Source organism: Arthrobacter sp. Soil_C_49, from assembly GCF_057656635.1.
Map to the genome: position 1 here is coordinate 57,346 of NZ_JBDGJZ010000011.1, position 91,366 is coordinate 148,711.

The window sequence follows — 91,366 nt, forward strand, 5'->3', positions numbered from 1 at the left end:
CTGTACCAGCAGTTGGGCGGCTGACGTCCTGAAGAAGCGGCACGGATTGCGGGGGCTGCGCCTCGCCCTTCCCGGGACTGAAAGGGCACACCGGGCGGAAGGCTCGGTTCCGCCCCACATCATTACCGTGGCCGCCCTGTTGCCGAACAAGGACCAGGTGCTGGTGGTCGAAGCCCTGGCTCTTATCCGGGAACTTGAATGGACGGCGGCACTGGTGGGTTCGGACCAGGCAGACCCGGACTACGCCGGGCGTGTGCGGGCAGCTGTCACCGCACACGGGCTGCAGGACCGTATCCGGATTGCCGGGGAACGGAAGGGGCAGGATCTCGAAGACGAATGGAACCGCGCGGACCTGAGCGTCCTGGTTTCCAAGGCTGAGGCGTTCGGCATGGTGGTCACGGAAGCGCTGGCACATGGAATTCCTGTGGTGGTGCGCGCAGGGACCGGCGCAGTGGAGGCCCTGGGCTTTGCGGCGCCGGAACAAGGCAAAAGCGGAACGCTGCCTGGAACAGCAGTGCACTTTCCGGGAACTGACGGCCCGGAAGGCCCGGCTCTCCTCGCGGCGGTTCTGCGGAACTGGCTGCAGGACACAAGCACCAGGGACGCGTGGCGGGCGGCAGCCTTGGAAACCCGGAACAGGTTGCCGGGGTGGGACCAGTCGGCCCGGCTTGTGCTGGAAGCAGTCTCCCCATGACGCACCCCAAGATGACCCGGCGCGAACTTGAAACAGGAGAACGGGCCGCCTAAATCCCCGTGCGGTGCCCCGCAAAAAAGTCCCGCAGCAGCCCGCCGCACTCGGCCTCACGCACCCCACCATAAACCTCGACCCAGTGATTGAGCCGGCGCTCGCGGAGGACGTCAAACACCGAACCTGCCGCCCCAGCCTTCTCATCCCACGCCCCAAACACCACGCGGGGAATCCGCGCCAGGACAATGGCGCCCGCGCACATGGCGCACGGTTCCAGCGTTACCACCAGCGTGCAGTCGGCCAGCCGCCAGCCGTCTCCGCTGCTACCGGATGCCTGAGACAGCTCGCGCAGCCGCGCCGCCGCTTCACGGATGGCCACCACCTCGGCATGGGCGGTGGGGTCTCCCAATTCCTCCCGCTGGTTCCGTCCGGAACCCAGCACGCCGCCGTCGGGCCCTATGATCACTGCGCCGATGGGAACGTCCTCCGTCGCCAGGGCACTTCGTGCCTCCGCCAGGGCAAGGCCCATCCACTCGTGGTGATTCTTTTCTGCGGAGACCATGGCTCAATGATAGTTTCGAAGGATACCCACAGGCCGTGACGTACATCCGCCGGGAGGAATAGTGAGCACCGTCAGAGAACGCGTGGAGACGTGGATCAAGCCGTATGCCGCACTGTGGCTGACGATGGTCATCGGCGGCGCTTTGGTGCTCACCCTGGCCCTGCTGGGGGCAGAGGTCTACTCAAATGTGGTGGATGACGAAGGGCTTGCCAGCCTTGATATTCCCACCTTGGAATATTCACAGACGCTGCGGAATCCGGAAGTCGACGCCTTCGTCACCGGTTTCACCAACGTGGGCGGCGGAATCGGCATGCCCATCCTGGCCAGCATCCTCACCGCCTGGCTGACTTTCCTGAGCCGGACGTGGCGTCCCATTGTCCTGGTGGGCGGGGCAGCGCTCGTTTCCACGCTGGCCACCACGTACGGCAAGCGACTGGTAGGCAGGACCCGCCCCGATCATTCAGAGGCAGTGCCGCCCTACGAAACATCGCCGTCCTTCCCCAGCGGCCACACCCTGAACACCACCGTGGTGATCGGCGTCCTGGTCTACATCATGTGCCTGCAGTTCCAGATCCTCTGGGCCAGGATCACAGCCATCACGGCCGGTGCCATCTTCATCATCGCCATGGGGTTGAGCCGCGTCTTCCTCGGGCACCACTGGCTCACGGACGTGATGGCCGGATGGTTCCTCGGCCTCGCCTGGGTCTGCATGGTGATTCTTGCCCACCGGCTGTTCCATCTCATCCGCAGGCGCGAGCACGCCGGACCGGCCCCGACCTTCGAGCATCCCGCCATCCGCGAGGACCACAGCGGCGAAACGCAGCAGGGCGCGGGCACAGCAGGGTACGACGGCGGCTCCTCAGGAAGGAGCGACGGCGGCTCCTCCCGGAGGGCCGCAGGCAGCTGACGCTTGGGGAAGCGCCGAGCAACCGGGTGATAGTTTTGACGCATGCGCACTCTCGTTGTGGACCACCCCCTGGTCGCCCATAAGCTCACCGTCCTGCGGGACAAGAACACTCCGTCCCCGGTCTTCCGGCAGCTGACGGAGGAGCTGGTGACCCTGCTCGCGTACGAGGCCACCCGCGAGGTCCGCACCGAACCCGTCACCATCGAAACTCCGGTCAGCACCACCGTGGGTACCGCGTTCACCAAGCCCACCCCGCTGGTGGTCCCCATCCTGCGCGCCGGGCTGGGGATGCTCGAGGGCATGACAAAACTCGTCCCCACCGCGGAAGTCGGTTTCCTCGGCATGGCCCGCGACGAGGAAACCCTGGACATCATCACCTACGCCGAGCGCCTCCCCGAGGACCTCACCGACCGGCAGATCTTCGTCCTGGACCCCATGCTGGCCACCGGCGGTACCCTGCGCGAAGCCATCAAGTTCCTCTTCAAGCGCGGCGCCTCGGACGTGACCTGCATCTGCCTCCTGGCCGCACCGGAGGGCCTGGCCAAGCTGGAGGAAGAACTCTCCGGCGCGAACGTCACCATCGTCCTGGCTTCCATCGACGAAAAGCTCAACGAGAAGTCGTACATCGTTCCCGGTCTCGGGGACGCGGGCGACCGCCTCTACGGCATCGCCGGGTAGCCCACAAGCCTTTTCCATTCCTCGTCCCGCCGCTAGCCTGTGCGGATGGACTGGAAACTGGAACTTGTGTTTGTCCCTGTATCGGACGTGGACCGCGCCAAGGATTTCTACGTCAACAAGGTGGGGTTCAACGCGGACTTCGATGAGCGCCCCTCGGACTCCATCCGCTTTGTGCAGCTGACGCCCCGCGGCTCAGCCTGCTCGATCTGCATCGGGGAAGGGCTCAGTGACGCGCCTCCCGGCACCGGATCGAACCTTCAGTTGGTGGTCAACGACATCCACGCCGCCCACAAGCACCTGAAAGACAACGGGGTGGACGTCAGCGATGTGGACGTGCAGGCCTGGGGCCACTTCGTGTACTTTGCTGATCCCGATGGCAACAGGTGGGCCGTCCAGTACATCCCGGGGCGCGAAAGCTGACACCCAACGGGGAGAATGGGGATCATGACTGTCTCCACCCCGGCCGGAACCCGCACGCTGACTTGCCGCGCCGTCCTCTTTGACATGGACGGCACCCTGGTCGATTCCACTGCTGTGGTGGAGCAGGTCTGGGGTGAGTTCGCTGCGCGCTATGGCTTGGACCTCGAAGAAATACTCCAGACCTCGCACGGCGTCCAGGCGCGCGATACTGTCACCCGGTTTGCTCCAGCGGGCGCCGACGTCGCGGCACTGACGGCGGAACTCGGGGCGATGGAACGCCTCCGCACTGATGGCATTGTGGCCCTGCACGGCGCCGGCCGGCTGCTGGCAGCCCTGCCTCCGGATGCCGTTGCCCTGGTCACGTCCGCTGACCGCGTCCTGGCTGACATCCGGATGGAAGCAGCCGGACTGCCTATGCCAGCCATCGCAGTCGCGGCTGAGCTGGTGACCCGCGGCAAGCCGGATCCTGAGGGATACCTGAAGGCCGCAGCCTATCTCGGCGTGGATCCTGCGGACGCCCTGGTGTTCGAAGACGCTCCGGCGGGGATCGCCGCTGGGGTGGCCGCCGGAATCCGCACAGTGGCAGTGGGACCTAACACCGGCCCGCTGCCCGCCGGCGTACTGCACATAACGGACTACAGCGCGGTCGCCGTCGAAACCGGCAGGGACGCCGAAGACCGGACGGTTATTTCTTTCCGGCTTTGAGATCCGCCACTACCTTGGCAATACGCCGGGACCGCGTCTCTGGCGTCTTGGCCCCGCCCAGCGGCTCCACGTACCGCCGCTGCGCGCTGTAGCTTAGCGTCGCGTAAAACTCCACGGCAGCCGGTTCCGCCGCCATTGCTGCAGCGAGGTCCTCGGGGACTTCCACAATGCGGGGTTGCGTGTCCAGCTCCAGGTCCACTTCAACGGTGTCGCCGGCGGATACTCCGATGAAGTCCCGGTATGCTGAGCTGAGGGAGATCAGGTTTTGTCCGCCCATCACCGCGACGCTGCTCCGGTAGCTCTTGCCGTTGATGGTCACCACTACAGGCGGCCGCTTGCCCGCCTCCAAGGCTGCAAGGACTTCTCCGGGAACTTCAATGCCGGTCTTGTTTCCGCTGCCCTAACTTCATGGATCACAGTATGCCGGGCCGCCTGCTTCTCCAACAGGTGCCGCCGCCGCGCCACGGGTTCCGTATGGCTCAGTACCAGTTGTTGGACAGGTGGAAGTTCAGCGCGCCGCAGGGGGACTGGTAGCGCTCCTGGATGTAGTTCAGGCCCCAGGTGATCTGCGTACGGTAGTTGGTGAGGTAGTCCGCGCCGGCGCTCGCCATCTTTTCAGCGGGCAGCGACTGGACGATGCCGTACGCGCCGCTGCTGGCGTTGGTGGCCGTGGTGGTCCAGTCGGACTCCTTGTCCCACAGGGTCACCAGGCACTGCATCTGGTCTGGAGCCCAGCCGTAACTGGCGAGCTGCCCTGCAGCGTAAGCCTGGGCGCCGGCGGGGTCGTTGACGGCGACGACGGGTGCAGGCTCAGGAGCGGCGGCAGGCGCCGGGGCAGGCTCGGGAGCCGGGGCCGGAGCGGGTGCAGGCTCGGCAGCAGGCGCCGGTGCGGGCTCTGCTGCCTGCGGGGCCACCGCAATCTCTTCTGCAGCCGGGGCAGGCGCAGGGTTGGCCTGGATTTCGCTCTTCTCGATGCTGAGGTTGGACTGCGCTGCGGCCGCCTGGGTTTCGGTGGCGGAGACGCGGAGGCTGGACTCGGTAGCCTGTCCGGCCGCTCCGACTCCTACGAGGAGTGCAGCGGATGCCGCAAAGACAAAGGCGCGCTTGCCAATGAAGGGGACTTTGCCGGCATTGCGGCCAGCGTGGGACGCAGACTCGGAATTCGGGCGCGGTTTAGCAAGGAACTTGGACATGATGGATCGCCTCTCACACCTGCGGAGTTAGCTGTCGGGTTCGGATGAGGGCATCCGGCCGCACGGAAAATACACGTGCGTGCTTAACCCCAAGGGCAGTAATTGCCCGGGACTGTGGGTCCCCCGCCTCTGCCGTTGTGCTCAAGCGGAATCCGGGAAGCGGCAGAGCTTGGCGTCATCCGGATATGGGTTCCCGTCGGGAACCTCACCCAATCGACGGTACAGGAGTGCGGCGCTTAAGTCACATTTTGGTAACAGAGATCACGGTGGCGGCGCGTCACGTTGCTATGGCAGCTCGGGAAGTGGAAGTCGCAGGACGAATTGTGTCCGATCTGGCTGTGACGTCACCGTTACCTTTCCGCCATGTGCCTCGACAATGGACTCCACGATGGACAATCCCAGTCCACTGGTGCCTTCGGCAGCGGAGGCGCCTGCTTGGTCGTCCGTGCTCTTTCGTGCCGCGTCTGCGCGGGCGAAGCGTGAAAAGACATGGTCCACGAACTCGGCAGGAATGCCGCCGCCGTCGTCCGTTACGGTTACTACCGCCGCGCCTTCAGGCGACCTGCTCACGCCTGTCACCACCGTGGTTCCGGCGGGAGTGTGCTTGCGTGCGTTGGACAGCAGGTTCATCAGCACCTGCCGCAGCTGTGAAGCGTCACCGTTGACCACTACTGGCTCGTCCGGAAGCTCCAGCCGCCAGTTGTGTCCGGGCGCGATCACCTTTTCGTCGCTGACACCCTCAATCACCAGCTGTGTCAGGTCCACTTCACTGAGCTTGAGCGGCTGGCCCTCATCGAGGCGGGCCAGCAGCAGCAGGTCTTCCACCAGGGCCGTCATCCGCTCCGACTGGCTCTGAACCCGCGCCAGTGACTTTTCGCCGTCGGGGGTAAAGTCCTCAGTCATCCGCATCAGCTCGGTGTAGCCGCGAATGGCTGTCAGGGGAGTGCGCAGTTCGTGCGACGCGTCGGCCACAAACTGCCGCACCTTGGTCTCGCTCTTCTGCCGCGCCCGCAGCGCATTGGCGACGTTGTCCAGCATCAGGTTCAGCGCGTGGCCCACGCTGCCCACTTCCGTTCCCGGATTGGAGTTCGACGGCGGGACGCGCACCGCAAGTGCCACCTCGCCGGCATCCAGGGGCAGCCGTGAAACGCGGGTGGCCACCTCTGACAATTGCTCGAGCGGTTTCATGGTGCGGCGGATCAGGACGGTCCCCACCAGCCCGATGAGCAGCAGGCCGCCCAGGGAGACGAACACGAAGGTCCACACCAGGGAGGCCAGCGTACTCTCCTTGGCGGCGAGGGGGAGTCCGGTCACCAGGACATCGCCAAAGTTCGTTTTCACGGCTATCAGCCGGTAGTCGCCGTTGGAGAGGGCGCGGTCCACTGGCTGCGCGTCCGTTGCCAGGTCGAGCAGGGCCTGCTTGTCCTCCGCCGAAAGGGCCTGCCGGGTGGTGTCCGAGGCGAGAAATCCGGCGCTGTTGACCTGCCCGTTGAGGATGCGGGCGTTCAGGGTTCCCACGCTCTGGCCGCGGGCGTCCAGCGGGTCCCTTCCGTTGAAGCCGCCCATGGGCGGGCGGCCAGGATCGTTCGACCGGTCCGCGGCCTGGCTGAGCTGTTCGTCCAGCTGGCGGGTGAGGAATGCGTCCATGGAGGCGTAGCTGGCCACGCCCACCGCGCCGCAGATGGCGATCAGCAGGGTCATTGCAAGGAGGATGAGGCGGGTGCGCAAGTGCCAGGTGTCGGGCTTGAACCAGCTCCGGCGGTGGGGCGCGGCCGGTTGCGAAGACACGGTGCGCCTACTCCGCAGGCTTGATGACGTACCCGGCCCCGCGGACGGTGTGGATCATGGGCGGGTGCACGGCATCCACCTTCTTGCGCAGGTAGGAGATGTAGAGCTCAACGATGTTCGCCTGGCCGCCGAAGTCGTAGTCCCACACCCGGTCCAGGATCTGGGCCTTGCTGATCACCCGCTTGGGGTTCTCCATCAGGTAGCGGAGCAGTTCGAACTGGGTGGCCGTGAGCTGGAGTTCCTCACTGGCCCGGGTCACCTCCCGAGTGTCGACGTTCAGCACCAGGTCGCCCACCACCAGTTCAGCCGTATCCATGGCCGCCACGCCGGAACGCTGGACCAGCCGGTGCAGCCTCAGGAGGACTTCCTCCATGCTGAACGGTTTGGTGACGTAATCGTCGCCGCCGGCCGCAAGGCCCACGATCCGGTCCTGCACGGCGTCCTTGGCCGTCAGGAACAGTGCGGGGACCTCGGGCGCGAAGGCGCCCATGGGCGGGCGGCCAGGATCGTTCGACCGGTCCGCGGCCTGGCTGAGCTGTTCGTCCAGCTGGCGGGTGAGGAATGCGTCCATGGAGGCGTAGCTGGCCACGCCCACCGCGCCGCAGATGGCGATCAGCAGGGTCATTGCAAGGAGGATGAGGCGGGTGCGCAAGTGCCAGGTGTCGGGCTTGAACCAGCTCCGGCGGTGGGGCGCGGCCGGTTGCGAAGACACGGTGCGCCTACTCCGCAGGCTTGATGACGTACCCGGCCCCGCGGACGGTGTGGATCATGGGCGGGTGCACGGCATCCACCTTCTTGCGCAGGTAGGAGATGTAGAGCTCAACGATGTTCGCCTGGCCGCCGAAGTCGTAGTCCCACACCCGGTCCAGGATCTGGGCCTTGCTGATCACCCGCTTGGGGTTCTCCATCAGGTAGCGGAGCAGTTCGAACTGGGTGGCCGTGAGCTGGAGTTCCTCACTGGCCCGGGTCACCTCCCGAGTGTCGACGTTCAGCACCAGGTCGCCCACCACCAGTTCAGCCGTATCCATGGCCGCCACGCCGGAACGCTGGACCAGCCGGTGCAGCCTCAGGAGGACTTCCTCCATGCTGAACGGTTTGGTGACGTAATCGTCGCCGCCGGCCGCAAGGCCCACGATCCGGTCCTGCACGGCGTCCTTGGCCGTCAGGAACAGTGCGGGGACCTCGGGCGCGAAGGCGCGGATCCTTCCCAGCAGCTCAACGCCGTCGAATCCGGGGAGCATAACGTCCAGGACCAGGACGTCCGGGCGGAAGTCCTTGGCAAGCTTGACGGCCTCGGGGCCGTCAGCGGCGACGGCGACGGACCAGCCGGCCATGCGCAGGCCCATGCTCATAAGTTCTGAGAGGCTGGGCTCGTCGTCCACCACAAGGGCGCGGATGGGGGATCCGTCCGGGTGGGAGAGCTGGGGGAGATTGTTTGTCATGGAGTGCGGTGTGGCCATGGAACAACTCTCCGATCACTCGTTTAGCCCGGCCTTTGGGATTCCTGTGCCCTGGCTGTGAATCCCAGCCTAGCCAGCTGGAAGCCAAAACCGGGATGGAGCAGCTTGGCCGGACAGCGGTTCTTGGACTCTTCACGAAATTTTCTTTGTGACGACGGGGTGTCGCTGGACAGGAGTGCCATCGGTCAGGGGTGATTTTGGTATTCGACACGCAATTGAAGAAAAAGGACCAGCTTGGTCGGTCAGCCGAATTAAGTTCCCTCGATCGGCAATCGAACGGCCACGAGCTGGATAATGAATGACGTTCTGGAAGCACTCCAGAATCGTGATCTGCGCCACAAAGGAGGATTCTGTCTCACAATGCGGACTAATCGGTCCATTGTTACTTGCAAGTTAGCATTGTTACGCTGCACACTCTCATTGTGAACAAGAACTCAACAGCACCTGCAGCCGCAGACTATTGGCCCAGCACATCCGCTGCTGCCGACATGCGCTGTTGTCGAATGTACGCCTGACCTTCCCACCCCTCGAAGTTCTCCAGGCATTCGCCCCCCAGCCCAGCGTCGGGCGTCCCTCCCCAGTTTTCATTGCGGGGAACCCAAACATTCGAGCCGCGATGACGGCCATTCACATTGAGGTAAGCATCCATGTCAGTTGCATCTGGATACGTCCACATTTCTGTCCGTAACGCCGCCAAGGCCGGCCAGCCCTCCGGGCTCCGCCCCGGCTTCGCACCGCGCCCGTCGCTTGCGCCCACAGCACCCGGAAGCAGCTTTCCCGCCTCTGGCTACGCACCTCAGGGCTACAACCCCAACTCTTATGGCCAGCTTCGCGCCGTGACCCCGGCCGATTCCGCGCCGGTCACCGCTCCGACTCCCGTTGTCGCCGGGCCCAGCACTGTCCGCCCGGTGGCCAACGACAACGTAGCCCGCGGCTTCGTCCTCTACATGGGCATCGATGAGGAAACCGCAGCCGCTGCAGGTACTTCCATCGCCAAGCTTGCCCAGGAAATCCGCGCCTACGCCCAGTCCCTGGTTTCCGGCGCCGAGAGCTACGCAGCCGTCGCAGTGGCTCCCGCCGGCACACCCGGCTCAGCGCTCGACGTCGTCCGTTCCACCTTCGGTGACCCCACCGTCAACACCCGGCAGCGCACGGAAACCCCGCGGCCGCAGCAGCACCAGGAACCGCGCCCGTCCGGCGTCCTGATCGACCTTGCCCGCCGTGAAGTCCACCTCGACGGCGAATCCCTGAACCTGACCTTCAAAGAGTTCGAACTCCTGAACTACCTCGTGGAAAACGGCACCCGCACCGTGGGCCGCGACGAACTCCTCGAAGGCCTGTGGCGCAACGCCGAAGAAGTGCCCAACGAGCGCACCATCGACGTCCACATCCGCCGCCTCCGCTCGAAGCTTGGTCGCCTCGCCAACACCGTGCGCACCGTCCGCGGCCAGGGCTACCGGTTCTACGAGCACCCCGAAGTTGTTGTCTGGGCCGCTCCGGAATACTCGATCTAACTCTTACTCTGAAGCGCCTGTCCCGCTGGGGCGGGCGCTTCCGTTTTCGCGCCTGGTTGAAGCCTGGCTGCGTGTCACCACGAGCATGCTTTTGAGACCTTGGTCTTGGCTGAGGCCTGAATTTGGGCGGTTCCTGGTCTTCTTCGTTGCCAAAAGCGTGCTTGGCGTGACGGCATTTGGCTGAGACAGCGCTCCTTTGCCGGGCTATAGGCTTGGGCCATGAGTGAGCACCATCTTCGACGCCTTGTGATCATGCGCCATTCCAAAGCGGATTGGCCCGGCGGGGTCGCTGACCATGAGCGTCCGCTCGAGGAACGGGGGCACCGTGAGGCGCCTCTGGCCGGGCGGTGGCTGCTCAAACACAACATCGTTCCCGACTTCATCCTGTGCTCCAGCGCCCTGCGCACCCGCCAGACGTGTACGTGGGTGTGCTCAGAGCTGGGGGACAAGGCGCCCACGCCCAAGCTTGAGGACGGCCTTTACGCCGCCTCCGCCCTCCGGATGCTCACCGTGGTCAACCACGTCCCGGACACGGTTACCACTCTCATGCTGATTGCGCACCTGCCCGGCGTGCAGGACCTGGCCATGCACCTGGCCTCACGGGACTCCGACCACGAGGCCTACATGGACGCCGCCACCAGGTACCCCACCAGCGCCCTCACCGTCCTCGAGACCGAGAAATCGTGGGCTGAGCTGGACGGCCAGGATGCCCGGATCACCAAATTCAAGGTGCCGCGGGCGCACTGACGCCGGTCACTTCTTCGGGGCCGGGCGCCGTGGAGGCTGCCGCACGGAACCCTGCCGGGCTGAACCCTGGCTCCCCGCGCTCTGGCCGCCCGCACCCTGCCGCGCCGCACCCTGTCTTTGGGGCACCTGCCGGGCGGACGACGTCGGCTGCCGCACCGGGGTGCGTCCGGCGGAGGAGGTACGTGGCTGCGGTGTTCCTGCCGCGCCCTGGCGCCGTACAGGAGCCTGGCCCCGCGCACTGGCAGCAGGCCGCGAGGAGGCGCGTGCAGGAGCAGCACGCCCGATGGGCCGCCCCCGGCCCGGCCAGGCAGCGCCGATGAACAGCGCAGCCAGCGCCGTCACAATGGAGAGGGCGGCCAGGAAGAAGTAGTTGTCGGGGTCGTCGGTGGGCAATGGTGTACCAAAAATCGAGGATTCATCGGTGAACGCCAGCTCCCACGTGCTAAGGAAGGCGAGCGAACCCGCAATGGCCAGGCTGGTGGACAGGCCAGCGATGGCCAGCATCACGTAGCGCCGCCGCCGGAGGACTTCCATGATGCACGCTACATAAGCCAGTCCCAGCACGGCGAGAAACGCCACGAAGACAGGCTCTGCCAGGGTCATGCCCGTAAGAACCAGGAGCCCTGCAGCCACAATGCCGGTGATGACGGCAAACTTTCCGCTGATCCCCATATGACGCATGTGCACCATCATCCCCGAGGCGGGGCATCCCTCAGCACGTAGCCGCGCATGATGGCCATGATTGCTGCAACGCTTTGGTCACGGGTCCGCTCCGGGTTGTACGTTTGCCGGTCCAGGCCCACCACAAAGCAGGCGCCGAAGATCGCGGTTTCCAGGCTGCCGCGGGACACGGACGGATCCACCGGGTAAACCCTGGCAACCTTTTCCACTGCCCCGCCAATAACTTCCAGGAGCTCGGCGCGGAGGAGGGTAAACGTTCCCTGCCATTCGCTGGGCGTCCGCCAGTTCTCGCTGACCCACAGGCGGGCGAAGGAGGGGTATTCGGCCATAAAGTCCATGGCCTGCCCGATCATGGCTTCCATGGCCAGCAGGGGATCGACGGCGGGAGCCGCAGTCCCCGCCTTCTCCGGCGGGCCCAGGAGCCGTCCCTTGAGGATATCGACGCCGTGACGCAGCAACTGCGCAATGAGGTCCGATTTACTGCCGAAGTTGTAGTAGACCGTTCCCTTGGAAACGCCGGCGGCTGCTGCAATTTCATCAACGGTGACACCCGCCGCCCCGCGCTCACCGATCAGCTCCATCGAGGCGTCGAAGAGCTTTTGCCGCGTGGCTGTGGTCCGGGCAGGACGCAGCTTTTTCGCCGGCACCGGATCCGCTGGTTCCTGGGTGGAGGTCATACGGCGATCTCCGGCTGCAGCGTCTTCAGGGTCCAGAATTTCCCCTTGCGGACCGCGAGCGTGGACATCGTCAGGCCCAGTGCCGTGTACCCCAGGAGGCCCAGCACGGTGGGGAGGATCATCGACAGGTCGGCGCCATAGATCAGATGCCGCATCCCGGTCACCACGTAGCCCATGGGCAGGATCTCGTGCACCACATGCAGGGGCTGGGGAGTGGTCTGCCAGGGGAACGTGCCCCCCGAGGAAACCAGCTGCAGCACCAGCAGGATCAGCACCACCAGCTTGCCCGGGGAACCAAGGAGCGCCACGATTCCCTGGATGATGGCGCTGAAGGCCATGGCCGCCGCCAGCATAAAGAGCCACATCAGGACGGGATGGGCCGCATCCAGGCCCAGCGCGAGGTTAACCACCAGGGTCAGGAGGGTGGCCTGCACTACGGAGACCGCGAAGAAGGGAAGCCAGCCGCCGAGCGCGATCTTCCAAGACCCGGCGTTGGACGCCAGGGCCCGCTGGGTGAGGGGCCGCATGGCCTGCACCAGCATAAAAACGCCGATCCACAGGGCAAGGGTAAGGAAGAACGGAGCCAGTCCCGCGCCGTAAGACCCGGCCTTCGCCTGCGAAACATTGCTGACCGCCACGGGATCGGCGATCACCCGGGACAGGTTGCTCTTCTGGGCATCATCAGGGTTGGGAACCTGCCCCGCGCCCTTGCCGATTTCATCCGCGAGGGTCCGTGAACCGTCAGCGGCCGTGCCTGCCCCCTGTGCGAGCTGCGCCGCGCCGTCGTCCACTTTATGTGCCCCCTGGGCGAGAGCCGCGGCGCCGTCCACTGCCGTCTGCTCGCCGGTTGCGAGTGTCGCCGCGCCGGTGTGGAGCTGGTCGGCGCCGCCGGAGGCCTGCCCGATAGCCTCCTTCAATGCCGGGGTGGCTCCGGCAAGCTGGGCGGCCCCCACGCTGACGGCCTCGGAACCGTCCGCCAGTTGCTGGATCTGGGCAGCGTCGGTCTGGATCTTTGTCTTGGCAGCTGCCACCGGGCTTGAGGCTGCCACCGCATCGAAGTCGGACAGGATGCTGTCCGCCTGGGCCTGGGTAAGAACACCGGCTGCGATGAGCCGGTTGTTTGACTCCACTACCCGGGTGCGCAGGCCCTGGTCCGCTGCTTCGAGCTGCGCCGTGACGTCCTGGACCTTGGTGTTCAGCTGGGCGTTGCCGGCAGCCACCTGCGCGGCGCCTGCCGCCAGGGTCTGCGTATCGCTGGGCAATGTTGCCGTCTTGTCCTTGAGGACGGACAGCCCGCTGCTCAGCTGGCCTGCGCCGTCGGTCAGCTGGTTGGCGCCGTCACGAAGCTTCAGCTGCCCGGCGTAAAGCTCGTCGGATCCGCTGGCCAGGCTGGTGGTTCCCTCGTGCAGGGTTGCTGTACCGTCCCGGAGGGCGGCAACGCCGTCGGCAAGCTGGCCGGCGCCGTCGGCTGCCTTGACCATCTGGGTGTGGATGGTGCCAAAGCCGGTGAGCAGCTGGTTGGCCGTCTCTTCACCCACGTCTGCCGCTACAGTACTGTGCACCGAGGTGGTCAGCTTGTCCACGATGGTGCTCAGCAGGTAGTTGTTGGCGTCATTGGTGGTGACGTTGAGCATCGCCTGGCTGGCGGAGTCGAAGCTGCCGGGGGAGACGAGGTGGGCCGAGAAGTCCTCCGGGATCTTCAGGGCGAAGGCGTACTTGCCGCTGCTGACCCCCTCATCGGCCTGCTGCCCGCTGGACACCGGGATCCAGTGGAAGACGTTGCCCTCCACCAGGCTGTCGGCGACTTTCTTACCCGCTTGCAGCTCGGTGCCGTCGCTGGCGGTGGCGCCGGCGTCCTCAACCACCAGGGCCGCGTCGATCTGGTCCAGGTTGCCGTAGGGGTCCCAGTTGGCGTACAGGTACACCGCGCCGTACAGCAGGGGGACCATGGTGAGTGCGAGGATGGTCAACTTGGGCAGCAGCCCGCCGGTCATCCGTTTGAGCTCTGAGCGGGCGAGCCGCAAAACAGTCACTTGGCATCCTCGGTCTCGAATTCAATTGCCTGTACTTCCCGGCGCCCCTCCGGCACTTCGCGGGCTTCACGAGGTGCTTCCGCAGACTCGGCTTCCTCCCGCAGCGCTTGGGCTGGGGTTTCCGCGTTGCCGATGGTGGCAGAGGAGCCAGACCACGACGGCGGCAGGGAAGCTACGGTTGCAACGACGGCAAGCGGCCTCCCGGCGTCGGCCGCCAGCTGCTCGAGGCGCGGCAGCCAGTTGGCTGCGTCGGCAGTGTGCCGGTCGGGGGAGTCCACCACCAGCACGTCCGTGTGTGGGTTCGCCAGCGCCAGGGCCGTCAGGAGTTCCAGCCTGCGCAGGGGGTCCAGCTGCTCGATCCACTGGTCCGCAATGTCCTCGAAGCTGTTCACCTTGAGCCAGGGGCTGCTGAGCAGCGCACCGCGGTAGCGGCGCGGAATCAAGGCGAGGTCCTCCGTAACGAGGTCGCGGACGCTGAGGTGGCGCTCGGGCTCATTGACGCCTGGAGAATCGACGAGGGCGCTGGCCAGCCGGACCTGCCGGATGCCGCGGCTGCCGTCCCAACTGACGGACCCGGTGGTGGTTTTCATCCGGCCGCTGAGCACCAGTGCCAGCGCGGTGCGGTGGTCCTGCCGTTCTCCGGACACGAGGATCAGTTCACCCCGCCTGACCTCGAGCGAGGTATCGGGAAGCAGGGGGTCGCGGCGGCCGCGGACATGGAGCTGCTGGGCAGAGAGCAAGAAAAGCCTTTCACGGACGGTTGCTCCATCCAGTGTATCTAAACTGACCAGTCAGTTCAAATAGTTAGAGCCCGTACTTTTCGAGAAGGCGCAGCCAGACTTCGCTGATGGTGGGGTAGGAGGGAACGGCATGCCACAGCCGGTCCATGGGCACCTCGCCCACTACTGCGATGGTTGCCGCGTGCAGAAGCTCCGCCACATCCGGCCCGGCAAAGGTGGCTCCCAGCAGGACCTGGCGGTCTTCATCGATCACCAGCTGGGCCCAGCCCTCATAGTTTTCCGAATGGAGCGAGGACCCCGCCACCTGGATCGGGAGTTCCACGGAGGAGGCGTTGTAGCCGTCTTTTTGGGCTGTCTCGAGGGTGCGCCCCACGGCGGCAAGCTCCGGATCGGTGAAGACAACACCTGGCACAGCGTGCTGGTTGGCGGTCTGGGCGAAACGGCTCCAGTCCCGGGCAACGCCCGTCAGCTCCCCCTTGGCGCGGGCGGCAATGGCGTCCCCGGTGGCACGTGCCTCGTACTTGCCCTGGTGCGTGTACAGGTTCTTGCCGGCAGCGTCACCCACGGCATAAAGCCAGGGCTCCGCTCCAGGGGCTCCGTCAACCAGGCCTGAATTGTCCGTGCTGAGTTTGAGGTGTCCTGCTTCATCGGGCTCGAAGCCCACGCTCTCCAGCCCCAGCCCCTCCAGGGCGGGGTGGCGTCCCGTGGCCACCAGGACCTTGTCCGCTGCCACCCTGGAACCGTCGGCAAGCTGCAGGCTGAAGGAGCCGTCGTCGTTCTCGCTGATGCTGTCCGTGGCGGTGTTGAGCCGGATCTCCACGCCGTCCGCCCGCAGCCCTGCCGCGACCAGTTTGGCAGCCTCCACCGGGAAGCTTCGCAGCAGCCCGCTGCGCGCCACAAGGGTCACGCTGGAACCCAGCCTGGCGAAGGCCTGCGCCAGTTCCGTTCCGGCAACGCCGCCGCCGAGCACCACCAGGCGGCGCGGAACTTCCTTGGCGGAGGTGGCCTCGCGGGTTCCCCACACCTGCACGTCCTCAATGCCTTTAATGGGGGGAGTGTTGGGCGCGGAGCCGGTGGCCAGCACCACCGCATGGCGCGCCTGGAGCTGGTAGGAGTTGCCGTCCAGTCCGGCTACTTCCACGGACCTTGGTGCGGTCAGCCAGGCATGGCCGCGGATGAGTTCGATGCCTGTATCGTCCAGCCACTTCACCTGGCCGTCGTCCTGCCAGTTGGACGTCATATAGTCGCGGTACTTCAGGACGGCTGCGGCATCAAGGGTGCGGGTGACTGCTTCCTTGGCGCCCGGCGTCGTCTGGGCCCCGTGGAGGGCTGTGCCGGGACGGAGCAGGGCCTTGGACGGCATGCATGCCCAGTAGGAGCATTCCCCGCCCACCAGTTCCGCTTCCACCACCACGGCCGTAAGCCCGCCTTGGACCACCCGGTCCGCCACATTTTCCCCCACGGCGCCGGCGCCGATCACCACAACATCAAATTCGCGCAGTACTGCCTCAGGCATCATGGGGAAAGCCTACGCCGGGCGGGCTGCCGGCAAGGTTGCGGCACAACGCAAAAGGTCCGCACCGGCGAACCGGTGCGGACCTTGTCTGTGCGCCCAAAGGGATTCGAACCCCTGACCTTCTGTTCCGTAGACAGACGCTCTATCCAGCTGAGCTATGGGCGCATCTCGTGTTCCTGGAGAAGAACCGCTCTCCCTGAACCTCGAATTACTTTACGCGAGGGTTGGCCGCGATGCCAAATCGAGAAGCGTGTAATCTCCACAACTAGACCGGTATAGGTGACCTTCGTCACTTAATTGCCGCGATCTGCGGTCAAATTCCTTGATTTTGCGCGGAATTGCATTTCTGCAGTCACCAAACGTCAGCATACGTCCAAAAAACTCCAGTGGTCCGGACCATAGCATTTAGCACACACCGATGAACCCGAGGAAGGGAACCGCAATGGGCGATCTGGCGCAGAAGCCGCTGCTTGATAACGCACCCACTACACATGCCGGTCTGCTGGCATGGGTCGAGGAGGTTGCTGAGCTTACGCAGCCGGACCGTATCTACTGGGTGGATGGCTCCGAAGAGGAGAACACCCGGCTCACCGATGAACTGGTGGCCGCGGGAACCCTGACCCGCCTCAACCAGGAGCTCTTCCCCAACTCCTTTGCCGCCTTCTCCGATCCCGCGGACGTAGCCCGCGTGGAGGAGCAGACCTTCATCTGCTCCGAGAACAAGCACGACGCCGGCTTTACCAACAACTGGATGCCCCCGGCCCAGATGAAGGAAAAGCTCCGCGGCCTGTTCGCCGGCTCCATGCGCGGCCGCACCATGTACGTCATTCCGTTCGTTATGGGCCACCTTGACGCAGAGGACCCCAAATTCGGCGTCGAGATCACGGACAGCGCCTACGTTGTCGCCTCGATGCGCATCATGGCCCGCATCGGCACCGATGTCCTGAACCGCATTACCGAAACCAACGCCTTCTTCGTTCCGGCTCTGCACTCCCTGGGCGCGCCGCTGGAAGCCGGCCAGGCTGATGTCCCGTGGCCGTGCAACCCGGACAAGTGGATTGTCCACTTCCCCGAGGAACGGTCCATCTGGTCCTTCGGCTCTGGCTACGGCGGCAACGCGCTGCTGGGCAAGAAGTGCTACGCCCTGCGCATCGCTTCGGTCATGGCACGCGATGAGGGCTGGCTGGCCGAGCATATGCTCATCCTCAAGCTCACCTCACCGGAGCAGAAGACGTACTACGTCTCCGCCGCCTTCCCGTCCGCCTGTGGCAAGACCAACCTTGCCCTGCTCGACCCCACCATCAAGGGCTGGAAGGTCGAGACCCTGGGTGACGACATCACCTGGATGCGGTTCGGCAAGGAAGGCGAACTCCGGGCCGTCAACCCCGAAGCAGGCCTCTTTGGCGTTGCTCCCGGAACGGGCTGGGGCACCAACCCCAACGCCATGCGTGCCATCGCCAAGGGCAACAGCATCTTCACCAATGTTGCATTGACCGACGACGGCGGTGTCTGGTGGGAGGGCATGACGGAGGAAGTGCCCGCGCACCTGACCGACTGGCAGGGTAACTCCTGGACGCCGGATTCGGACAAGCCCGCAGCGCACCCGAACTCCCGTTTCTGCACCCCGATCGACCAGATCGACATGCTGGCCGAGGAGTACCACAGCCCGAACGGCGTTGAGCTGTCCGCCATCCTGTTCGGCGGCCGGCGCAAGACCACCATCCCGCTGGTCACCGAGGCCCGCAGCTGGTCCAACGGCATCTTTATGGGCGCCACCTTGTCCTCGGAAACCACTGCTGCCGCAGCGGGTGCCGTGGGTGTGGTCCGCCGCGACCCGATGGCCATGCTGCCCTTCATCGGCTACGACGCAGGAGACTACCTGAACCACTGGGTAAACCTGTCCGCCAAGGCCAACCCCGAGCGGCTGCCCAGGATCTTCCTGGTCAACTGGTTCCGCCGGAACTCCGAGGGCGGCTTCGCGTGGCCCGGATTCGGTGACAACGCCCGGGTCCTCAAGTGGGCCATCGAGCGACTCGAGGGCAAGGCTGATGCCGTGGAGACGCCCATCGGTTTCGTCCCCACCGGTGACTCCATCGACCTCGAGGGCCTGGACATGACCCCCGCGCAGGTGGAGGAAGCCGTCAAGGTTGATCCCACGGAATGGGCTGCGGAACTTGCCTCGATCGAGGAATGGTTCGCGAACTTCGGCGGCTCGCTGCCGGACGCCCTCCAGTCCGAGCTTGTGAACCTGAAGTCCCGGCTGGCTTAACGCCATCAGGACAACGGCGTCCTGAAGTACGACGGCGGCCCCGCACCTTTCGCTGGAAAGGTGCGGGGCCGCCGTCGTGATGTCCGGAGTTTTTGTCCAGCTATGCAGGCTTCAGGGGCCTTTAGGTCCGCAAATCTGGACAAAAACTCCAAGGGCTGTGGGGACTCAGCTGGCCAGCCAGATGTCCGGGCCGAACACCTCGTAGTGGATCCGCGTTGCCGGAATGCCGGCGTTGATGGCCTCGTTCCGGATGTTCTTCATAAACGGCAGCGGGCCGCACAGGTAAAGGGATGCATCGGCCGGAAGGTCCACCTCGCGCAGCGACATAAAGCCTTCCCTGGCCCCCGCTTCCGGCTGTTCCAGCCACAGCTGCAGTTCGGCGCCGTCCAGGCGTTCGACGTCGTCCGTCATCTGGCTGCGCAGCGCCCAGTTGTCCAGGGTGCTTTCCGCATGGAGCACCAGTACCTGCCGGTCGGAACCGGCCTCGGCCAGTGACCGCAGGATCGAGGCCGTGGGGGTGCAGCCGATGCCGGCGGAGGCCAGCACCACGGGGCCGTCGCCGTCCTTCAGGGTGATCTCTCCGTACGGGTTGGAAATCTCCAGGAGGTCTCCCACCTGCACACTCCTGTGGAGCACGGGCGAAACCTCACCGCCGTCGTCAATTTTCGTCGTGAAGCTGCGGCTGGTTCCCGCCTCGCCGGAGAGGGAGTACTGCCGCACCTGGCGGAGGCCGTCCGGCAGGACCACCTTGACGCTGATGTACTGGCCGGGAAGGGCAGGTGTCACCGGGGTGGCGTCCGCCGGCTCAAGGGTGAAGGTCATTGACCCGGCGCCGGCGGGGTTCTTTGCTGCCACGCGCCAGGGCATCCACATTTTGTCGTTGGCCTGGCCTGCGTACAGCGCCTTTTCAAGCTTGATCAGCGCGTCCGCCATCAGCCAGTACACCTCGGTCCAGGCTTCGGCGATTTCGGGCGTGATCACCTCCGCCAGGTCTTCGGCGATGGCCGCGAAGAGGTGCTCGTAGACCACCTGGTACTGCGGCTCGGTGATGCCCAGCGACGCGTGCCGGTGGGCGATGCGGGACAGGACCGTCTCGGGAAGCGTGCCCGGATTGTTGACGAGGTGTGTGGCGAAGGCCGCAATGCTCCCGGCCAGCGCCTGCTGCTGGTTGCCCGAACGCTGGTTGGACCGGCTGAAAACGCCGTCCAGGAGTCCGGGGTGCGCGGCGAAGAGCCGCTGGTAGAACTTGGGCGTGATGGCGCCGATACGGGAACCAACAAGCGGCAGCGTGGCCTCGATGACCGGGCGGGATTTGTCCGAGAGCATAGGAACTCCTGAGGTAGCGGCCGGGGCCTTCGTCCGGCCTTAGCGAATACCTGCATAAGAAATGCGTGTATTCATATTCCAATTTCTACACCTCGTAGAAGTTGGAATCAAATCAGCACTGCCGCTGTGCGACATGTGCTTGAGCGAGGGAAAACCTAAAGGCAGGCGCCGTAAGACCGTCAGCTACAGACCGGGCCGGAGGCCGATCATTTCGAAGACGGGCTCCATCTGCCGGGAGACCGGAAGATCGGCGATCACGACGCCGTCGAGCTCCCGGTAGAAGGCTTCGCGGGCCCGTGACAGCGCCGAGCGGAGCTTGCATTCACTGAGAAGGGGGCAGTTGCCGCCGGGGGCCACGCACTCTGCCGCGTCCGTCCGGGTGTCGAGTTGCCGGAGGATTTGTCCCACCGTGGCAATCCGGCCGGCGTGGCTTAGCCGGGAACCGCCGGTCCGGCCCCGTTCCACTTCGATCAGGCCAAGTTTCCGAAGCTTGGCCATGGCCTTGCTGACGTGGTTGTAAGGCGTCCCTACTGTATCGGCGATGTTCTGGGTGGTGAGCAGCGTCCCGCCGGGAGCGGCGGCCAGCACCATCAGCGCCCGGAGGCTCACGTCGGCAAATGCGTTGATCTTCATCAGCCGGTCCCCGGTCTAGTCCACCCAGATGGTGGGCTCGCTGGCATCGGCCGCAAGCTCGCCGAACTGCCACGTCCGGGTCGCGCCGTCGGCCGAGTATGGCAGCACGGCCGCGAAGACCTGGCCGTCGCGGTGCTCCGTTGCCACATGGATGGCGTCCGACTCTTCCTCCACCAGGAGGATGTCGCAAACCACCGCGGCGGCCCGGAAATCTTCCCGGTTCTGCCGCAGCAGGGCGGTGAGGTCGCTGATCATGCCGTCGGCGTCGAAGTCGCCGTCGGAACCTTCTTCCGCATCCGCCGGCGTAACGGCAACCAGCCGCACCTCACCGTCGTTCTGCACCGTCAGCGCGAAGGGCAGGAAGCCGCCGTTGCGCTGCAGCTGCTCCTGCGCGGCACTGATACCCGTCCCCAGGAGGTTCTCAAGGTCGGTGGCAGTGCTATCCGCGACGGAATCCCGCCACGATGGCTGACCGCCGGTGCCCGATCCGGAGTCCGGTTCCTTGTCCTCGGCCATCAGCAAGGCTAGGCCCGGACGATCGACAGGACGTGGTCGCGGATCCGCTCCATCGTGGGACGGTCGGTGGCCTCGACGTTGAGCCGCAGGAAGGGCTCGGTGTTGGACGGGCGCAGGTTGAACCAGTAGGTGCCGTCGTTGGCCGTGAACGTGCTGCCGTCCATCGTGTCGATCGTGAGGTCTTCGCCCGCGAAGGCCAGCCGTACACGCTCCACGGCTGCTGCCTTATCCTCTACTTCGGAATTGATTTCACCGGACGACACGTAAGGCTCGTACTCGCGGCCCAGTTCGGAGAGCGGACCGTCCTGCTCGCCGAGGGCGGCCAGGACGTGCATCGCGGCCAGCATGCCCGTGTCCGCGTTCCAGAAGTCACGGAAGTAGAAGTGGGCTGAGTGCTCGCCGCCGAACACCGCTCCTTCCTCTGCCATGACCGCCTTGATGAAGGAATGGCCAACGCGCGTACGGACAGCCCGGCCGCCGTCGTGCTCCACGAGTTCAGCCACGGCGCGGGAGGTGAGGAGGTTGTGGATAATCGTGGGCGTTGTTTCGCCCAGTGCCTTGGCGCGGGCGATTTCGCGGCGGGCCACCATACCGGTGATGGCCGACGGCGAGACGGGTTCGCCCTTCTCGTCGATGACGAAGCAGCGGTCGGCGTCACCGTCGAAGGCCAGCCCGATGTCCGCGCCATGCTGAAGGACTGCTGCCTGCAGATCGCGGAGGTTTTCCGGCTCCAGCGGGTTGGCGGGGTGGTTGGGGAAGGAGCCGTCCAGCTCGAAGTACAGGGGAACAATGTCCAGGGGCAGTTTGGGGAGCAGGGCGTCGCCCAGCACCGCCGGGGTGGTCAGGCCAGCCATGCCGTTGCCTGCGTCCACCACGACCTTCAAGGGGCGTGAGCCGGACAGGTCCACGAGCTTGCGGAGGTACTCGGCGTAGTCCTTGAGGACGTCGCGGACGCTGATCTGCCCGCGCTGTTCAACGGCCGGGATGCTGCCGGTGTTCAGGTACTGCTCGGCCAGGGCCTGGATGTCCTTGAGGCCGGTTTCCGAAGAGATGGGCACGGCTCCGGCCTTGGACATTTTGATGCCGTTGTAACCGGCGGGGTTGTGGCTGGCGGTGAACGTGGCCCCGGCACGGTTGAGGTAGCCGCAGGCGAAGTAGAGCTCGTCGGTGGAGATCAGGTCCAGGAGCTCGACGTCGGCGCCGCGGGCCACTGCACCGTTGGCGAAGGCCTTGCTGAACTCGGGGGAGGAGGGGCGCATGTCGCCGCCGACCAGGATGGTCTGGCCCTGGAGCTGCAGGATATCCACGAACGCGGCCCCCACGGCTTCGACGATTTCGGCCGTGATCGACTCGCCCACGATGCCACGGACGTCGTACGCCTTGAAGGATGCCGAGAGGTCAAAAGTCGTTGTCTGTTCGCTAGTCACGGGCTTTATCTTACGTGGGCCGTGAAGGTGCCTGTGGAGGACGGGTTGGCGGCGCTTCATGTGACGCCGGATCCCGACGCCCCCTGGTTCCGGGTGTCCACATAGCAGCGTCCTCCGGTGCCGGGTGTCAGGGGCGGCTGGGATACTGAATCAATGGTCGATAACCAGTACGCCACAGCAACTTCCGAACCTGCCTTTGACGAGTCCGTGCCGGAGGCTGCACCTTCCGCTTCCACGTCCGCAACTTCCCGCGAAGCACTTGAGGTTCTCCGCGAGCTTGTGGGGCACCCGGAGGCTGCCTTCCACGAGGGACAGTTTGAAGCCATTGAGGCGCTGGTCGACGGCGGCCGGCGGGCCCTGGTGGTCCAGCGCACCGGCTGGGGAAAGTCCGCCGTCTACTTCGTCGCGTCCCTGCTGCTGCGCCGCCGCGGCGCAGGGCCCACCCTCATCGTCTCGCCGCTCCTGGCCTTGATGCGTGACCAGGTGGCTGCCGCCGCCCGCGCCGGCGTCCGCGCCGTTGCCATCAACTCCGCCAACCAGCTGGAGTGGGACGCAGTCCGTGAACAGCTCGCCGCGGACCAGGTGGACGTCCTGCTGGTCTCCCCGGAACGGCTCACCAACCCGTCCTTCCGGGAAACCCAGCTGCCGGAGCTGATCCGGCGGACAGGCCTGCTGGTAATCGACGAAGCGCACTGCATCTCCGACTGGGGCCACGACTTCCGCCCTGACTACCGCCGCATCGCGGACCTGATCACCCAACTGCCGGACACCGTTCCGGTGCTCGCCACCACGGCCACCGCCAACTCCCGGGTGGTCCATGACATCGAGGAACAGCTCGGGGACGGGGTCCTCACCATCCGTGGTTCGCTGGGACGTGACTCATTGCGGATGGGCGTCCTGTCCCTGCCGGACTCGAAGCAGCGCCTGGGCTGGCTCCTGACCCACCTGGCTGACCTTCCCGGGAGCGGCATCATCTATACCTTGACCGTGTCCGCTGCCGAGGACACTGCACGGCTCCTCGCCGAGGCCGGCCACCATGTGCTGGCCTATACCGGCCGGACGGATCCGGCGGACAGGGAGCGTGCCGAGCAGCTGCTGAAGGACAACGAGGTCAAGGCCCTGGTGGCCACCTCGGCATTGGGGATGGGCTTCGATAAACCGGACCTCGGCTTTGTGGTCCACCTGGGGGCGCCGTCGTCCCCGGTGGCGTACTACCAGCAGGTTGGCCGTGCAGGCCGAGGCGCGGCAAACGCCGACGTCCTGCTGCTCCCCGGCTCGGAGGACCGGGACATCTGGCAGTACTTTGCCACTGCTTCCATGCCGTCCGAGGAAAAAGCCGCGGCGGTCCTCACTGCCCTGGGTGAAGCCGGAACGGCGCTCTCCACGGTGGCCCTGGAGGCGCGCGTGGACCTCCGCCGTACCCCCCTGGAGCTGCTGCTCAAAGTCCTGTCCGTTGACGGCGCCGTTGAGCGGGTGGGCGGCGGCTGGCGGGCCACCGGGCAGCCGTGGATCTACGACGCCGAGCGGTACCAGCGGATTGCCGAGGCGCGCGTGGACGAGCAGGACTCCATGCTGATCTACCAGGACACCGCAGGGTGCCGGATGGAGTACATCACCTCCGTCCTCGACGACGAAACTGCCAAGCCCTGTGGCCGGTGCGACAACTGCGCGGGCCGGTGGTTCCCGGCAGAGATTGCAGAGGATGCCACAGCGGCGGCCAGCCAAACGCTAAGCAGGGCAGGCGGGGTCCTCGAGGCCCGTCTGCAATGGCCCAGCGGCATGGACCGGCTTGGTGTTCCGGTCAAGGGAAAACTCAAACCGGGGGAGGGCGTCGCGGAGGGCCGTGTCCTGGCAAGGCTCACCGACCTCGGCTGGGGCGGCGCACTGCGCGAACTCTTCGCTGCGGGAGCGGAAGACCGGCCGGTGGATCCGGGGATGCTGCAGGCCTGCGTGCAGGTCCTGCGGGAGTGGGGCACCGGCGATGCACGCACTCCGGGCTGGAGCGGTGCCGGCAGGCCGGCCGCCATCGTCAGCATTCCCTCCCGGAGTAAACCGCAACTGGTGGAGTCGCTGGCCCGGGGAATCTCGGAGATCGGCCGCATTCCGTACCTGGGCACCCTGGAACTGGCCCACGGCGGTCCCACGGGTGGCCGTGGCGGCAACAGCGCCTACCGGTTGGCCGGGGTCTGGGACCGCCTCGTTGTCGGGCCCGGGCTTGAGGCTGCGCTGGGTGGCATCAACGGCCAGGCCGTGATGCTGATTGATGACCTGACGGACAGCCGGTGGACCCTGACCGTGGCAGGGCGCGCCCTTCGACAAGGCGGAGCCGGAGCAGTGCTTCCACTGGTGCTGGCCCAGGCCGGCTGAGGCAAGGGCAGCGGTCCGGGGTGGGGTGACGGCGCCGGCTGGTGAAGCTGGCTCAGGCCCGCTGGGCCTTGCGTTGGCTGACTTCGGCTCCGGCGTGGCGCGGGAGGAAGATGCTGTCCGCTGTGCTGGCCAGCATCAGCACCGTCATGGCCAGGAAAGCCCCGCGGAATGGTCCTGCAGCGTCGCCGGGAAAGGTGCCCAGCCCGTCGAAAACCCTGATCAGGAGGGCGCCTACGGCGATGCCTGCGCCCGTGGCGAGCTGCACCAGCGTGGCGGATACAGTGTTCGCCGATGTCAGCTGCGCGGGTCCGATGTCCGCGTACTGCACTGAGGCGTATGCCGAGAAGCCAATGGAGCGGAAGGCGCCGCTGCAAACCAGCAGGGCAAACGTGAGCGCCTGTGGCGTGTCCGGGGTCAGCAGTGCGCACATGGCAAACGTGGCGGCGGAAGCGAGCGAGGCGAACACCAGCATCGCCCGGAATCCGAAGCGCCGGATCAGCGGTGTTGTGGCCGGTTTGATGCCGATGTTGCCGATGAAAACTGCCGCCACCATCGCTCCGGCGTGCAGCGGGGACCAGCCGAAGCCGGCCTGGAACATCAGCGGCAGGAGGAAGGGAACCGAGCTGATGGTCAACCGGTAGATGAAGCCGCCGGTCGCCATCGCCCGGAACGTGCGGGTAGTGAACACGCCAAGGTCGAAGAGCGGGTTGCGCGTCCGTCGCATCCACAGCACGGCACAGGTGAGGAACACTGCACCGGAACCGGCACTCAGAGCCGCCCAGGGGGCCTCCGGGTGGGCGCTCACCAACTCAAGGCCCACCACAAGGGCACCCACGCCCAGGGTGGTGAGGAGCAGCCCCAGCCAGTCCAGCCGCCGACCCGGATCACCGGCCACTGCAGGGACAAGGCGCAGCGCGGCAATGAACGCCGCAGCTCCAAGCGGAAGGTTGATCAGGAAGATCCAGTGCCAGGACAGGTAGGTGGTCAGGGCGCCGCCCACCAGAGGGGCGAGGACGGGTGCCAAAAGCCCTGGCCACACCAGGAACGCCGTGGCGCGGAGCAGGTCGGCCTTGGGCGTGCCCCGAAGGACCAGGAGGGTGCCGACCGGGACCATCATGGCCCCGCCAAACCCCTGCGCGATCCGGCTGAGGGTGAGCACCGGGAGGTCCTGGCTCAGCGAACACGCCAGGGAAGCAAGGGTGAAGATGGCGATGGCCAGGCAGAACACCCGGCGCGCGCCAAGCCTTTCGGCCAGCCAGCCGCTGAACGGGATGCCCATGGCAACAGTCAGCAGGTAGGCCGTCATGGTGATGTTCACGTCCGCGGCCGGGACGTGGAAGTCGGAGGCGATGTTGGGGATGGCCGTGGTGAGGACCGTGCCGTCGAGGAACTCCATGAAGAAGGTGGCGGCCACCAGCAGGGCCAGGCGGGGGCTCCATGCCTGGGTGGTGCCGGGCGCGTTGTCCACCGTGTTGCTTGCTGCCATCTGCCCATCCTCCCATCGCCGTTGCCCAGGCAACTGCAGGTGTCCGTACCCCGGACGGGACGAGGGTGTGGCGTGCCGCAACACTCCCCGGGAACGCAAAAGGCCCCGGTCAGGGACCGGGGCCAAAACGCGGAGACGGGGGGATTTGAACCCCCGGTGGAGTTGTGCCCCACACTTCATTAGCAGTGAAGCCCATTCGGCCGCTCTGGCACGTCTCCAATTGCTATTCCTAGCCCACCAAGGATACGCAGATCCGGGCACCCAGTGCAAAACGGGCCGCCGGGACTGCGAAAAGCACTCCGGGGGCCGCCGGAAGAAGGCGCGGGAACTAGCGAAGGGGCGCCTGCCGGGGCCGTACCATCCTGATTTCCCGCAGGTTTTCCCACTCCGGGATGACGTCCGCGGCGCCGTCGGCGGCAAAACCGAAGTGCCCGTAAAAACTGATGGCCCGCGCATTGTCCGCCGCCACCCACAGGCTCGCAGCCTCGCCGTCCAGCGCTGCCTCAAGGAGGCGCCGTCCCAGGCCCTGCCCCTGGTGTGACTCCAACAGGTACAACCCCCAGAGTTCCAGGTCCCCGGACGACGGCGGCACAAAGCCGTGCGAAGCAGCACCTGGCTCCCGCCGGACGCCGGCGAATCCCACCACGGTGCCGGCGTCGGTTGCCACCCAGGCGTCAGCCGGCTCGGCTGCTTGCAGCAAGTGGCGCCACAGGGGCAGCCGGGAAACGGGGTCCTGCGACGCGAGGAATTCCCCGGACAGCATGCCGCGGTACGTCTCCTGCCAGCAGCGGACATGCACCTCCGCCAGACGCTCCACATCGCCGGCCGCAGCCCGGCGCACCTCCAATGCCAAGGCTACGAAGCCCCGCCGGCCAGCGCCTTCCAGAGGAAGTGGTGGCTTCGGGCCTGCAGCGCAGCGGCCTGCCGGTTGTCCGAAGCTCCGGCGTGCCCGCCCTCCAGCGCTTCGTGGAACCAGACGTTGGGGATGCCCATGGCAAGCATGCGGGCAGCCATTTTCCGCGCCTGCACCGGGCCCACCCGGTCGTCCGAGGTGGCCGTCCAGATAAACGTTTCCGGGTACTCCACCCCGTCCTTGAGCAGGTGGTACGGAGAAAAGGTGCGGATGTACTCCCACTGCTCCGGGACATCCGGGTCGCCGTACTCGGCGATCCAGGAGTGGCCCGCGGAGAGCCTGGTGTAGCGCCGCATGTCCAGCAGCGGCACGCCGCAGGAGACGGCCCCGAACAGTTCCGGGTATTGGGTCAGCATGTTTCCCACCAGCAGGCCGCCGTTGGATCCGCCCACGCAGCCCAGCCGTTCCGGCGAGGTGACGCCGCGGGAGATGAGGTGCCGGGCTACGGCTGCGAAGTCCTGGTAGGCCTTGTGCCGGTTTTCCTGCAGGGCGGCCCGGTGCCAGGAGGGCCCGTATTCGCCGCCGCCGCGGATGTTCGCCACCACGTACACGCCGCCGCGGGAGTGCGGCGCCTCCCCGTTGGTGCCCGCGGACAGGGACGTCCGGCGTTCCAGCCACGCCCTGCCCACGGTGCCGCTGTACGCGGGGGTGCGGGAGACCTCAAAACCGCCGTACCCGGACAGCTGCGTGGGGTTCTGCCCGTCCAGGGCCAGGTCCCGCGAGGCCACCTGGAAATAGGGAACCCGGGTGCCGTCGTCGGACACGGCGAAGTGCTGCTGCACTTCATAGTCTTCGTCGGCAAAGAACGACGGCGACGTCTTCACTACGGCGTGCCGGCTCACCACTCCAGTAGTCCCGTCAGCGGCGCGCTCCAAGGTGCCCCGCATCAGGGTGCTGGGCGTGGTGAAACCCGTGGCGACGAGCCAGAAGTCGTCGCCCGCACCGCCGTCGGCCTCGTCTTCGTCGTCCACGGCGTAGGCGTTGACGTCGTGCAGCGGCGGGCAGGCATCGAGCAGCGAAAACTCCCAGGCCGCCTCCGGGGAAGCGCCGGGCCGGGACGGATCAAGCACCCGGATCTCGGAGGACACGTCCTTCAGGAGATTCAGCAGCAGGAAATTCCGGGTCCAGCTCCAGGACTGCAGGGATGTGTTGGCGTCGGGCGTGAACAGCGCCGAAATCTTCCGCGAGCCCGCCAGGTAGTCCTCAAACGGAGCGGCGAGGAGCGAACCCGCCGGGTAAGTGACGCCGTCGAGCCCCCAGTCCTTCTGGGGCCGGAACAGCAGCCATTCGCGGTGCGCGCTGACGTTGACGTCGGTGGGAACATCGATCACCACCCAGGAGCCATCCCGCAGCACCGCGTTGCTGCGGTTGTAGAAATCGATGTAGTCAACGGCGAAGGTCCGTTCGAAGCCGGGCGTCGAGTCATGCGCCACCACGGCCATCATGTGGTTCTCGGGCACCTCAAACAGGCGGGGTGCGCCGGGCAGCGAGCCGCCGCGCTTGAGGGTGACGGCGGTCCGGGCGTAGGAGGAAGCCGTCCGCGGAAGTCCCTCTGCCGTGGAGGCCACCAGGAGGGTGTCCGCGTCGAGCCAGGAAACGTGGCCCTTCGCCGTCGGCAGGTCAAAGCCGCCCTGCGCCGGGTCCACGAAGGTCCGCGTTTCGACGTCGAATTCCCGGTACCGGTTGGCGTCGCCGCCGTCCGGGGACAGTGCCAGGAGCGCGTGCCGGTAGGGCTCGCCGGCGGCCGGGCGGAGGAAGGTTGCGCCGTGGAAGACCCATTCCTCGCCTTCAGCGGCGGACATGGCGTCGACGTCCAGCAGGACGTCCCAGTCCGGCGCATCCGTGCAGTAGCTCTCCCAGGTGGTGCGGCGCCAGAGGCCCTTGGGATTCTGCTGGTCCTTCCAGAAGTTGTAGTACCAGTCGCCGCGCTTGCCCACCATGGCGATCCGGTCCGTGGAGTCAAGCACCTCCAGGATGCTGCCCTCCAGCTGCACGTAGTCGGCGTCCTCCAGCAGGTCCTCCGTGCGGGAGTTCTGCTCCTTCACCCAGGCAAGCTGTTCCTCACCGTAGATGTCCTCAAGCCAGACGTTCTCGTCCGTGGGCTCGGGCGCGATGCCCTGCGGGTCGGTGCCGGATGTGTTGCCGAAACCGGGAGCGGGCGCTGGATCAGCTGCAGTGGTGGTCATGCGCCCCATCCAAACAACATCCGCAGACGGCTGGCAAGTCAAGCGCCCGGCGCAGACTTTGTTTCCAGCCCGTACGCTGGATGCCGTGGAAATAACGCAAAGCATCCGGACCGCCATCATCGGGGCAGGTCCGCGGGGCACCAGCGTCCTGGAACGCCTGCTGGCCCGTTGCGCGGCGCAGAACGCTTCCGGGTCCGGCCCGGTGCGCCTCCACATCGATGTGGTCGATCCCTATCCCGCGGGCCCCGGGCACGTGTGGCAGCCGCAGCAGTCCCGGCTGTTCCTGATGAACACCCAGTCCTTTTATCCCACCCTGATCCCCGAGGACCCTGAACTGGCGCCGCCCATCGCCGGCACCACCTTCGAACAGTGGCGGGCCCGGCAGCGGCGCAACCCCGCGCCGTCCCTGACCGAGGAAGAGCTCGCAGAGCTGGCCGTCCTGGAAGCCACCGATTTCCCCAGCCGCGCCCTCTACGGCCGCTACCTCCGCGGCGTTGTGGAGGAGCTGACCAGCAACCTGCCCGACGGCGTCAGCATCGACTTCCACGAAACGGCCGCGTTATCGGTGCGCCCCTCGGGGGACGGAACGTACGACGTCGGCCTGGCCACCGGAACGACGCTTCGCACCGGCTCCGTGGTGCTGGCGCTGGGCCATATCCCGTCCCGGCTTAACCCCGAACAGCGGGAGCTGCAGGCCGCGGCGGAGCAATTGGGCCTGCAGTACTTGCCGCCGGCGGTGCCTGCGGACGTGGACTGGTCCCGGATTCCATCCGGCGAACCCGTGCTGGTCAGGGGCATGGGCCTGAACTTCTTCGACATCATGGTCCAGCTGACCGAGGGGCGGGGCGGAAAATTCCTCAGCAATGGCACGGGGCTCCGCTACGAGCCCTCGGGCCAGGAACCGCATATCATTGCCGCCTCCCGGCGCGGAACGCCGTACCGTGCCAAAGCGGCCCTGAACGGCTATTACCCGGAATCGGTCACCCTGCGGTACTTCACGGAGGCGGCGCTGGAACGCTTCCGCACCGCCGGCATCCGCCCGGCATTCGACCACGACTTCTGGCCGCTCCTGCACCGCGATGCGCTTTGGGCGTACTACTCAACCCTGGTGCGCTCGCAGCCGAACGCCGTACCTGACTCCGCGGCCTTCCTCGCCGCGCTGGACGAAGCCCTCCATCCGCACGCGCACAGCGCAGCGAACTGGGAGGACAGCGTGGAAAGCGTGCTCGCCGTCCACGTGGGCCCCCGGCACCGACTGGACCTGCCCGGTCTGGCCGGGCCCCTGGCCGGACGCTCGTTTGCTTCGCGCGCCGAACTGGACACCGCCGTCGTGGACTACCTGCTGGACGATGCCCGCCGGTCCGCGCTCGGCGAGGACGACCCCGTGAAGATGGCCATCGGTGCCCTCCACCACGGACGCGCCGTCCTGAAGGCAGCAGTGGCCGACGGCGGCATCACCGACGAATCCTGGGTGGCTGGATTGCGTGGCTGGTTCGAGTCGTTCGTGGAAGGGCTGGCCAGCGGGCCGCCCGCCCTGCGCGCCGAGCAGCTTGCCGCGCTGGCCAAGGCAGGCGTGGTGAGCTTCGTGGGACCCGACCCCAAGTTCGCCGTGGACCGGAAAAACCGCGTCTTCACGGCGGCTTCGCCCTGGGTCGCCGCTGCCCCGGTGACCGCAAAGACCATGGTGGAAGCCCTGGCGCCCGGCAACAGGGTCTCCGCCAACGATTCCCCGGTCCTGGAACAGCTGCTGGCGGACGGGCTGGTGCGGCCGAGGCTCATGATGACCGTGGAGGGCGCCCCCGTGCAGTCCACCGGCCTGGATGTTGTGCCGCACCCGTACCGGCCCCTCGCAGCCAACGGTTCCGTGACCGAGGGACTGTACGTGCTGGGACTGCAGCTCTCCTCGGTCCAGTGGGGCACCGCCATCGCCGCCGAGGCCTTCCAGCCGGGCGGTCCGAATTACCGCAGCGGCCAGCGGACCCTGCGCGACGCCGACGAAATCGCGGGCGCAATCCTCACCTCCTGACCCTGGAGTTTTTGTCCAGGTATGCAGGGTTCGAGGCCTCCCAAGTCTGCATACCTGGACAAAAACTCAGGGCTGCGTGAGGGCGTGGATCTGTAACACTGTGGCGCTCGCGGCAGAAATATTGTGACTTCCCAGCACGCCGGTGAGCCGCTGCAGGCCGCTGTGACTTGCGCCGGTGGTCGCCAGCCCCGCGGATCCGGCCGCCCGCACGCCGTGTTCGTTGCGCCCTGAAGTCGTGGCGGGACATCACGTGGCCGCATGTGACCCTGCGTGGCCGGGTTTCCTTACCGGGCATTAACCGGTATTTCGGCATGCGGCGTTGCGTGTCCCAACGTGTCAGCAGGCAACCACATGGAACGTCCCGTGACGCTGCACGTCCTGCAATTTCCCCGGATTTCCTGCGGTTAACCCGCCTCTTCTGCCCCGGAATCTTTCCTGTTCTAGTTGTCCCCACGGCCACCCCGGCCCGGATCCCCAACCGCACCGGACCCAACTGAACCGGCCCCAAACGAAACAGCAGAAAGAACAGCATCATGAAAAACGGACTCCTCCCCAAACGGCACCGCCCCGCCGCCGGCGTGGCAGCAGCCATCGCTGCCGCCGCGGCACTCACGCTGGCGTTGTCAGGGTGCGGCGGGCCGGCGACGGCCCAGCAGGGCGGGACCAGTGGCGGCACGGAAACCAAAACCGTCCGTTACCAGGGTTCGCCCAACAGCGTCGCGCTGCTGGAAGTGGCTGAAGACCTGGGCTACCTGGGCGACGTCAAGCTCGAATGGGTCAGCAACACCACCAGCGGTCCCCAAAGCATCCAGTCCGTCGCTACCGACCAGACGGACATCGGCGGAGCGTTCACCGGCGCGGTCATCAAGCTGATCGAGGCCGGCGCCCCGGTCCAGGCGGTCATCAACTACTACGGCGAGGACAAGGACACCTTCACCGGGTACTACGTGGAGGAAGGAAGCCCGATCAAAACCCCCAGGGACCTGATCGGCAAGAAAGTCGCCGTCAACACCCTCGGCGCCCACCACGAAGCGGTCATCACCACCTACCTGAAGAACAGCGGGCTCACGCCCGAGGAGATCAAGCAGGTGCAACTCGTAGTGGTGCCGCCGAACGAAACCGAGGTGGCGCTCCGCAAGAAACAGGTGGACGTTGGCACCCTGGGCGGCGTGCTCCAGGACCGCGCGCTCGCCGAGGGCGGTATCCGGGCCCTGTTCACCGACGTCGGGGTCGTTGGGGGACCGTTCGACGCCGGCCAGTATGTCCTGCGCAAGGACTTCATCGCGAAGAACCCCGAAACCAGCCGCACCGTAGTGACGGGCGTGGCCAAGGCCATCGAATGGGAGCGCACCACCCCGCGCGAGCAGGTGATCGCCAAGTTCGAGGAGATCATCGCCAAGCGCGGCCGGAATGAGAGCACCGAAGCATTGAAGTACTGGAAGAGCGTGGGTGTGGCCTCACCCGGCGGGCGGATACAGGACCAGGACTTCACCCGGTGGGAGGACTACCTGAAGTCCGCCGGGATCATCAACGGCGCCCTGGACACCGCAAAGCTCTACACCAACGAGTTCAACCTGCTGGAAACCTCCGCGCCGGCAGCAACTTCCAAAGGATAGAAGATGACTCCCAAGATCAGCCTTCAAAACGTGACCAAGGAGTTCGCGGTCCGCCAGGCCAAGGGCCAGGGCGGCGGAAAGGGCAAGCCCGGCTGGCGGCAGGCGGAAGCATCCGTCCTGACAGCACTGTCCGACCTCAGCCTCGACGTTGCTGCCGGCGAATTCCTCACCCTGGTGGGACCAAGCGGTTCCGGCAAAACAACACTGCTGGACCTGCTCGCCGGGCTCTCCAGCCCCACCTCCGGAACCGTCCTGGTGGACGGCAAGCCTGTGACAGGCCCCGGCCAGGACCGGGCCGTCGTTTTCCAGCAGTACGCCCTGTTCCCCTGGCGCACGGCATCGGCCAACGTCTCCATCGGCCTCGAGAACACGGGGCTGTCCAGGAAGGAGCGGGCCGCGAAGGCGAGTGAATTCCTGGACCTCGTGGGCCTGGCCGGGTTCGAGGACCGGTATCCGCACGAATTGTCCGGCGGTATGAAGCAGCGCGTGGCCATCGCCAGGAGCCTCGCCTATGAGCCGGACATCCTCCTGATGGACGAACCCTTCGCGGCCCTGGACGCCCAGACCCGCGAACAGCTCCAGGACGAGCTCCTGCGGATCTGGAAAGCCACGGGCAAGACCATCGTGTTCATCACGCATGGCATCGACGAGGCCGTCTACCTTGGTCAGCGCGTGGCAGTGCTCAGTGCCCGTCCGGGCCGGCTCAAGGAAATTGTTGACATCAACATTCCGGACCGGGACGGCGACGAGGACATCCGCTCCCACCCGGCCTTTGTGGAACACCGCCACCAGGTCTGGTCCCTCCTGCACGACGAGGTCCGGCTGGCCCAGGACTCCGGCCACCGGAAGATCCTTCCGGACGGCACCGCCCCCGACGAAGAGCCCGCTGAAAGGAACGCTGCCTGATGAGCGCACTGCTGACCCCACCACACACGGCGGCCGCCGCCGTCGACCCTTCCCGCCCGGCCGGACCATCACCGCGCGCAACAGAGCAACGTCCGACGGCGGCACCCGGGTTAGCTGCCGTGGCAAGCCTCGCCGCACGGGCCGGCTGGAAGTCCCTCGCCGTGGTGCTGTTCCTTGCCTTGTGGGAATTCGGCCCGACGTTCCTGGCTGCCCCGGCCACCAGGGTGTTCCTTCCGCCGCTGCACGAAGTCCTGGCCGCCGGCGCCCGGCTGCTGGAAACCGGGCAGCTGCAAAGCCACCTCCAGGCAAGCCTGACGCGTTCGGTATCCGGCTTCACCATCGCGGTGGTGTCCGCCGTGGTCCTGGGACTCCTGATCGCCTGGTACGGCTGGCTGAACTCGTTCCTGAACCCGCTCCTGGAGCTGTTCCGCAACACCGCCACGCTGGCCCTGCTGCCGGTGTTCACCCTGCTGCTGGGCATCGGCGAGGAATCGAAAATCACCATCGTGGCCTACGCTGCATTCTTCCCGGTGCTGCTGAACACCATTGCCGGTGTCCGGACGGTTGACCCGCTGCTGATCAGGGCCGCCAGGTCCCTGGGGCTGGGCAGCTTCCGGCTCTTCCAGAAGGTGATCCTGCCGTCCGCCGTGCCAACGATCTTCACCGGAATCAGGATGGCCGGAACGTCGTCCATCCTGGTGCTCATCGCCGCGGAGATGGTCGGTGCCAAAGCGGGCCTGGGCTACCTGATCGTCAATTCCCAGATGAGCTTCCTGATTCCGGACATGTACGCCGGCATCCTTACCGTCTCCGTGCTTGGGCTGCTGGTGAACGTCCTGCTCGTTGCACTCGAGCGGCACTTCTCCCGCTGGCGCACCGCCGTCGGCTCCGGCAACTGAGCACCAACCCCATCAACTGAACCAACCTCACTGAAAGGCAACGAACCACCATGACCGTCATCACCGAAACCAAACTCGAATTCACCAAACTGGGCGCCCGCATCGGCGCCGAAATCCGCGGCCTGGACCTCAGCGCCGAGCTCAGTGACGACACAATCGCCCGGATCCGCGAAGCCTTGAATACACACAAGGCCCTGGTGTTCCGCGAGGCCAATATCGGCACCGACGAGGACCAGGTCCGGTTCGCCAGCCGGTTCGGCCCGCTCACCAAGGCGCACCCCACCGTGGCGTCCGTGGACGGAAAGCCGGCCGTCCTGCCCGTAGACAGCGAAAACGGCAGCGCGAACAACTGGCACACCGATGTCACGTTTGTGGTCAACCCGCCCCAGGCCTCCACCCTGCGCAGCATCACCTTGCCGGCATACGGCGGGGAAACCCTGATCGCGTCGTCCGCCGGCGCCTACCAGGACCTGCCCGATGAGCTGCGGAACTTCGCCGACACCCTCTGGGCCATCCACACCAACGACTACGACTACTCCGTCCCCAAGAACCTGGAGCACACCAACGCGGAGGAGCGGCGCAAGGAGTTCACCCGGATCCACTTTGAAACCGCCCACCCGGTGGTGCGCGTGCATCCGCTGACGGGGGAGCGCGGGCTGTTCATCGGCGGCTTCGCCCAGCGCCTGAGGATCGTGGGGCTGTCCAACACCGAATCGAAGGACATCCTCCGCATCCTGCAGGCCTACATCACCCGCCCGGAAAACGTGGTCCGGGTGAACTGGGAACCGGACCAGCTGGTGCTGTTTGATAACCGCATCACCCAGCACTACGCCCCGGACAACTACGACCGCCAGCCCCGCACGCTGAACCGCGTCACCATCGCCGGCGATATCCCGGTGGGCGTGGACGGCCGCAGCAGCCAAGCCATCAAGGGGGACTCGTCCGCCTACTCCGAGACGGTAGTGCTCCCCTAAAACCCGAAGTTTTTGTCCAGATATGCAGGGCTGCAAGCACCGGAAGTCGGCATATGTGGACAAAAACTCCAAATAGAGAAGGTGCCCCTCCCTGGCCTTGCCGGCCGGGAGGGGCACCTTCTCTAATAACTCCTGCGCTAGCCGCGCAGGCAGTGCTGGTACTGCAGCCAGGCGATGCCGTAGCGGATCCAACCGAGGACGTCGTACCACCTGGTGGGCGGCACGGGAGCGGTGCACACCGGTTCAACCGGCGAGCCCGCCACGGTCACATCAGCAGTGACCACGGTTCCGGATTCAACCGCAGTGAGGACCAGGGACCCGGTCCCTGCTGCGGCGCCGGCCGGCACCGACAGGCTCACGGTGGCCGCGCCGGCGGTGACCGGCACTGATCCGAGCTGGGTTGTGGCTCCGGCGGAATCGGTGAAGACAGCTGACAGCGCCGTGTTGACCGGGCTGCCCAGCGACGTCAGGTCCAGTTTGGAAACCGCCAGGGTGATCGGCTCCCCGGGCTTTACTTCAGGCGCAGTGGTGTCGGTGACGGCCACTGACCTGCGGGCGAAGTCAGGCGGGACCGGGCTGCTCTTCTGCAGGTATCCGATCCAGGCATCCCGGTCCACCAGGCCCGAGTCCCTGGTATTGGCGCCCTCCGTGAAGACCCGGAAGTTGTCGCCCCCTGTGGCCAGGAAGCTGAACGTACCCACCCGGTAGGACTTGGCCGGATCAAGCGTGTCCCCGTTCACCCGGACGGACGTGATGCGGTTCCCGGCCGGCCGGGCGGCGTCGTAGGTGTAGTTGACGTTTTTTGACAGGCCGAGCTGCAGGTAGGCGCGGCTGGGAACGGTACCATCCGGGTTGGTCTGCCACTGCTGTTCCAGCAGCGTCTTGAACTGCGCGCCCGTCAGGGACGTGGTCCAAAGGTTGTTTACGAACGGCAGCACAGCGTTGGCCTCGGCATAAGTGATGGTTCCGTCCGGGGCGTAGTACAGCTCGTTCCGGAGCCCGCCGGGATTGACCACGCCGATTTCGGCCCCGCCGAGTTCCGCCGGCTGCAGTGAGGCCAGCAGGGAATCGGCCACCAGGTTGCCCAGGGTTGACTCGCTGCCGCGGTCATCGCGTTTGGCAGCACCGGTGGCGTCCGTGGTGAAGGCCGTGGTGATGTCCCCGGTGACGGAGCCGACAGGCTGGTTGCCCACGACGGCGGCATCCGCCAGCGCCTTCTTCACGATGGCGTCGACGGCGGCCACCCGCGGGTACGCTGCGATCAGGTCCGCCGCCGGGTCGGTGGTGCGCTTGACGTTGCCGGCCTTGTACGCAGTGACTTCCTTGGTGGCGGTGTCCACGGTGAGCTGGATCTGCCCCACGTTCTCGCCGTAGTTGCCGGTCTGGACGATGGGGCGGGTCTTGCCGGCCGCTCCCGGGACGGGGGCGTCCCAGGCGTATTCCTTGTGCGTGTGGCCGGTGAAGATGGCGTCAACGTCCGGGGACGTTTCGGTGACCAGCTTCGCGAAGGGACCGCCGGCTGCCACTTCCTCCTCCAAGGTGGCGCCTTCCACCGTTCCCGAGCCGGCGCCGTCGTGGTTCTCCACGATGATGACATCGGCAAGGTTTCCTGCCGTGATTTTCGCAGCGGCCCGGTTGATTGCTTCCACCGGGTCGCCGAACTCCAGGTCGGTGACCCCGGCCGGGGTCACCAGGGAGGGCACCTCCTGGGTGACGGTGCCGATCACGGCCACCTTGGTGCCGTTCATGTCCAGGACGGTGTACTCCGGCAGGACCGGTTCGGTGGTGCCCTTGTGGTAGACGTTGGCTCCCAGGTAGGGGAACTTCGCGTTGGAGCCGCCGGCGACGACGCGGTCCCGCAGGTCCGCCCAGCCGCCGTCGAACTCGTGGTTGCCCACCGCGGAAGCCTGAAGTTCCAGGGCGTTCAGCACGTCGAGGGTGGGCTGGTCCTTGGCGACGGCGGACGCGAACAGGGATGCACCGATGTTGTCGCCGGCGGAGAGGAAGGCGGTGGCACCCGGGGCAGCTGCTGCGCGCAGCTTCTCGATGGTGCCGGCGAACTGGACCGTGTTGGTGTCGATCCTTCCGTGGAAGTCGTTGATGCCCAGGAAGTTCAGGTCAACAGTGGCCGGCGCAGGCTGCAGGTTCAGGCCCACAATCACCGGATCATGGTCGCTGGCGCGGTACTGGTCCGGGGCGTAGTAGTTGGTGACGTTGTTGTTGTAGCGGCTGTACTCCAGGGCTACGGACTCCACGGAGTTGATGTTCCAGATGTCCGCGCCCGCCACCACGGCGTTGGCCGCAGGGGAGGCGAGGATGTGGTCCAGTGAGCCGACCATCCCGCCGAAGAGGTAGGAGTGCTTGGCACTGCCATCGGCGTTGCGGGCCTTCTCGTCCTGGTTGACGTACCCCTCGGCGGTGAAGACATTGAGGGGGTCTTCCTTGGCATAGGAGTTGAAGTCGCCAATCAGGAAGACTTTGTCGGTGCCCTTGGACTGCTGCAGCAATTTGGTGAACTCAAGCAGGGACTTCGACTGGGCGGTGCGCGCCAGGTTTGATGCGCCCTGGCCCTTGTCCGTGTCGTCCGGGGTAGCGGCCGATCCCTTGGACTTGAAGTGGTTGGCGATGGCGATGAACTCTGACCCGGCGCCGCCGCCCACTGGCTTGAAGACCTGGGCCAGCGGCTTGCGTGCACTGGCGAACGCCACGGTGTCGTTGTGGATGATGGACTCACCGACGGGTTCGGCCACTGCCTTTTTATAGATGAAGGCTGTGCGGATCATGTCCTCGTCGCTCAGCGGCGGCGCGTTGGCAGGCGTCCGGACGTAATCCCAGATCCCCGGGGTCGCGATGTTCAGGGCATCCACCAGTTTGGCCAGGGCGTCGTCCCGGTTCTTGCCGAACTGCGCGGAGTTTTCGATCTCCATCAGCGTGACAACATCTGCGCCGGCCTTGGTGATCGCCGCGACGATCTTGTCCTGCTGCCGCTTGAAGTTCTCGGCGTTGGCCGCCCCGCGGGCGTTGCAGCCGTCCCGGACGGTGATGGGGTTGCCGTCACGGTCTTCGTAGTAGGTGCAGCCGGTCAGTTGATCGCCGGTCGTGGGGAAGTAGTTCAGCACGTTGAAGGAGGCGATTTTCAGGGGGCCGCCCACAGGTGCGGGAGCTTCCGTCCGCGTGGCCCCGAAGGTGGCGGGTTGGACCGTGGCTTTGTTGGCTTCCGTCAGGTGCGTGAGCGGCTGGAGCTTCCAGGCGTTGTTCGCGTAGCCAAGCACCACGTTGGTGGTGAAAGTGGCGGATGAGCCCACCCGGACCGGATCCGTGGAGGTCAGGTAGGGCAGCACCAGGGCTTTGGTGGCGGCGTCTTTAAGGAAGTTGGTGCTGGAGCCGTCGTCGAGCTTGATGGCGCGGGCAGCGTTGTCCGCCACTGCCGCGGCGTATTCGGCGGAGCGGTAAGGGGCGACGGCGGTGGGCTGGACCAGGGGCGTTGTTCCGCCGGCCAGGCCGATCTCGCCGTACTGGTTCAGGCTGTAGTTGTCCGTAACGGTCAGCGGGCCCTGCGGCGCCAACAGCATCCCCTCGAGGGATTCACGGAAGGCTTCGGTGGCGGGCAGCGTGAAGGCGGTGGCCTTTACCTCGGGGGCTGGTTCCGTCAGCTTAGCCAGCCCGGCCGCAGAGGTGACGTTGAGCTGGGTCATCCCGTAGTACTCCGCAACGGTGCCGGTTACCTGGACATAATCACCCGCCTGCACCGAGGCGACGGTGGCGGGGGAGTAAACGAAGATGCCGTCCGAGGCGGCGTGGTTGGTTGCTGTCAGGTCACCGCCGGTTCCCGTGGTCTGCAGGTAGTAGCCGTTGAGTCCGCCGGTGGGGAAGACAGCTGTGACCTTGCCCGTGGTGGTCACCGTGGTTCCGGCCAGCGGGCTTTCGGTGCCCGTGCCCTGGATTTCGGCGATGCTCCTGGCTGACGGCGTGGGCGTCGGGTCCGGGGCCGGTGATGGATCCGGGTCCGGTGTGGTGCCGGCGGTTCCCGTTGGGGTGATGGCCGCGTTGAGGCTGAAGTCCGCGGCGTTGCTGTTGCTGTCTGCCCCGGCACTCCGGTTGAGGCTTTTGACGTCGGTATTGCCGGCAGGGGCTGGTGCCGCCTGCGTTTCGAAGGTGTTGGAGGCGCCGTAGCCCAGGAGGTCGGCCACGCCGGAAGGCTCCACTTGGGAGCCGGTGGCGAGCACGACGGCGGTGGGCTGCTTTGCGAGGACGATGGTTCCGCCCGTGCCGCTGAAGTTCAGGCCTCCCGCCACGAGGTCCGGTGCCGGAAGGTCTGCGCCGTTGGCCCCGTTGCTTGAGCCCTGGACCAGGTAGTGCCCCTTGGCCGGGATGGAGCCGGAAAGGGCCGCAACGCCGGTGGGAGCCGCGGTGCCTGTTGCGGAGCGGTATTGCAGCGACCAGCCGGCCAGGGACACTGGCTCAGCCGACGAGTTGTAGAGCTCAACGAATTTGTTTTTGTAGGCGGCACCGCTGCTGCCGCCGCTGAGGTAGGCCTCGTTGATCACAACGGGCGAGGTTCCTGCCGCGGCTGAGACCTCCGCGGCTGTAGAGTCCGCAATTGCGGGCAAGGCTGCCAGGGGAGCTGCTGCGAGCCCCGCTGACAGCACTGTGCCCAGCGCTAATTTCCAACGTGTTTGATGCATCCGCTCTTACTTTCAGAAGGGTCCCCGGTGGGGAAACCGATGGAAGGTGTCCGGGTTGTACCGACGGACAAGGGCCCGGATCCTGCTCCTGGTCAAGTGGTATCCGGCACATCACAGCAGCGTTGAATGAACGCAGGGTGGATAGCGCGTACATTCGGCGGAACGTCCCCCAGCGGAACGCACCGCCCCGCCGTCCGGTTGCCCCGGTAGCCCGGTCCCGGCGGAAGCTGTCAGTGCTTGGGTTGGTGGCCGGTACGGAATGTGCCGTCCATCACACAAAGGATACCGGCCGGTAGCTTTGAGGAAAGCTCCGGCAGGCATGTTGCCGGTAACCGTTTCCGGATGCCAGCCGGGCCTCCCCTTCCGGGGCGTGGTTGGCTTACTGGTCTCCTGCGGACGGGTACCGGCTGGAAATAACCTTGAACATGGCTCCGGAGGGATCGGCCAGCTGCGCCATCCGGCCGAAGTCGCTGTCCGCCGGTCCGTCCAGCAGGGTTCCGCCCATGGCCAGGGCGCGCTCCACCGTGGCATCGGTGTCCTCCACAGCGAAGTACACCTGCCAGTGCGAGGGAATGTCACCCGTCAGGTAGCCTGATGCGTCCAGGATGCCGGCTTGCGCGGTCATGCCCGAGCCCATGGTGGTGTAGCGGAACTCCTGGGTGTCGCTCATGACCTCGGTTTCCCAGCCGAACACATCCTGGTAGAACCTGACGGCGGCGTCGTAGTCCTTCGCATGGAGTTCGTGCCAGGCGGCTGCTCCGGGCTCACCCACCAGCTCGTAGCCGAGCATTTCCCGCGGCTGCCACACACCGATGGTTGCCCCGGTCGCATCACCAAAAATGGCCATGTGGCCCTGTTCGGGGACGTCCATGGGCGGCATGTGGACCTGGCCGCCATGCAGGGCAACCGCCTTGGCTGTGGTCGCTGCGTCGTCGGTTCTGAGGTACGTGGACCAGGCATCCGGCATCCCCTCCTGGCTCTGGTCCTTCTGCATGATTCCTGCCACGGATTTGCCGTTCTTCCGGGCAGTAACGTAGCCGCCGTATTTTTCCTCGTCCCCGGTCTGGTACTCCCAGCCGAACAGATTGCTATAAAAACGCCTGGCAACGTCAACGTCGCTGGTCATAAGGTCAATCCAGCAGGGCGCGCCCGGTGTGGGTACGGGACTGGGCATAGGAATCTCCTGGTGCGGTCGGTGTGCGGGGTGGGACACCAAGAGGCTATGCGCGGGGTCTGACAGTTTCAATGGATCCCGCAGTTCCTGCCCGGTCGCGGCGGTCTTAAGCGCATGCAGGGGGAAAACGAAGGACCCCTGCCGGCCAGCATGCTGGCGGACAGGGGTCCCAATCGCGGAAGGTAAGAGATTCGAACTCTTGGTACGGGGTTACCGCACACTAGTTTTCAAGACTAGCTCCTTCGGCCGCTCGGACAACCTTCCTCGACTAGTAGTGTTTCATAGGCACTTGCCTGCAACAAAACGAGGCGAAGAAGGTGTCCGGTGCACACTGGTTGCAGCGAGTATTCAGTCAGAAACGGGAGTGTTCCATGAAAGCCGTCTACATTTCGGAGCCGGGCGGCCCGGAGGTCCTGGAGGTCCGCGAGACGGAGGCTCCGGTACCCGGGCAGGGCGAGGTGCTGATCGACGTCGTCGCCGCCGGCCTGAACCGGGCGGACGTGCAGCAGCGCCGGGGCTTCTACCCGCCGCCGCCCGGCGCTTCGGAAATCCCCGGCCTCGAAGTATCCGGCCGGATCGCCGGATTTGGCCCCGGCGTGAGCAAACCCTTTTCCCTTGGCGACAAGGTGGTGGCTCTGCTGGCCGGCGGCGGTTACGCCCAGCAGGTGGCTGTGCCGGCCGAACAGGTCCTCCGGGTTCCCGAGGGTGTGGATCTGGTGACGGCGGCGTCCCTGCCGGAGGTGGCCGCCACGGTGTACTCCAACCTGGTGATGACCGCCCAGCTCCAACCAGGCGAAACGGTCCTGATTCACGGTGCCACCGGCGGGATCGGCACCATGGCCATCCAGCTGGCCAAAGCTTTGGGTGCGAAGGTGGCCACCACGGCGGGAACGGACGAAAAGGTGGGGACGGCGAAGGCCTTCCTCGGCGCGGACATCGCCATCAATTACGCCGAGGAGGACTTTCCTGCGAGCCTTCGGGAGCAGAACGGCGGGCGCGGCGCGGACGTGATCCTCGACGTCGTGGGGGCCAAGTACCTCTCCCAGAATGTGGACGCCCTCGCCGACTACGGGCGGCTGGTGGTGATCGGCCTGCAGGGCGGCGCCAAGGGTGAGCTGGACCTGGGGCAGCTGCTGAAGAAGCGTGCGGCGGTGGTGGCCACGGCGCTCCGGCCAAGGCCGGTCCAGGAAAAGGGCGCCATCATGAACGCCGTCCGGGACGCCGTCTGGCCCATGATCACTGACGGCCGGATCCGCCCGCTGGTGGCCAAGACCTTCCCGCTGGAGCAGGTCCAGGCTGCCCACAGCTACTTCGACAGCGGCGACCACGTAGGAAAGGTCCTCCTGCTGCTCTAGGTCCACGTCAGGAGCGGGAGCTAGATACTGAGTATTGCCATCCGCCCCACGGCTCGCCTACGCTGGGTGCTATACGCGGTATGCACGGCCATTGGGGGACCGTGCGCGCTGCCGCCAAGCGCAAGGAGCACCATGTCCATCCGCCACAGCCTCCTCGCCCTGCTGCAGGACCAGCCGCGCTACGGCTACCAGCTGCGGGTCGAGTTCGAAAACCGCACCGGAGCCACCTGGCCCCTCAACATCGGGCAGGTGTACACCACGCTGGACCGCCTGGAACGCGACGCCCTCGTCACCAAGGAAGGCGACGACGGCGACGGCCACGTGGTGTACAGCATCACCGAAGCGGGCAAAGCGGAGGTGACCAACTGGTTCGCGGCGCCGGTGGAGCGGAACAACCCGCCCCGGAACGAGCTCGCCATCAAGCTGGCGCTCGCCGTGACCTTGCCGGGCGTGGATGTCCAGGCGATCATCCAGGCCCAGCGGGCCGCGTCCATGCGGGCGCTGCAGGACTACACGAAGGCGCGGCGGGACACCACCGCGAACCAGCGCGCCGGCGATACTGCCTGGCTGCTGGTCCTTGATTCGCTGATTTTCCAGACCGAGGCGGAGGTCCGCTGGCTGGACCTCTGTGAGGCCAGGATGGTCCAGCAGGCGCAGTCAGCCGGGCCGGGCCAGGCACGCAAAACGTCCAACGGGGTCACGGAAGACGCCGCCCCGCTCAACGCGGACAGCCGCCGGTGAGCGTCCAGGGGCCGCAGCAGGTCCTGGAACTTGCGAAGGTCAGCAGGACGTTCGGGGAAGGCTCGACGGCGGTCGCCGCCCTCCGCGATGTGGACCTCACCATCGAAGCGGGTGAGTTCGTTGCGGTGATGGGGCCGTCCGGCTCTGGAAAGTCGTCCCTGCTGGCGCTCGCCGGTGGCCTGGACCACCCGACGTCGGGCGGTGTTTTTGTGGAATCCACGCCCTTGGCGGGACTGGGGCTGAACGACCTGGCGCGGCTCCGGCGGCGTGCCGTGGGCTATGTCTTCCAGGATTTCAACCTGGTGCCCACCCTCACTGCCGCCGAGAATGTTGCGCTGCCGCTGGAACTCGACGGCACAGGATGGAAGAAGGCCCGCCGGCAGGCGCTGGACGCCCTCCGGCAGGTGGGGATCCCGGAACTGGCAGACCGGTTTATGGACCAGATGTCCGGCGGCCAGCAGCAGCGGGTTGCCATCGCCCGGGCGGTAGTGGGACAGCGGCGGCTGATCCTCGCCGATGAGCCTACGGGGGCGCTTGACTCCACCACAGGCCAGGGGGTGATGGAAGTGCTGCGTGCCCGGGCCGATGCCGGTGCCGCCGTGATGCTGGTGACCCATGAGGCACGGCACGCGGCCTGGGCGGACCGGGTGGTGTTCCTGCGCGACGGCCGGATCGTGGACCAGGCTGCGGCCATGCACGATCCCGCGATGCTTCTGGCCCAGGCAGGGTTCTGATGCTCGATCTCGCTCCGGCACCTAATGGCCGCCGGAGCAGCTTCCGTGTTGCCCTGCGTGTGGCGCGCCGGGACGTCAGGAGGCACAAAGGGCGCTCGCTGCTCATCATCCTGCTGATCATGCTTCCCGTGGCCGGCATGACCGGGGCCGCCACGTTGTTCCAGAGCAGCCAAAGAACGCCCGAAGAAATTGTCAGGTACGAGCTGGGCGGAACGCAGGCACGGTTCAGCACCCTGCATGCTCCCAACGCTGATTCCGTCCAGGATCCGCTCAACGACGCCATGGTGGTGTCCAGCAGCGGCGTCTACGATCCGGACTTCAAGCCGGCCAATCCCCGGGACCTGCTTCCGCCGGGCTATGAGGTTCTGCCGCTCCGGCAGCTCAATCTGACCACGGGGGTCGGGGCGGCGCTGGTGTCCCTGCAGGGCAGTATGGTGGACGCGTTGCATCCTGCCTTCGCCGGGAAATTCACGCTGCTTGAGGGCAGGGCACCGCAGGCCGCCGGCGAGGCGCTGGTGTCGCCGGGGCTTCTTGAGCGGTTCGGCTTGGGATTCGGTGAGGAAATTACGACGTCGGCCGGCACCTTCGTGCCGGTGGGAACCCTCCGGGATGCGGACGCTTCGGACCGGAACTCCGTTATTTTCCTGCAGCAGGCGCAGGTGCCGACGGAGGTCCTGACGCAGGAACCCCGGTCCCCGGACGCCACGTCCTACTACCTGGTTGGCTCCGAACCGGTGACCTGGCCCCAGATCCTCGCGGCAAACCGCCAGGGCGTCAGTGTGCTCTCCCGCAGCGTGGTGCTCAATCCGCCGTCCGTGGCCGAGCGCACCGTCGAGGGCGGCCCCCCGCCGCAGCCATCGTCAGGCTGGGTGGCGGTGTACACAACGTTCGGCCTGGTCACTGCCCTGGCGCTCCTGGAGGTGGGCCTCCTGGCTGGCGCTGCGTTCGCCGTCGGCGCTAAACGGCAGGTCCGGGAACTGGCTTTGCTGGCAGCATCCGGAGCCGACGCCCCCACCGTCCGCTCCGTGGTGACGTGCGCGGGGCTCTGGCTTGGCAGCATCGCTGTTCTGTCCGGCGCAGCCCTGGGGCTCGGGTCCGGGGCAGCAGTGGTTCACTGGGTCCGCTCCATGGGCTCGGCCCGCTTTGCCGGCGTCCACCCTGATCTCCTGCTCACGCTGATGGCCATGGTCCTGGGACTGGTGTGCTGCCTGCTCGCAGCCATGGCCCCGGCCAACCAGGTTGCCCGGCAGGCCGCCATGGGAGGGCTTAAGTCCGGCCGCGCCCCCGCCGGGAGTGCGAAGCGGACCACCGTGGCCGGTGCCGTGCTGCTGCTTCTGGCTGCCGCACTGCTGTCCGGCGGCCGGCTGCTGGGAGAGTCGGCGGCAGATCCGGATCAGAAGGCCGGGCAACTGCCAGTGGTCACCTCGCTGCTGATTGGAGGTGCCGTGCTCGCCGTCGTGGCACTGGTGCTTCTGGCTGGATACCTCGTGACCGTGTTGACGGTGCGGACGGGCGCCATGCCGCTGTCCTTGCGGATGGCTGCCCGTGACTCGGCCAGGAACCGCACCCGGACCGTGCCGGCTGTGGCGGCCATCCTCGCCGCCGCCACGCTGGCCAGCGCCGCACTGGTCCTTTCGGCCAGCCAGCAAGCCATGATGCGGGAGAACCATTCGTGGACCGCCCTGGAAAACCAGGTCTTCCTGCCGCTCTCCCTGGAACAACCCCTCCTGCCGGACGGCAGCACCCAGCCGGCGGTCACCGTTGATCCTGCTGAACTCGCTTCCGCAGTGGACGGTGCCACCGGCAAGGTGGCATGGACCAGAACCATCAGTGCACCGGGCTACGTCCGGAACTGCGCTTTCGGGAATGGCACGGATCTGTCGGGGCCGGCACGCACTGCCACCTCCAATTGCCTGCAGTACGTGCTGGCCACGCCGGCCGGCAATGAGTGTCCGATGACACCGGAGCGGAGGGTGGCGGACCCCGATGACTGGCGGTGCCGGGGATCGATGGCCCAGTCGCCGGGCGCCCAGGGTTCCCTCCTGGTGGGTGGCGCGGAAGAGGTCAGTGCCGTTCTCGGCGCCGAGGCCGTACCTGAGGCACTGGCTGTGCTGGCCGACGGTGGCATGGTGGTGACCAACCCTGTCTTCGTCCGGGACGGGACGGTGGTGCTCGAGGGCCAGGATGTGCGGACCCGGCCCCAGGACCCGGCGGACCCTTCCCGCATGCATGAGACGGTGACCAGCAGCACGCTTCCCGCGGTAGTGGTTGAACCGGCCCAGGCCCTTCCTTACTACGGAGTCATTGCGCCGGAGACGGCCCGGCGCCTGGACCTGCGTCCCGAGCCGGCCGAACTCCTGGTCCAACTCACCAGCTTTCCCTCGGCCGCCGAGAGGGATGCCGCAGCCGGAGCAGTCGCCGCCGTGTACCAGCGGCCCGAGGTCGGATTCTGGGCCGAACCCGGCATCACGCAGGGCGACTCATGGATGACCTGGTCCATCGTTGCCGTCAGCGCGCTGATCACGTTCAGCGCCGCTGGCATCACCACCGGCCTTTCCTTGGCCGATGCCCGCGCCGACCATGTAACGCTCGCTGGTATCGGCGCCTCGCCCCGCCTCCGGAAAAGCCTCGCGGGGTCACAGGCATTGCTGACCGGCGGGCTGGGGACCCTGCTCGGCAGCCTGGCCGGGACCCTGCCGGCGGTGCTTGTTGCAGGTTCCACCGAGCTGCGCACCGCGGTCGAGGTGCCTTGGCTGCATCTGCTGGCAGTTGTTATTGCGGTGCCCCTGGCTGGCGGGCTGCTGGCCTGGCTCTTCACGCGTGCCCGCCTGCCGGCATCACGGCGTGCGCTGGGCACCTGAGACGGACCGTGGGCACCTGAGACGGACTGCCACGTACCTGAACAGGGCCGTTGGATCCGGTGGGGTCTTTCTGATTGGCGCCGGCAGGCTTACCGTGGGGTAAGGAGCTGCCCTCCGGGCAGCCGTGCAAGGTATCAGCAGCGCCTCACGGCAGGCGCGGCCCGACGCTCGTCGCCGGGTCCCCGCCGTTCGGCGCATGCTGGTCCCGAGGGCGGCAAAACGTGGTCCGGTCCAAGCTTCCCGTTGGTAGGGTGCCTGTCAGCAGATGAGGACGAATCTCAAGGAGGAGACATGGCCGGAACACCGGATCATCGACGGAGCGCAGCCCCGGGGGAAGGTGCTGTCGCCACTGACACCTCGCTCCCGCCGTCGGCAGTGGACCAGAACATCCGCGAAGCGGAAGAGAAGAAGTGGACGCCAGGAAAAATAGCCCTCTGGGCAGCGATTGCCTTGCTGGGCGGTGTGGCCTGGTTCATGCTCGCGATCATCCGCGGCGAAACCGTCAATGCCATCTGGTTCGTCTTCGCTTCGGTGTGTACGTACCTCATCGGCTACCGCTTTTACTCCAAGGTCATCGAGCGCTACATCACCAAGCCCGATGACCGCCGCGCCACCCCCGCTGAGTACAAGGCGGACGGCAAGGACTACGTGCGAACCGACCGGAACGTCCTGTTCGGCCACCACTTCGCAGCCATCGCCGGCGCGGGTCCACTCGTAGGCCCGGTGCTGGCCGCGCAGATGGGCTATCTGCCCGGCACTATCTGGATCATCATCGGCGTCGTCCTTGCGGGCGCCGTGCAGGACTACCTGGTGATGTTCTTCTCGATGCGGCGCGGCGGGCGATCGCTGGGACAGATGGCGCGCGAGGAACTCGGCGTCATCGGCGGCACGGCGGCCCTCATCGCCACCTTGCTCATCATGGTTATCATCGTGGCCATCCTCGCCCTGGTGGTGGTCAACGCCTTGGCCGAAAGCCCCTGGGGCGTATTCTCCGTGAGCATGACCATCCCGATCGCCCTGTTTATGGGCATCTACCTCCGCTACCTGCGGCCCGGCAAGGTCATGGAAGTCTCACTGATCGGCTTTGTCCTGCTGATGGCGGCCATCATCGGCGGCGGCATGGTGGCCGAAACCCCCTGGGGTGCCGATATCTTCACCCTGGACAGGGTAACCATCGCCTGGGGACTGATCATCTATGGTTTCATCGCCGCGATCCTGCCGGTCTGGTTGCTCCTGGCGCCCCGGGACTACCTGTCCACATTTATGAAGATCGGCGTGATCGTGATGCTCGCGCTGGCCATCATTGTGGTCAGGCCGGAAATCTCGGTACCCGCCTTCAGCGAATTCGCCAGCAGGGAGAACGGTCCGGTCTTCCCCGGCGCACTGTTCCCCTTCCTGTTCGTCACCATCGCCTGCGGCGCACTGTCCGGCTTCCACGCCCTGATCTCCTCGGGCACCACACCCAAGCTGGTGGAAAAGGAACGGCAGACCCGCTACATCGGCTACGGCGGCATGCTGATGGAATCCTTCGTGGCCATCATGGCCCTCGTGGCCGCCATCTCCATCGACCGCGGCCTCTACTTCGCTATGAACTCCCCGGCCGCGCTGACCGGCGGCACCGTGGAAACTGCGGCCACCTGGGTCAACGGCCTGGGCCTGGCCGGGGTCAACGTCAGCCCGGACCTGCTGTCAGAGGCGGCACGCAACGTGGGTGAGGAGAGCATCGTCTCCCGCACCGGCGGTGCCCCCACCCTGGCCGTGGGCCTTGCCCATATCATGCAGCAGTTCATCGGCGGCACGGCCATGATGGCCTTCTGGTACCACTTCGCCATCATGTTTGAGGCCCTGTTTATCCTTACTGCCGTCGACGCCGGCACGCGCGTTGCCCGCTTCATGCTGCAGGACTCGATCGGAAACTTCGCCCCCAAGTTCAAGGAGCACTCGTGGCGGCCCGGTGCCTGGCTGTGCACCGCCATCATGGTGGCGGCCTGGGGCGCCGTGCTGTTGATGGGTGTCACCGACCCGTTGGGCGGCATCAACACGCTGTTCCCGCTGTTCGGCATCGCCAACCAGCTGCTCGCGGCGATTGCCCTGTCCGTTTGCCTGGCAATCGTCGCCAAGCGCGGAACCTTCAAGTACCTGTGGATGGTGGCGCTGCCGCTGGCCTTCGCGGCGGTGGTCACCATCACGGCCAGCTACCAGAAGATCTTCTCGCCCACCCCCGCAGTGGGGTACTTCGCCAACAATGCCGCCTTCAGCAAGGCGCTTGCTGACGGGAAGACCGAGTTTGGCACCGCGAAGTCCGTGGTTGCGATGGAAGCCGTGGTGCGCAACACCGCCATCCAGGGCTGGCTCTCCGTGATCTTTGTGGTGCTCAGCATCATTGTGATCGCGACGGCGGTGCTGGCCACGGTTAACGCCTTCCGCAGCCGCACGCACGGGACAGCCGTGAAGGACAACGAGGACCCCGCCAAGCCGTCCCGCGTGTTTGCGCCGGCAGGGCTGATCCCCACGCCCGCCGAGCGGGAGCTGATGGCTGAGTGGGACAAGGTCCCGGCCGAGCTGAGGTTCGAGCGGGCAGGACACCACTGATGAGCGCCGGACTCGCAGCCGTCGGCAAGGGCTTCCGCGGGTTTGCCCGCTACTTGGGAGGTGTCCTGGGTGCCGATGCCTACACGAAATACCTGGAGCACCACCGGGCCGCGGGCCACGGCACACCGCCCCTGAGCGAGCGGGAGTTCTGGCGGGACCGGACGGACCGCCAGGACTCGAATCCGCAGGGCCGGTGCTGCTGATTGAGCCCGTAGCGGACACCGCGTCAGAGGGGTTCATCGAGTGGACCTCGGGCGGATCGCTCGTGAGAGTATGAACGCATGAGCGATCCGAACGACACTCAGGCAGCTGAGGACCTCCCCGTAGAGGGCACCACCATCGATGACAGCCAGCCGGCACCGGCACCGGCTGTGACGGCAGACGGCGGCAAACCCAAAGGCAGCAACCTGCAGGACCTGGTGGATGAACCGGCCAAGGTGATGCGGATCGGCACCATGATCAGGCAGCTCCTGGAGGAAGTGAAGTCTGCCCCGCTGGACGATGCTGCGCGGGGACGGCTGGCCGAAATCCACGAGCGCTCCATCAAGGAGCTGGAAGACGGGCTGGCGCCTGAACTGGTGGAGGAACTCGGCAGGATCAGCCTGCCGTTCTCCGATGACGCCACCCCTTCCGATGCTGAACTGCGCATCGCCCAGGCCCAGCTGGTGGGCTGGCTGGAGGGGCTGTTCCATGGCATCCAGACCGCCATCGCCGCGCAGCACGCCGCCCGCGAGCACGCGGCCGCCCAGATGCAGCTCCGCCAGCTGCCGCCCGGCACGGTGATCGCTCCCGGCGTGGTGATCGGGGAAAACGGTGAGCCGCAGCGCGCCCCCGCCGGTCCCCGTCCGGCCGCTCCGGGGCGCCCCGGCCAGCCGAACGACCCGGACCACGGTCCCGGACAGTACCTCTAGGTTCGTTGGGCTTTTTCAGCGCCGCCAGGCAGGGGCGCAAGGATGACGTGGAATTGGGGAAGGGGTTGTGGCGCCGCGCCCACGACCGCTTCCACCGTGGGCTGGACCGCTTCCACCAGGTTCTGGAAGGTGTGGAGGACGACGAGCTCTATGGCGAACTGGTGGAGATCGCCAATGAACTCGCCGCGCTGTTGGAACGGGTCAGGGCTGTGTGCATGGAAGCGCAGCGGCGCTCGCCCAGCGAAGGACTGGATATTCCGGTCCGGCTCGCCAACGTGCACCGTGCGTTATCCAAGGCCGGTAATTCCCTGGCCACTACGTCAGAGGCGGCTGCCATGCTTCGGCTCGCCGTTGGTCCCATCCCGGTGGGCGCCGCCTCCGTATGCCGGCGTGCCGAGGCGGTATTCCAGCAGGTGGCCGACGCCGAGAGGCACCTTGCCGAGGAAGGCTCAGGTTCCCCCCGGGAAGATATTCCCGGTTAAGCGTGTGGCTTACTCGGGCCAGTTTCCCCTGGCGGGGCCGGTTTGGTTTGGCAGGATAAATGAATGACTCTTTCACCCACACTGACTTTCAACGACGGTAACCAGATTCCCCAGCTCGGCTATGGCGTATGGCAGGTTGAGGACGGAGTGGCGGAAAAGGTTGTCCGCCAGGCCTTCGAAGCGGGCTTCCGCCACATCGATACTGCCAAGATCTACGGCAACGAGGCCGGCGTTGGCCGGGCCATCGCCAGCTCCGGCCTGTCACCGGAACAAATCTTTATCACCACCAAGCTCTGGAACGCTGACCAGGGCTACGAATCCACCCTCGCTGCGTTCGAGGAGTCCATGGACCGGCTGGGCCTCGAGACCCTGGACCTGTACCTGATCCACTGGATGCAGCCCAAGCAGGACAAGTACGTGGACACCTGGAAGGCGCTGATCGAGCTCCAGAAGCGGGGCCGGGTCAAGTCCATCGGTGTTTCAAACTTCACCGTTGAGGGCCTGCAGCGGCTGATCGACGAAACCGGTGTGGTTCCGGCCATCCACCAGATTGAACTGCACCCGTACTTCAGCCAGCGCGAGCTGCGCGAATTCGGCGCCTCAAAAGGGATCCTGACCCAGGCCTGGTCCCCGCTCGGCCAGGGCGGCGAACTCCTGGAGGACGCAACGGTGGCCGCCATCGCTGCCAAGCACGGAGCCACGCCTGCCCAGGTTGTTATCGCCTGGCACCTTGCCATCGGCAACGTGGTGATTCCGAAGTCCGTCACCGAGTCCCGTATCCGCGAAAACTACGCGGCGCTGGAGGTCTCGCTGTCTGCAGACGACGTAGAGGCGATCAACGGACTGGACCGCACCGCCAAGGGTGAAGGCCGGATCGGGCCGGACCCGGCAGTTTCCGACTTCGCCTAATACCAGCGGAACCTGCAACCCGCGCTGCCAGGGATCTTTGCCCCGGCAGCGCGGGTTGCTTGCGTTAACCGGCTGCCAGGAACCCAGGGCTTCCCTGGGCGCTGCCGCAGATTAGGCGGCGATGCGGACCTGCTGGACCGGGACAGCGTCCACAACCGCCCAGCTGTCCTCGCCGTGGCAGTACCGGCTGGCGAATCGTTCTGCCTCTGCCAGGGTGTCAAAGACTTCAGCCCGGGCACGGCCGCAGTCGGCGTCGAAGTAGGTGACGTGAAATTCCTGTACAAGTTGGTTTTCCATAAATCCAGTGTGCAACCGGGGTCTGACATTCCTTGGAATCAGGACGGCGTGTCCGTGCTGCCCAGCCGGAGGACCCGCTCCTGGGCCAGCATGGCTGTCCGCTCCGCCTTGTCGGCAGCCCGCACCGCCTGCTTTGCCTCGGCGGCAGTGGCGGCGAGGCTTCTGCGCAACTGCTCCAGCCGGTCCTCGGCCGCCTTGAGGCGTGCCCGGAGTTCGGCTGTTTCCTGGAGGAGCCCTGCCATTTCGGTGCGTGCCTCGTCGGCCTGCTCCTGCAGGTCCCGGGCCAGCTGCGCCGTCTCTGCCTGCGCGGCCTCCGCTTCGGCCAGGGCGGCTTTTGCTTTCTCCAGCGCGGGCGGTGACTTTGGCCGCGGTGTTTGCCGGACTGCCTCAAGCCGCGGCTTGTCCGGCTTCGGGCGGGAGCTGCCCGCCGCCGCCGTACTCTCCTTCCGCGGCCTGTCCTGTACCGTCACAGCCGGAGCGGGAGCTGTCCGGGGCGGTGCCGGAAGGGCGGCAGGGACGGCCACCAGGCCGTCGAGGTCCACCGCGTTCACGCCGTCCGCCGAGAGTGTCTTGAGCAGGCGGCCGCTTTGGACCGCGGCCGCGGCCCCCTCATCGGCGGTCAGGGCACGCAGGGTCTCCTCGACGTCGGTGGCCATAGCGTCGCTGATGGACCGGCCCTGTTCCTGCGCTACAGAGCGGGCGGTGTCGACGGCGGAGGCCAGCACAGTGCGCCGCTCACGTCCCAGCTCACGCAGTGCAGTGGCATCCAGCGAGGCTTGTGCCTCACGCATCCGGCCGCCGAGCTCGGTCAGCCCGGCGAGGACGTCCGGTTGGTGGAGGGCCAGCATGTTCACAGCCCAGGCGGCAGCGGACGGCTTGGGGAGCCCGCGCACAGCCGCCCCGAGCTCCTTGTCCGATCCGGAGGCTTCCTTCGCGGCGGCTGCACGGGCGGCGATGAAGTCGTCGAGGGGCTTGGCGTAGAGCTCGTTGGCGATCTCTGCCAGGGCCTGGTCATCCATGCAGGCCATCTTAGGGGCCCGCATTACCGGGTGGTGGGATGACCAAGTAGGCCGCGACTGGGCCTTGTTCGGGGCCGCTTTCCTAGGTGGCCTGCTGCCGCCGCACCATTTCGGCAATCCAGGCGGGTGCAAAGGGAGACGTGCAGCCCGGGGGAGTGGGGTAGTCCTTCAGCACCTCAAGGCGTTCGCCGATGCTGACCGCCCTGCTGCGGTGCTCGGCGTGCCGGATACCGATGGTGGCCAGGCAGGTGTTCATCGCCCACTGCAGCCGTTCCGGCGCGTCCTTCATGTCGGCTTCGACGACGTCCAGCAGTCCCGGGAGGTCGAGGCCTTCGGGCTGCTTCGCCACGCGCTCGCTGGTCAGCGCCCAACCTCCGCTGGCAACGACCGGATCGGGGTCAGCCAACCACGCGGTGCGGAGTTCTTCTGCGTGCGGGGTTTTCTTCACCACGTAGTTCACCAGCCAGTCGTTCACCTTGGGTGTGCGGGCCTCGCGCATCATGCCGTCCAGCTCGTCCCGCCCGAACGACTTGGGCCGGCAGACCAGGAGCGCCAGCAGCCGCGCGGCCGTATCGCCGGTCGCCCAGAGCGCAGCGGAGAGTTCGTGTTGCGTCTTGAGCCGCTTCGCCACGGCGCGGAGCTTGCCCAGGTTCACGCCGTGATCGTCGCCGTGCTTTTCGTTCACCTCGCGTGCACGTGGGTCTTCAAGGTCAGCGAGCTCAGCCATCACCTCGGCCACATCCGTTCCGGCCAACCCTGTTTTCTCCAATGCCGCCCCGGCCATGTCTGGCTCCTCTCCGTCGCCTGTTCAGCCTACGTCGGGAATCCGGTATGCTGCATGCCACACTCCGGCGGGCGCATCATGCTGATCGCAATGCTGTTACAGCCGGCGCACCAGCCAGCTAGCCAGCCACCGGGCGTCGTGGCCGCCGTCGTTCTCCCACTCCACCAGCACATGCGTCACGGTGTAGGCAACGGCCTGCCCCAAGGTGGAACCGACCTTGACGGGAGCCGGCCGGAGCATCAGGACGGGCCTGCCCGGCGCTTGCCGGAGGGCGTCCTCACGTGCGGCTGGCTGTGCCATGCGGGCCGGCAGCTGCCGGGGAGGCGGATCCAAAAGCTCTCGCCGATCGGCTGGATCTGGGGATAGCGGCATCGGAAGTCCTGGGGGATCGGTACTGTGCGCCAGTACCGTCTTCATCGGCTGGGCCAGGTTCACCGGGCAAAACCCGGAGTGCGGCAACGCCCGGGTGGGCTCCGCCGTATCAACAAGATTAGGAGTGCTGCCCACGCTATTCATGCGTAGGAAGTACTCGACTCTTGCGGGGGTGCATTACTTGTCGTGCCGGATCTGGCTGCCGTCGTTGCGTTCCCACATCCCTCAGCCGCGGACCTTCCTGAGTCTTAGCCTGTGCCGGTGTGTCGGGATCTTGCCCGTTACAGCGCCAACGTCGTGCCAGAGCCTGTAGGAGAGGTTGCTGGCGGGTCCGGCTGCTGGTGGAGCGGAAGCTACCAGCGATGACCCCCGCCGGCGGCGGCGCAACCGCAAGAGCACGAATACCGTCAAACCGATCCAGGCGGTAGCAACACAGAAAATCAGGATCAACGCTGCGGTCGTGCTCATGGCTAAGTGTAGGTGTGCGACGACGCCGGCACTCCTCCCTTTGGCCAAGGGTTACGGACCCGTAATTGCGGCGATACCGCCGTTACCGGTTCATGATCTTCCGCCTGCTTGTAACGCTCCGGACGCGGTGCAGGACACCCCCATCCTTAGCTCACCAAAGGGGCAGATCTGTTTTCATTGAGTCGCTGGTGCGCGCCGGCAGCGGGATAGGGGATGCGAATTCCACCCTCGATAGAATGACCCCGTGAAGCAGAGTATTTTCGCCCGCGTCGCCCAGCTGGCAAAGGCCAACCTGAACGCCCTCCTGGACTCCGCGGAAGACCCGCAGAAGATGTTGAACCAGATGGTCCGGGACTACTCGGACAACATCCGTGAAGCAGAGTCCGCCGTCGCGCAGACCATCGGCAACCTGCGGATGGCCGAGGACGACCACGCCCGCGCCGTGAACGACGCCAATACCTGGGGCAGCAAGGCCATCGCCGCCTCCCGCAAGGCCGATGAGTTCCGGGCCGCCGGGAACAGTGTGGACGCCGACAAGTTCGACGCCCTCGCAAGGCTCGCGCTTCAGCGGCAGATGACCGCCGAATCCACCGCGAAGGCCCAGGAACCGGACCTGGCCGCGCAGAACCAGGTCGTCGACAAGCTCAAGCAGGGCCTGGACCAGATGAAGGGCAAGCTGCACGAATTGACTGCCAAGCGCAACGAGCTGGTCAACCGCTCCCGTGTCGCCGCAGCCCAGTCCCAGGTCCACGACGCCCTCAAGTCCCTGGACACCGGAGACCCGACCTCGGCGATCGGCCGGTACGAGGAGAACATCCGCCGCCAGGAAGCCACCGTGCGGGGCCAACAGGAACTCGCCGCCTCATCCCTGGAAGCCCAGTTCGCCTCCCTGGAAGACCTCGGCGAACAGACCGAAGTGGAAGCACGGCTCGCCGCCCTCAAGTCAATGGACCGGAAGGCAATCGACTACTAATAAGGGCGCCCGCGCGTCCCTGCCGTTCCCTAAGATGACTAACTCGCGCGTGTTTGCGACAGAGGAAGGCCGACGCCCACAAGGGTGCCGGCCTTCACTTGTTGATATGGCCAACTCTTACATGAACTGGCTGACCGCCATGCCATTTTTTTCGATATGGCGCCCGGCGGCCGCGGCGTTACCCCGGCGGGCAGTGTGGGGCTAGGCCCAGGACTGGTCCCGGTCGAGGCATGCCCCGCCGTTGTAAGCTACGTCGATTGAGCTGACCCTGTTTTTCATCTCGCCCAGGTTGAGACGTTCCCCCGGTTGGATGTACCAGGCGTAGCCGACGCAGCCGGGGCTGTCGTAGATCGTGATGTACGCGAACGTGTTGTTGATCAGGGATGCTGCGTTGTTGTTGACCTGGACGCCCCATCCGTTCCGTCCGGCGGGGCCGTCTGTGAAGAGCTCGTTGCCCATGGTGGCGTCGCTGTTGGCGTAGTCGGCCCGTGCGCCCTGGAAGTCGGAGTTGAAGTAGAAGCACACCCGTGCTGTCGGGCACGCGGTTCCTGTGCCTGATGCGCCGGCAGCGGGTGCACCCGCCAGAATTGCGCTGGCGCTCAAAGCGAAGATGGCTCCGGCAGTAGCTGTTTTGTGCATCGCGAGTTTCATGAAGTTCCCCAGTCATTTTTCACGGATTTACTATCCGGGCGTCCAAGGCAGACACCTTTCCCATTCTGAGCCCTTCCCGTGCCGAGCAGCCATGGGGATATCTGCCCAACGCCGGGTGGCTCGTTTGGGAAGTTCTTGCTGCAGCGGGTGCCATTGCCTGGATCACGCGGGCCGGCGGAAGTTAGTGGTGATTAGTGCTGCCCTGCAGCTTGGTTATCCCCCAACCCGTCTTCATGGGCCGATTCTACGGGGGACCTGCGGCCTGATGCTCAGCACAAAAAGCTGCGGTTCTTTGGGTTTCTCATTTGACTGGCAGCCGACGGACCCGTAGGTTATCGATTGTCGTTATTAACGAAAGTCGATATTGGGGGAACGATGGAACTCACACGCGGGTCAGCCGAAACCGGCCACAAGAAGGTTGTATCGAGAGCCGATGCAATCTTCCTGATGGTCGCGTCAGCCCTTGCAGCGGTGCTTACAACTGTCGCGGCTGTATCCGGTACCGTCGCACTGTTTGCCGGGCCGGCGACGTTGGTCCTGCCGGTGTCCACGGCACACCAGCGGGCCACCGGCCTGTCCTTGGAGGCCACCGGCCATTTCACGTCAGTGGAAGCAACCATTCCGGTCCTGCCGTCCGGCCCGGCTGCAAGCCTGGCCTGGGCGGGCGTCCTGAATCAGGTCGGGATTCTGGCGGTCCTGGCGCTGGTGTTCCTGCTTGCCTACCGGCTTCGGGGCAGGATCCTGTTCACTGCAAGGTCTGCCCATCTGGTGGGGGCAGCCGGAGTTGTCCTGGCCGTGACTGGGATGGCCGGACAGGTTCTCGACGGTGTAGGCCGCAGCAGGCTGGCCGAAATGATCGGCGCGAACGCCCGGGTACCGAGGGAGTCCCAGATTTTCTCGGCCGAATTCAACACCGGCCCGTTGATGCTGGGCATCGCCCTGCTCCTGGTTGCGGCGGTCTTCGAGTACGGCCGCCGGCTGCAGAAAGACACGGAGGGGCTGGTCTAATGCCGGCGGAGGAGCCGTCGAACATCCACTGCCACCTGGACGAGTTGCTGGCGGACCGCGGAATGACCCTGACCGAGCTGAGCAAGCGCGTGGGAGTCAGCCTCGTAAATCTGTCTGTCCTCAAGAACGACAGGGCGAAAGCCATCCGGTTTTCGACACTGACCGCGGTCTGTGAGGTCCTCGATTGCCAGGTTGGTGATTTGCTGTCAGTTGCGCACGCTCCGTGATGGTTCGTGTCTGCTTTCATACCCCTGGCCTGATGGTCCGCTTTAGACTCTGGCCATGAAGAAGTGGGTCAGACGGCACCCCTACCTGGTGCTTGCGTTCGGCTACGTCCTCACGTTTGTGATCATAACCGTAGGGCTGCTGTTTTCAGCCCGCGGCCTGGTCGATGCGTTCGTGAGCGCCTTCTTCAACACGCTGGTGTACTGGCTGCTGGCAATGTTCCAGATCCGGAACGTGCAAAAGACCCGGCAGCGCCTCGATGAACAGGGTCAGTTCAGGGCTTACGTCCGCTACCCAGACTCTTTGCCAGGTTCGCTCAGCGGTATCTTGAACCAAGGAAAAGCAACACCCGGCAATGGCAGCGTGCGATTCCAGGCCGCCGTCTATGACAGCCTGGAGCCTTCAGGGCGGCCGACTGAGTTAAGGGTGCACGAGATCCTTCTGCCAGGGCCACCCGTCAGGGGACCTGCCGGAGAACGTCGCCTACTGGGTTACCGCCCACGGCCGTGAGATCACCGCCGAGGACGTGGAGCTCGCGCTGGAGGCTGTTGGCCGGGTAGCGGGCGAGGAGTCCGAGCTGGCCGAGCTGTGGGACGACGCCGACGAACCCGAATGGCGCGAATCCCTTGAAGACCTCTCCGAGCGGCTGCGCGCGGCATTGCGGTAAGGCGCAGCCCTGGCCGCCGCAATCAGTTCAGTGGACTGCTCTTTGGCGGGGCGGTCCGCTTGAGCTCCGCGATCCGCAGCCGTAGGAAGACGATGACCAACACCAGGGCGTACACCGCAAGAGCGGCCAGGACGATGCTGAGTGCTGCCGACAGGATGCCGAGAAAGCTGAACGCGGGACTGAGACTAAACATTGCTACCCCCAAATAGTCGGTGCCCCTAGGCTACGCGGTCGCCAAGGGGCACTGACCATCTCTACTCTGCCCGCTCATCGGAGCTTTGGACCTCTGCACCCGGGACTTCGCGGCTGACTTCGGCTGACGGCCGGCGCCGGGCTTTGACCAGAACGATCAGCATGGTCAGGACGGTAACCATCCACGCAGTGGCGGCGAGGAACACCAGGGCAATCGCCATTAAGGGGTGCATGCCGAAAGCCTAGGACTGAAGGGCGTGGAACCCCGGACGCAACCCCGCAGCATCCGGTTTCTTTAGTTGCACACGGACGTCCGACCCTTCCTACGTGCGGGCGTTGCTACAGACCTGAGGCCCGATGTGCCATGGTCTTGACGTTTCTCGCTGCGCGGCGCGCTTCTGCCTGCTTGGTGAAGGGTCCGACGGAATGGGCCATGTAGTAGTTCACGGGCTGCACCGCCCTCCAGCCCCAGCCCCCGGCTGGGTGAGGGTAGATCTGATACTCGGCCCGCCGCGCTGCTGACTGGAATGCGGCCGCTTCGTCGCGGGCAAAGGCCAGAGAAACGTAATACCGGCCGGCCCAGGCCAGGAGTTCGTCGTTGGCTCCGTACAGCCACCACGACGGTTTCCCGTCCTGACCGAGTTCTACCCGGAACGCCACCATTTCGGCTCCATCCTCATTACGGGTGGGATTCTCCCTACCCGAGCCCGGCCGGGACTGGCCGGCACTGTGAGGCAATGATGGGGGATGGGGTGCAAAAAGGGCACACGAAAGTCTTCAAGAGTTGATCAAGAAGTTCATGCCGGGCACATCCGAGTGACACGAAAGGCGCACCCTTACTGGGGTACGCCTTTCAAGAAGCGGCGGCGGTCAGGACCAGAAGGCGGATGCCTTTTCCGTATCTTCCGCCAGTTCGAGGACTTCCGTCACCTTCCCGTCGGCAAGGGTAAATACGAGGACGGCTCGCTGGTCCAGGGATTTGCCGTCGCGCTCTGCATGGTTGGATTGGACTCCGATCACATATCTGTCACCTGCGGCCACGTCCTCCACATTGACCTTGACGGTGCCGTTGGAGCGCGAACCAAGCTCCCCGAAATAGGCGAGGATTTCGTCCCTTCCCTGCTTCACCCCGGACAGGGCACCGCTGCCGCCGACCCGCCACACAGCGTTCTCGGTGAACAGTCCCTTGAGTGTGTCCATGTCTCCGGCGCTGTATGCTTCGTAGCCGCGCCGTACCAGTGCCACATCCTCCTGTGCGCCCATTTTGGGCACCTCCGTCTTCATTGTCGGGTTCCTGCGAGGACAGATTAAGCTCGGGCAGACCGTTTGTCGATGGGTTCTTTAACGCGCCGATGGCTATGCCGATGGCTAGAATCGCAACTCTAAGAGCCAGAAGTATTTGGAAGGAAATCAAAGTGTGCCATAAGTGGGCCCGCCCCTCAGGCAGCACCACCTGCTTAACCAGCGAAAAACCCCGGAAACCCCTAAAAATGGGGGCTGTCCGGGGTTTATCCCGAGCTTCCTATCAGAATCGAACTGATGACCTTTTCATTACGAGTGAAACGCTCTACCGACTGAGCTAAGGAAGCACCGCACAAACTGTCCGGATGAACCGGGCCCTTCATGCAAGAGTCAACTGTAATAGAGTCCCCGCGCCCGGGTCAAAATGGCCGGGGCCAAAGGGCTGAGGCCTTCAGCACACCGTGTTGTCGGCTGGAACCTGACCGCTCACGAGGTAACGGTCAACAGGATCCTCGATGCAGCTGTTGGACCGGCCGTACGCCGTGTGGCCTTCGCCCTTCCAGGTCAGCAGCGAGGCGTTGCCCAGCTGCTTGCGGAGCGAAGCTGCCCACTCCACCGGCGTGGCGGGGTCACCCGTCGTGCCGATCACCACGATGGGGGCGTCACCGGTGTACTCCACAGGTGCCGGGGTGCGGAGGTTCTTGTACGGCCAGTCGGCGCAGTTGGTGCCGCCGTAGGCGAAGAAGTACCCGAAAGTGGGGGAGTCCTGCATCAGCTGCTGCTGTTCGGCCCGCATGGCTGCCGCATCGGCCTCCATGGGGTAGTCCAGGCAGTTGATGGCGTTGAACGCAAAAGTTGAGTTGGAGGTGTACGTGCCGTTGGAGGCGCGGTCGGCACCCAGGTCCGCGAGCCGCAGCATCAGGCTCACGTCCCCGGACATGGCTGCCTCTAGGGCCTGCGTGAGGGCCGGCCAGCTCTGGTCGTTGTACAGCGGGGTGATCAGGCCGCTGACGAACATGGTGGCGTTAACCACCCGGCCGTCCTTGGCGGTGCGGGGCGTCTGCTGGACAGCGTTGATGAGGTCGCGGATCTGCTGCACGCCGGAGTCGGCATTTCCGTTCAACGGGCACCCGTCCTGGTTCAGGCAGCTCTCAACATACGCCCGGATGGACTTTTCAAAGGCCCGCGCCTGTCCCCGGGTCAACTCCTCGTTGCTAATGGACGGATCCAGGGCACCGTCGAGCACCATGCGGCCCACGTTGTCCGGGAAGAGTGAAGCGTAGGTGGACCCGAGGAAGGTGCCGTAGGAGTACCCCAGGTAGTTCAGCTTCGCATCGTTGACCACCGCGCGGAGGACGTCCAGGTCCTTCGCGGAACTCACAGTATCGATGTGGGCGAGCACGGCACCTGTCTGCTCGGAGCACTTGGCGGCGATGGCCTTGTTGTCCGCCAGCACCTCCTGCAGGCCGGCATCCGTGTCCAGGTCGTAGATCTTGGCGCGGGCAGCGTCCCGTTCAGCGTCCGTCAGGCAGGTCACCGGAGCGGAGCGCTTCACGCCCCGGGGGTCGAAGCCCACGAGGTCGTACGCGTTGCGCACCGCCTGGGAGAAGTGTGTTCCTGAGGCGTCCTTGACGAAGTCGTACCCGGACGCCCCCGGGCCGCCGGGGTTGACGAGCAGGCTGCCTGTCTTGCTGCCCGTGCTGGGCGCCCGCAATGCCGACAGCTCAATGGTCTCGCCGCCGGGTTTCCCGTAGTCCAGGGGCACTTTGACCTTGGCACACTGGAAGTCGTTTTCGCACGGCTCCCACACCACTTCCTGAGAGTAGAACTCCTCCAGCCCGGCCGGAGCCGACGCCACAATCGAGGGATCAGCCTTCGCCGTGGCTGCCTCCTGGTTGCGGTCACCGCCGTTCAGGAGGCTGCAGCTGGCCAGAACCATGGCAAGGGCCATGGCCCCGGCGGCACGAACTGCAAGCGCCCAGGATGCGGGGCGTGCGGGCAGGGGGCGGGCAGTCATCGGGTCTCCTTGGAAGGGGGCTAGATCAGGCTGGCTGCCATGGACTCAATAGTCAACAGCGGGGCAACGTTGGTGGTGGTGATGCGTTCGCGGGCTTTGTTGATCGCATCCATCCGGGCAAGCGTGGTTTCTGGAGTGGAGCGGCTCGCGAACTCCTCCAATTCACCCCTCAACTCAACGTTGACGAGCTCCACAGCATTCCCGAGCTGGATAATCATCACATCCCGGTAAAAGGACAGCAGGTCTGTGAGGGTACGGTCCAGCGAGTCGGTGATGGAACGCTTGGCACGGCGCTTCTGGTCTTCTTCAAGCTGTTTCACCTGGCTCCGCATGGCCGGCGGGAGCGTACCCGATTCCGGGGCGCCAAGCGTGGCCAGCAGCGCGGCTTTCTCTGCGGCGTCGCGTTCCTCGTTGGAACTGGTGGCCTCGGCGGTGGCGATCTTCACGAGCTTCTCAGCCATCATCACTGCGGCAGTGACCCCGCGCAGTCCCAGCGGAAACCTCACCGTCTCCAGCCGGCGCTCCCGGGCTGCGGGATCCCGGGCAAGCCGCCGGGCAATACCCACATGGCTCTGCGCCGCCCGTGCCGCACGTTCGGCCAAAGCCGGCTCCACGCCGTCGCGCGTCACCAGCAGGGCAGCCACGTCAGCGGCGGGCGGCAGCCGCAAAGCCACGCTGCGGCAGCGCGAGCGGATGGTCACCAGCACATCGGCCGGGGACGGCGCGCACAGCATCCATACCGTCCGCGGGGTGGGCTCCTCGATGGCCTTGAGAAGCACGTTGGTGGTCCGCTCCGCCATCCGGTCCGCGTCTTCGACGACGATGATCCGCCAGCGGCCTGCGGAGGGGCGGTTCCCGGCGGTGGCCACCAGATCACGCGCCTCGTCGATGGTGATCGTGACTTTCTCGGTCCGGACAAACGTCACGTCCGAATGGGTTTCGCCCAGGATCGTCAGGCAGGCGTGGCACTGCCCGCAGCCGCGACGGGTGACATCCTCCTGGTCGCAGTTCAGCGCCGCCGCGAACGCCTTGGCCGCGTTCGACCGGCCCGAACCCGGCGGGCCGGTAAAGAGCCAGGCGTGCGTGAGGTTTTCGCCGCTCGCCGCCTGGCGCAGTTGTTCGACGACGGCGGCCTGGCCCTGCAGGTCGTCCCAGACAGTCATGCGCTGCCCACCTCCGCGGCGGCCAGCAGGGCATCCACGCGCCGGAGGATCTGCGCGGCCAGGTCATCAACGGGAAGATGTGCGGGGAGCACAAGATATGAACCGGCACGGCTGGCGGCGAGCTCCAGGAAAGCGTCCCGTATCCGGACATGAAATTCGTCTGCTTCGGATTCCAGCCGGTCTTCGGCGGCGTCGCCGGCGGTCCTGCGGCGGCGGCCCACTTCCGGGTCAACGTCCAGCAGCACGGTGAGGTGGGGTTCCAGCCCGGAGGTGGCCCAGGCATTGATGGAGCGCACGGCATCCTTGCCGAGGTTCCGTCCGGCGCCCTGGTAGGCGACCGATGAGTCGATATAACGGTCCGTCAGAACCACCTCGCCGCGCTCAAGGGCCGGTCGGATGACCTGGGTTGCATGCGCCGCCCTGGAGGCGGCAAAGATCAGGGCCTCAGTGTGGGCGTCGATGTGCCCCTGGCCATGGTCCAGGACCAGGGACCGCAGTTTTTCGCCAATGGGGGTTCCGCCGGGCTCCCGCGTGCGCAGGACTGTCAGTCCGCGCGATTCGAGGGCTTCCGCAAGCCGGGCCGCCTGGGTGGACTTGCCGGCGCCGTCCCCGCCCTCAAACGCGATGAAAAGACCCGCCCGTTGTTTGCTCACTGCACAAGCCTACCGATCAGCACCCTCAATCGCAGTTCGCCGCAGGGCCATGTGGGCAATGCAGGCCGCGGCTTCCAAGGCTTCCGGCAGCGAACAGTACGCTTTTCTCCATGAGCCTTTCCGAACAGCGCGCGGCGTCCCTGGCAGCTGAGACGGTAGTGGTCGCCGCCGGGCGCCCTCCGAGGGACCGGGACCAGCCGGTCAACCCGCCCATCGTCCTGTCCTCCACATACTTTGGCAGCGGGCCGCTTGCTGACGGGGACCGCGGCTACGGCCGGTACTCCAATCCCACGTGGGATCCCTTCGAGGAGGCCCTTGGACAGCTCGAAGGCTCCCAACTGCCCGGCCTCCTCTACGCGTCCGGACTGGCCGCCGTCAGTTCGGCGCTCTCCCTGATCCCGGCCGGAGGAGTGCTTGTGATGCCGACACACAGCTATTCGGGTTCCCTGGTGATGGCCGCTGAGCTTGCCCGGAAGGGGTTCATCGAACTGCGGACCGTGGATATTGCGGACACGGATGCCGTTAAGGAAGTACTCTCGCCCCACGGTCCCGCCGCCCGCCCCGCTGCCATGCTCTGGCTGGAAAGCCCCACCAACCCCATGCTGGGCATTGCCGATATCCCGGCCCTGGCTGAAGCGGCGCACGCTGCCGGCGCCATCGTGGTGACGGACAACACCTTTTCCACTCCCTTGGTCCAGCAGCCCCTGCTGCTGGGGTCCGACGTCGTCCTGCATTCGGTGACCAAGTACCTGGCCGGCCATTCCGACGTCGTCCTCGGCGCCCTGGTGACGTCCAACCCCGATATCCGCTCCGCACTGCTGCATCACCGGATCATCCACGGCGGGATCGCCGGCCCGTTCGAAGCCTGGCTGGCGCTGCGCGGCCTGCGCACGCTCGCTTTAAGGATTGAACGGTCCCAGGCCTCTGCCCAGGTGCTGGCCGGGCGGCTGGCGGCCCATCCGCTGATCGAATCCCTCCGGTTCCCCGGCCTTCCCGCCGATCCCGGACACGAACGGGCGAAGACGCAGATGAAGGGCTTCGGCTCCATCATCTGCATCCAGGTGGCACCAGTGGCAGGGCTCAGCGGAGCCGACGCCGCGGACGCCCTGGTGCGGGCGCTGGAACTATGGCTCCCGGCGACATCACTGGGCGGGGTGGAATCCCTCATCGAACGCCGACGCCGGCACACCGCCGAACCGGCCAGTGTCCCCGAAAACCTGGTCCGCCTCAGCGTCGGCATCGAAAATGTCGAGGACCTCTGGGCCGACCTGAAGCAAGCGCTGGACGCGCTGGACGGCTAGGCTGGGCTTGTGGACGGTGAATCTATTATTCGGCCTGTAGAACAGGCAATCTTCTTTGTTCTTGCCCTGGTGGCACTCGGACTTGAACTGTGGGCCGTGGTGGACTGCGCCCGCCACCGCGCAAACGCGTTCGAAGCCACCGGGAAGAGGACCAAGACTTTCTGGCTTGCCCTCACCGGCGGCGCCGCCCTCGTAGGCGTGATCTCAATGTTCGGCAGCGGCGGCGGCTTTTTCGGCACGCTGGGACTGTTCGGGCTCGCGGCCGTGGTTGCAGCATCCGTTTACCTCGCCGACGTGCGGCCGGCCGTGAAGGATGCCGGCCGCGGCGGCAGCCGCAACACCGGCCCCTACGGGCCCTGGTAATCCCCGCCGGCCCCCTGGACTCCCGCGGTTGATCTAGCCGCGCGGGGACTCCCGCGGTTGATCTAGCCGCGCGGGGACTCCCGCGGTTGATCTAGCCGCGCGGGGCCACTGCCTCCCAGTCCACCGTCAGCTCACCCAGCCGCCACCGTGCCGGCCCGTCCTGAACCGGCCACCCGGCGTCACGCAAAAGGCGGCACATGGACTGCCACCGCTGCCGGTTTCCGAATGATGCCTGCGGGGCAGATTCCAGCCACGCCCGGTCCATGGCCTGCATGAGCGCGTGCACCGGTTCGCCGGGGACATTGCGGTGGATCAGCGCCTTGGGCAGCCGCTCGGCAACATCGGAGGGCAAGGAAAAACTGCCGAACCGGACGGAGATGCTGAGTGAGAGCGGCCGCTCGGCGTCCAGCGCCACCCACGTCACGCGACGGCCGATCTCGTCGCAGGTGCCGTCGATCAACAGGCCGTTAGCGGACAGCCGGTCCTGCACCAGCCGCCAAATGCCGGGCACATCCGCTTCCTCGTACTGCCGCAGCACATTGAAGGCCCGCACCAGCACCGGCCGCCCGGGAACCGGAAGTTCGAAACCGCCCACATGGAAGCTCAGCCCGGGCCGCTGCAGCGGCAGGGCGGCACGGACCCGTTCCGGCTCGATTTCGATCCCGCGCACCTGGACGTCCGGCCGCACAACAGAGAGCCGCTCAAAAAGTTCGACGGCGGTGGCGGGGGTGGCGCCGTAGCCCAGGTCCACCACCAAAGGGTTCGCGGCGGAGCGGAGGCGCCAGGCCTGCGGACCGGTCAGCCAGCGGTCCAGCCGGCGCATGCGGTTGGGGTTGGTGGTGCCCCTCGTGACGTTGCCCACCGGCCTGCCCTGCCTCCCGGCCGGGTTCCGGCCGGTTATCTGCGGGGCGGCCACCCGTTCAGCTTTTTGCACCACCGCCCCACCATATCGCTGCGGCCCTTACAGCCTGTACCGGGTGCTTCGTGACGCTGGCGGAGCACCGGCTGTAACGCTGGGCGGGCGGCAGCGGCGCTCGGCTAGGATGAAAATCATGACTTACAAGCTGATTCTGCTGCGCCACGGCCACAGCGAATGGAACGCCAAGAACCTGTTCACCGGCTGGGTGGACGTAGACCTCAACGACCAGGGCCGCACGGAAGCAGCACGGGGCGGGGAGCTCCTGGTTGAGAACGATGTTCTCCCGGACATCCTGTACACCTCCCTGTTGAAGCGGGCCATCAACACAGCCAACATCGCCCTGGACAAGGCTGACCGCGGCTGGATCCCGGTCAAGCGCGACTGGCGCCTGAACGAACGCCACTACGGCGCACTGCAGGGCAAGGACAAGGCCCAGACCCTCGCCGAATACGGCGAAGAGCAGTTCATGGAATGGCGCCGTTCGTACGACACCCCGCCGCCGCCCCTGGACGACAACTCCGAGTTCTCCCAGGCTCACGACCCCCGCTACGCGGACCTCGGCGACGCCCTCCCGCGCACCGAATGCCTCAAGGACGTCCTGGTCCGCCTGCTGCCGTACTGGGAATCGGACATCAAGGAAGACCTGAAGGCCGGCAAGACCGTCCTGGTCACCGCCCACGGCAACTCCCTGCGCGCACTGGTCAAGCATCTGGACGGCATCAGCGACGAAGCCATCGCGGGCCTGAACATCCCCACCGGCATTCCGCTGGTCTACGACCTGGACGAGGATTTCCAACCCATCAAGCGGGGCGGCACCTACCTCGACCCCGAAGCTGCGGAAGAGGCCATCCTCGCCGTAGCCAACCAGGGCAAAAAATAAAGTAGAACGTACGACGGCGGGCTGGTCACCAAAAAGTGACCAGCCCGCCGTCGTTGGTTCCCGCAAGAGTTTTTGTCCAGATATGCAGGCCTCCGGGCCCCGGAAGTCGGCGTATCTGGACAAAAACTCCCCGGTGGTTAGCTGTGTTCCGTGGCGTTCGGCTGCCAGGCGCCGGTCACCAGGTAGGTGACCTTCTGCGCCACGGAGACGCCGTGGTCCGCGAAGCGCTCGAAATACCGGCTGGCCAGTGCAACGTCCACGGTGGTAGCGGGTGTCTCCGCCCATTCCGGCGCCGCGATTGCCTTGAAGACGCTCAGGTGCAGATCGTTGATGGCGGTGTTCGCCTTCAGGATGTCCCGGGCCACCTCAAGGTCGCGGGTCTCCAGGAGAACCGTGAGCTTGTCCGCGATCTCCTGGTCCAGGTCAGCCATGCTCTTGAACGTTGCCGTCATGGCTTCCGGAATGACGACTGAGGGGAAACGGAGGCGGGCCAGCTGGGCGATGTGCCGGGCAAGGTCGCCCATGCGCTCCAGCGAGGCGCTCATCCGCAAGGACCCCACGATCATCCGCAGGTCACTGGCAACGGGTCCCTGCAGCGCCAGGATATCGATAGCCCGTTCGTCCAGGCTGTTCTGCAGGAAGTCGATGCGGGCATCCGCAGCGATCACATCCTGGGCAAGATCCACGTCCGCCACCTGGAACGAGGTGGTGGCCTTGTCCATCGCCTCGCTGACCAGCCGGGAAATCTCCACCAGCTGGTCACCAACCTGGGTGAGCTCTTCCTGAAAAACCTTACGCACGTAGGCGTCCTTTCCTTGGAACTCCCGTCCCGCCCGCACCCGGACAGCAGGAATTCATGTCGCCGTTCGGCAGTCCAACTGGTAACTCTGCCAGTATCCGGTAAACGGTTAGGCCCTTGAAGATGAACGTTAGTTGAACCGTTGGCGCAGCGGCTCCGGACGTGCCGGTGGCCGCCTGCCAGCGCATAAGGTTGAGCTGTGGATCCTATGCTCATCGGTCTGGTTGCCGGCCTTGTCGGCCTGGCGCTTGGTACCTTCGGGGTGCTTGCCTACAGGGTCAGTGAGAAGCAGCGGCAGCTGCTGGATGTCGACGCCGATGAACTCGCCCTGCCGGCCGGGGCAGCCGAGGTGCTCGCCGTCGTCGGACGCGCCTTTGTGGTGGTGGACGCCATCGACGGCGTGGTCCGCGCCAGCCCGGCAGCGTACGCCTACGGGCTGGTCCGCGGGCACACAGTGGTCCACAAGGAACTGCTGGACATGACGGCAGGCGTCCGGCGCGACGGCGTCATCCTGGAGAAACAGCTGGAGCTGCCGCGGGGACCACTGGGGCAGGGGACCATCATCGTGCAGGTGCGCGCAGCCATGCTGGGTGAGGAATACATCCTCCTGCTGGCGGATGACCGCACGGAAATTACCCGCACCGAAGAGATCCGCAACGATTTCGTGGCCAACGTCTCCCACGAACTGAAGACCCCGGTGGGGGCCATTTCACTGCTTGCCGAAGCCCTGGATTCCTCTGCCGACGACGAAGAAGCAGTGCGCCGGTTCGCCAAGCGCATGCACAAGGAATCGGGCCGCCTCGCCGCCCTGGTGCAGGACATTATCGAACTCTCCCGGCTGCAGGGCGCCAGTGTGTCCCAGGCGGGCGGCCCCGTGGACGTCAACGCGGTGATAGCGGAGGCCGTTGACCGCTCGCAGCTTCCGGCCGAAAGCAAGAACATCAATATTGTTGTGGGCGGGCGGACCGAAGGGAAGGTCTTCGGAGACCAGGACCTCCTGGTGACCGCGTTGCGCAACCTGATCGACAACGCCATCCGCTACTCCCCGCCGAACACCAGGGTTGGAATCGGGGTCCGGTCCAGGGACGGACTGGTGTCCATCTCGGTGACGGACCAGGGCGAGGGACTCAGTGCCGAGGACCAGGAGCGTGTCTTCGAGCGTTTCTACCGCGTTGACGCCGCCCGGTCCCGGCACACCGGAGGCACCGGCCTGGGACTGAGCATCGTCAAGCACGTGGCCGCCAACCACGGCGGGGAAGTGACCCTCTGGTCCCAGCCCGGCCAGGGTTCCACCTTCACCCTCCGCCTCCCGGAGATGGAAGGCCAGGATGGCGGGGACGAGCTTCCGCTGCCGGCAGCCCATAGCCGTGAACCCCAAAAGCCGCCTGTCACCCAAGTACCACGCGCCGCAGGCGCAAAAGAACGAGGAGCCAACGCTTGAGCAGGATCTTGATTGTGGAGGACGAGGAATCGTTCAGTGACCCCTTGTCCTATTTACTGGGCAAAGAGGGATTCGAGGTTGAAGTGGTGGACAACGGCCTGGACGCCATCACCGAATTCGACCGTAACGGGGCAGACCTTGTGCTGTTGGACCTCCAGCTGCCCGGACTGTCCGGGACGGAGGTCTGCCGCCAGCTGCGCCAGCGCTCCAGCGTCCCGGTGATCATGCTGACGGCCAAGGACGCCGAAATCGACAAGGTGGTCGGCCTGGAGTTGGGCGCCGATGACTACGTCACCAAGCCCTACTCCTCGCGCGAACTGGTGGCCAGGGTGAGGGCCGTCCTGCGGCGCCAGGGCGAACCCGAGGAGCTGATCTCCTCCACGGTCCAGGCCGGCCCCGTGCGGATGGACATCGAACGCCATGTGGTCAGCGTGGGCGGCGAGCAGGTGCTGCTCCCGTTGAAGGAGTTTGAACTCCTGGAGATGCTCCTGCGCAACTCCGGCCGGGTGCTCACCCGGGGGCAGCTCATCGACCGCGTCTGGGGCTCGGACTACGTGGGGGACACCAAGACCCTCGACGTCCACGTCAAGCGGCTGCGCGGCAAGATTGAACCCGATCCCTCAGCGCCGCGGTACCTGGTGACGGTCCGCGGACTCGGCTACAAGTTCGAGCCGTAAGAGGGCTGTTGGGGACCAAAAGCGCAGTAAAAGGGAGGGGCCGGCCGGCCCCTCCCTTTTACTGCGCTTGACCCGCTGGAGCCTTAGTGGCTGTTTCCGGCGCCCAGCTCGGAGGCGGTGGGTGACGGGGAAGCCGACGTGCTGGGTGAAGGAGTGCTGCCTGCCGGCAGGTATTCCTTGTACTCCGGCAGCGTGGCATCCAGCACCGGAACCTTGACGGTGTTGCTGACGTTCGTGCCGTCCTCGGTGATCTTGACGTCCACCAGCGAGCCCGGGACGTCGCCCGTGGTGCTCAGGATGGCTTCGTCGGAGCTCTCGTTCAGCAGCGTGTAGGAGTTGGCCTTCACGTCGACCTCTGTCTGCGAACCCTCGGCGCCGTTGACCGTGAGCTTCACATCCTGGGAGGAAGAGTTGTAGACCGCGCCGATCAGGCGGCCCGGCTCGTCCTTGCCTGAGGAGACAATGAGCATGTTCCGGAGCTGCAGCGGGCCGAGGTCGGTGACGATGCCGTCCGACGCCTGGTACTGCTCGCTGGTCTGCTGGGGCGTGATGTAACCGCAGCCGGCTGTCAGCAGGCCGACGCCAAGGGCGGCCCCCGTCAGTGCCAGTTTGGCGCGTTGGGCCCGGTTCATCGCAGTGAAACGCACGTCACGTACTCCTCGAGGGTTTTGAAAGATTATTCAGCCATAGCCTAGCCGCAATCGCCTGCAAACGAGGATTCGAGGGCCGTCATATCGCCCTTGGCAGCGTACGCTCCATGCACTATTATCTGCGTTCGTCAAGGGGGTTGAGGGGGTCGATTGCGCTGTTTTTCCGCGGAATTTCGCGGTTCGGGGCCCTTTTGCCGGCCGGTCATATGCCTGAATCGTGATAAACTGGTCTGCGGGAAAGGGGAAATGTCCACATGGTATTTGAGGTCGGCGAGACAGTAGTTTACCCTCACCACGGTGCTGCGAAGATTGAAGAAATCAAGATGCGCACCATCAAGGGCGAAGAGAAGATGTATCTCAAGCTCAAGGTGGCTCAGGGTGATCTGACCATTGAAGTTCCAGCAGAAAATGTTGATCTTGTTGGCGTTCGGGACGTAGTGGGCAAGGAAGGCCTGGAGCACGTGTTTGATGTGCTTCGCGCTGAGTTCACCGAAGAGCCCACCAACTGGTCACGCAGATACAAGGCAAATCTGGAGAAGCTTGCTTCCGGTGACGTCATCAAGGTAGCAGAGGTCGTCCGCGACCTGTGGCGCCGCGATCACGACCGGGGCCTTTCCGCAGGCGAAAAGCGAATGCTGGCCAAAGCCCGGCAGATTCTGATTTCAGAACTGGCCCTGGCTGAAAAGACCGACGAGGAGAAGGCTGCAAGCGTTCTCGACGAGGTTCTGGCTTCCTAAGAATTGAACCCCGGTGGCACCCATGTGCCGCCGGGGCTTCTTTTTGCCCGGATTCAGGTCCGGGCGGGGAAGGCCGCGGCGACGTAGGCTAGTCGGCATGAGTGAAACTCCCACCCGTCCCGTCACCGCCGTGATCCTCGTGGCCGCCGGCTCCGGGCAGCGGCTCGGCTACGGCATGCCCAAAGCAGCCGTGCCCCTGGGCGGCGAACCGATCCTGATGCATGCACTGCGCGGGATTGTCGCGTCCGGCGTGAGCAGCCAGGTGTGCGTTGCGCTCCCGGCCGAGGACGCTGCCCTGCGGCAGTTGTGCGAGGACTTCAGGGAGGAACTGGCCGACGGCGGCCCCCTCCTTTCCATTGTGGACGGCGGCGCCACCCGCGCCGACTCCGTGCGGGCCGGCATTGCTGCCCTGATGGACGGGATCGAGGCGGTCCTGGTCCACGACGCCGCCCGCGCGTTGACCCCCGAATCCGTCTTCCACCGGGTGACCGACGCACTCGCTGCCGGCGCCGCCGCGGTGATTCCCGCCGTCGCCGTGGTGGACACCGTCAAAACCGTCAAAGCCACGACCGGGGATGACAGCGCACTGGCGCCGGAAATTGTCACCGGCACGGCGCCCCGGGAGGAACTGCGGGCCGTGCAGACGCCCCAGGGTTTCCAGCTTGGCACCCTCCTGAAAGCCCACGAGGCCGCCCGGACCCTGGACCAGCAGCAGTCCGCGGCTGTCACCGATGACGCCATGCTGGTGGAAATGCTGGGCACGCCGGTCCACGCCGTCCGCGGCTCCAGCCAGTCACTGAAGATCACAACCCCGCTGGACCTGATCATCGCCGAGGGACTGCTGGAAGGGCCCCTGGGCGTCCGCTGGGTGGAGGGCTAGGCATGGACATCACAGCGATTCTTCCCCGTACCGGCATCGGACTCGACGTCCATGCCTACGCCGCCGATGACGCGCCCCGCCCGCTCTGGCTCGGCGGCCTCCACTGGGAGGGGGAACGCGGCCTCGCCGGACACTCCGACGGCGACCCGGTGGCACACGCGGCCGCGGACGCCCTTTTCTCCGCAGCCGGCATCGGCGACCTCGGAACCCACTTCGGAACCAGCCGCCCTGAATTCGCCGGCGCATCCGGGGTAACGCTGCTCGCGGAAGCGGCCCGGATCGTGCGGGCCGCCGGATTCGAAATAGGCAACGTCGCGGTCCAGTTCGTTGCCAACCGGCCCAAGTTCGGCCCCCGGCGTGAGGAATCGCAGCGGGTGCTCAGCGAAGCCGCCGGCGCGCCCGTGAGTGTCACCGCCACCACCAGCGACGGGCTGGGGTTCGCCGGCCGCGGAGAAGGCATCAGCGCAGTGGCCACCGCCCTGGTGTATCCAAACCCGTCCGGCGCCATCGGCTAATCTGGAGCGGTGACCCTGCGCTTCTATGACACTGCCTCCGCCGAAGTCCGCGACTTCGTGCCCCTCGTCGAGGGCAAGGCCAGCCTCTATTACTGCGGGGCCACGGTGCAGGGCATGCCCCACGTTGGCCATATCCGCTCCGCCATCGCGTTCGACCAGCTCACCCGCTGGCTCCAATACCGCGGCCTGCGGGTCACGGTGGTCCGGAACGTCACGGACATCGATGACAAGATCCTGGCGAAGTCCGAGGCATCCTTCGCGCCGGACTTCATCCCGGAATCCGGCGAAGTGGCGGGCGAAGAGTGGTGGGCCCTGGCATACCGCTACGAGCAGGAATTCCTGAAAGCCTACGACGCCCTGGGCGTCTCCCGTCCCACGTACGAACCCCGCGCCACGGGCCACATCCCGGAGATGCATGCGCTCATCCAGCAACTGATCGACCGCGGCCACGCCTACCCGGCACTGGACGACTCGGGGGACGTGTACTTCGACGTCCGTTCCTGGAGCAAGTACGGCTCGCTCACGCGCCAGAACATCGATGACATGCAGGCAGCCTCCGACGCCGACCCTCGCGGCAAGCGCGATCCCCGCGACTTCGCGCTGTGGAAGGGTTCCAAAGCCGGAGAGCCGGCGACGGCGAGCTGGGCTTCCCCCTGGGGAGCGGGCCGGCCCGGCTGGCACCTGGAGTGCTCTGCAATGGTCACCAAGTACCTGGGCACCGAGTTCGATATCCACGGCGGCGGCCTGGACCTGCGGTTCCCGCACCATGAAAACGAGCTGGCCCAGTCCCAGGCGGCAGGCCACCCGTTCGCCAGCTTCTGGATGCACAACGGCATGGTCACCTACCAGGGCGAAAAGATGTCCAAGTCCATCGGGAACACCATCAGCCCTGCCGAGATGCTGGAACTGGCCCCACCCCGGGTGGTCCGCTACTACCTCGGCCAGGCGCACTACCGCTCAGTCCTGGACTACCGTCCCACGTCGCTGCAGGAAGCCGCAGCCGCCGTTGAACGCATTGACGGGTTTATCGCCAAAGCCACCGCCAAGCTCGGAACGGACTTTGGTTTTGTGGCCGGCACGTCCGGCTCCTCCTCGGACACCCTCAGCGCATTCTCCGCGGCGATGGACGATGACCTGAACGTTCCGCGCGCGCTGGCGGCGCTCCACGAGACGGTCCGCGCCGGCAACACCGCCCTGGCCGAGGGCAATGACGACGCGGCCCGCCTCGCCATGTACACGGTGGCAGTGATGACTGACGTCCTCGGCCTGAACGCCGTGGCCGGTACGGATGCCGGCAACAGCAAGGAAGCAGCGGCCCTGGACGTCCTGGTACGGGCGCAGTTGGAAGCCCGGGCTGCGGCGCGGGCCGAAAAGGACTGGGCGGCGTCCGACGCCATCCGGGACACCCTCAACCAGGCCGGCGTCGTGGTGGAGGACGGGCCGGGCGGCGCAACCTGGAGCCTGAAGCGGGACTGAACCGCCGCTGCCCTCTGGGCCCCAGAGCCACTGATCGTTCGATTTTTCTTCGGTCAGTAGACTGGTAGGCAGACTCAGTCAGCACAATCAAGGGTGGAACACAATGGCCAACAATGGTCGCCGATCGGTTAAAGCGAAGAAGGGCCCAACCATCGGAACCGGTGGCCATGGCCGCAAGGCCCTCGAAGGCAAGGGTCCCACGCCCAAGGCGGAGGACCGCCCGTACCACAAAGCGCACAAGGCCAAGCAGCTCTCCGAGCGCTCCGCCGCCAAGCGCAACCCGGGTGCACGCAGCGCCGGTGCGGCCAAGTCCGGCCCCAAGGGACGCGCCACCGAAGAAGTGGTCACCGGCCGCAACTCCGTGGTCGAAGCGCTCCGGGCCGGCATCCCCGCCAAAGCCCTGCACGTGGCCATCCGCATCGAAATGGATGACCGCGTCAAAGAATCCCTGAAGATTGCCGCCGAACGCGGCATCCCCCTGATGGAAACCGGCAAGCCCGAGCTGGACCGGATGACCGACGACGCCGTGCACCAGGGCCTGGTGCTCCAGATCCCGCCGTACGAGTACCAGGACGCCTACGAGCTCGCAGAGGACACCGTGGCGAAGTGGAAAAAGGGCCACGTGGCCAACGCGCCGCTCTTCGTCGCCCTCGACGGCATCACCGACCCCCGCAACCTGGGCGCCATCATCCGCTCCGTGTCCGCCTTCAGCGGCCACGGCGTGATCGTCCCGGAACGCCGCTCAGTGGGCGTCACCGCTTCCGCCTGGAAAACCAGCGCCGGCGCGGCCGTGCGGGTGCCCGTTGCCCGCGCCTCCAACCTCAACAGCGCCCTGAAGCAGTTCAAGAACATGGGCATCTTCGTCCTGGGCCTGGACGGCGACGGCGACGTGTCACTTCCCGACCTGACCCTCGCCACCGAACCGGTGTGCATTGTGGTGGGCTCGGAAGGCAAGGGCCTCAGCCGCCTGGTCCGCGAAAACTGCGACCAGATCGTGTCCATCCCCATCGACTCGGCGATGGAATCACTGAACGCTTCCATGGCCGTGGGCATCTCCCTGTACGAAGTGTCCCGCCAGCGCGCGGCAAAGTAGCAGGTCCGTTCGCGGCTAGGATTTAGGTGATGGTTATGCCGCTCTTCGATACTGCCGCTTCCGCCACGGACGCCTCAACGGCCCTTCCACTCGGTGTCAGTGTCCCGCGCGCAGACGCGGCCCGCGGGGGTTCAACCGGCCACCTCACGGTGTCCGCGGCTCAGGCCAATGTGGCCTGTTACGCCCCGGGCGTCCGGAACCTGGAAATCGTCTACCAGGCCCCCGGCGCCGACTGGCGCGTCCAGGCGCTGCCCAACGTGAGCCAGGGCGTCCATCACGGAATGGTGGACAACCTCCCGTACGGCTCCAGGTATGGCTTCCGGGAAGCAGCCGCCGGACAGTCTTTGCCGGTGGCCGTGCCGGCAGGCGGCATTGACGACGACGGCGGGCAGCCGCTGCTGCTGGACCCGTACGGGCGCGCCGTGGACCAGTCCGAGGGTTTCCTGACGAGCGTGCGGATGGCCGGCGACTTCGACTGGGGACAGGACGCACGGCTGAAGCTGCCGTGGCGAGACACCATCATTTATGAGGCCCACGTCCGCGGGCAGAGCATGCTCCATCCCGACGTGCCCGAGGAACTCCGCGGCACCTATGCCGGCCTGGCACACCCTGCCATCCTGGAGCACCTCAAGAGCCTGGGCATTACCTCCGTCCAGCTGCTGCCCGTGCATTTCCACCTGGATGAACCGCACCTGCAGGACCTGGCCCTGACCAACTACTGGGGCTACAACACCGCCGCCTTTTTCGCCCCGCACCCCGGCTACGCCACCAGGGCGGCCCAGCAGGCCGGCCCCCAGGCAGTCCAGGACGAGTTCAAGGGCATGGTCAAGGCGCTGCATGCGGCCGGACTGGAAGTCATCCTGGACGTGGTCTACAACCACACCGCCGAGGGCGGCGCCGACGGCCAGACGCTCAGCTTCCGGGGCCTGGGGGAGGACAAGTACTACCGCACCGACGGTCACGGCAGGTACGTGGACACCACGGGCTGCGGCAACAGCCTGGACTTTTCCCAGCCCCGGGTGGTGCAGCTGGTCCTGGACTCGTTGCGGTACTGGGTGGATGAATTCCACATCGACGGCTTCCGGTTTGACCTGGCGGTGACGCTGTGCCGGAACGCCGCCAACGAGTTCGACCCAAAACACCCGTTCCTCATGGATATTGCAGCAGATCCGGTGCTGTCCGATGTGAAACTCATCGCCGAACCCTGGGATGTGGGCTACGGCGGCTGGCAGACCGGACGGTTCCCGGCTGGCTGGGCCGACTGGAACGACCACTTCCGGGACGCCGTGCGCTCTTTCTGGGTAGCAGACCGGGCCTCCCTTGAGTCCGGCGGCCAGGGCGGTCCGGTGTCCAGGCTCGCCGACGTGCTGTCCGGTTCCGCGGATCTTTTTGCCGCCTCCGGCCGCTCACGCCTCGCCTCGCTGAACTACATCACCTCCCACGACGGCTTCACCATGAACGATCTCGTCTCCTATGACCGGAAGCACAACGAGGCCAACGGCGAGCAGAACCGGGACGGGCATGGCGACAACCGCAGCTACAACCACGGGTTTGAAGGCCCCACGGAGGACGGCGCCATCCTTGAGAAACGTGCCCAGTCCCGCCGGAACCTGATGGCGTCGCTGATGATTTCGCTCGGTGTTCCCATGATCACGGCCGGAGACGAACTGGCGCGGACCCAGCAGGGAAACAACAACGCCTACTGCCAGGACAACGCCATCGCCTGGCTCGACTGGACCAGGACCCCGGAGTCCCACGAGATGCTCCGCAGCACCAAGCGGTACATCCGGCTCCGCAAGGAGTTCCTGGCCGCGCAGCCCAACGACTTCCCGGGGCGGGACGAACAGTCCTACCTCTACTGGTTTGACCAGGCCGGGCAGCCCATGTCCATGGAACGCTGGAACGATCCGCAGCACCGGGTGATGCAGCTCCTGCTCGGTTCCGATGACGGCACCCTTGCCGGCCTGGTGGTGGTGAACGGCAGTACTTCGGACGTGCAGATCACCCTGCCCCGGATTACCGCGGAGGGCGCCCCGCACCGGATGTTCGAGCTGCGGCTGACCACCTCGCCGCTGCACGAGCTCCGGCAGGGCAGCAGGGTCTCCTCGGGGGAGAAGGACCTCGTCGAGGCCAACTCCATGAACATCTACCGCACGTAGTCTGCCGGAGAACAACATGCGCAACCGCAACACCCTGCCCTTGCTGCTGGCCGCCCTCGTGGTGCTGGCCCTGCTGGCGTTTGGCGGGACCGGCGTCCTGGGCCAGTTCACACAAGGCACGGTCACGCCAGGCACCGTCACACAAGGTACGACGACGGAGGGCCCTTCGAGTGCAGCGCCTGACCCTGGTGCTGCGGCGGACAACCCGTCAAACCTGCCCGAAGTGCGGGAGTCCGCCCTTCCCGCCGAAGCCCGGAACACGCTCGCCCTGATCCGGGCCGGCGGACCTTACCGCTACAGCCAGGACAACCAGACGTTTGGCAACTTTGAACGGATCCTCCCGCGGAAGGACCGGGGCTACTACCGCGAGTACACCGTGCCCACGCCCGGCGAATCAGACCGGGGAGCCCGGCGCATCGTCGCCGGCGATGACGGCGAAAAGTACTACACCGATGATCACTACGAGACATTTCGATTCATAGCGGAAGGCAGCTAAGCACAACCATGAAGATCTACTCCGGCGACACCTGGACCCTGGAAGAGCTGCAGGAACAGGTGGCCGATGCCGGACGCCGCAGCCTGGTGGTCCCGGCCGCCGACAGCAAGAAGGCCGTCCTGGAAACGTTCGGCGAGGTCCTCAACTTCCCCGAACACTACGGCGTGAACCTGGATGCCCTGAACGATTCGCTGCATGACTTCGCAGACAGCATCACGGACAACGGCAACCCCCCGGTCACCGTGCTCTGGCAGGTGGCGGCGCCGTTCCGCGGGGACAGGTCCTTCGGGATCATCTGCGAGATCCTCCAGGACGCCGAGCGCTACGCCGGCAAGGACCTGGCGGTCACCGCGGTCCTGCTCTAAACCCGGCCCGGCGGAAAGCCGGGCCTGGACCCGGCCTGACCGAAAGCCTGTACGCCCTAGCCGCGTTCCTCTTGCCCGGTATACGTATCCAGCAGATCCAGCGCCCGGCCGCCGCCGTCCTCCTCGGCAAGGGCCTTGCGCATGCTATCCGCTTTTTCTTTGCCGCCCGGGAAGGGCGGCAGCAGCGGAACCTCTGGGTCGGTCAGGACCTCAATCACCACGGGCCGGTCCGCCGCGAAGGCGCGCTCCCAGGCATCTGCCAGTAGTTCGGGATCGTCCACCCGGATGCCGGTAAAGCCCAGCAGGTCCGCGTAGCCTGCGAACGGGAAGTCCGGGAGTTCCTGGCTGTCCCGGAACCGCGGCTCGCCCTCGGACTCGCGCTGCTCCCACGTGACTTCGGTGAGCTCGCGGTTGTTGAAGACGCAGACAATGAACCGCGGGTCCTGCCACTGCCGCCAGCGGTGTGCCACTGTCACCAGTTCGGCGATTCCGGCCATCTGCATGGCGCCGTCTCCGGCCAGTGCCACCAGCGGCCGGTCCGGGTGGGCGAGCTTGGCCGCAATGCCATAGGGGATGGAGCAGCCCATGCTGGCCAGCGTGCCGGAAAGGTGGGCCGGAACACCCGGCGGAAGGATCAGCTGCCGTGCGTACCAGTAGACGCAACTCCCGACGTCGACACTCACCTGGGCGTTGGCCGGAAGCCGGCCGTTCAGTTCCCTGACCACACGCTCCGGGTTCACCGGACTGGCCGGTACGGCGGCGCGTTCCTCCGCCAGGGCACGCCAGCGGAGAACTTCCTGTTCGACGTCGTCGCGCCACTGTCCGCCCGGACGTGCCGTCAGCCGGGAGCTGAGCGCCTGGAGCGCAGCGGCTGCGTCGCCGGCCAAGCCGACTTCAACGGGGTAGCGGTTGCCGATCTTCCGCTCGTCGATGTCGACCTGGACCGCACGGGCGGCGCCGGGCGGGGGATAAAACTCGGTCCAGGGATCGTTCGATCCCACGATCAGCAAGGCGTCGCAGTTGCCGAGCAGGTGCGCACTTGCCGTGGTGCCCAAGTGTCCCATGGTGCCTACGGCGAAGGGCAGGGTCTCGTCCACGTACGGCTTGCCCAGCAGGCTCGTGGCAATTCCGGCGCCAAGCTGTTCGGCGATTGCCACCACTTCCGCTCCTGCATGCCGGGCCCCCTGGCCAACAAGCAGCGCCACTTTCCGGGCCCCGTTGAGGATCGCGGCGGCGGCGTCCAGGTCTTCCGTGCGCGGGGTCTTGGCTGATGTGCTCCAGGACGGTGCGGTGACCACCACGCCGTGCTTCTGTTCCAGTTCCGGCGCGGGCGCGGACTGGATATCGTGCGGCAGGATCACCACGCACGGGGACGAGGTGGCCTTCGCGGTCCGGAAGGCACGGTCCAGGACCATGGGCAGCTGCTCGGGCGCGTTGACCTGCTGGACGAACTGGGCAGCAACGTCCTTGAACAGAACGGTGAGCTCAATTTCCTGCATGTAGGCCGAGCCGAGCACCGTGCGGCTTTGCTGTCCCACGATGGCCACCACGGGAACGCCGTCGAGCTTTGCGTCGTACAGGCCGTTCAGCAGGTGGACGGCGCCGGGTCCCTGGGTTGAGGTGACCACACCCACGCCGCCGGTGTACTTGGCGTGGCCCACGGCCATAAAGGCCGCGGTTTCCTCGTGCCGGGCCTGCACAAATTCCACCCGGCCTTCCGCCCGGCGGAGGGCGCCCATGAACCCGTTGATCCCGTCCCCGCTGTAGCCGAACACGCGGCTGACGCCCCACGTCTCCAGCCGGTCCACAATCAGGTCCGCCACGGTACGGTCGTTCATGGGTTCCTCCTGCTGCGTTGCTCCTGCCGCACGCCCGGCTTCAGGCCTTACGCGTTGACGATCAGCCCCAGTTCAGCCTTGGACGCCAGTGCGTCGTGCCGCGGCAGCACCCTGACGGTGTAGCCGAAGGACCCGGAACGGTCGATCACCAGGGAGCCGCTGAACAGGTGCCGGCCACTGCCCAGGTCCTCCTGGACCTTCAGTTCCATCACGGTGATATCCGCCAGCGTGTCGCTTTCCTCCGCCCGGCCGTAGGCAACTTCCACGCTCACGTCCTCGGGCGTAAGGCTGTGCAGGGCCACATAGGCGTTGACCTGGAGCGTGTCGCCGATCTGCGGATCCTCGGAGACCCCCACTGAGTCCACGTGCTCAACATGCACGTGCGGCCAGGCGGAACGGACCCTGGCCGTCCAGGCCGCGAGGTTGCGGGCCTGCGAGTACGAATTCGCGCCGGCGCTCCGGCCCGCCTCCGCCGCCGGGCGGTACAGGATGTTCACGTAGTCGCGCAGCATGCGCTCCGCCGAAACCTTCGGCCCCAGGTGCGCCAGCGTGTGCTTGATCATTGACACCCAGTGCGTGGGCACCTTCTCGGTGCCCGACGTCGTGGACGGCCCCGCGGCGCCCGCGCTTTCGGATACCGTGCTGCCGTAGAAGCGCGGCGCGACCTGGGTCTCCAGGAGCTCGTACAGGGCGGCGGCCTCGATATCGTCGCGTTCCTCCGGCGATGCGCCGTTGTTGGCGGTGGGAATCGCCCAGCCGTTCTCGCCGTCGTACATCTCATCCCACCAGCCGTCCAGGACGGAGAGGTTCAGCGAGCCGTTCAGGGCGGCCTTCATGCCCGACGTGCCGCAGGCCTCAAGCGGCCGCAGCGGGTTGTTCAGCCATACGTCGCAGCCCGGGAACAGCGTGCGTGCCATCGCGATGTCGTAGTTGGGCAGGAAGGCGATGCGGTGGCGGACCTCAGGATCATCCGTGAAGCGGACCAGGTCCTGGATCATCTTCTTGCCCGCGTCGTCGGCGGGGTGGGACTTGCCGGCGATAACCAGCTGGATGGGGTGTTCCTTGTGCAGGAGCAGTGCCTTGAGCCGTTCCGGCTCGCGCAGCATCAGGGTGAGGCGCTTGTAGGTGGGAACGCGGCGGGCGAACCCGATGGTGAGCACGTCCGGGTCCAGCACGTTGTCCGTCCAGCCCAGTTCAGCGTCCGCGGCCCCGCGCTTCTTCCAGGCCGCGCGCAGCCGCTTGCGGACATCATCCACCAGGGCGGCGCGCATCTCGCGCCGCAGCGCCCAGACGTCGGCGTCGCTGACGTTGTAGGCGAGGTCCCAGCGGCCGTTGGCTTCGGCTTCGCTGCCGAACTGGTCGCGGGCGAGCTTGGAAATCCGGCTGTCCACCCAGGTGGGCACGTGCACACCGTTGGTCACGGACGTGATGGGTACCTCGGAGTGGTCGAACCCGGGCCACAGGGCAGAGAACATGCCGCGGGACACTTCGCCGTGGAGTTTGGCCACGCCGTTGGCCCGCTGCGCCAGCCGGAGGCCCATCACGGCCATGTTGAACACTGAGGCGTTGCCGTCGGCGTAGTTTTCCCTGCCCAGTTCCAGGATCCGGTCCACGGGCACGTCAGGGGCCAGGCCGGCCTGGAAGAAGTGGTGGATCTGCGCGATCTCGAACCGGTCGATGCCGGCGGGGACAGGTGTGTGGGTGGTGAAGACGGTGGACGCGCGGCCGGCCGCGAGTGCCTCGTCAAAGGTGAGCGCCTCGTCTCCGGCCATCAGTTCCTGGATGCGTTCGATGCCCAGGAAACCGGCGTGCCCCTCATTGGTGTGGAACACCTCCGGGGCTGCCGTTCCGGTGAGCTTCTGGAAGGCCCGCAGCGCCTTGACCCCGCCCATGCCCAGCAGCAGTTCCTGCTGGAGCCGGTGGTCCCCGCCGCCGCCGTACAGCCGGTCCGTGATGCTGCGGGCGGCTTCGTCATTGCCCGGGACGTTGGAGTCCAGGAGCAGCAGCGGGACACGCCCGACGTCGGCACGCCAGATGTGTGCCAGCAGCCGCCGGTTGTTGGGGAGGGGCAGCGAGACCTGCAGGGGCCGGCCGTTGCCGTCCGGGGAAGGCTCGCGCAGCAGGGTGAGCGGCAGCCCGTCCGGGTCCAGGACCGGGTAGGTTTCCTGCTGCCAGGCGTCCCGGGAGAGGGACTGCTTAAAGTATCCGGCCTGGTACAGCAGGCCAACACCGATCAGCGGCACGCCCAGGTCCGAGGCAGCCTTCAGGTGGTCGCCGGCGAGGATGCCCAGGCCGCCGGAGTACTGCGGAAGAACTTCGGTGATGCCGAATTCGGGGGAGAAGTAGGCGATCGCGGCCGGCGCGTCCGGGCCCAGGCCCTGGTACCAGCGCGGCTCCTCAAGGTAGCGGTCGAGGTCCTCTTCGGCGGCGCGGACGCGTTCCACCACGGACTGGTCCGCGGCCAGCTGCTGCAGCTCTTCGCGGCTCACCAGGCCCAGGAAACCCACGGGGTCTTCGCCGCTTTCAGTCCAGAGGCGGGGGTTCAGCCCGGCAAAGAGATCCCGGGTGGGGCGGTGCCAGGACCAGCGCAAATTGCTGGCCAGCCGGGCCAGCGGGCGGATCGGCTCGGGGAGCACTGTACGGACCGTAAATCTGCGGATTGCCTTCACCTGCGTCACACTAACGGACAACATGGGCAGCCGGAACCAGCTTTGGGTTTCTTTTGGGTAAATGACTGTTGGCGTCCAGGAAATGACGCGAACCGCAACAAAATTAGTGAGCAGGCTTAGCAATCTCCGCCATTTCTCGCTAACGTCGAGGCTGTGACGACTAACTCAGGAACCAGTGCCGCATTAGACAATAAGCCGAAGGGCCGCATCACTGACGGCCTGCGGTTTGGACGTTTTCCGATCACTGCAGTGCAGCCGGTGGTGGACGGGGGAAAAGTCCCCGCCAAGGCCCTGCCGGGTGAGGGAATAGTCGTGGGGGCCACGGCCTTCCGGGAAGGGCATGACCAGCTTGGGGTCAGCGCCGTGCTCCTGGATCCCCAGGGCACCGAACGCCAGCGCGTACGGCTCGCGCCGCCGCGCGGGGAACGCGGCATGGGGACGGACCGCTGGGAAGGCATCCTCACGCCGTCGGACGTTGGCAACTGGTCCTTCGTCATCGAAGCCTGGCACGACCGCTACGGCACCTGGCACCACAACGCCGAGGTGAAGGTGGCCGCCGGAATCGACGTTGAGCTGATGCTCGCCGAGGGTGCGGCCCTGCTGGGCGAAGCGTCCGACGACGACTCCCGCAGCGAGGCGGACAGGGCAACATTGCGCTGGGTCGCCGACCGGCTGGCGGACCGGTCCCTCAGCCCGGAAGAGCGCCTTGCCGCCGGGTTCAGCCAGGGGGTGACCGACATCGTGGGGCGCGAGCCCATCCGGGAACTGGTGACCGTCTCCGAGCAGTTCCCGCTGCTGGTGGAGCGAGACCTCGCCGGCCGGGGCGCCTGGTACGAATTCTTCCCCCGCTCCGAGGGCGCCGTCCGCAACCACGAAACCGGTGCCTGGACCTCCGGCAACTTCCGCACCGCCGCGAAGCGCCTCGACGCCGTGGCCGCCATGGGTTTCGACGTCCTGTACATGCCGCCCATCCACCCCATCGGCGTCCAGCACCGCAAGGGTCCCAACAACACCCTGATCGCCGGCCCCAACGATCCCGGTTCGCCGTGGGCCATCGGCGCCAAGGAAGGCGGCCACGACGCCATCCACCCGGACCTTGGCACGTTCGAGGACTTTGACGCTTTTGTGGCCCGGGCCAACGAGCTCGGCCTGGAAGTGGCCCTGGACCTCGCGCTTCAGGCCGCACCGGACCACCCCTGGGTCCAGTCACACCCGGAATGGTTCACCACCCGCGTGGACGGCAGTATCGCCTACGCGGAAAATCCGCCCAAGAAGTACCAGGATATTTATCCGCTGAATTTCGATAATGACCCCGAGGGCCTCTCCAACGAAATTCTCCGTATTGTCCTGTTGTGGGTCAGCCACGGGGTAAAGATTTTCCGCGTGGATAACCCGCATACCAAACCGGTGTGGTTCTGGGAATGGCTCATTGCCGAGGTGAATAAGGAAGTTCCGGGCGTTGTCTTCCTCGCTGAAGCCTTCACCCGGCCCGCCATGATGCACGCGCTGGGTCGTGCAGGCTTCCAGCAGTCCTACACCTACTTCACCTGGCGCAACACCAAGAAGGAGATCCAGGACTACTTCACCGAGGTCAGCCACGAATCGCCGGCCTTCTTCCGGCCCAACTTCTTTGTTAACACGCCGGACATCCTCACCGAATACCTCCAGTTCGGCGGCCCCGCGGCCTTCAAGATCAGGGCGGCGCTGGCATCCACGGCCAGCCCGCTGTGGGGGGTCTACGCCGGTTACGAGCTGTTCGAGCACGTTGCCCGGCCGGGAGCCGAAGAGTACATCGACAACGAAAAGTTCGAGTATAAGGCGCGTGACTGGGACGCCGCTGCCCACTCCGGGCGGACCCTGGCCCCCTACATCACCAGGCTGAACGAGATCCGGCACACCCATCCGGCACTGCAGGACCTGCAGAACCTGACGGTGCATTACACAACTGACGATTCCACCGTTGCCTACTCCAAGCACAAGACGCTCCCGGACGGATCCAAGGACACCATCATCGTGGTGGTCAACGTTGATCCTCACGTCACCAAGGAGGGCAGTGTCTCGCTGGACCTCGCGGCCCTGGAGCTTGACCCGGAGGACCGCACCGCGAACGGCGGCTTCTATGTGGACGACCTCATTTCCGGGGAAAGCTGGGAATGGGGCGAGTTCAACTACGTCCGCCTCGACCCGCATGTTGAGCCCGCACACATCCTGAGTGTGAGGAGAGCGCATCAGTGAGTTTTAATCCGCAAAGTTCGGGCCAGCATTTCACGCCGAAGAGCACCTTCGAACTGAATGCGCCGGGGCTGCAGCACGATCCGCTGTGGTACCGGAAGGCTGTTTTCTACGAGGTCCTCGTCAGGGCTTTTGCGGATGCCAACGGTGACGGCTCGGGAGACTTCTCGGGCCTCATCGACAGGCTTGACTACCTGCAGTGGCTGGGCGTGGACTGCCTCTGGCTGCCCCCGTTCTTCCAGTCGCCGCTGCGCGACGGCGGCTACGACATTTCCGACTACAACTCGGTGCTGGACGAGTTCGGAACCATCACAGATTTCAAGCGGCTCGTGGCCGAAGCTCACGCCAGGGGAGTGCGGGTCATCATTGACCTGCCCCTGAACCACACCTCGGACCAGCACCCCTGGTTCCAGGAATCGCGGAAGGACCCGGACGGCCCGTACGGGGATTTCTACGTATGGAGCGACACGGACGAGAAGTACCAGGACGCCCGGATCATCTTTGTGGACACCGAGGAATCGAACTGGACCTTCGACCCCATCCGCCGGCAGTTTTTCTGGCACCGGTTCTTCAGCCACCAACCGGACCTGAACTTCGAAAACCCCAAGGTGATCGAGGCCCTGTTCGACGTGGTGCGGTTCTGGCTGGACCAGGGCATCGACGGGTTCCGCGCGGACGCCATTCCCTACCTCTACGAGGAGGAAGGCACCAACTGCGAGAACCTGCCCGCCACCCACGAATTCCTCCGCAGGCTCCGTGCCATGGTGGACGAAAGCTACCCCGGGCGCGTCATCATCGCCGAGGCCAACCAGCCGCCCAACGAGGTGGTGGAGTACTTCGGGACGGAAGCGGAACCTGAATGCCACATGGCCTTCCACTTCCCGATCATGCCGCGCCTGTACTACGCGCTCCGCGACCAAAAGGCCGCGCCCATTATCGAGACGATGAAGGACACCCCGGATATTCCCGAGGGCGCGCAGTGGGGCACCTTCCTGCGGAACCATGACGAGCTCACTCTTGAGATGGTCACCGCGGACGAGCGTGCCGCGATGCTCGGCTGGTACGCGCCGGATCCGCGGATGCGGGCCAATATCGGCATCCGCCGCCGGCTGGCACCCCTGCTGGACAACTCCCGCGCCGAGATCGAACTGATCAACGCCCTGCTGCTCTCACTGCCGGGCAGCCCGTTCCTGTACTACGGGGACGAGATCGGCATGGGGGACAACATCTGGCTCGAGGACCGGGACGCCGTCCGCACGCCCATGCAGTGGAACCCGGACCGCAATGCCGGCTTCTCCCACGCGGACCCGGGCAAGCTCTACCTGCCCGTGATCCAGTCCCTGGTCTATAACTACAACATGGCCAACGTTGAGGCTGAGGCTGCACATTCGGGCTCCCTGCTGCGCTGGACGCGGCAGATCCTCAGCGTCCGCAAGAACCATCCCGCGTTTGGCCTTGGTGCCTTCAAGCACGTCGAGGCCGACCATGACGCCGTCCTGGCCTACCTTCGGGAGCTGCCGAACGGCAACTCCGCCGGGGTGGACGGTGAAACCATCCTGTGTGCGTTCAACCTTTCGCAGCACCCCGTGGCCGCCAGGCTGCGCATTCCCGATTACGCCGGACGCGGCCTTCGGGATGTGTTCGGCGGCCAGCCATTTCCTGGCATCAACGAGGACGGGACGCTGACGCTGACCCTGGGCAGCCACGATTTCTTCTGGCTGCGGGTCCGCTCTGCAGCGTCCAATCCTTCGTCCCCCTATACGCAGGCAATGCCGATCCTCTCGATTGAGAACTGACATGAACCAGCCCATCCTTACTCCCGCCCTGACCGCGCTGCTTCAGGAATGGCTTCCGAGGCAACGCTGGTTCCCCGTCAAAACGCCCGGTTTCGAGGTAGCCCAGGCCGGCAGCCTGGGGCTGGAGGATCCCTCCGGCCACGCGGCGCTGGCAGTATTCCTGCTGAAGGTCACCACCAAAGGGGCCGACGGCGGCCGGCGCACCGAAGTGGTGCAGGTCCCCTTGAGCTTCCGGCCGGCACCGGCGGCAGGCATGGAGCGGGCCCTGATCGGGGAGGCCGCCGGCACTGATCCTTCCCGGCCATGGGTCTACGACGCCGTGCACGATCCGGATTTTGTGGGGGCCTGGCTTGAACTGATGCGCGGCGGCCAGAAGGCGCCCAGCGGCACTGCCTCCGGGTTCCGGTCTCCGGGGAACCACCGGCTGCCCACCGCGCGTGGCGTGGTCAAGGTCCTGTCGGGGGAGCAGTCCAACAGTTCGGTGATTGTGGACGACGGCGAATCGGCCGCCATCGTGAAATTCTTCCGTGTCCTCTCGGAAGGGACCAACCCCGAAGTCGAAGTGGGTGCCGCCCTCACCTCCGCTGGTACCGCTGAAGTTCCGGCCACCCTCGGCTGGGTCCGCGGCGAGTGGCTAACCCAGGGCCTTCCGTCCCCGGACGGCACTGCTGCGGGCTCCCGGCACGCGGAGGGTGAGTTGGCCGTGGCGCACGAGTTCCTGGCCGGCGGACTTGATGCCTGGCGCCTTGCTGTTGACGCGGCTCGGTCCGGAACCGACTTTACGGCTGAGGCGCACGCCCTCGGAGCCGCCACCGCAACGGTCCACCGCCGGCTGGCCGAAGCACTCGGACAGTCCGGGGAGGCCGACCCCGGCAAGGTAATTGCGCCTGCAGTAGCCCAGCGCGTCAGGCAGGCGTGGGCCGAATGCGCCTCCGCCGTCGGGCCTTACGACACCGCTCTGGACAACCTGCTGGACGGGCTCGACGGCGTCCCTGCCGGTCCGCTGCAGCGGATCCACGGCGACCTCCACCTCGGACAGATCCTCCAGGTGCCGGGCCGGGCCGGGGAACCGGCCCGGTGGGCCATCCTCGACTTCGAAGGCGAACCGCTGCGTCCCATCGCCGAACGGAACGTTCCCGACGTTCCCCTGCGGGACGTCGCGGGGATGCTCCGGTCCTTCGACTACGCGGCAGGCGCCGCGCAGCGCGAGCAGGAAGGCGCGCAGGTGCCTGCCTCCTGGGTGGATGACTGCGCCGCCGCGTTCCTGGCGGGCTACGCGGAGGTCACTCCCGGCACCGTGGACAAAGACTCGCCCCTCTTTGTGGCATTGTGGCTGGACAAGGCACTGTACGAAGTAGTTTATGAAATGCGTAACAGGCCCGACTGGCTGGCGATCCCCGTGAACGCCGCCAGGCGGCTCCTCAGCGGTAACGGCGCCGGCCACCAGGCCGGGGCAGCATCGGAAGGTAACGAAATGACAGGCTCAGCACGAACCGACCATCCGGGGGTGCCGCTGCATGTGGATGCAGGCATCCTGGGCAAGATCGCGAACGGCGAACACCACGCCCCCCATTCCGTCCTTGGGGCGCATCTGGACGACTACGGCCACGTCACCATCCGCACCGTGAAGCATCTGGCCGAGGCGGTCACCGTGATTACGGCTGCGGGCGAGGTTCCCATGGAACATGAAGCCCACGGTGTGTGGGTTGCCGTGATGGAGCCGCTGCAGCAGGGCCACGTCCCTGACTACCGCCTGGCCGTCTCGTACCCGGGGGCCGAACCCGTCACCGTTGACGAGCCGTACCGCTACCTGCCCACCGTGGGGGAAGTGGACCTGCACCTCATCGGTGAGGGCCGGCACGAGAAGCTCTGGCAGGTCCTCGGCGCCCACGTCCAGCACTACAAGTCCTCCCTCGGCGACGTGGACGGCGTCTCCTTCGCCGTCTGGGCTCCCAACGCGCAGGCCGTCCGGATCAAGGGGGACTTCAACGGCTGGGACGGCCGCGAGAACTCCCTTCGTTCCCTGGGCTCATCCGGGGTCTGGGAGATCTTCATTCCCGGAGTTACAGCCGGGGCATGCTACAAATTCGAGATCCGCACCCGGTCCGGCTACTGGGTGGAGAAGGCCGATCCCCTCGCGTTCGGAACCGAGGTCCCGCCGCTGACCGCCTCCCGGGTTGTTGAGCCCTCGTACGCGTTCAAGGACGACGAGTGGATGGAGGCCCGGGCCAAGCGGGACCCGCACAACTCGGCCATGAGCGTCTACGAAGTACACCTCGGCTCCTGGCGCCTGGGCCTGGGCTACCGGGAACTGGCCAAGGAACTGGTGGACTACGTCAAGTGGCTCGGGTTCACCCACGTGGAGTTCATGCCGGTGGCGGAGCACCCCTTCGGCGGCTCCTGGGGCTACCAGGTCACCTCGTACTTCGCGCCCACTTCCCGGTTCGGCCACCCGGACGAATTCCGGTACCTGGTGGACGCGCTGCACCAGGCCGGGATCGGGGTCCTGCTGGACTGGGTCCCCGCGCACTTCCCGAAGGACGCCTGGGCCCTGGCCCAGTTCGACGGCGAGCCCCTCTACGAGCACTCCGACCCGGCGCTGGGTGAGCACCCGGACTGGGGCACGCTCATCTTCGACTTCGGCCGGACCGAGGTCCGGAACTTCCTCGTGGCCAACGCGCTGTACTGGCTGGAGGAGTTCCACATCGACGGCCTGCGCGTGGATGCCGTGGCGTCCATGCTCTACCTGGACTACTCCCGGGAAGAGGGGCAGTGGCGGCCCAACCGCTTTGGCGGCCGGGAGAACCTGGAAGCCATTTCCTTCCTGCAGGAAGTCAACGCCACGGTGTACAAGACACACCCCGGCGCCGTGATGATCGCCGAGGAATCCACGGCCTTCCCGGGGGTTACTGCTCCCACCAGCCATGGCGGCCTGGGCTTCGGCCTGAAGTGGAACATGGGCTGGATGCACGACTCGCTCAAGTACGCCTCCGAGGATCCGGTCAACCGCAAGTGGCACCACGGCACCGTGACGTTCTCCCTGGTGTATGCCTTCACCGAGAACTTCCTGCTGCCCATCAGCCACGATGAAGTCGTCCACGGCAAGGGCTCCATGCTCCGGAAGATGCCCGGCGACCGCTGGCAGCAGCTGGCCAACCTGCGCGCTTTCCTGGCGTACCAGTGGGCGCACCCGGGCAAGCAGCTCATCTTTATGGGCACCGAATTCGGCCAGGAAGCGGAATGGTCGGAACAGCACGGACTCGACTGGTGGCTTGCCGATATCCCGGCCCACAAGGGAATCCAGCTGCTGACCAAGGACCTCAATGAGCTGTACGCCTCCACCCCGGCGCTCTATACCCGCGATAACGAGCCCGGTGGCTTCCAGTGGATCAACGGGGGAGACGCGGACCGCAACGTCCTCTCGTTCATCCGTTGGGACAAGGAGGGCAACCCCCTGGTTTGCGCCATCAACTTCTCCGGCGCACCGCATGCCGGCTACACACTGGGAGTGCCGGAGGCAGGTGCCTGGACTGAGGTGCTCAACACCGACTCCACCACCTATGGCGGATCCGGTGTGTTGAACAACGGGGAACTGAAGGCAGCCGGGGAGGGGCAGGACGGACAGCCGGCCACCTTGAGCGTCACCTTGCCCCCGCTTGGTGCTGCCTACTTCAAGCCGGGAACGTCAGCCCGCGGCTGATCTGCGTTTTACTCCTTGTGGAAAGGCCCGGGATCCTTGTGATCCCGGGCTTTTTCGTTGCCCTGCATCTCTGCCCGACGGCCCGGTTGGCCATCCCGGAAGAGTGGTGGTAGAGTTTATTTCCGCGCTGGTCCACGGAGTCAGCCGGAAAAACCGACACTCAAGCCTCACGGTGATGATGGTCGCGGACGCCGGTTTGACAAGTGAGAAGCCGGCGGGTAAGTTTGAAAAGTTGCTCCGGAGCGATCCTGAACGTTGGTTTGGGTGGTGCCGGGTGTGTCTGTTGTTTGAGAACTCAATAGTGTGCCAAGTTTGTTGATACCAATTGTTTTAGTGATTGGTTGAATTGATC

General features: G+C 65.9%; 82 protein-coding genes, 4 tRNA genes and 1 riboswitch (1 of these 87 cut by a window edge). Of the genes, 44 read left to right on the forward strand and 42 right to left on the reverse strand.

The window, feature by feature from the left end; genetic code table 11:
* On the forward strand, positions 1–694 hold the 3' portion of the coding sequence (locus AC3A4Z_RS16645; RefSeq protein WP_498712764.1) for a glycosyltransferase family 4 protein. The gene continues 386 nt to the left of window position 1, outside the view; the window shows 694 of its 1,080 coding nt (coding positions 387–1,080); its start codon lies off the left edge, out of view; its stop codon occupies positions 692–694.
* Positions 695–743: 49 nt separating this feature from the next.
* On the opposite strand, the gene AC3A4Z_RS16650 is transcribed toward AC3A4Z_RS16645, so the two are convergent.
* A complete protein-coding gene (locus tag AC3A4Z_RS16650) occupies positions 744–1,250 on the reverse strand; it encodes a nucleoside deaminase (protein ID WP_498712765.1) in 507 nt (168 codons plus the stop codon).
* Between the two features lie 61 nt (positions 1,251–1,311).
* Here AC3A4Z_RS16650 and AC3A4Z_RS16655 point away from each other — a divergent pair, with 61 nt between their 5' ends.
* From AC3A4Z_RS16655 to AC3A4Z_RS16670, 4 genes are read left to right on the forward strand one after another with little or no spacing between them, the layout of a single operon-like run.
* Positions 1,312–2,157, forward strand: a complete 846-nt coding sequence (locus AC3A4Z_RS16655; RefSeq protein ID WP_498712766.1) for a phosphatase PAP2 family protein — start codon at positions 1,312–1,314, stop codon at positions 2,155–2,157.
* 42 nt (positions 2,158–2,199) lie between these two features.
* Positions 2,200–2,835 (forward strand): uracil phosphoribosyltransferase, encoded by a 636-nt coding sequence (gene upp / locus AC3A4Z_RS16660; protein WP_013599856.1) that lies wholly within the window; start codon positions 2,200–2,202, stop codon positions 2,833–2,835.
* A 45-nt stretch (positions 2,836–2,880) separates the two neighbouring features.
* Complete coding sequence (locus AC3A4Z_RS16665) at positions 2,881–3,255, forward strand: glyoxalase superfamily protein (protein ID WP_050056361.1); 375 nt, start codon at positions 2,881–2,883, stop codon at positions 3,253–3,255.
* A gap of 24 nt (positions 3,256–3,279) precedes the next feature.
* Positions 3,280–3,960: an HAD-IA family hydrolase gene (locus AC3A4Z_RS16670; RefSeq protein ID WP_498712767.1), complete on the forward strand. Its 681-nt coding sequence runs from the start codon at positions 3,280–3,282 to the stop codon at positions 3,958–3,960.
* Here AC3A4Z_RS16670 and AC3A4Z_RS16675 read toward each other — a convergent pair.
* From AC3A4Z_RS16675 to AC3A4Z_RS16695, 5 genes are all read right to left on the reverse strand, one after another.
* The gene (locus AC3A4Z_RS16675; RefSeq protein ID WP_498712832.1) at positions 3,941–4,339 is read right to left on the reverse strand and encodes a YdeI/OmpD-associated family protein; all 399 of its coding nucleotides are present in this window, start codon (positions 4,337–4,339) and stop codon (positions 3,941–3,943) included. The genes AC3A4Z_RS16670 and AC3A4Z_RS16675 overlap by 20 nt on opposite strands.
* A gap of 100 nt (positions 4,340–4,439) precedes the next feature.
* Positions 4,440–5,153: an aggregation-promoting factor C-terminal-like domain-containing protein gene (locus AC3A4Z_RS16680; protein ID WP_498712768.1), complete on the reverse strand. Its 714-nt coding sequence runs from the start codon at positions 5,151–5,153 to the stop codon at positions 4,440–4,442.
* Positions 5,154–5,158: 5 nt separating this feature from the next.
* Positions 5,159–5,311: riboswitch (cyclic di-AMP (ydaO/yuaA leader) on the reverse strand.
* A 127-nt stretch (positions 5,312–5,438) separates the two neighbouring features.
* Positions 5,439–6,941, reverse strand: coding sequence for a sensor histidine kinase (locus AC3A4Z_RS16685; RefSeq protein WP_498712769.1), 1,503 nt, complete (start codon positions 6,939–6,941; stop codon positions 5,439–5,441).
* A gap of 7 nt (positions 6,942–6,948) precedes the next feature.
* Complete coding sequence (locus tag AC3A4Z_RS16690; protein ID WP_498712770.1) at positions 6,949–7,653, reverse strand: response regulator transcription factor; 705 nt, start codon at positions 7,651–7,653, stop codon at positions 6,949–6,951.
* Positions 7,654–7,660: 7 nt separating this feature from the next.
* Positions 7,661–8,401, reverse strand: coding sequence for a response regulator transcription factor (locus AC3A4Z_RS16695; RefSeq protein ID WP_498712771.1), 741 nt, complete (start codon positions 8,399–8,401; stop codon positions 7,661–7,663).
* A gap of 647 nt (positions 8,402–9,048) precedes the next feature.
* On the opposite strand from AC3A4Z_RS16695, the gene AC3A4Z_RS16700 reads away from it, so the two are divergent.
* Both AC3A4Z_RS16700 and AC3A4Z_RS16705 read left to right on the forward strand, forming a co-directional pair.
* Positions 9,049–9,915 carry a winged helix-turn-helix domain-containing protein gene (locus AC3A4Z_RS16700; RefSeq protein WP_498712772.1) on the forward strand — a complete coding sequence of 289 codons (867 nt, stop codon included), beginning with the start codon at positions 9,049–9,051 and terminating at the stop codon, positions 9,913–9,915.
* A gap of 219 nt (positions 9,916–10,134) precedes the next feature.
* Positions 10,135–10,662, forward strand: coding sequence for a SixA phosphatase family protein (locus tag AC3A4Z_RS16705; RefSeq protein WP_498712773.1), 528 nt, complete (start codon positions 10,135–10,137; stop codon positions 10,660–10,662).
* A gap of 6 nt (positions 10,663–10,668) precedes the next feature.
* Here AC3A4Z_RS16705 and AC3A4Z_RS16710 read toward each other — a convergent pair whose 3' ends face one another.
* The 6 genes from AC3A4Z_RS16710 to AC3A4Z_RS16735 form a co-directional block, all read right to left on the reverse strand.
* Positions 10,669–11,343 carry a hypothetical protein gene (locus tag AC3A4Z_RS16710; protein WP_498712774.1) on the reverse strand — a complete coding sequence of 225 codons (675 nt, stop codon included), beginning with the start codon at positions 11,341–11,343 and terminating at the stop codon, positions 10,669–10,671.
* A gap of 8 nt (positions 11,344–11,351) precedes the next feature.
* On the reverse strand, positions 11,352–12,020 hold the full coding sequence (locus AC3A4Z_RS16715) for a TetR/AcrR family transcriptional regulator (RefSeq protein WP_498712775.1): 669 nt from the start codon (positions 12,018–12,020) through the stop codon (positions 11,352–11,354).
* Positions 12,017–14,053: a YhgE/Pip family protein gene (locus AC3A4Z_RS16720; RefSeq protein WP_498712776.1), complete on the reverse strand. Its 2,037-nt coding sequence runs from the start codon at positions 14,051–14,053 to the stop codon at positions 12,017–12,019. The genes AC3A4Z_RS16715 and AC3A4Z_RS16720 overlap by 4 nt, the downstream gene beginning before the upstream one ends.
* Complete coding sequence (locus AC3A4Z_RS16725; protein WP_498712777.1) at positions 14,050–14,793, reverse strand: ABC transporter ATP-binding protein; 744 nt, start codon at positions 14,791–14,793, stop codon at positions 14,050–14,052. Before AC3A4Z_RS16725 ends, AC3A4Z_RS16720 begins: the two co-directional genes overlap by 4 nt.
* A gap of 64 nt (positions 14,794–14,857) precedes the next feature.
* On the reverse strand, positions 14,858–16,312 hold the full coding sequence (locus tag AC3A4Z_RS16730) for a dihydrolipoyl dehydrogenase family protein (RefSeq protein WP_498712778.1): 1,455 nt from the start codon (positions 16,310–16,312) through the stop codon (positions 14,858–14,860).
* 88 nt (positions 16,313–16,400) lie between these two features.
* Positions 16,401–16,474, reverse strand: a tRNA-Arg gene (locus AC3A4Z_RS16735).
* A gap of 277 nt (positions 16,475–16,751) precedes the next feature.
* Between AC3A4Z_RS16735 and AC3A4Z_RS16740 the strand changes: the two genes are divergently transcribed.
* Positions 16,752–18,578 (forward strand): phosphoenolpyruvate carboxykinase (GTP), encoded by a 1,827-nt coding sequence (locus tag AC3A4Z_RS16740; RefSeq protein ID WP_498712779.1) that lies wholly within the window; start codon positions 16,752–16,754, stop codon positions 18,576–18,578.
* A gap of 165 nt (positions 18,579–18,743) precedes the next feature.
* On the opposite strand, the gene AC3A4Z_RS16745 is transcribed toward AC3A4Z_RS16740, so the two are convergent.
* The 4 genes from AC3A4Z_RS16745 to AC3A4Z_RS16760 form a co-directional block, all read right to left on the reverse strand.
* Positions 18,744–19,904, reverse strand: coding sequence for a globin domain-containing protein (locus tag AC3A4Z_RS16745; protein ID WP_498712780.1), 1,161 nt, complete (start codon positions 19,902–19,904; stop codon positions 18,744–18,746).
* A gap of 183 nt (positions 19,905–20,087) precedes the next feature.
* Positions 20,088–20,537, reverse strand: a complete 450-nt coding sequence (locus AC3A4Z_RS16750; protein WP_498712781.1) for an RrF2 family transcriptional regulator — start codon at positions 20,535–20,537, stop codon at positions 20,088–20,090.
* A gap of 15 nt (positions 20,538–20,552) precedes the next feature.
* Positions 20,553–21,053 (reverse strand): hypothetical protein, encoded by a 501-nt coding sequence (locus AC3A4Z_RS16755; RefSeq protein ID WP_498712782.1) that lies wholly within the window; start codon positions 21,051–21,053, stop codon positions 20,553–20,555.
* An 8-nt stretch (positions 21,054–21,061) separates the two neighbouring features.
* Positions 21,062–22,480, reverse strand: coding sequence for a phosphomannomutase/phosphoglucomutase (locus tag AC3A4Z_RS16760; RefSeq protein WP_498712783.1), 1,419 nt, complete (start codon positions 22,478–22,480; stop codon positions 21,062–21,064).
* A 153-nt stretch (positions 22,481–22,633) separates the two neighbouring features.
* On the opposite strand from AC3A4Z_RS16760, the gene AC3A4Z_RS16765 reads away from it, so the two are divergent.
* Entirely contained in the window at positions 22,634–24,847 is a 2,214-nt protein-coding gene (locus AC3A4Z_RS16765; RefSeq protein WP_498712784.1) for a RecQ family ATP-dependent DNA helicase, read from the forward strand.
* Between the two features lie 52 nt (positions 24,848–24,899).
* Here the strand turns inward: AC3A4Z_RS16765 and AC3A4Z_RS16770 are convergent, their stop codons facing one another.
* The 4 genes from AC3A4Z_RS16770 to AC3A4Z_RS16785 form a co-directional block, all read right to left on the reverse strand.
* The gene (locus AC3A4Z_RS16770) at positions 24,900–26,333 is read right to left on the reverse strand and encodes an MFS transporter (RefSeq protein ID WP_498712785.1); all 1,434 of its coding nucleotides are present in this window, start codon (positions 26,331–26,333) and stop codon (positions 24,900–24,902) included.
* 130 nt (positions 26,334–26,463) lie between these two features.
* Positions 26,464–26,551: transfer RNA gene (locus tag AC3A4Z_RS16775), tRNA-Ser, on the reverse strand.
* 110 nt (positions 26,552–26,661) lie between these two features.
* Positions 26,662–27,186 carry a GNAT family N-acetyltransferase gene (locus tag AC3A4Z_RS16780; protein WP_498712786.1) on the reverse strand — a complete coding sequence of 175 codons (525 nt, stop codon included), beginning with the start codon at positions 27,184–27,186 and terminating at the stop codon, positions 26,662–26,664.
* A 2-nt stretch (positions 27,187–27,188) separates the two neighbouring features.
* Positions 27,189–29,432 (reverse strand): prolyl oligopeptidase family serine peptidase, encoded by a 2,244-nt coding sequence (locus AC3A4Z_RS16785; protein ID WP_498712787.1) that lies wholly within the window; start codon positions 29,430–29,432, stop codon positions 27,189–27,191.
* A gap of 85 nt (positions 29,433–29,517) precedes the next feature.
* On the opposite strand from AC3A4Z_RS16785, the gene AC3A4Z_RS16790 reads away from it, so the two are divergent.
* The 5 genes from AC3A4Z_RS16790 (at position 29,518) to AC3A4Z_RS16810 (ending at position 35,853) form a co-directional block, all read left to right on the forward strand.
* Positions 29,518–31,458, forward strand: coding sequence for an FAD/NAD(P)-binding protein (locus AC3A4Z_RS16790; RefSeq protein WP_498712788.1), 1,941 nt, complete (start codon positions 29,518–29,520; stop codon positions 31,456–31,458).
* A 533-nt stretch (positions 31,459–31,991) separates the two neighbouring features.
* On the forward strand, positions 31,992–33,074 hold the full coding sequence (locus AC3A4Z_RS16795) for an ABC transporter substrate-binding protein (protein ID WP_498712789.1): 1,083 nt from the start codon (positions 31,992–31,994) through the stop codon (positions 33,072–33,074).
* A gap of 3 nt (positions 33,075–33,077) precedes the next feature.
* On the forward strand, positions 33,078–33,980 hold the full coding sequence (locus tag AC3A4Z_RS16800) for an ABC transporter ATP-binding protein (RefSeq protein WP_498712790.1): 903 nt from the start codon (positions 33,078–33,080) through the stop codon (positions 33,978–33,980).
* A complete protein-coding gene (locus tag AC3A4Z_RS16805) occupies positions 33,980–34,879 on the forward strand; it encodes an ABC transporter permease (protein WP_498712791.1) in 900 nt (299 codons plus the stop codon). Before AC3A4Z_RS16800 ends, AC3A4Z_RS16805 begins: the two co-directional genes overlap by 1 nt.
* Positions 34,880–34,929: 50 nt before the next feature.
* Positions 34,930–35,853 carry a TauD/TfdA dioxygenase family protein gene (locus AC3A4Z_RS16810; protein WP_498712792.1) on the forward strand — a complete coding sequence of 308 codons (924 nt, stop codon included), beginning with the start codon at positions 34,930–34,932 and terminating at the stop codon, positions 35,851–35,853.
* Between the two features lie 137 nt (positions 35,854–35,990).
* On the opposite strand, the gene AC3A4Z_RS16815 is transcribed toward AC3A4Z_RS16810, so the two are convergent.
* The 3 genes from AC3A4Z_RS16815 to AC3A4Z_RS16825 form a co-directional block, all read right to left on the reverse strand.
* Positions 35,991–40,538, reverse strand: a complete 4,548-nt coding sequence (locus AC3A4Z_RS16815; RefSeq protein WP_498712793.1) for an ExeM/NucH family extracellular endonuclease — start codon at positions 40,536–40,538, stop codon at positions 35,991–35,993.
* A 379-nt stretch (positions 40,539–40,917) separates the two neighbouring features.
* The gene (locus AC3A4Z_RS16820; RefSeq protein WP_498712794.1) at positions 40,918–41,712 is read right to left on the reverse strand and encodes a VOC family protein; all 795 of its coding nucleotides are present in this window, start codon (positions 41,710–41,712) and stop codon (positions 40,918–40,920) included.
* A 176-nt stretch (positions 41,713–41,888) separates the two neighbouring features.
* A tRNA-Ser gene (locus AC3A4Z_RS16825) sits at positions 41,889–41,976 on the reverse strand.
* Between the two features lie 107 nt (positions 41,977–42,083).
* Here AC3A4Z_RS16825 and AC3A4Z_RS16830 point away from each other — a divergent pair.
* The 9 genes from AC3A4Z_RS16830 (at position 42,084) to AC3A4Z_RS16870 (ending at position 52,297) form a co-directional block, all read left to right on the forward strand.
* Entirely contained in the window at positions 42,084–43,067 is a 984-nt protein-coding gene (locus AC3A4Z_RS16830; protein ID WP_498712795.1) for an NAD(P)H-quinone oxidoreductase, read from the forward strand.
* 132 nt (positions 43,068–43,199) lie between these two features.
* Positions 43,200–43,808: a PadR family transcriptional regulator gene (locus AC3A4Z_RS16835; protein ID WP_498712796.1), complete on the forward strand. Its 609-nt coding sequence runs from the start codon at positions 43,200–43,202 to the stop codon at positions 43,806–43,808.
* Entirely contained in the window at positions 43,805–44,542 is a 738-nt protein-coding gene (locus tag AC3A4Z_RS16840; RefSeq protein WP_498712797.1) for an ABC transporter ATP-binding protein, read from the forward strand. The genes AC3A4Z_RS16835 and AC3A4Z_RS16840 overlap by 4 nt, the downstream gene beginning before the upstream one ends.
* Complete coding sequence (locus tag AC3A4Z_RS16845) at positions 44,542–47,403, forward strand: ABC transporter permease family protein (protein ID WP_498712798.1); 2,862 nt, start codon at positions 44,542–44,544, stop codon at positions 47,401–47,403. Before AC3A4Z_RS16840 ends, AC3A4Z_RS16845 begins: the two co-directional genes overlap by 1 nt.
* Positions 47,404–47,694: 291 nt before the next feature.
* Positions 47,695–49,995: a carbon starvation CstA family protein gene (locus AC3A4Z_RS16850; RefSeq protein ID WP_498712799.1), complete on the forward strand. Its 2,301-nt coding sequence runs from the start codon at positions 47,695–47,697 to the stop codon at positions 49,993–49,995.
* On the forward strand, positions 49,995–50,198 hold the full coding sequence (locus AC3A4Z_RS16855; RefSeq protein WP_498712800.1) for a YbdD/YjiX family protein: 204 nt from the start codon (positions 49,995–49,997) through the stop codon (positions 50,196–50,198). The genes AC3A4Z_RS16850 and AC3A4Z_RS16855 overlap by 1 nt, the downstream gene beginning before the upstream one ends.
* A gap of 78 nt (positions 50,199–50,276) precedes the next feature.
* On the forward strand, positions 50,277–50,906 hold the full coding sequence (locus tag AC3A4Z_RS16860) for a bacterial proteasome activator family protein (protein ID WP_498712801.1): 630 nt from the start codon (positions 50,277–50,279) through the stop codon (positions 50,904–50,906).
* 5 nt (positions 50,907–50,911) lie between these two features.
* The gene (locus AC3A4Z_RS16865) at positions 50,912–51,388 is read left to right on the forward strand and encodes a hypothetical protein (protein ID WP_498712802.1); all 477 of its coding nucleotides are present in this window, start codon (positions 50,912–50,914) and stop codon (positions 51,386–51,388) included.
* Between the two features lie 63 nt (positions 51,389–51,451).
* Positions 51,452–52,297 carry an aldo/keto reductase gene (locus AC3A4Z_RS16870; RefSeq protein WP_493972280.1) on the forward strand — a complete coding sequence of 282 codons (846 nt, stop codon included), beginning with the start codon at positions 51,452–51,454 and terminating at the stop codon, positions 52,295–52,297.
* Positions 52,298–52,408: 111 nt separating this feature from the next.
* On the opposite strand, the gene AC3A4Z_RS16875 is transcribed toward AC3A4Z_RS16870, so the two are convergent.
* From AC3A4Z_RS16875 to AC3A4Z_RS16890, 4 genes are all read right to left on the reverse strand, one after another.
* A complete protein-coding gene (locus AC3A4Z_RS16875; protein ID WP_493972281.1) occupies positions 52,409–52,594 on the reverse strand; it encodes a hypothetical protein in 186 nt (61 codons plus the stop codon).
* A gap of 38 nt (positions 52,595–52,632) precedes the next feature.
* Positions 52,633–53,613, reverse strand: coding sequence for a hypothetical protein (locus AC3A4Z_RS16880; protein ID WP_498712803.1), 981 nt, complete (start codon positions 53,611–53,613; stop codon positions 52,633–52,635).
* A gap of 82 nt (positions 53,614–53,695) precedes the next feature.
* Positions 53,696–54,397 (reverse strand): DNA alkylation repair protein, encoded by a 702-nt coding sequence (locus tag AC3A4Z_RS16885; RefSeq protein ID WP_498712804.1) that lies wholly within the window; start codon positions 54,395–54,397, stop codon positions 53,696–53,698.
* Between the two features lie 96 nt (positions 54,398–54,493).
* Complete coding sequence (locus AC3A4Z_RS16890; RefSeq protein WP_493972284.1) at positions 54,494–54,697, reverse strand: hypothetical protein; 204 nt, start codon at positions 54,695–54,697, stop codon at positions 54,494–54,496.
* Between the two features lie 784 nt (positions 54,698–55,481).
* Here AC3A4Z_RS16890 and AC3A4Z_RS16895 point away from each other — a divergent pair.
* Positions 55,482–56,210 (forward strand): PspA/IM30 family protein, encoded by a 729-nt coding sequence (locus AC3A4Z_RS16895; protein WP_498712805.1) that lies wholly within the window; start codon positions 55,482–55,484, stop codon positions 56,208–56,210.
* Positions 56,211–56,411: 201 nt separating this feature from the next.
* Here AC3A4Z_RS16895 and AC3A4Z_RS16900 read toward each other — a convergent pair whose 3' ends face one another.
* A complete protein-coding gene (locus AC3A4Z_RS16900; RefSeq protein ID WP_498712806.1) occupies positions 56,412–56,861 on the reverse strand; it encodes a peptidase inhibitor family I36 protein in 450 nt (149 codons plus the stop codon).
* Positions 56,862–57,236: 375 nt separating this feature from the next.
* Between AC3A4Z_RS16900 and AC3A4Z_RS16905 the strand changes: the two genes are divergently transcribed.
* From AC3A4Z_RS16905 to AC3A4Z_RS16920, 4 genes are read left to right on the forward strand one after another with little or no spacing between them, the layout of a single operon-like run.
* Positions 57,237–57,869 (forward strand): hypothetical protein, encoded by a 633-nt coding sequence (locus AC3A4Z_RS16905; RefSeq protein ID WP_498712807.1) that lies wholly within the window; start codon positions 57,237–57,239, stop codon positions 57,867–57,869.
* On the forward strand, positions 57,869–58,096 hold the full coding sequence (locus AC3A4Z_RS16910; protein WP_493972288.1) for a helix-turn-helix domain-containing protein: 228 nt from the start codon (positions 57,869–57,871) through the stop codon (positions 58,094–58,096). The genes AC3A4Z_RS16905 and AC3A4Z_RS16910 overlap by 1 nt, the downstream gene beginning before the upstream one ends.
* A 55-nt stretch (positions 58,097–58,151) precedes the next feature.
* The gene (locus AC3A4Z_RS16915; RefSeq protein ID WP_498712808.1) at positions 58,152–58,604 is read left to right on the forward strand and encodes a hypothetical protein; all 453 of its coding nucleotides are present in this window, start codon (positions 58,152–58,154) and stop codon (positions 58,602–58,604) included.
* Between the two features lies 1 nt (position 58,605).
* A complete protein-coding gene (locus AC3A4Z_RS16920; RefSeq protein ID WP_498712833.1) occupies positions 58,606–58,761 on the forward strand; it encodes a DUF4259 domain-containing protein in 156 nt (51 codons plus the stop codon).
* A 22-nt stretch (positions 58,762–58,783) separates the two neighbouring features.
* Here the strand turns inward: AC3A4Z_RS16920 and AC3A4Z_RS16925 are convergent, their stop codons facing one another.
* The 8 genes from AC3A4Z_RS16925 to tmk all read right to left on the reverse strand — a co-directional run bounded on the left by AC3A4Z_RS16925 (position 58,784) and on the right by tmk (position 64,028).
* Complete coding sequence (locus tag AC3A4Z_RS16925; protein WP_498712809.1) at positions 58,784–58,954, reverse strand: hypothetical protein; 171 nt, start codon at positions 58,952–58,954, stop codon at positions 58,784–58,786.
* 61 nt (positions 58,955–59,015) lie between these two features.
* Positions 59,016–59,186: a hypothetical protein gene (locus AC3A4Z_RS16930; protein ID WP_498712810.1), complete on the reverse strand. Its 171-nt coding sequence runs from the start codon at positions 59,184–59,186 to the stop codon at positions 59,016–59,018.
* Between the two features lie 106 nt (positions 59,187–59,292).
* On the reverse strand, positions 59,293–59,616 hold the full coding sequence (locus AC3A4Z_RS16935; RefSeq protein WP_498712811.1) for a hypothetical protein: 324 nt from the start codon (positions 59,614–59,616) through the stop codon (positions 59,293–59,295).
* Positions 59,617–59,823: 207 nt separating this feature from the next.
* Positions 59,824–60,216: a nuclear transport factor 2 family protein gene (locus AC3A4Z_RS16940; RefSeq protein WP_498712812.1), complete on the reverse strand. Its 393-nt coding sequence runs from the start codon at positions 60,214–60,216 to the stop codon at positions 59,824–59,826.
* A gap of 253 nt (positions 60,217–60,469) precedes the next feature.
* Positions 60,470–60,542 (reverse strand) — tRNA-Thr (locus AC3A4Z_RS16945).
* Positions 60,543–60,646: 104 nt separating this feature from the next.
* Entirely contained in the window at positions 60,647–62,212 is a 1,566-nt protein-coding gene (locus AC3A4Z_RS16950) for an alpha/beta hydrolase (RefSeq protein ID WP_498712813.1), read from the reverse strand.
* A 20-nt stretch (positions 62,213–62,232) separates the two neighbouring features.
* Complete coding sequence (locus tag AC3A4Z_RS16955; RefSeq protein ID WP_498712814.1) at positions 62,233–63,375, reverse strand: DNA polymerase III subunit delta'; 1,143 nt, start codon at positions 63,373–63,375, stop codon at positions 62,233–62,235.
* The gene (gene tmk / locus AC3A4Z_RS16960; RefSeq protein ID WP_498712815.1) at positions 63,372–64,028 is read right to left on the reverse strand and encodes a dTMP kinase; all 657 of its coding nucleotides are present in this window, start codon (positions 64,026–64,028) and stop codon (positions 63,372–63,374) included. Before tmk ends, AC3A4Z_RS16955 begins: the two co-directional genes overlap by 4 nt.
* Before the next feature lie 110 nt (positions 64,029–64,138).
* Here tmk and AC3A4Z_RS16965 point away from each other — a divergent pair, with 110 nt between their 5' ends.
* Positions 64,139–65,329: a trans-sulfuration enzyme family protein gene (locus tag AC3A4Z_RS16965; RefSeq protein ID WP_498712816.1), complete on the forward strand. Its 1,191-nt coding sequence runs from the start codon at positions 64,139–64,141 to the stop codon at positions 65,327–65,329.
* 9 nt (positions 65,330–65,338) lie between these two features.
* Positions 65,339–65,692: a DUF2516 family protein gene (locus AC3A4Z_RS16970; RefSeq protein ID WP_493972294.1), complete on the forward strand. Its 354-nt coding sequence runs from the start codon at positions 65,339–65,341 to the stop codon at positions 65,690–65,692.
* 91 nt (positions 65,693–65,783) lie between these two features.
* Here the strand turns inward: AC3A4Z_RS16970 and AC3A4Z_RS16975 are convergent, their stop codons facing one another.
* The gene (locus AC3A4Z_RS16975) at positions 65,784–66,629 is read right to left on the reverse strand and encodes a class I SAM-dependent methyltransferase (RefSeq protein ID WP_498712817.1); all 846 of its coding nucleotides are present in this window, start codon (positions 66,627–66,629) and stop codon (positions 65,784–65,786) included.
* 115 nt (positions 66,630–66,744) lie between these two features.
* Between AC3A4Z_RS16975 and AC3A4Z_RS16980 the strand changes: the two genes are divergently transcribed.
* Positions 66,745–67,491, forward strand: a complete 747-nt coding sequence (locus AC3A4Z_RS16980; protein ID WP_285314410.1) for a phosphoglyceromutase — start codon at positions 66,745–66,747, stop codon at positions 67,489–67,491.
* 137 nt (positions 67,492–67,628) lie between these two features.
* Here the strand turns inward: AC3A4Z_RS16980 and phoU are convergent, their stop codons facing one another.
* Positions 67,629–68,291 carry a phosphate signaling complex protein PhoU gene (phoU, locus tag AC3A4Z_RS16985; protein ID WP_493972296.1) on the reverse strand — a complete coding sequence of 221 codons (663 nt, stop codon included), beginning with the start codon at positions 68,289–68,291 and terminating at the stop codon, positions 67,629–67,631.
* A gap of 207 nt (positions 68,292–68,498) precedes the next feature.
* On the opposite strand from phoU, the gene AC3A4Z_RS16990 reads away from it, so the two are divergent.
* Together AC3A4Z_RS16990 and AC3A4Z_RS16995 are read left to right on the forward strand one after the other, a co-directional pair.
* The gene (locus AC3A4Z_RS16990; protein WP_498712834.1) at positions 68,499–69,731 is read left to right on the forward strand and encodes a sensor histidine kinase; all 1,233 of its coding nucleotides are present in this window, start codon (positions 68,499–68,501) and stop codon (positions 69,729–69,731) included.
* Positions 69,728–70,408 carry a response regulator gene (locus tag AC3A4Z_RS16995; protein ID WP_050056313.1) on the forward strand — a complete coding sequence of 227 codons (681 nt, stop codon included), beginning with the start codon at positions 69,728–69,730 and terminating at the stop codon, positions 70,406–70,408. The genes AC3A4Z_RS16990 and AC3A4Z_RS16995 overlap by 4 nt, the downstream gene beginning before the upstream one ends.
* A gap of 83 nt (positions 70,409–70,491) precedes the next feature.
* Here the strand turns inward: AC3A4Z_RS16995 and AC3A4Z_RS17000 are convergent, their stop codons facing one another.
* Positions 70,492–71,040: a hypothetical protein gene (locus tag AC3A4Z_RS17000; RefSeq protein WP_498712835.1), complete on the reverse strand. Its 549-nt coding sequence runs from the start codon at positions 71,038–71,040 to the stop codon at positions 70,492–70,494.
* A 272-nt stretch (positions 71,041–71,312) separates the two neighbouring features.
* Between AC3A4Z_RS17000 and AC3A4Z_RS17005 the strand changes: the two genes are divergently transcribed.
* From AC3A4Z_RS17005 to AC3A4Z_RS17040, 8 genes are all read left to right on the forward strand, one after another.
* The gene (locus tag AC3A4Z_RS17005) at positions 71,313–71,795 is read left to right on the forward strand and encodes a CarD family transcriptional regulator (RefSeq protein ID WP_011690592.1); all 483 of its coding nucleotides are present in this window, start codon (positions 71,313–71,315) and stop codon (positions 71,793–71,795) included.
* A 97-nt stretch (positions 71,796–71,892) separates the two neighbouring features.
* The gene (gene ispD / locus AC3A4Z_RS17010) at positions 71,893–72,675 is read left to right on the forward strand and encodes a 2-C-methyl-D-erythritol 4-phosphate cytidylyltransferase (protein ID WP_498712818.1); all 783 of its coding nucleotides are present in this window, start codon (positions 71,893–71,895) and stop codon (positions 72,673–72,675) included.
* 2 nt (positions 72,676–72,677) lie between these two features.
* The gene (ispF, locus tag AC3A4Z_RS17015) at positions 72,678–73,190 is read left to right on the forward strand and encodes a 2-C-methyl-D-erythritol 2,4-cyclodiphosphate synthase (RefSeq protein ID WP_498712819.1); all 513 of its coding nucleotides are present in this window, start codon (positions 72,678–72,680) and stop codon (positions 73,188–73,190) included.
* 9 nt (positions 73,191–73,199) lie between these two features.
* On the forward strand, positions 73,200–74,666 hold the full coding sequence (gene cysS / locus AC3A4Z_RS17020) for a cysteine--tRNA ligase (protein ID WP_498712820.1): 1,467 nt from the start codon (positions 73,200–73,202) through the stop codon (positions 74,664–74,666).
* 103 nt (positions 74,667–74,769) lie between these two features.
* Positions 74,770–75,759, forward strand: a complete 990-nt coding sequence (gene rlmB / locus AC3A4Z_RS17025) for a 23S rRNA (guanosine(2251)-2'-O)-methyltransferase RlmB (RefSeq protein WP_050056308.1) — start codon at positions 74,770–74,772, stop codon at positions 75,757–75,759.
* 29 nt (positions 75,760–75,788) lie between these two features.
* Positions 75,789–77,918, forward strand: a complete 2,130-nt coding sequence (gene glgX, locus AC3A4Z_RS17030; protein WP_498712821.1) for a glycogen debranching protein GlgX — start codon at positions 75,789–75,791, stop codon at positions 77,916–77,918.
* 16 nt (positions 77,919–77,934) lie between these two features.
* Positions 77,935–78,414 carry a guanyl-specific ribonuclease gene (locus tag AC3A4Z_RS17035; protein WP_498712822.1) on the forward strand — a complete coding sequence of 160 codons (480 nt, stop codon included), beginning with the start codon at positions 77,935–77,937 and terminating at the stop codon, positions 78,412–78,414.
* Positions 78,415–78,422: 8 nt separating this feature from the next.
* Positions 78,423–78,779, forward strand: a complete 357-nt coding sequence (locus AC3A4Z_RS17040; protein WP_493972303.1) for a barstar family protein — start codon at positions 78,423–78,425, stop codon at positions 78,777–78,779.
* A 56-nt stretch (positions 78,780–78,835) separates the two neighbouring features.
* Here the strand turns inward: AC3A4Z_RS17040 and AC3A4Z_RS17045 are convergent, their stop codons facing one another.
* Both AC3A4Z_RS17045 and glgP read right to left on the reverse strand, forming a co-directional pair.
* A complete protein-coding gene (locus AC3A4Z_RS17045) occupies positions 78,836–80,617 on the reverse strand; it encodes a thiamine pyrophosphate-requiring protein (protein ID WP_498712823.1) in 1,782 nt (593 codons plus the stop codon).
* Between the two features lie 47 nt (positions 80,618–80,664).
* Complete coding sequence (gene glgP, locus AC3A4Z_RS17050; RefSeq protein WP_498712824.1) at positions 80,665–83,286, reverse strand: alpha-glucan family phosphorylase; 2,622 nt, start codon at positions 83,284–83,286, stop codon at positions 80,665–80,667.
* A 153-nt stretch (positions 83,287–83,439) separates the two neighbouring features.
* Between glgP and AC3A4Z_RS17055 the strand changes: the two genes are divergently transcribed.
* From AC3A4Z_RS17055 to AC3A4Z_RS17065, 3 genes are read left to right on the forward strand one after another with little or no spacing between them, the layout of a single operon-like run.
* Positions 83,440–85,521: an alpha-1,4-glucan--maltose-1-phosphate maltosyltransferase gene (locus AC3A4Z_RS17055; RefSeq protein WP_498712825.1), complete on the forward strand. Its 2,082-nt coding sequence runs from the start codon at positions 83,440–83,442 to the stop codon at positions 85,519–85,521.
* A complete protein-coding gene (treS, locus tag AC3A4Z_RS17060) occupies positions 85,518–87,314 on the forward strand; it encodes a maltose alpha-D-glucosyltransferase (RefSeq protein ID WP_498712826.1) in 1,797 nt (598 codons plus the stop codon). Before AC3A4Z_RS17055 ends, treS begins: the two co-directional genes overlap by 4 nt.
* Position 87,315: 1 nt before the next feature.
* Complete coding sequence (locus AC3A4Z_RS17065; RefSeq protein WP_498712827.1) at positions 87,316–91,014, forward strand: 1,4-alpha-glucan branching enzyme; 3,699 nt, start codon at positions 87,316–87,318, stop codon at positions 91,012–91,014.
* A 167-nt stretch (positions 91,015–91,181) separates the two neighbouring features.
* On the opposite strand, the gene AC3A4Z_RS17070 is transcribed toward AC3A4Z_RS17065, so the two are convergent.
* Positions 91,182–91,366 (reverse strand): hypothetical protein (locus AC3A4Z_RS17070; RefSeq protein WP_498712828.1); only part of this gene is annotated, 185 nt, incomplete at its 5' end.

Bases quoted from the DNA above. Each gene is read 5' to 3' on its own strand.
- AC3A4Z_RS16650 (WP_498712765.1), bottom strand. From the start codon at position 1,250: ATGGTCTCCGCAGAAAAGAATCACCACGAGTGGATGGGCCTTGCCCTG.
- upp (WP_013599856.1), top strand. From the start codon at position 2,200: ATGCGCACTCTCGTTGTGGACCACCCCCTGGTCGCCCATAAGCTCACC.
- AC3A4Z_RS16665 (WP_050056361.1), top strand. From the start codon at position 2,881: ATGGACTGGAAACTGGAACTTGTGTTTGTCCCTGTATCGGACGTGGAC.
- AC3A4Z_RS16670 (WP_498712767.1), top strand. From the start codon at position 3,280: ATGACTGTCTCCACCCCGGCCGGAACCCGCACGCTGACTTGCCGCGCC.
- AC3A4Z_RS16680 (WP_498712768.1), bottom strand. From the start codon at position 5,153: ATGTCCAAGTTCCTTGCTAAACCGCGCCCGAATTCCGAGTCTGCGTCC.
- AC3A4Z_RS16695 (WP_498712771.1), bottom strand. From the start codon at position 8,401: ATGGCCACACCGCACTCCATGACAAACAATCTCCCCCAGCTCTCCCAC.
- AC3A4Z_RS16700 (WP_498712772.1), top strand. From the start codon at position 9,049: ATGTCAGTTGCATCTGGATACGTCCACATTTCTGTCCGTAACGCCGCC.
- AC3A4Z_RS16705 (WP_498712773.1), top strand. From the start codon at position 10,135: ATGAGTGAGCACCATCTTCGACGCCTTGTGATCATGCGCCATTCCAAA.
- AC3A4Z_RS16710 (WP_498712774.1), bottom strand. From the start codon at position 11,343: ATGCGTCATATGGGGATCAGCGGAAAGTTTGCCGTCATCACCGGCATT.
- AC3A4Z_RS16715 (WP_498712775.1), bottom strand. From the start codon at position 12,020: ATGACCTCCACCCAGGAACCAGCGGATCCGGTGCCGGCGAAAAAGCTG.
- AC3A4Z_RS16730 (WP_498712778.1), bottom strand. From the start codon at position 16,312: ATGATGCCTGAGGCAGTACTGCGCGAATTTGATGTTGTGGTGATCGGC.
- AC3A4Z_RS16740 (WP_498712779.1), top strand. From the start codon at position 16,752: ATGGGCGATCTGGCGCAGAAGCCGCTGCTTGATAACGCACCCACTACA.
- AC3A4Z_RS16745 (WP_498712780.1), bottom strand. From the start codon at position 19,904: ATGCTCTCGGACAAATCCCGCCCGGTCATCGAGGCCACGCTGCCGCTT.
- AC3A4Z_RS16750 (WP_498712781.1), bottom strand. From the start codon at position 20,537: ATGAAGATCAACGCATTTGCCGACGTGAGCCTCCGGGCGCTGATGGTG.
- AC3A4Z_RS16755 (WP_498712782.1), bottom strand. From the start codon at position 21,053: ATGGCCGAGGACAAGGAACCGGACTCCGGATCGGGCACCGGCGGTCAG.
- AC3A4Z_RS16765 (WP_498712784.1), top strand. From the start codon at position 22,634: ATGGTCGATAACCAGTACGCCACAGCAACTTCCGAACCTGCCTTTGAC.
- AC3A4Z_RS16770 (WP_498712785.1), bottom strand. From the start codon at position 26,333: ATGGCAGCAAGCAACACGGTGGACAACGCGCCCGGCACCACCCAGGCA.
- AC3A4Z_RS16785 (WP_498712787.1), bottom strand. From the start codon at position 29,432: ATGACCACCACTGCAGCTGATCCAGCGCCCGCTCCCGGTTTCGGCAAC.
- AC3A4Z_RS16795 (WP_498712789.1), top strand. From the start codon at position 31,992: ATGAAAAACGGACTCCTCCCCAAACGGCACCGCCCCGCCGCCGGCGTG.
- AC3A4Z_RS16800 (WP_498712790.1), top strand. From the start codon at position 33,078: ATGACTCCCAAGATCAGCCTTCAAAACGTGACCAAGGAGTTCGCGGTC.
- AC3A4Z_RS16805 (WP_498712791.1), top strand. From the start codon at position 33,980: ATGAGCGCACTGCTGACCCCACCACACACGGCGGCCGCCGCCGTCGAC.
- AC3A4Z_RS16810 (WP_498712792.1), top strand. From the start codon at position 34,930: ATGACCGTCATCACCGAAACCAAACTCGAATTCACCAAACTGGGCGCC.
- AC3A4Z_RS16815 (WP_498712793.1), bottom strand. From the start codon at position 40,538: ATGCATCAAACACGTTGGAAATTAGCGCTGGGCACAGTGCTGTCAGCG.
- AC3A4Z_RS16820 (WP_498712794.1), bottom strand. From the start codon at position 41,712: ATGCCCAGTCCCGTACCCACACCGGGCGCGCCCTGCTGGATTGACCTT.
- AC3A4Z_RS16830 (WP_498712795.1), top strand. From the start codon at position 42,084: ATGAAAGCCGTCTACATTTCGGAGCCGGGCGGCCCGGAGGTCCTGGAG.
- AC3A4Z_RS16835 (WP_498712796.1), top strand. From the start codon at position 43,200: ATGTCCATCCGCCACAGCCTCCTCGCCCTGCTGCAGGACCAGCCGCGC.
- AC3A4Z_RS16845 (WP_498712798.1), top strand. From the start codon at position 44,542: ATGCTCGATCTCGCTCCGGCACCTAATGGCCGCCGGAGCAGCTTCCGT.
- AC3A4Z_RS16850 (WP_498712799.1), top strand. From the start codon at position 47,695: ATGGCCGGAACACCGGATCATCGACGGAGCGCAGCCCCGGGGGAAGGT.
- AC3A4Z_RS16855 (WP_498712800.1), top strand. From the start codon at position 49,995: ATGAGCGCCGGACTCGCAGCCGTCGGCAAGGGCTTCCGCGGGTTTGCC.
- AC3A4Z_RS16860 (WP_498712801.1), top strand. From the start codon at position 50,277: ATGAGCGATCCGAACGACACTCAGGCAGCTGAGGACCTCCCCGTAGAG.
- AC3A4Z_RS16870 (WP_493972280.1), top strand. From the start codon at position 51,452: ATGACTCTTTCACCCACACTGACTTTCAACGACGGTAACCAGATTCCC.
- AC3A4Z_RS16875 (WP_493972281.1), bottom strand. From the start codon at position 52,594: ATGGAAAACCAACTTGTACAGGAATTTCACGTCACCTACTTCGACGCC.
- AC3A4Z_RS16880 (WP_498712803.1), bottom strand. From the start codon at position 53,613: ATGGATGACCAGGCCCTGGCAGAGATCGCCAACGAGCTCTACGCCAAG.
- AC3A4Z_RS16885 (WP_498712804.1), bottom strand. From the start codon at position 54,397: ATGGCCGGGGCGGCATTGGAGAAAACAGGGTTGGCCGGAACGGATGTG.
- AC3A4Z_RS16890 (WP_493972284.1), bottom strand. From the start codon at position 54,697: ATGGCACAGCCAGCCGCACGTGAGGACGCCCTCCGGCAAGCGCCGGGC.
- AC3A4Z_RS16900 (WP_498712806.1), bottom strand. From the start codon at position 56,861: ATGAAACTCGCGATGCACAAAACAGCTACTGCCGGAGCCATCTTCGCT.
- AC3A4Z_RS16905 (WP_498712807.1), top strand. From the start codon at position 57,237: ATGGAACTCACACGCGGGTCAGCCGAAACCGGCCACAAGAAGGTTGTA.
- AC3A4Z_RS16910 (WP_493972288.1), top strand. From the start codon at position 57,869: ATGCCGGCGGAGGAGCCGTCGAACATCCACTGCCACCTGGACGAGTTG.
- AC3A4Z_RS16915 (WP_498712808.1), top strand. From the start codon at position 58,152: ATGAAGAAGTGGGTCAGACGGCACCCCTACCTGGTGCTTGCGTTCGGC.
- AC3A4Z_RS16925 (WP_498712809.1), bottom strand. From the start codon at position 58,954: ATGTTTAGTCTCAGTCCCGCGTTCAGCTTTCTCGGCATCCTGTCGGCA.
- AC3A4Z_RS16930 (WP_498712810.1), bottom strand. From the start codon at position 59,186: ATGCACCCCTTAATGGCGATTGCCCTGGTGTTCCTCGCCGCCACTGCG.
- AC3A4Z_RS16935 (WP_498712811.1), bottom strand. From the start codon at position 59,616: ATGGTGGCGTTCCGGGTAGAACTCGGTCAGGACGGGAAACCGTCGTGG.
- AC3A4Z_RS16940 (WP_498712812.1), bottom strand. From the start codon at position 60,216: ATGGGCGCACAGGAGGATGTGGCACTGGTACGGCGCGGCTACGAAGCA.
- AC3A4Z_RS16950 (WP_498712813.1), bottom strand. From the start codon at position 62,212: ATGACTGCCCGCCCCCTGCCCGCACGCCCCGCATCCTGGGCGCTTGCA.
- AC3A4Z_RS16955 (WP_498712814.1), bottom strand. From the start codon at position 63,375: ATGACTGTCTGGGACGACCTGCAGGGCCAGGCCGCCGTCGTCGAACAA.
- AC3A4Z_RS16965 (WP_498712816.1), top strand. From the start codon at position 64,139: ATGAGCCTTTCCGAACAGCGCGCGGCGTCCCTGGCAGCTGAGACGGTA.
- AC3A4Z_RS16980 (WP_285314410.1), top strand. From the start codon at position 66,745: ATGACTTACAAGCTGATTCTGCTGCGCCACGGCCACAGCGAATGGAAC.
- AC3A4Z_RS16990 (WP_498712834.1), top strand. From the start codon at position 68,499: ATGCTCATCGGTCTGGTTGCCGGCCTTGTCGGCCTGGCGCTTGGTACC.
- AC3A4Z_RS17000 (WP_498712835.1), bottom strand. From the start codon at position 71,040: ATGAACCGGGCCCAACGCGCCAAACTGGCACTGACGGGGGCCGCCCTT.
- AC3A4Z_RS17005 (WP_011690592.1), top strand. From the start codon at position 71,313: ATGGTATTTGAGGTCGGCGAGACAGTAGTTTACCCTCACCACGGTGCT.
- ispD (WP_498712818.1), top strand. From the start codon at position 71,893: ATGAGTGAAACTCCCACCCGTCCCGTCACCGCCGTGATCCTCGTGGCC.
- ispF (WP_498712819.1), top strand. From the start codon at position 72,678: ATGGACATCACAGCGATTCTTCCCCGTACCGGCATCGGACTCGACGTC.
- rlmB (WP_050056308.1), top strand. From the start codon at position 74,770: ATGGCCAACAATGGTCGCCGATCGGTTAAAGCGAAGAAGGGCCCAACC.
- glgX (WP_498712821.1), top strand. From the start codon at position 75,789: ATGGTTATGCCGCTCTTCGATACTGCCGCTTCCGCCACGGACGCCTCA.
- AC3A4Z_RS17035 (WP_498712822.1), top strand. From the start codon at position 77,935: ATGCGCAACCGCAACACCCTGCCCTTGCTGCTGGCCGCCCTCGTGGTG.
- AC3A4Z_RS17040 (WP_493972303.1), top strand. From the start codon at position 78,423: ATGAAGATCTACTCCGGCGACACCTGGACCCTGGAAGAGCTGCAGGAA.
- AC3A4Z_RS17045 (WP_498712823.1), bottom strand. From the start codon at position 80,617: ATGAACGACCGTACCGTGGCGGACCTGATTGTGGACCGGCTGGAGACG.
- AC3A4Z_RS17065 (WP_498712827.1), top strand. From the start codon at position 87,316: ATGAACCAGCCCATCCTTACTCCCGCCCTGACCGCGCTGCTTCAGGAA.